97 protein-coding genes (2 of these 97 only partly in view) are annotated in these 115,343 nt (G+C 58.5%); 60 read left to right on the top strand and 37 right to left on the bottom strand.

Annotated features, from left to right (window positions below):
- The 5 genes from iaaA to gsiD form a co-directional block, all read left to right on the top strand.
- Window positions 1-815, top strand: partial view of a beta-aspartyl-peptidase gene (gene iaaA / locus ABLV64_RS23600; RefSeq protein WP_348843089.1) — the 3' portion only. Its footprint begins 127 nt before the window's first position; the window shows 815 of its 942 coding nt (coding positions 128-942); the start codon falls outside the window, past its left edge; its stop codon occupies window positions 813-815.
- Between the two features lie 17 nt (window positions 816-832).
- Window positions 833-2,692 (top strand): glutathione ABC transporter ATP-binding protein GsiA, encoded by a 1,860-nt coding sequence (gene gsiA, locus ABLV64_RS23605; protein WP_017900145.1) that lies wholly within the window; start codon window positions 833-835, stop codon window positions 2,690-2,692.
- Window positions 2,693-2,724: 32 nt separating this feature from the next.
- Window positions 2,725-4,266, top strand: a complete 1,542-nt coding sequence (gsiB, locus tag ABLV64_RS23610; protein ID WP_217325024.1) for a glutathione ABC transporter substrate-binding protein GsiB — start codon at window positions 2,725-2,727, stop codon at window positions 4,264-4,266.
- A 72-nt stretch (window positions 4,267-4,338) separates the two neighbouring features.
- Entirely contained in the window at window positions 4,339-5,259 is a 921-nt protein-coding gene (gsiC, locus tag ABLV64_RS23615) for a glutathione ABC transporter permease GsiC (protein ID WP_004886274.1), read from the top strand.
- Between the two features lies 1 nt (window position 5,260).
- Entirely contained in the window at window positions 5,261-6,172 is a 912-nt protein-coding gene (gene gsiD, locus ABLV64_RS23620) for a glutathione ABC transporter permease GsiD (RefSeq protein WP_004886276.1), read from the top strand.
- Between the two features lie 587 nt (window positions 6,173-6,759).
- Here the strand turns inward: gsiD and rimO are convergent.
- Both rimO and ABLV64_RS23630 read right to left on the bottom strand, forming a co-directional pair.
- The gene (gene rimO / locus ABLV64_RS23625; RefSeq protein ID WP_004141985.1) at window positions 6,760-8,085 is read right to left on the bottom strand and encodes a 30S ribosomal protein S12 methylthiotransferase RimO; all 1,326 of its coding nucleotides are present in this window, start codon (window positions 8,083-8,085) and stop codon (window positions 6,760-6,762) included.
- Window positions 8,086-8,320: 235 nt separating this feature from the next.
- The gene (locus ABLV64_RS23630) at window positions 8,321-9,562 is read right to left on the bottom strand and encodes an oligosaccharide MFS transporter (protein WP_049116963.1); all 1,242 of its coding nucleotides are present in this window, start codon (window positions 9,560-9,562) and stop codon (window positions 8,321-8,323) included.
- Between the two features lie 377 nt (window positions 9,563-9,939).
- On the opposite strand from ABLV64_RS23630, the gene bssR reads away from it, so the two are divergent.
- Both bssR and ABLV64_RS23640 read left to right on the top strand, forming a co-directional pair.
- Window positions 9,940-10,323 carry a biofilm formation regulator BssR gene (bssR, locus tag ABLV64_RS23635; protein WP_004201285.1) on the top strand — a complete coding sequence of 128 codons (384 nt, stop codon included), beginning with the start codon at window positions 9,940-9,942 and terminating at the stop codon, window positions 10,321-10,323.
- Window positions 10,324-10,438: 115 nt separating this feature from the next.
- The gene (locus ABLV64_RS23640; RefSeq protein ID WP_217325023.1) at window positions 10,439-11,548 is read left to right on the top strand and encodes a PQQ-dependent sugar dehydrogenase; all 1,110 of its coding nucleotides are present in this window, start codon (window positions 10,439-10,441) and stop codon (window positions 11,546-11,548) included.
- 2 nt (window positions 11,549-11,550) lie between these two features.
- On the opposite strand, the gene ABLV64_RS23645 is transcribed toward ABLV64_RS23640, so the two are convergent.
- A complete protein-coding gene (locus tag ABLV64_RS23645; protein ID WP_017900142.1) occupies window positions 11,551-12,177 on the bottom strand; it encodes a glutathione S-transferase family protein in 627 nt (208 codons plus the stop codon).
- Window positions 12,178-12,432: 255 nt separating this feature from the next.
- Between ABLV64_RS23645 and dacC the strand changes: the two genes are divergently transcribed.
- Complete coding sequence (gene dacC, locus ABLV64_RS23650; RefSeq protein ID WP_004201290.1) at window positions 12,433-13,635, top strand: serine-type D-Ala-D-Ala carboxypeptidase; 1,203 nt, start codon at window positions 12,433-12,435, stop codon at window positions 13,633-13,635.
- 39 nt (window positions 13,636-13,674) lie between these two features.
- On the opposite strand, the gene deoR is transcribed toward dacC, so the two are convergent.
- On the bottom strand, window positions 13,675-14,433 hold the full coding sequence (gene deoR, locus ABLV64_RS23655) for a DNA-binding transcriptional repressor DeoR (protein ID WP_004151717.1): 759 nt from the start codon (window positions 14,431-14,433) through the stop codon (window positions 13,675-13,677).
- A gap of 102 nt (window positions 14,434-14,535) precedes the next feature.
- Window positions 14,536-15,129, bottom strand: a complete 594-nt coding sequence (ybjG, locus tag ABLV64_RS23660) for an undecaprenyl-diphosphate phosphatase (RefSeq protein WP_004201292.1) — start codon at window positions 15,127-15,129, stop codon at window positions 14,536-14,538.
- 326 nt (window positions 15,130-15,455) lie between these two features.
- On the opposite strand from ybjG, the gene kdeA reads away from it, so the two are divergent.
- On the top strand, window positions 15,456-16,688 hold the full coding sequence (gene kdeA, locus ABLV64_RS23665; RefSeq protein ID WP_004201293.1) for a multidrug efflux MFS transporter KdeA: 1,233 nt from the start codon (window positions 15,456-15,458) through the stop codon (window positions 16,686-16,688).
- Between the two features lie 38 nt (window positions 16,689-16,726).
- Here the strand turns inward: kdeA and ABLV64_RS23670 are convergent, their stop codons facing one another.
- Window positions 16,727-17,539: a Cof-type HAD-IIB family hydrolase gene (locus ABLV64_RS23670; RefSeq protein ID WP_017900140.1), complete on the bottom strand. Its 813-nt coding sequence runs from the start codon at window positions 17,537-17,539 to the stop codon at window positions 16,727-16,729.
- Window positions 17,539-18,741: an MFS transporter gene (locus ABLV64_RS23675; protein ID WP_017900139.1), complete on the bottom strand. Its 1,203-nt coding sequence runs from the start codon at window positions 18,739-18,741 to the stop codon at window positions 17,539-17,541. The genes ABLV64_RS23670 and ABLV64_RS23675 overlap by 1 nt, the downstream gene beginning before the upstream one ends.
- Window positions 18,742-18,823: 82 nt before the next feature.
- On the opposite strand from ABLV64_RS23675, the gene ABLV64_RS23680 reads away from it, so the two are divergent.
- Window positions 18,824-19,387: a TetR family transcriptional regulator gene (locus ABLV64_RS23680; protein WP_080828291.1), complete on the top strand. Its 564-nt coding sequence runs from the start codon at window positions 18,824-18,826 to the stop codon at window positions 19,385-19,387.
- A gap of 178 nt (window positions 19,388-19,565) precedes the next feature.
- On the opposite strand, the gene ABLV64_RS23685 is transcribed toward ABLV64_RS23680, so the two are convergent.
- On the bottom strand, window positions 19,566-21,251 hold the full coding sequence (locus ABLV64_RS23685) for an aspartate:alanine antiporter (RefSeq protein WP_004179131.1): 1,686 nt from the start codon (window positions 21,249-21,251) through the stop codon (window positions 19,566-19,568).
- A gap of 267 nt (window positions 21,252-21,518) precedes the next feature.
- Between ABLV64_RS23685 and ybjM the strand changes: the two genes are divergently transcribed.
- On the top strand, window positions 21,519-21,902 hold the full coding sequence (gene ybjM / locus ABLV64_RS23690) for an inner membrane protein YbjM (RefSeq protein ID WP_004201325.1): 384 nt from the start codon (window positions 21,519-21,521) through the stop codon (window positions 21,900-21,902).
- Window positions 21,903-21,908: 6 nt separating this feature from the next.
- Here ybjM and ABLV64_RS23695 read toward each other — a convergent pair whose 3' ends face one another.
- Window positions 21,909-22,172: a GrxA family glutaredoxin gene (locus tag ABLV64_RS23695; protein WP_002896352.1), complete on the bottom strand. Its 264-nt coding sequence runs from the start codon at window positions 22,170-22,172 to the stop codon at window positions 21,909-21,911.
- Window positions 22,173-22,374: 202 nt separating this feature from the next.
- On the opposite strand from ABLV64_RS23695, the gene ABLV64_RS23700 reads away from it, so the two are divergent.
- From ABLV64_RS23700 to ABLV64_RS23755, 12 genes are all read left to right on the top strand, one after another.
- Entirely contained in the window at window positions 22,375-22,662 is a 288-nt protein-coding gene (locus ABLV64_RS23700) for a YbjC family protein (RefSeq protein WP_032455809.1), read from the top strand.
- On the top strand, window positions 22,646-23,368 hold the full coding sequence (gene nfsA / locus ABLV64_RS23705; protein ID WP_004201327.1) for a nitroreductase NfsA: 723 nt from the start codon (window positions 22,646-22,648) through the stop codon (window positions 23,366-23,368). The genes ABLV64_RS23700 and nfsA overlap by 17 nt, the downstream gene beginning before the upstream one ends.
- A 114-nt stretch (window positions 23,369-23,482) precedes the next feature.
- Window positions 23,483-24,385, top strand: coding sequence for a 30S ribosomal protein S6--L-glutamate ligase (rimK, locus tag ABLV64_RS23710; protein ID WP_004201328.1), 903 nt, complete (start codon window positions 23,483-23,485; stop codon window positions 24,383-24,385).
- Between the two features lie 88 nt (window positions 24,386-24,473).
- Entirely contained in the window at window positions 24,474-24,953 is a 480-nt protein-coding gene (locus ABLV64_RS23715) for a YbjN domain-containing protein (protein WP_017899416.1), read from the top strand.
- Between the two features lie 348 nt (window positions 24,954-25,301).
- A complete protein-coding gene (potF, locus tag ABLV64_RS23720; protein ID WP_004201329.1) occupies window positions 25,302-26,414 on the top strand; it encodes a spermidine/putrescine ABC transporter substrate-binding protein PotF in 1,113 nt (370 codons plus the stop codon).
- 161 nt (window positions 26,415-26,575) lie between these two features.
- Complete coding sequence (gene potG / locus ABLV64_RS23725) at window positions 26,576-27,709, top strand: putrescine ABC transporter ATP-binding subunit PotG (protein ID WP_002896370.1); 1,134 nt, start codon at window positions 26,576-26,578, stop codon at window positions 27,707-27,709.
- Window positions 27,710-27,719: 10 nt separating this feature from the next.
- A complete protein-coding gene (gene potH, locus ABLV64_RS23730; protein WP_017899417.1) occupies window positions 27,720-28,673 on the top strand; it encodes a putrescine ABC transporter permease PotH in 954 nt (317 codons plus the stop codon).
- A complete protein-coding gene (gene potI, locus ABLV64_RS23735) occupies window positions 28,670-29,515 on the top strand; it encodes a putrescine ABC transporter permease PotI (protein WP_002896372.1) in 846 nt (281 codons plus the stop codon). The genes potH and potI overlap by 4 nt, the downstream gene beginning before the upstream one ends.
- Window positions 29,516-29,572: 57 nt before the next feature.
- Window positions 29,573-30,061, top strand: a complete 489-nt coding sequence (locus tag ABLV64_RS23740; protein ID WP_004201332.1) for a YbjO family protein — start codon at window positions 29,573-29,575, stop codon at window positions 30,059-30,061.
- Between the two features lie 41 nt (window positions 30,062-30,102).
- Window positions 30,103-31,230, top strand: a complete 1,128-nt coding sequence (gene rlmC / locus ABLV64_RS23745; RefSeq protein ID WP_064189331.1) for a 23S rRNA (uracil(747)-C(5))-methyltransferase RlmC — start codon at window positions 30,103-30,105, stop codon at window positions 31,228-31,230.
- Between the two features lie 78 nt (window positions 31,231-31,308).
- Window positions 31,309-32,025 carry a response regulator transcription factor gene (locus ABLV64_RS23750; RefSeq protein ID WP_004201334.1) on the top strand — a complete coding sequence of 239 codons (717 nt, stop codon included), beginning with the start codon at window positions 31,309-31,311 and terminating at the stop codon, window positions 32,023-32,025.
- A complete protein-coding gene (locus ABLV64_RS23755; protein ID WP_004201335.1) occupies window positions 32,022-33,494 on the top strand; it encodes an ATP-binding protein in 1,473 nt (490 codons plus the stop codon). Before ABLV64_RS23750 ends, ABLV64_RS23755 begins: the two co-directional genes overlap by 4 nt.
- Window positions 33,495-33,577: 83 nt before the next feature.
- Here ABLV64_RS23755 and artJ read toward each other — a convergent pair whose 3' ends face one another.
- From artJ to yahO, 7 genes are all read right to left on the bottom strand, one after another.
- Window positions 33,578-34,309 carry an arginine ABC transporter substrate-binding protein ArtJ gene (gene artJ / locus ABLV64_RS23760; RefSeq protein WP_004201336.1) on the bottom strand — a complete coding sequence of 244 codons (732 nt, stop codon included), beginning with the start codon at window positions 34,307-34,309 and terminating at the stop codon, window positions 33,578-33,580.
- A gap of 184 nt (window positions 34,310-34,493) precedes the next feature.
- Window positions 34,494-35,162 (bottom strand): arginine ABC transporter permease ArtM, encoded by a 669-nt coding sequence (artM, locus tag ABLV64_RS23765; protein WP_004201338.1) that lies wholly within the window; start codon window positions 35,160-35,162, stop codon window positions 34,494-34,496.
- Entirely contained in the window at window positions 35,162-35,878 is a 717-nt protein-coding gene (gene artQ, locus ABLV64_RS23770) for an arginine ABC transporter permease ArtQ (protein WP_023288989.1), read from the bottom strand. The genes artM and artQ overlap by 1 nt, the downstream gene beginning before the upstream one ends.
- A 6-nt stretch (window positions 35,879-35,884) precedes the next feature.
- Window positions 35,885-36,616, bottom strand: coding sequence for an arginine ABC transporter substrate-binding protein ArtI (gene artI, locus ABLV64_RS23775; protein WP_002896390.1), 732 nt, complete (start codon window positions 36,614-36,616; stop codon window positions 35,885-35,887).
- 20 nt (window positions 36,617-36,636) lie between these two features.
- The gene (artP, locus tag ABLV64_RS23780) at window positions 36,637-37,365 is read right to left on the bottom strand and encodes an arginine ABC transporter ATP-binding protein ArtP (RefSeq protein WP_004201340.1); all 729 of its coding nucleotides are present in this window, start codon (window positions 37,363-37,365) and stop codon (window positions 36,637-36,639) included.
- 226 nt (window positions 37,366-37,591) lie between these two features.
- Window positions 37,592-38,107 (bottom strand): lipoprotein, encoded by a 516-nt coding sequence (locus ABLV64_RS23785; RefSeq protein WP_004201341.1) that lies wholly within the window; start codon window positions 38,105-38,107, stop codon window positions 37,592-37,594.
- A gap of 249 nt (window positions 38,108-38,356) precedes the next feature.
- Window positions 38,357-38,629, bottom strand: a complete 273-nt coding sequence (yahO, locus tag ABLV64_RS23790; protein ID WP_004201342.1) for a DUF1471 family periplasmic protein YahO — start codon at window positions 38,627-38,629, stop codon at window positions 38,357-38,359.
- A gap of 360 nt (window positions 38,630-38,989) precedes the next feature.
- Here yahO and ABLV64_RS23795 point away from each other — a divergent pair, with 360 nt between their 5' ends.
- Window positions 38,990-40,129 carry a GGDEF domain-containing protein gene (locus ABLV64_RS23795; protein ID WP_004201344.1) on the top strand — a complete coding sequence of 380 codons (1,140 nt, stop codon included), beginning with the start codon at window positions 38,990-38,992 and terminating at the stop codon, window positions 40,127-40,129.
- A gap of 31 nt (window positions 40,130-40,160) precedes the next feature.
- Window positions 40,161-40,991 carry an N-acetylmuramoyl-L-alanine amidase gene (locus ABLV64_RS23800; RefSeq protein WP_004201345.1) on the top strand — a complete coding sequence of 277 codons (831 nt, stop codon included), beginning with the start codon at window positions 40,161-40,163 and terminating at the stop codon, window positions 40,989-40,991.
- Here the strand turns inward: ABLV64_RS23800 and ABLV64_RS23805 are convergent.
- The 4 genes from ABLV64_RS23805 to poxB form a co-directional block, all read right to left on the bottom strand.
- Window positions 40,988-42,001 carry an NAD(P)-dependent oxidoreductase gene (locus tag ABLV64_RS23805; RefSeq protein WP_002896399.1) on the bottom strand — a complete coding sequence of 338 codons (1,014 nt, stop codon included), beginning with the start codon at window positions 41,999-42,001 and terminating at the stop codon, window positions 40,988-40,990. The two genes, ABLV64_RS23800 and ABLV64_RS23805, sit on opposite strands and share 4 nt — an antisense overlap.
- 87 nt (window positions 42,002-42,088) lie before the next feature.
- Entirely contained in the window at window positions 42,089-43,531 is a 1,443-nt protein-coding gene (locus ABLV64_RS23810) for a DUF2867 domain-containing protein (RefSeq protein ID WP_348843088.1), read from the bottom strand.
- 10 nt (window positions 43,532-43,541) lie between these two features.
- Window positions 43,542-44,543 carry a low-specificity L-threonine aldolase gene (gene ltaE / locus ABLV64_RS23815; RefSeq protein WP_217325017.1) on the bottom strand — a complete coding sequence of 334 codons (1,002 nt, stop codon included), beginning with the start codon at window positions 44,541-44,543 and terminating at the stop codon, window positions 43,542-43,544.
- 38 nt (window positions 44,544-44,581) lie between these two features.
- Window positions 44,582-46,300 carry a ubiquinone-dependent pyruvate dehydrogenase gene (gene poxB, locus ABLV64_RS23820; RefSeq protein ID WP_057216760.1) on the bottom strand — a complete coding sequence of 573 codons (1,719 nt, stop codon included), beginning with the start codon at window positions 46,298-46,300 and terminating at the stop codon, window positions 44,582-44,584.
- Between the two features lie 151 nt (window positions 46,301-46,451).
- Between poxB and ABLV64_RS23825 the strand changes: the two genes are divergently transcribed.
- Complete coding sequence (locus ABLV64_RS23825; protein ID WP_004201350.1) at window positions 46,452-46,886, top strand: DoxX family protein; 435 nt, start codon at window positions 46,452-46,454, stop codon at window positions 46,884-46,886.
- Window positions 46,887-47,092: 206 nt separating this feature from the next.
- On the opposite strand, the gene hcr is transcribed toward ABLV64_RS23825, so the two are convergent.
- From hcr to aqpZ, 4 genes are all read right to left on the bottom strand, one after another.
- Window positions 47,093-48,061 (bottom strand): NADH oxidoreductase, encoded by a 969-nt coding sequence (gene hcr / locus ABLV64_RS23830; protein WP_032455775.1) that lies wholly within the window; start codon window positions 48,059-48,061, stop codon window positions 47,093-47,095.
- 10 nt (window positions 48,062-48,071) lie between these two features.
- Complete coding sequence (gene hcp, locus ABLV64_RS23835) at window positions 48,072-49,724, bottom strand: hydroxylamine reductase (protein ID WP_348843087.1); 1,653 nt, start codon at window positions 49,722-49,724, stop codon at window positions 48,072-48,074.
- Between the two features lie 143 nt (window positions 49,725-49,867).
- Entirely contained in the window at window positions 49,868-50,767 is a 900-nt protein-coding gene (locus ABLV64_RS23840; RefSeq protein WP_348843086.1) for a lysine exporter LysO family protein, read from the bottom strand.
- 114 nt (window positions 50,768-50,881) lie between these two features.
- The gene (gene aqpZ / locus ABLV64_RS23845; RefSeq protein WP_004201355.1) at window positions 50,882-51,577 is read right to left on the bottom strand and encodes an aquaporin Z; all 696 of its coding nucleotides are present in this window, start codon (window positions 51,575-51,577) and stop codon (window positions 50,882-50,884) included.
- A 419-nt stretch (window positions 51,578-51,996) separates the two neighbouring features.
- Here aqpZ and ABLV64_RS23850 point away from each other — a divergent pair, with 419 nt between their 5' ends.
- The 3 genes from ABLV64_RS23850 (at window position 51,997) to macB (ending at window position 56,854) form a co-directional block, all read left to right on the top strand.
- Window positions 51,997-53,655, top strand: a complete 1,659-nt coding sequence (locus ABLV64_RS23850) for an ATP-dependent endonuclease (RefSeq protein ID WP_023320055.1) — start codon at window positions 51,997-51,999, stop codon at window positions 53,653-53,655.
- Window positions 53,656-53,801: 146 nt separating this feature from the next.
- On the top strand, window positions 53,802-54,917 hold the full coding sequence (gene macA, locus ABLV64_RS23855; RefSeq protein ID WP_004201357.1) for a macrolide transporter subunit MacA: 1,116 nt from the start codon (window positions 53,802-53,804) through the stop codon (window positions 54,915-54,917).
- The gene (gene macB / locus ABLV64_RS23860) at window positions 54,914-56,854 is read left to right on the top strand and encodes a macrolide ABC transporter ATP-binding protein/permease MacB (RefSeq protein ID WP_348843085.1); all 1,941 of its coding nucleotides are present in this window, start codon (window positions 54,914-54,916) and stop codon (window positions 56,852-56,854) included. Before macA ends, macB begins: the two co-directional genes overlap by 4 nt.
- 76 nt (window positions 56,855-56,930) lie before the next feature.
- On the opposite strand, the gene cspD is transcribed toward macB, so the two are convergent.
- Complete coding sequence (cspD, locus tag ABLV64_RS23865) at window positions 56,931-57,152, bottom strand: cold shock-like protein CspD (RefSeq protein ID WP_002896516.1); 222 nt, start codon at window positions 57,150-57,152, stop codon at window positions 56,931-56,933.
- 325 nt (window positions 57,153-57,477) lie between these two features.
- Between cspD and clpS the strand changes: the two genes are divergently transcribed.
- Window positions 57,478-57,795: an ATP-dependent Clp protease adapter ClpS gene (clpS, locus tag ABLV64_RS23870; protein WP_002896520.1), complete on the top strand. Its 318-nt coding sequence runs from the start codon at window positions 57,478-57,480 to the stop codon at window positions 57,793-57,795.
- 30 nt (window positions 57,796-57,825) lie between these two features.
- On the top strand, window positions 57,826-60,105 hold the full coding sequence (gene clpA, locus ABLV64_RS23875; protein WP_348843084.1) for an ATP-dependent Clp protease ATP-binding subunit ClpA: 2,280 nt from the start codon (window positions 57,826-57,828) through the stop codon (window positions 60,103-60,105).
- Window positions 60,106-60,228: 123 nt separating this feature from the next.
- On the opposite strand, the gene infA is transcribed toward clpA, so the two are convergent.
- The 5 genes from infA to trxB all read right to left on the bottom strand — a co-directional run bounded on the left by infA (window position 60,229) and on the right by trxB (window position 66,113).
- Window positions 60,229-60,447 carry a translation initiation factor IF-1 gene (gene infA / locus ABLV64_RS23880; protein WP_001040187.1) on the bottom strand — a complete coding sequence of 73 codons (219 nt, stop codon included), beginning with the start codon at window positions 60,445-60,447 and terminating at the stop codon, window positions 60,229-60,231.
- A 350-nt stretch (window positions 60,448-60,797) separates the two neighbouring features.
- Window positions 60,798-61,502, bottom strand: a complete 705-nt coding sequence (gene aat, locus ABLV64_RS23885) for a leucyl/phenylalanyl-tRNA--protein transferase (RefSeq protein ID WP_017899435.1) — start codon at window positions 61,500-61,502, stop codon at window positions 60,798-60,800.
- A gap of 39 nt (window positions 61,503-61,541) precedes the next feature.
- Window positions 61,542-63,263, bottom strand: a complete 1,722-nt coding sequence (gene cydC / locus ABLV64_RS23890) for a cysteine/glutathione ABC transporter ATP-binding protein/permease CydC (RefSeq protein WP_017899436.1) — start codon at window positions 63,261-63,263, stop codon at window positions 61,542-61,544.
- A complete protein-coding gene (gene cydD / locus ABLV64_RS23895; protein ID WP_348843083.1) occupies window positions 63,264-65,030 on the bottom strand; it encodes a cysteine/glutathione ABC transporter permease/ATP-binding protein CydD in 1,767 nt (588 codons plus the stop codon).
- A gap of 114 nt (window positions 65,031-65,144) precedes the next feature.
- The gene (gene trxB, locus ABLV64_RS23900) at window positions 65,145-66,113 is read right to left on the bottom strand and encodes a thioredoxin-disulfide reductase (RefSeq protein WP_032431211.1); all 969 of its coding nucleotides are present in this window, start codon (window positions 66,111-66,113) and stop codon (window positions 65,145-65,147) included.
- Window positions 66,114-66,645: 532 nt separating this feature from the next.
- On the opposite strand from trxB, the gene lrp reads away from it, so the two are divergent.
- The 9 genes from lrp (at window position 66,646) to ABLV64_RS23945 (ending at window position 80,543) form a co-directional block, all read left to right on the top strand.
- On the top strand, window positions 66,646-67,140 hold the full coding sequence (gene lrp / locus ABLV64_RS23905; protein WP_000228469.1) for a leucine-responsive transcriptional regulator Lrp: 495 nt from the start codon (window positions 66,646-66,648) through the stop codon (window positions 67,138-67,140).
- Between the two features lie 135 nt (window positions 67,141-67,275).
- Window positions 67,276-71,520 carry a DNA translocase FtsK gene (gene ftsK / locus ABLV64_RS23910; RefSeq protein WP_348843082.1) on the top strand — a complete coding sequence of 1,415 codons (4,245 nt, stop codon included), beginning with the start codon at window positions 67,276-67,278 and terminating at the stop codon, window positions 71,518-71,520.
- Window positions 71,521-71,642: 122 nt separating this feature from the next.
- Entirely contained in the window at window positions 71,643-72,254 is a 612-nt protein-coding gene (gene lolA, locus ABLV64_RS23915; RefSeq protein WP_004201368.1) for an outer membrane lipoprotein chaperone LolA, read from the top strand.
- An 8-nt stretch (window positions 72,255-72,262) separates the two neighbouring features.
- On the top strand, window positions 72,263-73,606 hold the full coding sequence (rarA, locus tag ABLV64_RS23920) for a replication-associated recombination protein RarA (RefSeq protein WP_004201370.1): 1,344 nt from the start codon (window positions 72,263-72,265) through the stop codon (window positions 73,604-73,606).
- 91 nt (window positions 73,607-73,697) lie between these two features.
- On the top strand, window positions 73,698-74,990 hold the full coding sequence (serS, locus tag ABLV64_RS23925; protein WP_004201371.1) for a serine--tRNA ligase: 1,293 nt from the start codon (window positions 73,698-73,700) through the stop codon (window positions 74,988-74,990).
- A 198-nt stretch (window positions 74,991-75,188) separates the two neighbouring features.
- Complete coding sequence (dmsA, locus tag ABLV64_RS23930; RefSeq protein WP_348843081.1) at window positions 75,189-77,627, top strand: dimethylsulfoxide reductase subunit A; 2,439 nt, start codon at window positions 75,189-75,191, stop codon at window positions 77,625-77,627.
- A gap of 10 nt (window positions 77,628-77,637) precedes the next feature.
- On the top strand, window positions 77,638-78,255 hold the full coding sequence (locus ABLV64_RS23935) for a DMSO/selenate family reductase complex B subunit (RefSeq protein WP_004201375.1): 618 nt from the start codon (window positions 77,638-77,640) through the stop codon (window positions 78,253-78,255).
- A 1-nt stretch (window position 78,256) separates the two neighbouring features.
- Window positions 78,257-79,120 (top strand): dimethyl sulfoxide reductase anchor subunit family protein, encoded by an 864-nt coding sequence (locus ABLV64_RS23940; protein ID WP_049093442.1) that lies wholly within the window; start codon window positions 78,257-78,259, stop codon window positions 79,118-79,120.
- Window positions 79,121-79,394: 274 nt separating this feature from the next.
- Window positions 79,395-80,543 (top strand): MFS transporter, encoded by a 1,149-nt coding sequence (locus tag ABLV64_RS23945; protein ID WP_004201378.1) that lies wholly within the window; start codon window positions 79,395-79,397, stop codon window positions 80,541-80,543.
- Window positions 80,544-80,705: 162 nt separating this feature from the next.
- Here ABLV64_RS23945 and pflA read toward each other — a convergent pair whose 3' ends face one another.
- From pflA to ycaO, 4 genes are all read right to left on the bottom strand, one after another.
- A complete protein-coding gene (gene pflA / locus ABLV64_RS23950) occupies window positions 80,706-81,446 on the bottom strand; it encodes a pyruvate formate lyase 1-activating protein (RefSeq protein WP_002898145.1) in 741 nt (246 codons plus the stop codon).
- Window positions 81,447-81,637: 191 nt separating this feature from the next.
- The gene (gene pflB / locus ABLV64_RS23955; protein WP_004201379.1) at window positions 81,638-83,920 is read right to left on the bottom strand and encodes a formate C-acetyltransferase; all 2,283 of its coding nucleotides are present in this window, start codon (window positions 83,918-83,920) and stop codon (window positions 81,638-81,640) included.
- A gap of 51 nt (window positions 83,921-83,971) precedes the next feature.
- Window positions 83,972-84,829: a formate transporter FocA gene (focA, locus tag ABLV64_RS23960; RefSeq protein WP_004201380.1), complete on the bottom strand. Its 858-nt coding sequence runs from the start codon at window positions 84,827-84,829 to the stop codon at window positions 83,972-83,974.
- Window positions 84,830-85,214: 385 nt separating this feature from the next.
- Window positions 85,215-86,975 carry a 30S ribosomal protein S12 methylthiotransferase accessory factor YcaO gene (gene ycaO / locus ABLV64_RS23965; RefSeq protein WP_023320066.1) on the bottom strand — a complete coding sequence of 587 codons (1,761 nt, stop codon included), beginning with the start codon at window positions 86,973-86,975 and terminating at the stop codon, window positions 85,215-85,217.
- A gap of 115 nt (window positions 86,976-87,090) precedes the next feature.
- On the opposite strand from ycaO, the gene ABLV64_RS23970 reads away from it, so the two are divergent.
- From ABLV64_RS23970 to ABLV64_RS24030, 13 genes are all read left to right on the top strand, one after another.
- Window positions 87,091-87,783, top strand: a complete 693-nt coding sequence (locus tag ABLV64_RS23970; protein WP_004201382.1) for a DUF421 domain-containing protein — start codon at window positions 87,091-87,093, stop codon at window positions 87,781-87,783.
- Between the two features lie 188 nt (window positions 87,784-87,971).
- Window positions 87,972-89,060, top strand: coding sequence for a 3-phosphoserine/phosphohydroxythreonine transaminase (serC, locus tag ABLV64_RS23975; protein WP_004201383.1), 1,089 nt, complete (start codon window positions 87,972-87,974; stop codon window positions 89,058-89,060).
- A gap of 73 nt (window positions 89,061-89,133) precedes the next feature.
- Window positions 89,134-90,417: a 3-phosphoshikimate 1-carboxyvinyltransferase gene (gene aroA, locus ABLV64_RS23980; protein WP_004201384.1), complete on the top strand. Its 1,284-nt coding sequence runs from the start codon at window positions 89,134-89,136 to the stop codon at window positions 90,415-90,417.
- A gap of 174 nt (window positions 90,418-90,591) precedes the next feature.
- Window positions 90,592-91,275 carry a (d)CMP kinase gene (gene cmk, locus ABLV64_RS23985; RefSeq protein WP_004201385.1) on the top strand — a complete coding sequence of 228 codons (684 nt, stop codon included), beginning with the start codon at window positions 90,592-90,594 and terminating at the stop codon, window positions 91,273-91,275.
- Window positions 91,276-91,408: 133 nt separating this feature from the next.
- Window positions 91,409-93,082: a 30S ribosomal protein S1 gene (gene rpsA, locus ABLV64_RS23990; RefSeq protein ID WP_002898162.1), complete on the top strand. Its 1,674-nt coding sequence runs from the start codon at window positions 91,409-91,411 to the stop codon at window positions 93,080-93,082.
- A 151-nt stretch (window positions 93,083-93,233) separates the two neighbouring features.
- Window positions 93,234-93,521, top strand: a complete 288-nt coding sequence (ihfB, locus tag ABLV64_RS23995) for an integration host factor subunit beta (protein ID WP_002898165.1) — start codon at window positions 93,234-93,236, stop codon at window positions 93,519-93,521.
- Window positions 93,522-93,723: 202 nt separating this feature from the next.
- The gene (locus ABLV64_RS24000) at window positions 93,724-95,988 is read left to right on the top strand and encodes a ComEC family protein (protein ID WP_135722049.1); all 2,265 of its coding nucleotides are present in this window, start codon (window positions 93,724-93,726) and stop codon (window positions 95,986-95,988) included.
- Window positions 95,989-96,024: 36 nt separating this feature from the next.
- Window positions 96,025-97,773, top strand: coding sequence for a lipid A ABC transporter ATP-binding protein/permease MsbA (gene msbA, locus ABLV64_RS24005; RefSeq protein WP_004201387.1), 1,749 nt, complete (start codon window positions 96,025-96,027; stop codon window positions 97,771-97,773).
- On the top strand, window positions 97,770-98,750 hold the full coding sequence (gene lpxK, locus ABLV64_RS24010; protein ID WP_032455788.1) for a tetraacyldisaccharide 4'-kinase: 981 nt from the start codon (window positions 97,770-97,772) through the stop codon (window positions 98,748-98,750). The genes msbA and lpxK overlap by 4 nt, the downstream gene beginning before the upstream one ends.
- A gap of 54 nt (window positions 98,751-98,804) precedes the next feature.
- Window positions 98,805-100,034: a winged helix-turn-helix domain-containing protein gene (locus ABLV64_RS24015; RefSeq protein WP_165707853.1), complete on the top strand. Its 1,230-nt coding sequence runs from the start codon at window positions 98,805-98,807 to the stop codon at window positions 100,032-100,034.
- A gap of 63 nt (window positions 100,035-100,097) precedes the next feature.
- Window positions 100,098-100,280: a protein YcaR gene (gene ycaR, locus ABLV64_RS24020; RefSeq protein WP_004201390.1), complete on the top strand. Its 183-nt coding sequence runs from the start codon at window positions 100,098-100,100 to the stop codon at window positions 100,278-100,280.
- Window positions 100,277-101,023, top strand: coding sequence for a 3-deoxy-manno-octulosonate cytidylyltransferase (gene kdsB, locus ABLV64_RS24025; RefSeq protein WP_004201392.1), 747 nt, complete (start codon window positions 100,277-100,279; stop codon window positions 101,021-101,023). Before ycaR ends, kdsB begins: the two co-directional genes overlap by 4 nt.
- 137 nt (window positions 101,024-101,160) lie before the next feature.
- The gene (locus ABLV64_RS24030; RefSeq protein WP_348843080.1) at window positions 101,161-102,054 is read left to right on the top strand and encodes a YcbJ family phosphotransferase; all 894 of its coding nucleotides are present in this window, start codon (window positions 101,161-101,163) and stop codon (window positions 102,052-102,054) included.
- Here ABLV64_RS24030 and elyC read toward each other — a convergent pair.
- A complete protein-coding gene (gene elyC / locus ABLV64_RS24035; RefSeq protein WP_004201396.1) occupies window positions 102,031-102,810 on the bottom strand; it encodes an envelope biogenesis factor ElyC in 780 nt (259 codons plus the stop codon). The genes ABLV64_RS24030 and elyC overlap by 24 nt on opposite strands.
- A 121-nt stretch (window positions 102,811-102,931) precedes the next feature.
- Between elyC and cmoM the strand changes: the two genes are divergently transcribed.
- The 7 genes from cmoM (at window position 102,932) to ABLV64_RS24070 (ending at window position 113,691) form a co-directional block, all read left to right on the top strand.
- Window positions 102,932-103,732: a tRNA uridine 5-oxyacetic acid(34) methyltransferase CmoM gene (gene cmoM / locus ABLV64_RS24040; protein WP_017899447.1), complete on the top strand. Its 801-nt coding sequence runs from the start codon at window positions 102,932-102,934 to the stop codon at window positions 103,730-103,732.
- Window positions 103,729-105,051 carry a chromosome partition protein MukF gene (mukF, locus tag ABLV64_RS24045; RefSeq protein ID WP_002898189.1) on the top strand — a complete coding sequence of 441 codons (1,323 nt, stop codon included), beginning with the start codon at window positions 103,729-103,731 and terminating at the stop codon, window positions 105,049-105,051. The genes cmoM and mukF overlap by 4 nt, the downstream gene beginning before the upstream one ends.
- Window positions 105,032-105,736: a chromosome partition protein MukE gene (gene mukE / locus ABLV64_RS24050; protein ID WP_032735144.1), complete on the top strand. Its 705-nt coding sequence runs from the start codon at window positions 105,032-105,034 to the stop codon at window positions 105,734-105,736. The genes mukF and mukE overlap by 20 nt, the downstream gene beginning before the upstream one ends.
- On the top strand, window positions 105,736-110,184 hold the full coding sequence (mukB, locus tag ABLV64_RS24055) for a chromosome partition protein MukB (protein WP_348843079.1): 4,449 nt from the start codon (window positions 105,736-105,738) through the stop codon (window positions 110,182-110,184). Before mukE ends, mukB begins: the two co-directional genes overlap by 1 nt.
- Window positions 110,185-110,384: 200 nt before the next feature.
- Window positions 110,385-112,175, top strand: coding sequence for a L,D-transpeptidase (ldtD, locus tag ABLV64_RS24060; protein WP_004201402.1), 1,791 nt, complete (start codon window positions 110,385-110,387; stop codon window positions 112,173-112,175).
- A gap of 303 nt (window positions 112,176-112,478) precedes the next feature.
- A complete protein-coding gene (locus ABLV64_RS24065) occupies window positions 112,479-113,030 on the top strand; it encodes a YcbK family protein (RefSeq protein WP_004201403.1) in 552 nt (183 codons plus the stop codon).
- Between the two features lie 13 nt (window positions 113,031-113,043).
- Complete coding sequence (locus ABLV64_RS24070) at window positions 113,044-113,691, top strand: MBL fold metallo-hydrolase (RefSeq protein WP_004201404.1); 648 nt, start codon at window positions 113,044-113,046, stop codon at window positions 113,689-113,691.
- A gap of 65 nt (window positions 113,692-113,756) precedes the next feature.
- Here ABLV64_RS24070 and ABLV64_RS24075 read toward each other — a convergent pair whose 3' ends face one another.
- Complete coding sequence (locus ABLV64_RS24075) at window positions 113,757-114,947, bottom strand: amino acid aminotransferase (protein WP_017899450.1); 1,191 nt, start codon at window positions 114,945-114,947, stop codon at window positions 113,757-113,759.
- Window positions 114,948-115,134: 187 nt separating this feature from the next.
- On the bottom strand, window positions 115,135-115,343 hold the 3' portion of the coding sequence (ompK35, locus tag ABLV64_RS24080; protein ID WP_004201406.1) for a porin OmpK35. It continues 874 nt past the right edge of the window; the window shows 209 of its 1,083 coding nt (coding positions 875-1,083); its start codon lies beyond the right edge, outside the window — the gene reads right to left on this strand; it ends in the stop codon at window positions 115,135-115,137.

A 115,343-nucleotide genomic window follows, 5' to 3' on the forward strand; every position in this document is an offset into this window, starting at 1 on the left:
TGGCTGCGGGCGCCAGTGCGCTGGATGCCGTGACCGAGGCCGTCCGTCTGCTGGAGGAGTGTCCGCTGTTTAACGCCGGGATCGGCTCGGTATTTACCCGCGATCAAACCCACGAACTGGACTCCTGCGTGATGGACGGCTACAGCCTGCAGGCGGGGGCGGTGGCCGGGGTCAAACATTTACGTAATCCGGTGCTGGCGGCGCGTCTGGTGCTGGAGAAGAGCCCGCACGTGCTGCTGATCGGTGAGGGGGCGGAAAATTTCGCCTTCTCCCACGGAATGGCGCGCGTCGATAACGATCTCTTTTCCACCCCCGAGCGCCTGCTGCAGCTGCAGGAGGCGAAAGCGGGTGGGGAGATCATCCTTGACCACCATGCCGCTCCGCTCGACGAACGCCAGAAAATGGGCACCGTCGGGGCGGTGGCGCTCGATCTGGCCGGCAATCTGGCGGCGGCGACCTCCACCGGCGGCATGACCAACAAACTGCCCGGACGCGTTGGCGACAGCCCGCTGCCGGGCGCGGGGTGCTACGCCAACAACGCCAGCGTGGCGGTCTCCTGCACCGGCACCGGCGAAGTCTTTATGCGTACTCTGGCGGCCTACGATATCGCCGCCCTGATGGAGTACGGTCAGCTCAGTCTCTATTCTGCCTGCGAGCGGGTGGTGATGGAGAAGCTGCCGGCCCTCGGCGGCAGCGGCGGACTGATTGCCGTCGATCGCGAAGGCAACGTCGTTTTACCGTTTAACAGCGAAGGCATGTACCGCGCCTGGTGCTATGCCGGCGATACGCCGACCATTGGCATTTATCGCGAATAGAACAAGGGAGAGGGAGAGTGCCGCAAACTCACGAAACGGATACCTGCGAAGTACTGGTGGTGCGCAACCTGAACGTGGCGTTTCGCCAGCAGGATGCGCCAGAGGTGCAGGCCGTGCGTCAGCTTTCCTTCAGCCTGCGCCGCGGCGAGACGCTGGCGATTGTCGGGGAGTCTGGTTCGGGAAAATCGGTCACCGCTCTGGCGCTGATGCGTCTGCTTGACGCCGCCAGCAGCGAGGTGAGCAGCGAGGGGCTGTGGCTGCGACGGCGCAACCGGCAGGTGATCGCGCTCAATGAGCAATCGGAGGCCGAAATGCGCCGGGTACGCGGCGCGGACCTGGCGATGATTTTTCAGGAGCCGATGACTTCGCTGAACCCGGTGTTCACCATCGGCGAGCAGATCGCCGAATCCCTGCGTCTGCACCAGGGGCTGGGGCGCGAAGAGGCGCTGCGCGCGGCAAAAAAGATGCTCGACCAGGTGCGTATTCCCCAGGCGGAAGAGATGCTCTCACGCTATCCGCACCAGCTCTCCGGCGGCATGCGCCAGCGGGTGATGATCGCCATGGCGCTCTCCTGTCGGCCGGCGGTGCTGATTGCCGACGAGCCGACCACGGCGCTGGATGTCACCATCCAGGCGCAAATTTTGCAACTTATCGCCGTCCTGCAAAAGGAGATGGCGATGGGGGTAATCTTTATCACCCATGACATGGGGGTGGTGGCCGATATCGCCGATCGGGTGCTGGTCATGTATCGCGGCGAGGCGGTGGAGACCGGCAGCGTCGAGGAGATTTTCCGTTCACCGCAGCACCCTTATACGCAGTCGCTGCTGGCGGCGGTCCCCCGGCTGGGGGAGATGCGCGGTCGGGATCTGCCGCGCCGCTTTCCGCTGCCGGGGCAGCCGCTGGCGGAGACAGAAACGCCAGACACGGTGGTGGCGGGGGAGCCGATTCTGCAGGTGCGCGATCTGGTGGCCCGTTTCCCGGTGCGCGGCGGGCTGCTCAATCGCGTGACGCGCGAAGTGCATGCGGTGGAGAAGGTGAGTTTTGATCTCTGGCCGGGAGAGACCCTCTCTCTGGTGGGGGAGTCCGGCTGCGGCAAGTCGACCACCGGCCGGGCGCTGCTGAGGCTGGTTGAGACCCAGGGTGGCACCATTACCTTCGACGGTCAGCGGATCGATACCCTCTCCGGCAGCAAGCTGCAGTCCCTGCGGCGCAATATTCAGTTTATTTTTCAGGATCCTTACGCCTCGCTCGATCCGCGCCAGACGGTCGGCGATTCGATTATGGAGCCGCTGCGGGTGCATGGCCTGCTGGACAGGGAGGCGGCGCGCGAGCGGGTCGCCTGGCTGCTGAAGCGCGTGGGGCTGCAGCCGGAGCATGCCTGGCGCTACCCCCACGCCTTTTCCGGCGGCCAGCGGCAGCGGATCTGCATTGCCCGCGCGCTGGCGCTGAATCCGAAGGTGGTGATTGCCGATGAGTCGGTGTCGGCCCTGGATGTCTCCATTCGTGCGCAGATTATCAATCTGATGCTCGACCTGCAGCGCGAGATGGGCATCGCGTTTCTGTTTATTTCCCATGATATGGCGGTGGTGGAGCGCATCAGCCACCGCGTGGCGGTGATGTATCGCGGCCGGATTGTCGAAATCGGCCCGCGCCGCGCAGTGTTTGAAAACCCGCAGCACCCCTATACCCGTAAGCTCATGGCCGCCGTACCGGTGGCCGACCCGGCCTACCGTCATCCGCAGCGGGTCCTGCTGTCTGATGACGTCCCGGGCAATATCTATAAGCGGGGCGAGGAGATCGCCAGCCCGCCATTGCAGCAGGTTGGGCCGGGCCACTTCGTCGCCCGCGACGCCGCCGACGTGCTGGGCAGAACATAACAACACATAACGCACCTTTTCAGGAGAACACGATGACACAACCTGTTTCACGCAAATGGTGGCTGGCGCTGAGTATCGCGGCGGCCCTGGCGAGCGCCCCCGCTTTTGCCGCCAAAGATGTGGTGGTGGCGGTCGGGTCTAACTTCACGACGCTCGACCCCTATGATGCCAACGATACTCTGTCGCAGGCGGTGGCGAAGTCCTTTTATCAAGGCCTGTTCGGCCTTGATAAAGAGATGAAGCTGCAAAATGTCCTTGCCGAGAGCTACACAGTGTCGCCGGATGGCCTGGTGTACACCATCAAGCTGCACAGCGGGATGAAATTCCAGGATGGCACCGACTTTAACGCCGAGGCGGTCAAGGCTAACCTCGACCGCGCCAGCAACCCGGAAAACCATCTCAAGCGCTATAACCTGTATAAAAATATCGCCAGCACCGAGGCGGTTGATCCGACCACGGTGAAAATCACCCTTAAACAGCCGTTCTCGGCGTTTATTAATATTCTCGCCCATCCGGCGACAGCGATGATTTCGCCGACGGCGCTGAAAAAATATGGCAAGGATATCGGCTTCCACCCGGTGGGCACCGGGCCGTATAAGCTCGATACCTGGAACCAGACCGATTTCGTGAAGGTCAGCAAGTTCGATGGCTACTGGCAGCCGGGGCTGCCGAAGCTGGATTCCATTACCTGGCGACCGGTGGTCGATAACAATACCCGGGCGGCGATGCTGCAGACCGGCGAGGCGCAGTTTGCCTTCCCGATCCCCTATGAGCAGGCGCCGCTGCTGGCGAAAAACAGCAAACTGGAGCTGGTGGCCAGTCCGTCGATCATGCAGCGTTACATCAGCATGAACGTGACGCAGAAACCGTTCGATAATCCGAAGGTGCGCGAAGCGATCAACTACGCCATCAACCGCCAGGCGCTGGTCAAGGTGGCGTTTGCCGGCTATGCCACCCCGGCGACCGGCGTGGTGCCGCCATCGATTGCCTACGCTCAGAGCTACCCCGCGTGGCCTTACGATCCGGCGAAAGCGCGCCAGCTGCTAAAAGAGGCCGGCTACCCCAACGGGTTTAGCACTACGCTGTGGTCGTCACATAACCACAGCACCGCGCAGAAAGTGCTGCAGTTTACCCAGCAGCAGTTGGCGCAGGTGGGCATAAAGGCGCAAGTGACGGCGATGGACGCCGGTCAGCGGGCGGCGGAAGTGGAAGGTAAAGGGCAGAAAGAGAGCGGGGTACGGATGTTCTATACCGGCTGGTCCGCCTCCACTGGCGAAGCCGACTGGGCGCTGTCGCCGCTGTTTGCTTCCCAAAACTGGCCGCCGACCCTGTTTAACACCGCTTTTTACAGCAATCCGCAGGTGGATAGCGCGCTGAGCGAGGCGCTGAAAACCACCGATCCGCAAGAGAAAACCAAACTCTATAAAGCGGCGCAGGATATTATCTGGAAAGAGTCGCCGTGGGTGCCGCTGGTGGTGGAGAAACTGGTCTCCGCCCACAGCAAGAACCTCACCGGCTTTTATATCCAGCCGGACACCGGCTTCAGCTTCGAACAGGCAGATTTAACACCGTGAAGGTCGAGATGATGCCCTCCGGCGCTAGTGGGCGGAGGGCGGTTTTTCCGCGGGGCGGGTTGTGGAGGTACGATGCTCAACTATGTGATTAAGCGCCTGCTGGGGCTGATCCCCACCCTGCTAATCGTCGCGGTGCTGGTGTTTCTCTTCGTCCATATGCTGCCCGGCGACCCGGCGCGGCTGATTGCCGGACCAGAGGCCGATGCCCAGGTGGTGGCGATGGTGCGCCAGCAGCTGGGGCTTGACCAGCCGCTGCACGTCCAGTTCTGGCACTACATCACCAACGTGCTGCGCGGCGATTTTGGCATGTCCATGGCCTCGCGGCGTCCCGTTGCCAGTGAGATAGCCAGCCGCTTTATGCCCACCCTGTGGCTGACGCTGGCCAGCATGAGCTGGGCGGTGCTGTTTGGCATGGCGGCGGGGATCGCGGCGGCGGTGTGGCGCAATCGCTGGCCTGACCGTCTGGGAATGGCGCTGGCGGTGAGCGGTATTTCGTTTCCGGCCTTTGCCCTCGGCATGCTGCTGATGCAGGTGTTTTCGGTTGAGCTGGGCTGGCTGCCGACGGTGGGCGCCGACAGCTGGCGGCACTATATTTTGCCGTCGCTGACCCTCGGCGCGGCGGTGGCGGCGGTGATGGCGCGCTTTACCCGCGCGTCGTTCGTCGATGTGCTGCATGAAGACTATATGCGTACCGCCCGGGCGAAAGGGGTGAGCGAAACGCGGGTGGTGCTCAAGCATGGTCTGCGCAATGCGATGATCCCGGTGGTCACCATGATGGGGCTGCAGTTCGGTTTCCTGCTCGGCGGCTCGATCGTCGTGGAGAAGGTCTTCAACTGGCCCGGGCTGGGGCGACTGCTGGTCGATTCGGTAGAAATGCGCGATTACCCGGTGATTCAGGCGGAAGTGCTGCTCTTTTCGCTGGAGTTTATTCTTATCAATTTAGTGGTGGATGTGCTGTACGCGGCCATAAACCCGGCTATCAGGTATAAGTAAGGTGCGATTGCTTAACTGGAGAAGGCAGGCGGCGCTGAACGCCATGCCGGGCATCAGGCCCGGCGAAATCCATACCCCCTGGCATGAGTTCTGGCGGCGCTTTCGGCGTCAGCCGGTGGCCATGGGCGCCGGTATTTTCGTGCTGTTGCTGATTGCGGTGGCCATCGTCGCCCCATGGATAGCGCCGTACGATGCGGAAAATTATTTCGACTACGACCGGCTTAACGAGGGGCCTTCGCTGGTGCACTGGTTCGGTGTCGACTCTTTGGGGCGCGATATTTTCAGCCGGGTGCTGGTGGGGGCGCAGATCTCGCTGGCCGCCGGGGTGCTGGCGGTGCTGATTGGTGCGGCCATCGGCACGGTGCTTGGGCTGCTGGCCGGCTACTATGAGGGCTGGTGGGACCGGCTGATTATGCGTCTGTGCGACGTGCTGTTCGCCTTTCCGGGGATCCTGCTGGCGATCGCGGTGGTCGCCGTCATGGGCAGCGGGATGGCCAACGTGATTATCGCCGTGGCGATCTTCTCGATCCCGGCGTTCGCCCGGCTGGTGCGGGGCAACACTCTGGTATTAAAGCAGCAGACCTTTATTGAATCGGCGCGCAGCATTGGCGCCAGCGATGCCACCATCCTCTTCCACCACATCCTGCCGGGGACGGTGTCGTCGATCGTGGTTTATTTCACCATGCGCATTGGGGTATCGATTATTTCGGCGGCCAGTCTGTCGTTTCTCGGTCTCGGCGCGCAGCCGCCCACGCCAGAGTGGGGCGCGATGCTCAACGAGGCGCGGGCGGATATGGTGATGTCCCCGCACGTGGCGCTGTTTCCGGCGGTGGCGATTTTCGTGACCGTGCTGGCGTTTAATCTGCTGGGGGATGGCCTGCGCGATGCGCTGGATCCGAAGTTAAAGGGGTAGGGGACGTCGGGTGACGGTCTGGCGCACGACGGGGGGATAAGCTGCATCGGTTGCCACTTTCTCTGCCCGGGAAAAGCGTTTATCACGTGTGGCGTCAGCGCACATTGCGCTCCCGGTTAATTTTCTGCGTTATGTCTGGCTTGGCGCAGGGAGCGCACAGGGGGCGGCCAGTCGCCGCCGCCCCCTGTACCCCCGGGCTCCGGCCAGCAACATCGCCACTTCGTGGTGCCTTCGACTTATCCCTGCAGGCTGCGGGTCGGGCCGAGGCAGCGTCCGTGCAAAACATGGCCCTCAGCCCGCATCCATGCGGGCTGCCCCGGCCTTCCGGGAACGTCTCAGCGATGTTGAGGCCGCCAGCACCGGCAGTTTCAGCGGCCCCATGTCCGGCGGCGATTCACATATTGGGACTGGACCCCGTAGGCCGGGTAAGCGTAGCGCCACCCGGCAAAATAACGGCGCAACAGGGTTGCCTGGAAGGTCATCAACGCTTGCCCGGCGGCGCTGCGCTTGCGGGGGCCTGGGGGGGGAGCCTACGGGAGGACTCCGTAGGCTGGGGAATGCACTAAGCCGCTATCCGGGAAGCTGGACTAGACCCGGGTTCCCCACAGGTCGTATTCGTCGGCGTGCTCGACTTTCACCCGCACCACGTCGCCCGGCTTAACGCGGGTTTCGCCGTTCAGGTAGACCGCGCCGTCGATTTCCGGGGCGTCGGCCATGCTGCGGCCAATGGCGCCTTCTTCATCAACTTCATCCACCAGCACCAGGATTTCGCGACCCACTTTTTCCTGCAGACGCTCGGCAGAGATCTGCTGCTGCAGCTGCATAAAGCGGTTCCAGCGCTCCTCTTTCACCTCTTCCGGCACCTGATCCGCCAGCTCATTGGCGGTGGCGCCTTCAACCGGGCTGTACTTGAAGCAGCCGACGCGGTCGAGACGCGCCTCTTTCAGGAAGTCGAGCAGCATCTGGAAATCTTCTTCCGTTTCCCCCGGGAAGCCCACGATAAAGGTGGAGCGCAGGGTCAGATCCGGGCAGATTTCACGCCACTGCTTGATGCGCGCCAGCTGACGGTCAGCGGAACCTGGACGCTTCATCAGCTTCAGGATGCGCGGGCTGGCGTGCTGCAGCGGAATATCGAGGTACGGCAGAATTTTGCCTTCTGCCATCAGCGGGATCACATCGTCAACGTGCGGGTACGGGTAGACATAGTGCAGGCGCACCCAGATGCCGAGCTTCGCCAGCTCTTCGCACAGGCTGACCATGCTGGTCTTCACCGGCATACCGTTGTGGAAACCGGTGCGGTGCTTGACGTCGACGCCGTAGGCGGAGGTGTCCTGCGAAATCACCAGCAGCTCTTTCACGCCAGCGTCAGCGAGGCGTTTGGCTTCCGCCAGCACTTCGCCAATCGGACGGCTCACTAGGTCGCCGCGCATGGACGGAATAATGCAGAAGGTGCAGCGATGGTTGCAGCCTTCAGAAATTTTTAAGTAGGCGTAGTGGCGCGGCGTCAGCTTAACGCCCTGTTCCGGCACCAGGCTCAGGAACGGGTTGTGCTTCGGCTTTGGCGTATAGTGGTGGACGTGCTCCAGCACCTGCTCATAGCTGTGCGGACCGGTGATCTCCAGCACCTTCGGGTGCACTTCACGGATCTGATCCTCTTTTGCGCCGAGACAGCCGGTGACGATCACCTTGCCGTTCTCTTTCAACGCTTCGCCGATCGCTTCCAGCGATTCCTGCACAGCGCTGTCGATAAAGCCGCAGGTATTAACGATCACCATATCGGCGTTGTCGTAGGTAGGGACGACGTCATAACCTTCGGTGCGCAGTTCGGTCAGGATACGCTCTGAGTCCACGAGGTTTTTCGGGCAGCCCAGGGAGACGAAGCCGATTTTCGGCTGGTGCGTGACATTGCTCATAGCTTAAAAAGTGTTCAATTATTGGAATGGTCAGGGCAGGAATTCTACAGATCTTTGCGAAAAAGAGTATAGCTCCGTCACGGTTAATGGTGAAAAAGCGCACCCAGCCCTGCCTTTCATGCCCCTGCCGCTAAAGCGGATCCCGCACGCCCCGGAGCAGAGGGGCGGGAAACGCTTCCGGCAAGCCGTGCGCGCAGGCGGCGATTCACGCCCGGCGTTGCTGCCGGGCAGAAACTTATTGCGCCGGGGTGACGGCTCCGGAGGGGGCGGCGCCGGGCTTTTTCGGCTCGCGCTTATCCTGCAGCGTGAAGACAGAGATCAAAGTAAATAGTCCGGCGATGCCGCCGAGGATCAGATAGGTGTCGGCGAAGCCAATGGTATCGTACAGATAGCCAGCCAGCGGGGAGTAAATGGCGGTGGCGATCGAGGCGACAAACAGCACCAGTAAATAGACTGTCGAAGAGAGCTTGTGGTCGAAGTTGGCGGCGATGAATTTAAAGACCGACACCAGAATTAACGGTTTCTCCAGGGCATGCATCATTTTTACTGCGCCAATCCACACCGGTCCGAGAGGCACCGCCGAACCAACAATACGTACCGACATGATCAGCCCGGCAATGATCAGCGCCCACTTGGCGCCGGTCCGGTTAACAAACCACGGCATCAGGCATAAGAACAGCGTTTCGCCGCAAACCTGAATGGAGGCGAGGATCCCATACCAGCGGTTGCCTTCCTCCGGCGTCGGGAACTGTTGCGAGAAGTACTGGGCAAACTGCTGATCGTAGGTGTCATAAATTTGCGTGACGAACAGGGTAAAGAGCAGCAGCATCCAGAACTGACCGTTCTTCGCCAGCTCGAGGGCATGGGAGACCTTCAGCGATTCGCTTCGCGCCACATCAGCGTCGGTTAATTCAATTTTGGTCAGCATAAAGCAGATGGCGGCGATGACGATGGCGAGGCTGGCGAGCCAGAAGGCCAGATTAGGATTGCTGTCGATATATTTACCCACAATCCAGGCCGCCGCTGCCCAGCCTAACGAGCCCCACATCCGCACCCGACCGTATTCGAACTGGTAGCGACGGGAAATCTTATCGATGTAAGAGTCGATCACCCCGCAGCCGGAGTTAAAGATGATCCCCAGATAGATCCCCCCCAGCAGCGCGCCGAACCAGAAATTGTGCACCAGCAGCGGCGCGTAAACATAGATAAAGAAGGGGCCCACCGGCAGGAGCAGGGCGACCAGCAGCCAGATAAGCCGTTTTTTCAGGCCGAACTTGTCGGAGATAAAGCCGAAGAAAGGTTGCATCAGCAGGGCGATAAAGGCGTTGACCGAGTAGAGCAGGCCGGTCTTCGTGGCGCTGATGCCAAGATGCTGGGTGGTCCAAATGACAAAGAAAGCCATGGTCGACGACCAGGCGAACAGGTAGAGGAAATCGAATAGACTCAACAGAAGGTAGTTTCTTTTACCGGGCGTCATGGTTCAGTTCCTTGCAAACGGGCAGAGAGATTATCAGCGAACCGCGGCCGCGGTCGCTGTTTTTATTAAATGTTATACGTATTACATTAATGATTTGTTATGGCATTCTGTCTTACGATCGTGCAATAGCGTCTGCGATATAATGTGATCATTGCAGCACTATTTTGGCCACGCAATGGCGATTATGGCGATTTTGTTTCTTTGCGAAATTAAATGTGATCGTGTGACATTATTTTTGTTGTAGACCTGACAAAGCGGCAAGGTTGTCAAATTGTAAAGGGTGTTAAAGTCTTGGGAATAATTGACCTGGCGCATCATTTTGTACAAAAAATAACCGTATTATGGATAGGGTAAAGGACGACAGAGGAGGAACCGTGATGACCGTTGACAGACTATACCGCCACCTTTTGCAGAAGCTCATTAACGCCAATATCGATATTGACGCCTATCTGCAGCTGCGGAAGGCCAAAGGCTACATGTCAGTCAGCGAAAATGACCATCTGCGTGAAAACTTGTTTGAGCTTTGCCGTGAAATGCGTGCCCAGGCGCCGCGCCTGCAGCATGTCATTTCACCGGAGGAAAAGGATGCCCTTCGTTTGGCCGGCGAGTCCGTCGCCGCCGCTGCAGTATGCCTGATGAGCGGGCATCATGATTGTCCGCTGTACATCGCTGTTAACGTAGAGAAGCTAGAACGCTGTCTGACAGGATTGACTTCAAATATTCATAAATTGAATAAATTGTCGCCAATTCCTCATGCCTGATCGGCTGAAACCCAGGGGAAGTGGATGCTTCCCCTGTTAAAGGTTATGTAAAAATCCCCGCGCAAATTTCCCCGCTGGCTACCCTTTAGCGCAGAGCTGACGAAAGGAGAATGCCATGCGTCCGATCCCGCTGCTGTTGCTATTGAGCGCCCTGTCGCTGCCGGCCCTGAGCCAGGCCGCGGCGCGGGTGGAGGTATTGCAGAACCGGCTGGCCCATCCGTGGAGCCTGGCATTTCTCCCCGGCGACCAGGGCATGTTGATCACCCTGCGTGGCGGCGAGCTCAAGCGCTGGCAACCGGGTAAAGGCCTGTCGGAGCCGATAGCCGGCGTGCCGCAGGTGTGGGCCAACGGCCAGGGGGGCTTACTGGACGTGGCGCTGGCCCCGGATTTCGCGCAGTCGCGGCGGGTGTGGCTAAGCTATGCGGAAAGCGACGCCAGCGGCAAAGCGGGCACCGCGGTGGGCTACGGGCAGTTGAGCCAGGATGCCACCCAACTGACGAATTTCACCGTGGTGTTTCGCCAGCAGCCGAAACTCTCCGTCGGCAATCATTTTGGCGGCCGGCTGGTGTTTGACGGCAAAGGGCATCTCTTTGTTGGCCTCGGGGAGAACAATCAGCGTCCCACCGCTCAGGATCTCGACAAGCTGCAGGGAAAAGTGGTCCGCCTGACGGAGAACGGGGGTGTGCCGCCGGATAATCCCTTTGTTGGCCGGGCCGACGTGAGGCCGGAGATCTGGGCCTACGGCATCCGCAACCCACAGGGGATGGCGATAAATCCGTGGAGCGGGGCGCTGTGGCTGAACGAGCACGGCCCGCGCGGCGGGGATGAAATTAATATCCCGCAGGCGGGAAAAAACTACGGCTGGCCGCTGGCGACGCACGGCATTAACTACAGCGGCCTGCCCATTCCGGAGGCCAGGGGCAAAACGGTTCCGGGAACCGAGCCTCCCCTGTATGTCTGGCCGGTCTCACCCGGGGTAAGCGGGATGGCCTTCTACGCGGCGCAGACCTTTCCCCAGTGGCAACATAAGCTGTTTATCGGCGCGCTGAAGGAGACGTCGCTGATTGTCCTGGCGGTGGACGGCAACCAGGTCCGCGAGGAGGGGCGCCTGCTGGAGGCGCGCGGGAAACGCATCCGCGACGTTCGCGTGGGACCCGACGGCTATCTGTATGTGTTAACCGACGAGTCTAACGGCGAGCTATTGCGGCTGAGTCCGGAGAAGTAGCGTCAGGTGACCGGGATCTGCACCACTTCGCGCCAGGCGGGACGCTGGCTAATCTGCTGATACCAGCGCTGCAGATGGGGCCGCGGTTGCCAGCTGTCGAGGATCGACAACAGGTTGTAGACGAAGGGGGCGACGGCAATATCGCCAAGGCCGAACTGCTCGCCAGAGAGCCACGGCATTTTGGCCAGTTCGTCATCCAGCATGGCGAATAGCGCTTCGCAGGCGCTGATCCCCGCGGCTATGGCCGCCGGGTCGCGTTGCTCCGGCGGCGTCCTCACCAGGCCCATTAACACCGGGCGATGGGCGGGAGAGAGGGTGCCGTTGGACCAGTCCATCCACTTTTCGCCTTGCGCGCGCTGCGCCGGCGCGGCCAGCCACAGACGGTCAACGCCATACTGGGCGGCAAGGTAGCGAATAATCGTATTTGATTCCCACAACACCACCCCGGTGGCATCGTCCTTTAACAGCGGCACCAGCCCGTTGGGGTTCATCGCCAGATATTCCGGGTCATGATTGAGACCAAACTCCAGCCCGGCGAGGATCTGCTCATACGGAAGATCCAGCTCCTCCAGCACCCAGCGCACTTTCTTCACGTTGGTCGAATTATTACGTCCCCACAGTGTAATCATTTTCGCTCCTGAGTTTGTTTCACTGCCGTTGCAGCGCGATCGGCGATCATGTTGGGATAAAGTTAATATTTAGGCAATCACGATCAAAAAAATTGTTCTGATTAAAGCACGGCGGCATGTTATTGCGTAAACTTTAAAAACTTTACCAACTCGCTGTTTCTTTAAGGTCATTTGTACGCTTTACTCACCGGTTGCTGCGGCGCGGTCAGAGTGGCGCGGCATATTTTGTTTGGAAAGGATACTTGGGTGGCTCTTATGATGCATGACGCTTTTTCCCTTCGCGGCCTCGCGGCAGGTTGCGCGCTGTTATTTCTTGTCGCACCTGCGGTGCAGGCTGCAGAACAACTCCCCGACGCCCCTTCGATTGACGCTCGCGCCTGGATCCTGATGGACTACGCCAGCGGGAAGGTGCTGAGCGAAGGCAATGCCGATGAAAAACTCGACCCGGCCAGTCTGACGAAGATCATGACCAGCTACGTGGTGGGGCAGGCGATAAAAGCGGGAAAAATTAAACTGACCGATATGGTGACCGTCGGACGCGATGCCTGGGCGACCGGCAACCCGGCGCTGCGCGGCTCATCGGTGATGTTCCTCAAGCCCGGCATGCAGGTTTCCGTGGAAGATCTGAACAAAGGGGTCATCATTCAGTCCGGTAACGACGCCAGCATTGCCATTGCGGACTACGTGGCGGGCAGCCAGGATGCTTTCGTCAGCCTGATGAACGGCTACGCCAAAAAAATGGGGCTGACCAACACCACCTTTATGACCGTTCACGGCCTTGATGCGCCGGGGCAGTTCAGTACCGCTCGCGATATGGCGTTGTTGACCAAAGCGATGATCCACGATGTACCGGAAGAGTACGCGGTACATAAAGAGAAAGAGTTCACCTTTAATAAAATTCGTCAGCCAAACCGTAACCGTCTGCTGTGGAGCACCAACCTCAACGCCGATGGCGTGAAAACCGGGACCACCGCCGGGGCCGGCTATAACCTGGTTTCTTCGGCCACGCAGGGCGATATGCGTCTGATTGCCGTGGTGCTGGGGACCAAAACCGACCGCATTCGTTTTAACGAGTCAGAAAAACTGCTGACCTGGGGCTTCCGCTTCTATGAAACCGTGACGCCGATTAAACCGGATGCCACCTTCGTCACTCAGCGCGTGTGGTTTGGCGACAGCAGCGAAGCGAAACTGGGGGCTGGCGAAGCGGGCTCTATCACCCTGCCGAAGGGGCAGTTGAAAAACCTGAAAGCCAGCTACACCTTAAACCAGCCGCAGCTTACCGCGCCGCTGGAGAAGGGGCAGGTGGTCGGGACTATCGACTTTAAGCTGAATGATAAAACCATCGAGCAGCGCCCGCTGATCGTCATGGAGCCGGTGAAAGAAGGTGGCTTCTTCAGCCGAATGATCGACTTCGTACTGATGAAATTGCACGGCTGGTTCGGCAGCTGGTTCTCCTGATGTCATGACCGCGCCCGGCGGGGCGCGGTCCGTTCATGTTCAGTACAGCAGCGAAATCTGCTGCGCCTTCGCCAGCGCGACCAGCTCGTCATCCGGGCAGATATCGCTGGCGATCACATCAAACTTTGCTAACGCCCCCATGCGCGCCGGACGCACTTTGCCGAACTTGCTGTGGTCTACCACCAGCACGTGGTAGCGCGCGTGTCGCATCGCCCAGTGCTTGACCGGCAGTTCCTCCAGGTTATAGCAGGTTGCCCCTTGCTCGCAGTCAATGCCCGCCGCCGAGTAAAAGGCGATGTCAGGGCTCAGATGGCTGAGGGTATCCTCAAGGCTCAGCGGCATAAAAATCGCGTTGCTGGCATGAAATTCCCCACCGCACAGGACCGCGCGGCACTGGGGCTTTTCCTGCAGGGCCAGAAAGGTGTTCAGGGAGTAGCAGACGCCGGTGAAGGGCAGAGCGTCGTCAATGGCGTCGATGATCCACGGGGTGGTGGTCCCGCAGTCGAAGAAGGCCATCTGATGGGCCTCCAGCAGCGCGGCCGCATGGCGGGCGGCGCGGCGTTTTTCCTCGACCAGCCGGGTTTTTTGGTCGCTGAGCAGGTAATGGGTGGCGCTGCGCGGCTCCAGCACAATGTATCCGCCGAGCAGCACGACCGGACCGCTGTGGCCGTTGAGGTCGCGACGAATGGTCATTTCCGACACCCCGAGCAGGGATGCCGCTTCTTTCAGATGCAGCTTATCGCTGCGCTTGAGTGCCTGAATGAGCTGACTGATGCGTTCGTCACGGCGAGTTTCCATATTCCCTCTGCGCTAAAATCGCCCTGCGGAGGCAGGGCGTTAGCGGGATTTTACCTGTCGCTTGCGGGTTAGTCACGCGGTCGCCGCCGCGACGGTCGGCGTTTAGCCGCGCACCCAGCCTTTGCGGATCGGCAGGGAGAAGCAGAGGCGATAGAGGCGCTGCAGCTGACGGTACAGCGCCGAGCCGACAGTATGCCAGATTAGCGCCGCGCCAAGGCAGCCGCACATCCCGGCCAGCAGGCCGCCGACCATATCCAGCGGCCAGTGGACGCCGAGATAGACGCGGGACCACGCGATGGCGGCGGCAAGGGCCATCAGCAGGGCGCCGGACCAGACGCGGTGCCAGAACAGGAAGGCCAGGGCAAAGGTAAAGCTGACGGTGCCGTGGTCGCTGGGGAAGGAATCGTCCGCCGCGTGGTGCAGGAAGTTATAGCCCACGCCAGCGACAAACGGCCGATCGTGCGGATAGAGGTGGCCGATCGCCCATGAGACGGTCAGGCTGATGCTCAGCGCCAGCATCAGCTTAAACACCATCTGCCGCTGGGCAGGCCCCCACAGCCACAAGGTCACCACCAGCAGGGGCACGATCAGAATCAGATCTTTAGCGATGAAAATCGCCACCTCAATGGCCCACTGCGGCGAGGCCGGGGTCGCGTTGAGCAGGGCGAACAGCGCGTAGTTAATATTTTCCAGCATAGACTTCCAGGCTCGTTGGTCCGATAGCAAATAAGCCGCTTACCCTAAATAAAAGCGGTGCGGAGATAAAGCAGTATTGTCTTAAATATCAGGTTGTTAAGAAATGTCGCCTTCTGAGGTGCGGCGCTAACCCCCTGAAAAGCGTCAGTATATCCTTTGTCACATGGCTGAAACATAAACGGAATATATACGCAGAGTGAATTGCTAAGGCGAGCCCTGATGCTGGCGCGCAACTCGCAATATTGTGCGGTGTCACCCACAATTCACTATCTCCGCGCCGGGAGTTTCATTACACTTTGCGCGATTTTTGATAGATAAGAGATTTCATGCAAAATTATTCGCTTTCAGGTCGCCGCCTCGGAAGGCAGGCGCTGCTGTTCCCGCTATGTCTGGTGCTGTACGAGTTTTCCACCTATATCGGCAACGATATGATCCAGCCGGGTATGCTGGCCGTGGTTCAGGAGTTTCAGGTGGGCAACGAGTGGGTACCCACCTCGATGACCGCTTATCTGGCCGGCGGCATGTTTCTACAGTGGCTGCTAGGGCCGCTGTCGGACCGTATTGGCCGCCGTCCGGTGATGTTGACCGGGGTGGTGTGGTTTATCGTCACCTGCCTGGCGACGCTGCTGGCGCAGACCATTGAACAGTTCACCCTGCTGCGCTTCCTGCAGGGGATCAGCCTGTGTTTTATCGGCGCGGTCGGCTACGCGGCGATCCAGGAGTCCTTTGAGGAGGCGGTGTGTATTAAAATCACCGCCCTGATGGCCAACGTGGCGCTGATTGCCCCGCTGCTGGGGCCGCTGGTGGGCGCCGCCTGGGTGCATATCCTGCCGTGGGAGATGATGTTCGTGCTGTTCGCCGTGCTGGCGGCTATCTCGTTTGTCGGCCTGCAGCGGGCGATGCCGGAAACCGCGACGCGACTGGGTGAAAAGCTGTCGGTCAAAGAGCTGGGCCGCGACTATCGGCTGGTGCTAAAGAACCTGCGCTTCGTCGCCGGTGCGCTGGCTACCGGCTTTGTCAGCCTGCCGCTGCTGGCGTGGATCGCCCAGTCGCCGGTGATTATTATCAGCGGCGAACAGGCGACAAGCTATGAGTATGGCATGCTGCAGGTGCCGATTTTCGGCGCGCTGATTGCCGGCAACCTGGTGCTGGCGCGCCTGACTTCGCGCCGTACCGTGCGCTCGCTGATTATCATGGGCGGCTGGCCTATCGTGTTTGGCCTGCTCCTCTCCGCGGCGGCGACGGTGGTCTCTTCCCACGCCTATCTGTGGATGACCGCCGGTCTGAGCTTCTACGCCTTCGGGATTGGCCTGGCGAACGCCGGCCTGGTGCGCTTAACCCTGTTCGCCAGCGAGATGAGCAAAGGCACGGTTTCGGCGGCGATGGGGATGCTGCAGATGCTGATCTTCACCGTCGGCATCGAGCTCAGCAAACATGCTTACGAGCTCGGCGGCAACGGGCTGTTCAGCCTGTTTAACCTGTTGGGCGGGGTACTGTGGCTGGGGCTGATGATCTACTTCCTGAAAGATAAAAGCGTCGGCAATTCGCAGCAGGGATAACCGGTTGAAAACCCGGATGCGCTCGCATCCGGGTCTTATCAGGCGAATGGCGCTTCGCGATCCAATACCTTATCGATAATCTGCAGAACACCCTCTTCGTTATTGTGCGGCGCGTGATAGCGGGCGACGGCTTTGACGTCTTCCCGGGCGTTGGCCATGGCGAAGCCAAATCCGGCGTGCTGCAGCATTTCGATATCGTTGCCGCTGTCGCCGAACGCCACCACCTCGTGATCTTCAATACCCCAGCGCTGTTGCAAAATACGCAGGCCGTTGGCTTTGTGCACCCCCGGGATAATTAAGTCGATGCTACCGTAGCCGGTGGCTACCGCTGTCACCATGTCCCCCAGCGCCGCGTGCAGCTTCGGCTGAATTTCCGGGATCAGGCGGTCCGGCACGTTGAGACCAAATTTGAGGATGGTGTCATCGAGATGGTTAAAATCATCCACCAGTTCAAGGCGGTGATAATACTTCGCCGCCACCGTCTTCAGCGCGTCGTTGTAGCGGTTGAGGGTGTAGGCGCTGCGCTTCCCGCAGGCGATGATTTCGATATTCGGCAGCGTCTGCAGATGGTCGACCACGGCGTTGAAATGGTGAACCGGCAGCTGGCAGTTGAAGACGTCTTCATTGTCGCTCACCACCCAGCCGCCGTTTTCCGCCACGAAGGCGATCTGGTGGGCGATCTCCGGGAAGAAGGAGATCAGCTGGTAGTACTGGTTGCCGCTGGCGACCACGAAGCGAATGTTTTGCTCGCGCATTCGCTGATACTGGGCGAGGAAGCGCGGCCGGTTGTAAGTTTTGGCATCGCTTAAAAAGGTGCCGTCCATATCCACCGCAATCAGTTTGATGCTCATTAGCTGTTCTCCATAACGGGTTCAGACTGTGGCTTAGCCACCGCGCGGGCGACCAGCGCCGCCACCATCACCAGGCCCAGCACCACCATCATGGCGCTGCGCAGGCCGAAATGCTCGCCGAGGAAGCCCAGCAGCGGCGGCCCGACGAGGAAAGCAAGATACCCGGTAATCGCCACCACGCTGACGCGCTTAGGGGCATCCGGACCGGTATCGCTGGCGGCGGAGATGGTCAACGGGAAGCCGAGCGAGGCGCCAATGCCCCACAGCAGTACCGAAATGCCCGCCACCCAGGGGTTGTCGACGAAGATAATCAGGCCAATGCCCAGAGCGCCCATCACCGCGCTGCCGCGAACCACCGTCACCCGGCTGTAGCGATCGATAAACCAGCCGCCGGTAAAGCGGCCCAGCGTCATGCCGAGGGTGAAGCCGGCATAGATCAGCGAGCCGGAGGTGGGGCTAAAGCCGTGGCCGTCCACCATCAGCAGCGGCAGCCAGTCATTGGCTGAGCCTTCGGCGAAGGCCATCGCCAGGACGATGACCCCGATAAGCAGCAGCTGCGCATCGCGCCATACCGGCAGACCTTTCGCCTCGCCGTGGGCGGCTTCGGCGGCATTTTTACCGGTACCCTCCGGAATGGCGCGGATAGCAATGGCGATGGGCAGGATGGCCACCAGCGCGGCCGCCAGGATATGCGGGGCGGCGGGAAGGCCGAACCCGGTCACCGCCATGCCCACCCCGGCGCCGAACAAGGTGCCAAAGCTGTAGAAGCCGTGCATCATCGGCAGCACCGTTTTATTCATCTCCCGCTCAACCGCCGCGCCTTCGACGTTAATGGCGACCTCTGCCGAGCCAAAGCTGGCGCCAAAGATGGCCAGACCGAAGGCGAACAGCGGGGCGGAGGCAAGCCACAGCGCCAGGCTGAGCACCAGCATGCCGAGTACGGCGAAGGACATGGTGGTGCGGATGACCTTGCGGGTGCCAAAGCGCTTCACCAGCCACGCCGAGCAGAGAATACCGCTCATCGACCCCACCGACAGGCCAAACAGCACGACGCCCATCTCTGCGGTAGAAAGCGCCAGCAGATCGCGGATCGCCGGCGTGCGGGTGGCCCAGGAGGCCATTAATAAGCCAGGGATGAAAAAGAACATAAACAGCGCCCACAGTCGAAGCTGGAGCGCTCTGCGCGAAGATTGCGTCGTCATCCGTAAACGCCTTAAAGGAGAAGAATGAAGACAACAGTAGCAAGCATGTGTACATTTGTACATAAACCGGAAGAGGAAAATCATGGCCCGTAGACCGAACGATCCGCAGCGCCGCGAGCGCATCCTGCAGGCGACGCTGGACACCATCGCGGCGCACGGCGTCCATGCGGTGACGCACCGTAAAATCGCCACCTTCGCGAATGTGCCGCTGGGGTCGCTGACCTACTATTTCAGCGGCATCGAGGCGCTGATCGAGGAGGCGTTCAGCCTGTTTACCGCCGAGATGTCGGCGCAGTATCAGCAAAGCTTCGCCGGGGTAGCGAACCGGCAACAAGCCTGCGATGCCATCGCGGAGCTGATCTTCAGCGCCCAGGTGACCACGGCGCGCAATATGGAGCTGATGTACCAGCTGTATGCGTTCTGTAGCAGCCAGCCAGCGCTGAAGGCGGTGATGCAGAACTGGATGCGGCGCAGCCAGCAGACGCTGGAGCAGTGGTTTGCCCCTGACACCGCCCGCGGCCTCGACGCCTTTATTGAAGGGATGACCCTGCACTTTGTCACCGACCGCGCGCCGCTGTCGAAGGCGGCGATCCGCATGATGGTCGGGCAGCTGGCGGGGGAGAGGGCGCAGGAAGAGGAGTGCTGAGGCGGCGTTTCACCCGGAATGGCTAAACGCAGGCAACAAAAAACCCATCAACCTTGAACCGAAGTGGCGGGGTTGATGGGCTCCACAAAATGGGGACATCAAAGAAAAGCAGTGGCATTACTTATGACTGATGCCCTGAGAAAAAGTTCTACCTGTGGCGGCTTTTTTCGCAAAAAATTTATTGTAGCCCCGGCCAGATGATCACGATGAGCGTCCCGGCGAGGGTGAGCAGCACGTTGGCGATGGCGTAGGTGCCCGCATAGCCGAGCGCCGGAATGTTGCTGCGCGCGGTATCGCTAATGATCTCCATCGCCGGGGCGCAGGTGCGCGCCCCCATCATGGCGCCGAACAGCATCGCCCGGTTCATGCGCAGCACATAGGCGCCAAACAGGAAGCAGATCACCACCGGCACCAGGCTGACGATAAGCCCTGCCGCCAGCATCTGGCCGCCGACGGCGCCCAGCCCGTTATTGATCCCGGCCCCGGCGCTGAGCCCGACCCCGGCCATAAACACCATCAGGCCAAACTCTTTCACCATGTTCAGCGCCCCCTGCGGGATATAGCCGAAGGTTGGGTGGTTGGCGCGCAGGAAGCCAAGCATGATGCCGGCGAACAGCAGGCCGGCGGCGTTGCCGATGCCGAAGCTGAAGGAGCTGAACTGGAAGGTGATCATGCCGATCATCAGGCCGACGATAAAGAAGGCGCAGAAGGCCAGCAGGTCGGTCACCTGGCTGTGAATGGAGATAAAGCCGATGCGATCGGCAACGGTCTTCACGCGGCGGGCGTCGCCGCTGACCTGCAGCACGTCGCCTTTGTTCAGCACCACGTTGTCGTCGATAGGCATCTCGATCTGGCTGCGAATAACCCGGTTTAAGAAGCAGCCGTGGTCGGTGAGCTTGAGCTGCGCCAGGCGGCGGCCGACGGCGTTGTGGTTTTTGACCACAATCTCTTCGGTGACGATGCGCATGTCGAGCAGATCGCGGTCGAACACCTCTTTACCGTTGCGGAAGCTCGGGTCGAGGCGAGCGTGCGCGTCCGGGTAGCCCACCAGCGCAATATCGTCGCCCATCTGCAGCACCGCGTCGCCGTCCGGGTTGGCCAGAATGCCGTTGCGGCGGATGCGTTCGATATAGCAGCCGGTCTGGCGATAAATGCCCAGCTCGCGCAGATTTTTGCCATCCGCCCACGCCACCAGCTCCGGGCCGACGCGATAGGCGCGGATCACCGGCAGGTAAACTTTACGTTTGGAATCGGTATCGAGGCCGCGCTCGCGGGCGATTTGCTGGGCGCTGGTCTGCAGATCCTGATGCTGCAGCTTGGGCATATAGCGGGCGCCGACGATGAGGCTCACCAGACCAACCAGGTAGGTCAGGGCATAGCCGAGGCTCAGATGGTCAAGCGACTGCGCCAGCTGATCGCTGGGCAGGCCGAAATGGCGCAGAGTGTCCCCCGCGCCCACCAGCACCGGGGTGGAGGTCATCGCCCCCGCCAGCATACCGGCGGTGAGCCCGATATCCCAGCCGAACACTTTACCCAACACCATGGCGATCAGCATCGCGCTGCCGACCATCACCAGCGCCAGCATCAGATAGTTTTTCCCGTCACGGAAAAAAATCGAAAAAAAGTTAGGACCGGCTTCCACGCCGACGCAAAAAATAAACAGCATAAAGCCGAGATTAAGGGCATCGGTGTTAATCGCGAAATGCTGCTGACCTAATAATAGAGAAACGACTAAAACGCCAATGGAATTACCAAGTTGTACTGAGCCGAGACGCAGTTTTCCCAGGCATAGTCCTAATGCAAGTACAACGAATAATAACAGGATGTAATTCCCGTTTAACAAATCTGCGACGTTTATATTCACGAAAGCCAACTTCTCGTTTACTAGTAAGTTGTTGAAGGAAATGGTTATTTGGTCTAAGGTTGCTCAGGCGTTCGCGTTGTCGCGAACCTATTCTGGCACCCTGTTATAACCAGCAAAAATATACCCGCTAGTTTAATCCTTCCTGGATGCGGCGGCTAGTGACAATCGTTTTCAGGCTGGCAGGGGAGTTATTGGCATGGATTGCCGAAATGCTTTATCTGACTGGGCGACGTGGACGTGAGTTAGAGGCAACATCAGGAGGATACGGTGAAATCTGAGCGTAGTTGGGCCGGCATTATCTGTGGCTTCGTTCTGTTCATTGTGGTGTGCTTATCGTTGTTGTTACATATGAAAGGGGCCTTTCGCGCCAGCGGCAACCCGGAGCTGGGCCTGCTCTTCTTTTTGCTGCCAGGAGCGGCGGCGAGCTGTCTCTCTCCCGGTCGGCGGGTGCTGCGTCCTTTGCTCGGCGCGATGCTGGCGGCGCCGGTCTGCATGGTGACGATGCGGCTGTTTTTCGTCACGCACCGGACGTTCTGGCAGGAGATGGCGTGGGTACTGAGCGCGGTGTTCTGGTGTGCGCTGGGGGCGTTGTGCTTTTTGTTTATCTGCGCCTGGCTTGATACCTGGCGCAGTCATTCATCGAGCAAATAAATTTACTCAGGCAAACAGGCCAAGGTTCTCTTTCGCCCAGGCTTCGAAATCGGTGCAACCGCCGATGTGTTTCTGGTCGACGAAAATCTGCGGTACGGTTTCAACCGGTTTGCCGACGGTTTTTTCCAGGTCAGCTTTGCTGATGCCTTCGGCGTGAATATCCACGTAACGGTAGTTAAAATCATCACGCTCGTTGGTCAGTTTTTCGGCCAGCTCTTTGGCGCGAACACAGTAAGGGCAGCCTGGACGACCAAAAATAACGGTAAACATTGCTTCTCTCCTTAAACCTCAGCCGGATGGCGAATGGCGCTTATGATGCCTGCATTGGCCGGTGAGGGAAAGCAGGTTCTGCCTTTTGCTTCGATGGTTTACGGCTATGTTTGATAAATGTCTTACTATCAAAACCCGTATACTGACCCGGCGGCGCGGCGGCATTGGCTGGCGCGTTGCGTTTATCAACCGGAGAGGCGTGATGCGAAAATTTGCCCCGTTGCCGAAAAGCATTCTGCTGGTTGAGATCCTCGGGATGGGGCTGTTAACCCTTGCCTGGCTCTCACTTAACCAGTATGTCCAGCTGCCTGCGTCCATTGCCAGCCCGACCGCGGCGCTGGTGATGCTCTTTGTCGGGATCGTGCTGATGATCCCCGCCGCCATCGTCGTGATGTGGCGGATGGCGCAGATCGTGGCCCCGCAGTTAACCCACTCTCCTGAGCCTGAATCCTTGTCTGACAGAGAAAAACGAAATGACGCCGACCATTGAGCTGCTGCGCAGCCACCGTTCTATCCGCCACTTCACCGATGCGCCCGTGAGCGACGAACAGCGCGCGGCGATTATCGCCAGCGCGCAAGCGGCATCTACCTCGAGTTTTTTACAGTGCACCTCCATCATCCGTATTACTGACCCGGCCCTGCGTGAACGTCTGGTCCCGCTGACCGGCGGCCAGCAGCATGTCGCCCAGGCGGCGGAGTTTTGGGTCTTCTGCGCCGACTTTAATCGCCACCTGCAGATCTGCCCGCAGGCGGAGCTGGGGCTGGCGGAACAGCTGCTGATCGGCGTTGTCGATACGGCGCTGCTGGCGCAGAACGCGCTGACCGCCGCCGAGTCCCTCGGGCTGGGCGGCGTCTATATCGGCGGGTTGCGCAACAGCATCGAGGCGGTGACCGAGCTGCTGGAGCTGCCAAAGCACGTCCTGCCGCTGTTCGGCCTTTGCCTTGGCTGGCCGGCGGATAACCCGGACATCAAGCCGCGGATGCCGGCCGCCATGCTGGTGCATGAGAACCGCTATCAGCCGCTGGATAACGCGCTGTTGGCGGAGTATGACGACCAGTTGGCGCACTATTATCTGTCGCGCGGCAGCAACGCCCGCCGCGATACCTGGAGCGATCATATCCGTCGCACTATCGTGAAAGAGAGTCGTCCGTTTATTCTCGACTATCTGCATAAGCAGGGGTGGGCAACGCGCTGATTACGTGTACACTGCTGCTCCGGCCAGGTGGTATCCACCGCTGGCGGCAGGAAAGGTGAAAATGTGTTCGATAGCTGAGGCCCGCCAGAGCGGGTCTTTTTGCAGAGGTGCAGGATGAAAATTGCCATATTATCCCGGGATGGAACGCTTTATTCATGTCGACGCCTGCGCGAAGCGGCGCAACAGCGCGGGCATCAGGTCGAGATCCTCGATCCGCTTTCCTGTTATATGAACGTCAGTCCGGTGGCCTCGTCGATCCACTACAAAGGTCGCCAGCTGCCGCACTTTGATGCGGTGATCCCGCGCATTGGCTCAGCGATCACTTACTATGGCACCGCTGCCCTGCGACAGTTTGAGCTCCTGGGAAGCTATCCGCTGAACGAATCGGTCGCTATTACCCGCGCTCGCGATAAGCTTCGCTCGCTGCAGCTGCTGGCGCGCCAGGGCATCGATCTGCCGCTGACCGGCATCGCTCACTCCCCCGATGACACCAGCGATCTGATCGCCATGGTCGGCGGCGCGCCGCTGGTGGTGAAGCTGGTGGAGGGCACCCAGGGGATCGGCGTGGTGCTGGCGGAGACCCGTCAGGCGGCGGAGAGCGTGATAGACGCCTTTCGCGGGCTGAACGCCCACATCCTGGTGCAGGAGTACATTGCCGAGGCGAAAGGCTGCGATATTCGCTGCCTGGTGGTCGGCAATGAGGTAGTGGCGGCGATCGAACGGCGGGCGAAAGAGGGCGATTTTCGCTCTAACCTGCACCGCGGCGGCATGGCCTCGGTGGCGCAGATTAGCGACGAGGAGCGGGCCATCGCCATCAAGGCGACGCAAACCCTGGGGCTGGACGTCGCCGGTGTCGATATTTTACGCGCCACCCGCGGGCCGCTGGTGATGGAGGTAAATGCCTCGCCCGGGCTGGAAGGGGTGGAAACCACCTCCGGTGTGGACATCGCCAGCAGGATGATCGCCTGGATCGAGCGCCAGGCGACACCGGAATTCTGTTTGAAAATAGGCGGCTAACCGCCGGATGCAAGACGGCCATGGTATGCGGCGCTTTTTTTGCGTAAGCTATGGCGTCGTTTTTCCACTGTAAGAGGTCACAGGCACTATGGATTCACTGGTCGTTCCAGGTCTGGATACGCTACGTCGCTGGCTGGATGAGATCGGCATCAGCTTTTTTGAGTGCGATTCCTGCCAGGCATTGCACCTGCCGCATATGCAGAATTTCGACGGTATTTTTGATGCCAAAATTGACCTGGTGGACAACGTGGTGCTCTTTTCCGCCCTGGCGGAGGTGAAGCCGACAGCTCTGTTGGCGCTGTCAGCGGATCTCTCGGCCATCAACGCCAGCTCGTTAACCGTGAAGGCGTTTATCGACATTCAGGACGATAATTTGCCCAAGCTGGTGGTCTGCCAGTCGCTGTCTATCGGTCCTGGGGTGACCATGGAGCAGTTCGCCTGGTTCTTCCGCCAAAGCGAGGAGCAGATCTCGATGGTGATCCTCGAAGCCGGCGCCAATCAGCTGTTGTACAAAGGCGAAGAAGAAGAGCCGGCCGCGGAAAACGTGCAATACCATTTTCTTCACTAAACCTGCCTAAAATTAGCGCAGCCACTACCGCAGCGGCTGCGTATTACCCGCTTTTATTCTGTATTTAACCTTTCTTTAAAGCATTATTCACCGCCATTCAGGCCGTTTTGGCTTATCACGTAGACCGTTACTGCATAAAAATTTGATAAAAGGCGTTTTTTTACCTGGGCTATAGCCTCTTATTCTGGCTACAGTTATTCTGGCGATGCTTCCAGTTGCGAGCAACCACTCCGGGAGAGATCCGCTCTCCTTTTCTCAGGCAATGAAAAAATATGCATGATTTTTGCATGCGTAGAAATGCGTATATTTGAGCCCGTAAGTTAACGGGCGTTGAGAAGGAAAAGAGATATGACCGCCTTTGGTAAAAAATGGTTAACAGGTCTGGTTACGGGTGCGCTGATGGCCGTCTCTGCCGGTTCGCTCGCCGCCGAACAAAAAACCCTGCATGTCTATAACTGGTCTGATTATATTGCGCCGGACACTGTGGCCAATTTCGAAAAAGAGACCGGGATTAAAGTCGTGTATGACGTTTTTGATTCCAATGAAGTGCTGGAAGGCAAATTGATGGCCGGCAGCACCGGTTTCGATCTGGTGGTGCCGTCGGCAAGCTTCCTTGAGCGCCAGCTGGCGGCGGGGGTGTTCCAGCCGCTGGATAAGAGCAAGCTGCCCAACTGGAAGAACCTTGATCCCGAAGTGCTGAAGCTGGTCGCCAAGCATGACCCGGATAATAAATACGCTATGCCTTACCTGTGGGCGACGACGGGCATTGGCTATAACGTGGATAAAGTGAAAGCCGTCCTCGGCAAAGATGCGCCGGTGGACAGCTGGGATCTGGTGCTGAAGCCGGAGAATCTTGAAAAACTGAAAAGCTGCGGCGTCTCCTTCCTCGACGCGCCGGAAGAGATTTTCGCCACTGTGCTGAACTACCTTGGCAAGGATCCGAACAGCAGCAAAGCGAATGATTACACCGGTCCGGCTACCGATCTGCTGCTGAAGCTGCGGCCGAACATCCGCTACTTCCACTCTTCGCAATATATTAACGACCTCGCCAATGGCGACATCTGCGTGGCGATCGGCTGGGCAGGGGACGTCTGGCAGGCGGCAAACCGTGCGAAAGAGGCCAAGAACGGCGTCAACGTCTCTTACTTTATTCCGAAAGAGGGCGCGCTGGCGTTCTTTGACGTCTTTGCCATGCCGGCCGACGCCAAAAATAAAGATGAGGCCTATCAGTTCCTTAACTATCTGATGCGCCCGGATGTGATCGCCAAAATCAGCGACCAGGTGTTCTACGCCAACGGCAACAAGGCTTCCACGCCGCTGGTCAGCGAGACTATCCGTAACAACCCGGCGATTTATCCGCCAGCGGATGTGTTCGCCAAACTGTTCACGCTGAAGGTGCAGGATCCGAAGATCGACCGCGTGCGTACCCGCGCGTGGACCAAAGTGAAGAGCGGTAAATAAACTCTGACGGCCCGGTAAGCGGGCCGAATCAGAACGGCACTCGCCGGGAAATGGCAGCGCGCCCGGCGAGCAGAAGCACCAGGATGGTGCACATGCACTGTTAAGCACGAAGTATGGCACCGGACCATATGGTGATCGTTTTTTTGCCGGAGAGCACCCGATTGAACGACGTAATGCCCCGCCCACAGGCGAAAGCCCCCAAAGCGCTGACCCCGCTGCTGGAAATCCGTAACTTAACCAAGTCGTTTGACGGCCAGCATGCTGTCGACGATGTCAGTCTCACTATTTACAAAGGCGAAATTTTTGCTCTGCTGGGCGCATCAGGCTGCGGGAAATCGACCCTGCTGCGCATGCTGGCGGGCTTTGAGCAACCGACCGCCGGACAGATTATGCTCGACGGCGTGGATCTGGCGCGCGTGCCGCCCTATCAGCGGCCTATCAATATGATGTTCCAGTCCTACGCCCTGTTTCCCCATATGACCGTTGAGCAGAATATCGCCTTCGGCCTGAAACAGGATCGTCTGCCGAAGGCGGAAATCACCGCCCGGGTGCAGGAGATGCTGGCTCTGGTGCACATGCAGGAGTTCGCTAAACGTAAGCCGCACCAGCTCTCTGGCGGCCAGCGCCAGCGTGTCGCGCTGGCGCGCAGTCTGGCGAAACGACCTAAGCTGCTGCTGCTCGACGAACCGATGGGGGCGCTGGATAAAAAGCTGCGCGATCGCATGCAGCTGGAGGTGGTGGATATTCTTGAGCGCGTTGGCGTGACCTGCGTGATGGTGACCCACGATCAGGAAGAGGCCATGACCATGGCGGGCCGTATCGCCATCATGAACCGCGGCAAGTTTGTGCAGATTGGCGAACCGGAAGAGATTTACGAACACCCGACCACCCGCTACAGCGCCGAGTTCATCGGCTCGGTGAACGTCTTTGAAGGACTGGTGAAAGAGCGCCTCGAAGATGGCCTGGTGCTGAGCTCGCCGGGCCTGATGCATCCGCTGAAGGTTGACCCCGACGCCTCGGTGGTGGACAACGTGCCGGTATGGGTGGCGCTGCGTCCGGAGAAGATCATGCTGTGCGATGAGCCGCCGGCGGATGGCTACAATTTTGCCGTCGGCGAGGTGATTCATATCGCCTATCTGGGGGATCTCTCTATCTATCATGTGCGCCTGCAAAGCGGGCAGATGATCAGCGCCCAGCTGCAGAATGAGCACCGCCATCGGAAAGGGACGCCCACCTGGGGTGACGAGGTGCGTTTATGCTGGGATGCGGACAGCTGCGTTGTACTGACGGTGTAAGGAGAGGGCGATGAGTACCGTTGAATCCCCGTCAGGGGCGAAAAAACCGGGCGGCTTCGCGCTGTGGGTGGCGCGCCTGCAGATGGCGCATGGCCGCAAGCTGGTGATCGCGCTGCCCTATCTGTGGCTGATCCTGTTGTTTATGCTGCCGTTCCTGATCGTGTTCAAGATAAGTCTTGCCGAGATGGCGCGGGCGATCCCTCCCTACACCGATCTGATGGAGTGGGCGGATGGCCAGCTGACGCTGACCCTTAACTTTGCCAACTTCCTGCAGCTGACCGACGATCCGCTCTATTTCGAGGCTTATCTCCAGTCGCTGCAGGTGGCGGGCATCTCGACGCTCTGCTGCCTGCTGCTGGGCTATCCGCTGGCCTGGGCGGTGGCGCACAGCAAGCCATCGACGCGCAATATTCTGCTGCTGCTGGTGATCCTTCCGTCGTGGACGTCGTTTTTGATCCGCGTCTATGCCTGGATGGGGCTGTTGAAGAGCAACGGGGTGTTGAATAACTTCCTGCTGTGGCTAGGGGTTATCGATCAGCCGCTGGAGATCCTGCACACCAACCTGGCGGTTTATATCGGTATCGTCTATGCCTATCTGCCGTTTATGGTGCTGCCTATCTACACCGCGCTGACCCGCATCGACTATTCGTTGGTGGAGGCCTCGCTGGACCTCGGCGCCCGGCCCCTGAAGACCTTCTTTCAGGTGATCGTTCCGCTCACCAAAGGGGGGATTATCGCTGGCTCCATGCTGGTGTTTATCCCGGCGGTGGGGGAGTTCGTGATCCCGGAGCTGCTGGGCGGGCCGGACAGCATTATGATTGGCCGCGTGCTGTGGCAGGAGTTCTTTAACAACCGCGACTGGCCGGTCGCCTCGGCGGTGGCGATTGTCATGCTGCTGTTGCTGATTGTGCCGATCATGTGGTTCCACAAGCACCAGCAAAAACAGATGGGGGAGCAGGGATGAACGACTTGCCTGTAGTACGCTCGCCGTGGCGCATTCTGATCCTCGTGCTCGGATTCACCTTCCTTTATGCCCCGATGCTGATGCTGGTGATCTACTCGTTCAACAGCTCAAAGCTGGTGACGGTCTGGGCCGGGTGGTCGACGCGCTGGTATAGCGAACTGTTCCACGATGACGCGATGATGAGCGCGGTGGGGCTGAGCCTGACTATCGCCGCCTGCGCGGCGACGGCGGCGGCGATCCTGGGCACCATCGCCGCGGTGGTGATGGTGCGCTTTGGGCGTTTTCGCGGCTCCAACGGCTTCGCGTTTATGATCACCGCGCCGCTGGTCATGCCGGACGTGATCACCGGGCTCTCGCTGCTGCTGCTGTTCGTGGCGCTGGGTCACGCCATCGGCTGGCCGTCGGATCGGGGGATGTTGACCATCTGGCTGGCGCACGTCACCTTCTGTACCGCCTACGTGGCGGTGGTGATCTCCTCGCGCCTGCGTGAGCTGGACCACTCGATCGAAGAGGCGGCGATGGATCTGGGCGCCGCGCCGCTGAAGGTCTTCTTCGTCATCACGCTGCCGATGATTATGCCGGCGGTGATCTCCGGCTGGCTGCTGGCCTTCACGCTGTCGCTGGATGACCTGGTGATCGCCAGCTTTGTCTCCGGTCCCGGGGCCACGACCTTGCCGATGCTGGTCTTCTCCAGCGTGCGCATGGGGGTCAACCCGGAGATCAACGCCCTGGCGACGCTCATCCTTGGCGTGGTCGGTATTGTTGGTTTTATCGCCTGGTATTTGATGGCCCGCGCAGAAAAGCAGCGAGTGCGCGATATCCAGCGTGCAAGACAAGGCTGAACCACCTAAAATCGGTACAGCAGCCTCCGGTCGGCGCCACCCTGTGGCGCCGTTTTCATGGAAGACATTACGTTGGGATTGTTTACGAAAACTCGCTCATCGCATGCCCGCCTTAACGTCCCTGCGCTGGTGCAGGTGGCGGCCTTTGCGATTATTTTGATTCGCGGTTTGGATCTGCTGATGATCCTCAATCTGTTGGGCCTGCAGGGGCTGAACGAATTCATACACCGTAGCGTCCAGACCTGGAACCTGACGCTGGTCTTCCTCGGCAGCCTGGCGCTGGTGTTTATCGAAATCTGGTGCGCCTTCTCGCTGGTGAAAGGGCGCAACTGGGCGCGCTGGGTCTATCTGCTGACGCAGATGATAGCCGCCGGCTACCTGTGGGCGGCGTCGCTGGGCTACGGGTATCCGGAGTTGTTCAGCATTCCCGGCGAATCCAAACGGGAGATCTTCCACTCGCTGGTGATGCAAAAACTGCCGGATCTGCTGGTCCTGACGCTGCTGTTTGTGCCCGCGAACTGCCGCCGGTTTTTCCGCCTGCAATAACGGTGATACAATCCCCGCCCCTGGAATTTTGAAGGTCAATTATGCATTGCGCACTCTACGACGCCGGCCGCTGCCGCTCCTGTCAATGGCTGGAACGGTCGGTTCCGCAACAGCTCGCCGATAAAATGGCCGACCTGCGCACGCTGCTGGCAGCGATCCCTGTCGCCGACTGGGGCGAGCCGGTCAGCGGGCCGGAGGCGGCTTTCCGTAACAAGGCCAAAATGGTGGTCAGCGGCAGCGTTGAGCGTCCGCTGCTGGGGATGCTGCACCGCGACGGCACCCCGGTGGATCTCACCGACTGCCCGCTCTATCCCGCCGAGTTTGCGCCGGTGTTTGCCGTCCTGAAGCCCTTTATCGCCCGCGCCGGGTTAACCCCCTACAACGTCGCGCGCAAGCGCGGGGAGCTGAAATATCTGCTGCTAACCGCCAGCCAGCAAGGGGAGATGATGCTGCGCTTCGTGCTGCGCTCAGAGGCCAAGTTGGCCCAGCTGCGCGCCGCGCTGCCCTGGTTACAGGCACAGTTGCCGCAGCTTAAGGTGATCACGGCGAATATCCAGCCAGTGCATATGGCTATTATGGAAGGCGAGCAGGAGATCTTCTTCACCGAACAGCAGGCGCTGGGGGAGGTCTTTAATGAGGTGCCGCTGTGGATCCGCCCGCAAAGCTTCTTTCAAACTAACCCGACGGTAGCCAGCCGGCTGTACGCCACCGCCCGCGACTGGGTGCGCGCGCTGCCGGTCCAGCATATGTGGGATCTGTTTTGCGGCGTCGGGGGTTTCGGCCTGCACTGCGCGACGCCGGCGATGCGCCTGACCGGTATAGAGATTGCCCCGGAAGCCATCGCCTGCGCCAGGCAGTCTGCCGCGCAGCTGGGGCTCAGCAATCTGCATTTTCAGGCGCTGGACTCCACGCAGTTCGCCACGCATGAAGCGGATATCCCGCAGCTGGTGCTGGTCAACCCGCCGCGTCGCGGCATTGGCGCCGAACTGTGCGACTATTTAAGCCGCATGGCGCCGCCCTATATTATCTATTCCAGCTGTAACGCCCGCACCATGGCGACCGACATGGCTCTTCTTAGCGGCTATCGCGTCGAGCGGGTCCAGCTGTTTGATATGTTCCCCCACACCGCCCACTACGAAGTGCTGTCCCTGCTGGTCCGCGAAGTTTAAACAAAATGTGAAGGCTTTGCGTCGCAGAAATCGGGTAAGCTTGACGCAGCATGTTTTGTTATTGGTGGGGGGAATCTAATGGCCAAAACCATTCTGCTGGTGGAAGATGATGAGGATATTGCCACGCTGCTGCGGCTCAATCTTCAGGATGAGGGCTATCAGATTGTGCATGAGGCCGACGGCAGCCAGGCTCTCGCCCGGCTGGAAACGCGGGTCTGGGATGCGGTGATCCTCGATTTGATGCTGCCCGGCGTCGATGGCCTGGAGATCTGCCGGCGTATCCGCCAGATGACCCGCTATCTGCCGGTGATCATCATCAGCGCTCGCACCAGCGAAATGCACCGCGTGCTGGGGCTGGAGATGGGCGCCGACGACTATCTGGCGAAACCCTTTTCGCTGCTGGAGCTTATCGCCCGCGTTAAAGCGTTGTTTCGTCGCCAGGAGGCGATGGGGCAGAACCTGTTGATGGACGCCGGGCGCCTGTCCTGCCATGGTCTGAGCATCGACCCGCTGTCCCGCGAAGTGAGGCTGCGCGGCGAGTTGGTGGACCTCACGCCGCGCGAATTCGAGCTGCTGTATTACTTTGCCCGCCATCCCGGGGAGGTGTTTTCGCGGCTGGCGCTGCTGGAGCAGGTCTGGGGATATCAGCACGAGGGCTATGAGCACACGGTCAATACCCATATCAACCGCCTGCGCAGCAAAATCGAACGTGACCCGGCCGAGCCGGACATCATTCTGACCGTCTGGGGCAAAGGCTATAAGTTCGCCCCGGTGACGCAAGAGGCCGCCCCGTGATCCGCCGCCTGAGCCTCAGCCAGCGGCTGGCGCTGGTGGTGGTCTCCCTGCTGATACTGTGCGCGGCGGCGGTGTGCGTCGTTCAGTTACACAGCAGCGCGCAGTATGGCAACGCCATGGTGCAGCGCCTCTCCGCCGGGCTGGCTCAGCAAATTGTGGCCCGCGAACCGCTGCTGGACGCCCATGGCGAGGTCAACCGGCAAACCCTGAAGTCGCTGTTTGACCGTCTGATGACCTTTAATCCCAGCGTGGAGCTCTATCTGCTGTCGCCGGATGGCGACCTGCTGGCCGATGCGGCGCCGCCGGGACATATCCAACGCCAGCGGATCGACATGGCGCCGGTGCAGGTTTTTCTCACCGGCAGTACGTCGCCGGTGTATGGCGACGATCCTCGCAGCCTTGACGGGCGAAAAGTCTTCAGCGCCGCCCCGCTGCGCGTCGACGGCCAGCTGCGCGGTTACCTGTATATCATTTTGCAGGGGGAGACCTTTAATCAGCTGGCGGCCGACGCCTGGCAAAAAACGCTGTGGAGCATTGTTCTGTGGACCCTGCTGCTGGTGACTCTGTTTGGCCTGCTGGCGGGAGGCCTGGCATGGTTCTGGGTGACCCGGCCGGTCCGCCAGCTCACCGCCCAGGTGGCGGCGAACGATCGGGACAGCATCAGCGCCATCAAAACCCTGGCGGCCCGCACGCCGGAGCCCCATCCCGGTAACGAGGTGGCGGTGCTCGAAAATCGCTTTATTGACCTTGCCCGGCAGATAGCCGGTCAGTGGGATCGGCTGGCCGACAGCGACCGCCAGCGCCGCGAATTTGTGGCCAATATTTCCCACGATTTACGTACGCCGCTCACCTCGCTGCTGGGGTATCTGGAAACGCTGACCCTGAAGGACGAACGGCTGACCGCCGAGGAGCGCAGGCAGTATCTCACCATCGCCCTGCGCCAGGGCAACAAAGTGCGCCATCTTTCGCAGCAGCTGTTTGAGCTGGCGCGACTGGAGCACGGGGGCATTAAGCCGCAGCGCGAGCGTTTCGCGATGGGGGAGCTGATTTCCGACGTGGCGCAGAAGTTTGAATTAACCGCCCGCACGCGCGAGGTGAACCTGCAAATTGATGTGCCGGGGCCGCTGCCGCTGGTTAACGCCGATGTGTCGATGATTGAGAGGGTGGTGACCAACCTGCTCGACAACGCCATGCGGCATACTCCCGTCGGCGGGGAGATTCGTCTGGCGGTCTGGCAGGAGAATCAACAGATCCAGGTCGAAGTGGCTGACAACGGAACGGGCGTCGATGCCGCGCTGCGCGACGATCTGTTCCAGCGGCCGTCGGCGTTGTCTGCCCAGGCGTCGCGGGAGGATCGCGGCGGGTTAGGGCTGCTGATTGTGAAACGAATGCTGGAGCTGCACGGGGGCGGGATCAGGCTGGTGGAGTCGGTAAGCGGGGCGCGGTTCAGGTTCTTCGTGCCACTTTGAGAAATTGCCGGGTGGCGGCTACGCCTTACCCGGCTACGGGGAAAGTGTAGGCCGGGTCAGCGCAGCGCCACCCGGCAAAAAAGTTACTCCGGGAACCACTGGTTGCTGATTTTCTGGTAGGTACCGTCGGCTTTAATCGCCTTCAGCGCCGCGTTCAGTTTCTCCAGCAGCGCCTTGTTATCCGGGCGCACGGCAATCCCAAGGCCGGTGCCGAAGTATTGCGGGTCGGTCACTTTCGGCGTGGCTGCCCCCAGCTGCGGGTTGGTTTTCAGCCACTCGTTGACCACCGCCGTGTCGCCGAACACGCCGTCGATACGGCCATTTTTCAGATCGATAATCGCGTTCTGGTAGCTGTCATAGGCGACGGTCTTCACCTCAGGATGTTTATCCTGCAGATATTTCTGGTGGGTGGTGCCGTTTTCCATGCCGATCCGTTTGCCTTTCAAATCATCGAACGAGTGGAATGCGTCTTTTTTGGCGATCACCAGCGCGGAGTTGGCGTAGTACGGGTCGGTGAAGGCGACCTGTTTGCTGCGCTCCGGCGTAATATCCATTCCGGAAATCACCGCGTCATACTTCTTAAACTTCAGCGCCGGGATCAGGCTGTCAAACGCGTGGTTGGTAAAGGTGCATTCTGCCTGCATTTGTTTGCACAGCGCATGGGCCAGATCGATATCAAAGCCGACAATCTGGTTATTAGCGTCCATCGATTCAAACGGCGGATAGGTCGCGGACACGCCGAAGCTGATTTTCTCCGCGGCGGCGGCGCCGAAGGTGAACGTGGTGAGCAGTGCAGCCAGAACTAACTTTTTCATCGTGGAACTCCCGTCTGTCAATCTTATGATTATTCGCCGTGTCTGCGGCATAGGGTGACAATGCCATTAAATGAATTTATATGCAATAAAAATGATTAAGTATTTTATTTAATATAAAAAAAGACGGACAGGTATTAGACTTGTCCGTCTTGTTGTTCACTTCTTATGCAAAATACGCCAGGCGCTAATTACGCCGCTCGAAGGCTAGCGCTTTGCGCTCCACCAGCCGCATCAGCAGCGTCAGCAGCCCGTTGACGATGAGATAGATAATCCCGGCGGCGCCGAACACCATCACGTCGTAGGTCCGTCCGTACAGCAGCTGGCCGTGTCCCATCACTTCCATCAGGGTGATGGTGTAGGCCAGAGAGGTACTCTTAAAGACCAGCACCACTTCGTTGGAATAGGACGACAGCGCGCGCTTAAAGGCATACGGCAGCAGGATCGCCAGGGTATCCTTTTTACTCATCCCCAGCGCGCTGCACGACTGCCATTGCCCGTCGGGGATCGCCCGGATGGCGCCATAAAACAGCTGGGTGGTATAGGCGGCGCTGTTGAGCGACAGGGCGATCAGGGCGCACAGCCACGGCTCGGAGATAAGGTGCCAGAGCCAGGGATATTCCTGTAGCGAAGGAAACTGTCCTGGGCCGTAGTAGATCAGGAAGATCTGCACCAGCAGCGGCGTACCGGTAAACAGGGTGATGTAGCCGCGCACTATCCACACCAGCCCCGGCGTCTTCAGCGTCAGGATAATGGTAAAGATCAGCGACAGGATCAGCGCCACGATAATCGACGCCACGGTCAGCGTCAGGCTGGTATGCAGTCCTTTCAGCAGTTCGGGTAAGTAGTCGAGCATCAGCCTGGTCTCCGTTCGAAGCGCGTCGCACGCTGGTCAATCCGCTTAAGAATGTATTGACTCAACAGGGTGATGACGAGATAGATTGCCGCGGCAATGATATACCAGTTAAAGGGCTCCTGAGTGCGGGTGGCGATGCTTTTAGTCTGCAGCATCAGATCGTTGACGCTGATAAGGCTCACCAGCGCGGTGTCCTTCAGCAGCACCAGCCACTGGTTGCCGAGACCGGGCAGCGCATGGCGCCACATCTGAGGCATCACCAGGCGGAAGAAAATGGCCGCTTTCGACAGCCCGAGCGCCTGGCCGGACTCCCACTGACCCTGCGGAACGGCTTTCAGCGCGCCGCGCAGCGTTTGCGAGGCGTAGGCGGCATACAGCAGCGACAAGGCGATCGCCCCGCAGAGGAACGGACTGACGTCAAAGTTCTCAATCTGCATCTGCACCGGGATCTGGGTGAACCCGAGTGGGATGGTAAAACCGTCAGAGAGCGTCAGCAGCAGCTGGGACGAGCCAAAATAGATAAACAGCACCACCAGAATTTCAGGTAGTCCGCGCAGGATGGTCACAATGCCGGTTGCAAGCCAGGCTACCGGGCGCCATTTCACTGACTCCAGTACCGCGAAGAGCATCGCCAGGACGAGGCCGATGGCGAGCGCGCAAACGGCAAGGCCGACGGTCATCCCGGCGGCGCTTGCTAATGGAAAAATTTCGTTCATTCAGTCTTACTTCTGGAACCATTTGTTATAGATGGTCTGGTAAGTGCCGTCTTTCTTCACTTTTTCCAGCGCAGCGTTAAATTTCTGCTGCAGGTCGGTGTTGCCCTGACGCACGGCAATGCCCAGCCCGGTGCCGAAATAGGCTTTGTCGGTCACTTTATCGCCCACGGCCGCCAGCTTCGGATTGCTCTTCAGCCATTCGGTGACCACGGCGGTATCACCAAAGACCGCGTCAATACGACCGTTCTGCAGATCCAGCTTCGCATTCTGGTAGCTGTCGTAAGGGACGGTAGTGATTTCCGGATGTTTATCGGTGATAAATTTCTGGTGCGTGGTACCGTTCTGTACGCCCACTTTTTTGCCCTTCAGCTGATCAATGCTGGTGAACTTGCCCTGCTGACCGACGAACAGCGCCGAGTTGTCATAATACGGGGTGGAGAACAGTACCTGCTTTTCACGCTCAGGCGTGATGTCCATCCCGGCCATGACCGCGTCGAAACGGCGGAATTTCAGCCCCGGGATCAGGCTGTCAAAGGCCTGGTTGGTGAAGGTACAGGTGGCATCGATCTCTTTACACAGCGCGTTAGCCAGATCCACATCGAAACCGACGATCTGGTTGTTGGCGTCCACCAGCTCAAACGGAGGGTAGGAGGCCTCGGTGGCGAAACGAATGGTCTGCGCGGCGGAAGCGGAGAGGCTCATGCCTGCGAGCAGGGCGGCAATCAGTACTTTTTTCATCGTCATTTCCCCGAAAAACATCAATGTGAAAGATAGTTTTTAAACGCGTCAGTTTGCGGATGCGTGAAGCAGGAGGCATCCCCTTGCTCGACGACATGGCCATTTTCCATATACACCACCCGGCTGGCCGTCTTGCGCGCCACTTCAACTTCATGGGTGACGATAACCTGGGTGATGCCGGTTTCAGCCAGCTCGCGGATGATGCTAACGATCTGGGCGGTGATTTCCGGGTCGAGCGCCGCGGTAGGCTCATCGAACAGCAGAACCTGCGGCTCCATCATGAGCGCGCGGGCGATCGCCACACGCTGCTGCTGGCCGCCGGATAAATGCAGCGGGTAACGATCGCTGTAGGGCTTCAGACGCAGGCGCTCCAGCAGCTTCTCGGCGCGAGCCAGCGCCTGATCCTTGCTTAACCCCAGTACGCGACAGGGGGCTTCGATCAGGTTCTGCTGTACCGTCAGGTGCGGCCACAGGTTGTACTGCTGAAAAACCATGCCGACGTTCTGCCGCAGTTCGCGAATCGCTTTATCGGACGGCGCTCTGGTGAAGTCGAAATGGTTACCGGCGATGGTTAACGAACCGGAACGCGGCATCTCCAGCAGGTTGAGTACGCGCAGCAGCGAGCTCTTCCCGGCACCGCTGGGGCCGAGCAGCACCAGCGTTTCCCCCTGCGGGCAATCCAGCGTGATGTCGAACAGCGCCTGGTGCGCGCCGTAGAAGCAATTAATGCCGTTTAGTTTAATACTCATCTGGGCAGTCTGATACGAATAGCTATTGAGGCCGCAAATAGTACCTTTGGCAGAATAGTTATGCAATATTTATGCGTTAAAAGTTAAATCTAAACCACGTTTAGCTTTAAAGTTAGCACAAAATATTGCCTGGTGGGTGAGGGGGGCGTAAATGTCGGCATTCTCGGGGCGAATACCGACATTTTACCGGGGTTATCGTTTCAGCGGCGTCGCTTCAACTCCCGAACTAGCGTTTCTCCAGACTCTGTCGCAACGTTCCGGCCGGCGCGTGGCTGTTGTTGCCGAGATAGCGAACGTCATCGACGGCCCAGCACTGGCCTTCCTGGATCATCAGCACTTCGTCTTTCCAGTTCTGGGTTCCCTGTTTCAGCTCCACGCGCAGCGGAATGTTGCGCGCATCGCGATTAGGGATGGTTGAGGCGCTGGCGACGACGGCGCTGTCCGCGGGGGTGCTGCTGCTGGAGAACGGGTTAGCCTGCAGCAGCTTGCTGTTGGCCGGATCCTGACGGGCGTCATTGAGTAACTTCGCCAGGCCGTCGCTGAGATAGGGGCGCAGCGCCGCCGGATCCTGAGTACGGTTCTGGATCTGAATGTCATAGAATTTTTGCGCTACGTCGTCAGGGCCGCCTTCGACACAAGGGCCGCTGCGGGTGCCATTATCTTTATAGGCCGGGGTGACGGTCGTACAGGCGCTGAGCGCCAGCGCGCAAGGGAGAAGTGCTGCAAGAAGTTTGTAGCGCATGATGATTTCCTTATAAGCGAACTACGTTTTCAGTTTCCGTTAAAGCATAGCGTATAGCGTGCGGATTGTACTTGACGCAAAGAGCTAAGACCTTGATGTGGCTACAGCCTTAGGGCTGGAAATCAGCAGGGGGATGACGGCGGTTTTCAGGCAGAAAAATCACGGCGGGATAAAAATAAATTATGGCTTTGCATAAACAAGAAACACTACCCCGGAAACAGGGTAGTGTTTCTTGAGAGATAAGATTAGTTATTTCTTCTTATAGATATTAGCGGAAATGTGCAGTTTTTTATCTGTGTTCCCGGAAGAGAGCACGATAACATCCGCGCCTTTTTCATCAGCTTTTTTAATCAGCTCTTCACGAGCATCGCTCGGTGCGGTCTGGCCGGTAGAAGAAATGGTGCCGATCTTGGTGTATTGCGTATGGACCTTATCAAAAGCTTCTTTCGATAAAATCTCAGCGGAGAAGGCATTCGCCGTTAAAAACAATGCCGCACCTGCCACTAAAGCTGCATATTTCATATTTTTAGACTCCATTGTTTATCTTGCTATCATCATGCTCTTGTTTTAACTCACCAATGAGCGATTTCAGATTGTACTAACACTGTTTTTTTTTCAAGCAAAATACTGCAATTTTATGACGGCTAGTTAACTCTTTTTTAAAGAAAAGATGACAGAATTCGCATTGATAATGCTTGCTTTTTTTGGCCGTTTACACATCGTGAACGGAGCATACCAATTTCTACTGACATTAGCTGAAAATCAGCTTAAGAGGCCGGGGCAGGGGAGACAGCGCGCGGACAGACATTCCCGGAAACATAGTTTATCATATAGACAAGCAGGGGCTGCGCCTATGGTCATGCAGGTCACCAGGGAGATAAGATGTTAACAAATAAGCGAGAGCGCGCCCGGCAGCAGCGAACCGCGTTGTGGGCCACCAGAGATGATGTCCAGCGCCATGCGCTGTCAATGAGTCTGCCCTGGCTGGCTTTTGTAAATATCGCGTTTGCGTTAATGATTTTCTCCCGCAACTTTATTTTTACCTATTTTGATAAGAAGCTCCTGACTCACCAGGCGGTTATTCCTTATATCGAAATAGCGCTGATTGCGGTTATTATTATTTCGGCCATTTTAGTGATTATTGCCATCACGCCGCGTCTGGCGCAGGGGCGTTATACGCTGAATATCATCACCGCGCTGCTGCTGGTGCTCAGCCTGTGCTGGTCCCTGAGTAATTACTGTTTTATCTTTTTCTGGGCTTTGCCCTTCGCCTGGCCGCTGCTGGTTATATTGTTGACCACTGGCCTCACTGCGTTGTATCACCATTGGCCGGGCATTATCGCTTTTATGCTGCCGCTATGGGGGACGGCCTTGCTAGCGGGAATTCAGATCCACTATCACGCTGAAATTCGCTTTTTGATCCTGTGGACCATCTTTACGGCGATTTTGCTGTATGGACGACGTATTCTCCAGCGCTGGTACGATGAAGCCTGGGATACGCATCAGGAAAATATGCAGCTTATTCAGCGGCTGGAAAGTATTGCCAACCAGGATGCATTAACCGGGACCGCTAACCGCCGGGCGCTGAATGCGTATCTGGCGGAGATCTGGCAGCAAAACACGCCGTTGTCGCTGATGATGATCGATGTCGATTACTTTAAACGCTATAACGATCGCTATGGTCATCAGGCTGGTGACGAGTGCTTATCTTCTGTCGCGCAGGTGCTGAAAATGGCGGTCCGGGCCGAAGATGATCTGGTGGCTCGCTATGGCGGCGAGGAATTTGTGGTGGCGTTGCCTAGGGTTCCCCTGGTGCATGCCACCGCGATTGCCGAGCGCATTCAGCAGAAAATTCACGAGGCGGCGCTTCCTCATGAGGCATCAGAGGTGGCGTCGGTGGTGACCGTCAGTATCGGGATCGTCGATTCCGATGGCACGGTCCCGATGGAGACGCTGATCGCCCGGGCGGACAGTGCGCTGTACCAGGCGAAAAATAAAGGACGTAATCAATGGTCTTATTAACCCGGAGACGCTGCCGGGCAAGGGAGAAGGGATGAAACGGATTGCCTATGTACTCCTGTTGGCGCTACTGCTGGCCGGCTGCGCGGGGGAAAAAGGCATCATCGATCGCGACGGATATCAGCTGGACACTCGCCATCCGGCGCAGGCGGCCTATCCGCGCATAAAAGTGCTGGTTATCCACTATACCGCAGATAATTTTGATGTCTCCCTGGCAACCCTGACTGATAAAGAGGTCAGCTCCCACTATTTAATTCCTGAACAGCCGCCGCGCCACCATCATAAACCGCGGATCTGGCAGCTGGTGCCGGAAGAGGATCTGGCCTGGCACGCCGGGGTGAGCTACTGGCGCGGCAGCACGCGCATCAACGATACTTCCATTGGTATTGAACTGGAAAACCGCGGCTGGCAGAAGACTGCGGGGGGTAAAAGCTTTACCCCCTTTCACCCGGAGCAGATCGCGGCCCTGATCCCGCTGGCGCGCGATATTATCACCCGCTACCACATCGCGCCGCAGAACGTGGTAGCCCATGCCGATATCGCCCCGCAGCGCAAAGACGATCCGGGACCGTTGTTCCCCTGGCAACAGCTGGCGCAGCAGGGGATTGGCGCCTGGCCGGACGAGCAGCGGGTGGCTTTCTATCTGAACGGGCGCCCGGCCAGTGAGCCAGTGGACCCTGAGGTAGTACTGGATTTGCTGGCGCGCTACGGCTATCAGGTCACGCCGGAGATGACTCCCGCGCAGAAAAAACGAGTGATTACCGCCTTCCAGATGCACTTCCGCCCCCAGCGCTGGGATGGCGTAGCAGATGCGCAAACCGAAGCGATAGCCGAGGCGCTGTTAGAAAAGTATGGTCAGGGTTAGCGGTGAAGTTTACCGTGGTCGCGCAGCCAGGCGGCGGTACGCACAATCCCGTCGTCCAGCGTCACCACCGGCTGATAACCCAGCTCATCCTGCGCGCGAGTGATATCGAGCGTAAAATCAAAATTCAGTTTCGAGACGCCGTAGTGGGTAAAGGCCGGCTCTTTGGCCGTTTTATCGCCAAAACGCTCCATGCTGCGGGCGATAATATCCAGCATCGGGTAGGGGACTGAGCGGATCCGGCATTTGATACCCAGCTCGTCGATCAGTTTCTGCACGATACTGCGCAGGGTGCGCGGTTCGCCGTTGCTGATATTCCACGCGCGGGCGGAGGGAAGATGATCGCACGCCGGCTGGCTCGCCAGCCACATCGCGTGGACGGCGTTTTCATAATAGGTCATATCGACCAGCGCGCTGCCGCCCCGTGGCAACAGGACGCTGCCATAGTGTTGCATCATTTGCGCCAGCCGGGGAATAAAGACTTTATCGTGCGGCCCGAACAAACTCTGCGGGCGCAAAATGGTAAAACGGGTGTGCGGGTTGGCCTGCGCCAGCAGGTTGATCACCTCTTCGCTGGCTGCCTTGCTGCGGGCAAACTCGTTGGCGAAGCGGTGCGGGCGGAAATCTTCCTGAATATCGCGATGGTGGTGATAATCAAAATAGAGCGAGGGCGAAGAGATATGAACGAAATTGCGTACGCCCCATGCTACCGACCACTCGCCGAGGCGACGGGTGGCGCGGACGTTAGCGAGATCGAAAGCCTGCTGCGTGCCCCAGGGCGAGGTAAAGCTTGAGCAGTGCCACAGGGTATCGATACCGGCGAGCATCACTTTAGCCTGCGAAGAGACCAGCTCGGTTAAATCCGCCGGGATGAATTCCGCCCCCATTTTGCTCAGAAGCTTACCCATCGCTTCGTTGCGCCCGGTCGCTCGCACGCTGATGCCCTTGTTGCGCAGATATTCCACTGCGTTGCGGCCTAATCCGCTGGTCGCACCGGTAACCAGTACCTTCATATCACTCTACTGTCCCAGAAAAGAATTTCGTGCGCATTTTTCCGTGATTCTCCCGACTATGCAATGAGAATCATGAAAGAATAATGCTTATCCTTCGACTCTGCCTGAGATTTGTTCGGCCAACCGGGCGATGCGTTGCGCCATACCGCGGAAAATAAACAGGTGCGCCGGGATCATCAGCAGCCAGTAGACCAGGCCCGGCATACCGTGCGGGTGCCACCAGGCGCGGACGTCCAGTTCACGACGATCGCCTTTATCGTTAATGGTAAAGCTTAACCGGCCCAGCCCCGGCGCTTTCATGCTGAACAGCAGAGTGAGCTGTTTTTCTTCCTCCACAATAATCACCTTCCAGCTGTCGACCGTATCGCCGGTCTGCAGATAGTCGCGCTGCGATCGCCCTTTGGCCAGCCGGTGGCCGACCAGCAGATCCATCGCGCCGCGGGTTTTCCACAGCAGATTGCCGAAAAAATATCCCTCTTTACCGCCGATTTGGTTAACAACCTGCCACAGGGCTTTGCGGCTCGCCGGAGTGGCGACGGTGCAGCCTGCCTGTTTCGGATAGTAGCCATACTCCGGTCGCCAGCGGGCGAAAGCCTGGGCGTCGTAGCCCCAGTCGCTGGAGTTTACCAGCTGCTCTTCTTCTTTCAGGGTGCGGCGAACCGCCTGATCGAAGGGGATCAGCGTTTGCGGGATCAGCGCCCGCAGCGTCCGGTCATCGGCGATCAGATCGTGCTTCAACCCCTGAATCAGCGCTTTGGCGATGGTCGGCGGCACCGAGGTGATGACATTGAGGAACCACACCGAGATCCAGCGCGTCGGCAGGGGAATCGGAATAAGCGGGCGGTGTTTGCCGCTGACGGCCATAAAGCGAATGAACTGCTGCTGGTAGCTTAACACCTCCGGACCGGCGGCTTCGAAGACGCGGTGCGCGTCGGAAGGATGATTCAGCAGCTCAACGAGGTCAACGAGCAGGTTTTCCAGCGCGACAGGGGTGGTACGCGAACGCACCCAGCGCGGAGGAGTCAGCACCGGCAGGTTATAGACCATGTCGCGCATCACCTCGAAGGCGGCGGAGCCGGCACCGACGATAATTCCGGCCCGCAGCTCGGTTACCGGCACACCCGACTCGCGCAGGAGATCGCCGGTGACCTGACGAGCGCGCAGATGGTCGGACTGCTCCTGCGCTGGTGCCTGCAGCGAGCTGAGAAAGATAATCTGACGTACCGGCATCTGGCGCAGGGCATCGCGAACATGCGTCGCCACCCGACGCTCATGGGCGATAAAATCGCCGCCTTCGCCCATGCCATGTACCAGATAGTAAAGCGTATCGATACCGGTGAGCAGCGCAGGCAGAGCCTGCGGTTGGTTGAGATCGACGGACCGGCAGGTGACGCCGGGCAAAGCGAGTTTTTGCAGTCGGTCGGTATGGCGCGCCGCCGCCAGCACTGGATAACCCCGCGCGCTTAACTCGCGCACCAAATGCTGGCCAATATAGCCGCTGGCGCCGAGCACCAGAACAGATTGCGACACGCCTGACTCCTTAGCGTTGTAAAAAAGCCTGCCAGTGGGCGACCACCTCGCTCAACTGCTGACGGTCGACATCCAGGTGAGTGACCAGACGGACGACTGGCGAAGCGTTGATCAGCACGCCGCGCGCCTGCATAAACTCGCCGAGCGCCCGGGCCTGCTCATCACCGACGCGAACGAACAGCATGTTGGTATCGTGACGAGTAACGTCGGCGCCGATGGCGCGCAGCTGATCCGCCATCCACGCGGCGTTATCATGATCCTCCTGCAGGCGCTGGACATTATTTTTCAGTGCGTACAGCCCGGCGGCGGCCAGAATGCCCGCCTGGCGCATCCCGCCGCCGACCATTTTCCGCCAGCGAACGGCGCGACGAATGTACGCCTCACTACCGACCAGCAGCGAGCCTACCGGGGCGCCAAGCCCCTTTGACAGACAGATGGTGAAGGAGTCGCAGTATTGGGCGATATCGCGTAACTCGCAGCCGTAGGCCACCACGGCGTTAAAGATGCGCGCGCCGTCGACGTGCAGCGCCAGATTGCGCTGGCGGGTAAACGCCCAGGCTTCCTGCAGATAGTCGCGAGGCAGCACCTTACCGTTATGGGTGTTTTCCAGACTCAGCAGGCGGGTCGGGGCAAAATGGATATCGTCAGGTTTGATTTTTGCTGCGACTTTATCCAGCGGCAGCGAACCGTCCGCCGCGGCGTCAATCGGCTGCGGCTGAATACTGGCGAGAACCGCCGCCCCGCCGGCTTCGTACAGATAGTTATGCGCCCCCTGGCCGACGATATACTCTTCGCCGCGCTGGCAATGGCTGAGCAGGCCGACGAGGTTGGCCTGGGTGCCGGTGGGCAGAAACAGCGCCGCCTCTTTGCCGGCCAGGTCGGCGGCGTAGCGCTGAAGTTCATTGACGGTAGGGTCGTCGCCATACACATCGTCCCCGACCGGGGCGGCCATCATGGCTTCCAGCATGGCGCGCCCGGGGCGGGTAACGGTATCACTGCGCAGATCGATCACGGCTATTCCTTGTTCTGGTTCAGAGTATTGCTTCTGTTTTACCTGAGCCAGTTGGTTTTCGCCAGTTCGATGACTTCATCGCCGCGCCCGCTGATGATCGCCCGCAGCATATACAGGCTAAAGCCTTTAGCTTGCTCCAGCTTGATCTGCGGCGGGATCGCCAGCTCCTCTTTGGCGACCACGACGTCGACCAGCACTGGACCGTCGGTGTGGAAGGCGGTCTGCAGCGCTTCATCCACCTCGGAGGCTTTCTCAACGCGAATACCTTTAATCCCGCAGGCTTCGGCGATGCGGGCGAAGTTGGTGTCGTGTAGCTCCGTGCCGTCGGTGAGATAGCCCCCGGCCTTCATCTCCATCGCCACGAAACCCAGCACGCTGTTGTTAAAGATGATAATTTTCACCGGCAGCTTCATCTGCGCCAGCGACAGAAAATCCCCCATCAGCATGCTAAACCCGCCGTCGCCGCACATGGCCACCACCTGACGCTCCGGCGCGGTGGCCTTGGCGCCAATGGCCTGCGGCATGGCGTTAGCCATGGAGCCGTGATTGAATGAACCCAGCAGGCGGCGTTTGCCGTTCATCTTGAGATAGCGTGCCGCCCAGACGGTCGGGGTGCCGACATCGCAGGTGAAAATGGCGTCTTCATCGGCAAAATGGCTGATCTGCTGCGCCAGATATTGCGGGTGGATCGCCTTCTCGCTGGGCTTCGCCAGATCGTCGAGTCCTTTTCGCGCGTCGCGATAGTGCTCCAGCGCCTTATCGAGGAAGCGGCGATCGGTTTTCTCTTCCAGCAGCGGCAGCAGCGCCTTCAGCGTTGATTTAATGTCGCCCACCAGCGCCATATCGACCTTACTGTGCGCGCCGATGCTGCCGGGGTTAATGTCGATCTGAATAATTTTGGCGTCGGTCGGATAGAAGGCGCGATAGGGGAACTGGGTGCCGAGCAGGATCAGGGTGTCGGCATTCATCATGGTGTGGAAGCCAGAAGAGAAGCCAATCAGCCCGGTCATGCCCACATCATACGGGTTGTCATACTCCACATGCTCTTTACCGCGCAACGCATGGACGATGGGAGCTTTAATTTTCGCCGCGAACTCCACCAGCTCCTGGTGGGCGCCGGCGCAACCGCTGCCGCACATGAGCGCGATATTGCTGGAGTAGCGGATCAGCTGGGCCAGCTTGCGCAGCTCTTCTTCCGCCGGGGTGACCGTCGGCAACGGCGCATGATACCACTGGCTGCTGGCGCTCTCCGGGGCCGCCTTCAGCGCCACGTCGCCGGGCAGCACCACCACCGAAACGCCGCGGTTGATCACCGCCTTGCGCATCGCCACCGCCAGCACCTGCGGGATCTGCTCCGGGGTGGAGACCAGCTCGCAGTAGTGGCTGCATTCGCGGAACAGCTCCTGGGGATGGGTCTCCTGGAAATAGCCGCTGCCAATCTCGCTGGATGGGATGTGGGCGGCAATCGCCAGCACCGGGACATGGTTGCGGTGACAGTCAAACAGACCGTTGATCAGATGCAGGTTACCCGGTCCGCAGGAACCAGCGCAGACCGCCAGTTCACCGGTCAGTTGCGCCTCCGCGCCGGCGGCGAAAGCGGCAACCTCTTCGTGCCGGGTGGCCATCCAGTCGATGGTGCCCATGCGGTTCAGGCTATCGCTCAATCCATTGAGGGAATCGCCGGTGACGCCCCAGATACGTTTCACGCCGGCCTGTTCCAGCATTTTGGCAATGTATGCGGCCACGGTTTGTTTCATGATCTCCATCTCCTTTTTTTGATAACGCCTTCAAGCTTAGATGAAACTGCAGCTTACGTTGCCGATTGCCCTCAATTTTTTGCTGGTTTTATTGCTGAAGCATTGGGCATACTCTGGGATCTCACAGGGTGTAAAACAGGAAGCACATCAAATGGTTAAGGGATTGTTAAACGCAGTAAACAGAACGCTGTCGCATGAAGACGCCGGTAAACTCTTGTTACGACTCGCCGTCGGTGGGTTAATGCTGTTTCACGGTTTGCACAAGCTGCTGGATGGCGTGGACGGCATTAGCGGGATGCTGGCGGCGAAGGGGTTGCCGGGGTTTATCGCCTACGGTGTGCTGGTGGGGGAGGTGGTCGCCCCCTGTTTGTTGATTGTCGGCATCCTGACGCGCCCTGCGGCGCTGGTGTTGGCTTTCACCATGGTGGTAGCGTGGCTGATGGTCGGTCTCGGCAAGACATTTGCGCTTGATGCGGTGGGGGCGTGGGCGATCGAGAATCTGGTCTATTTCTTTGTTGGCGCGCTGGCGATTGCGCTTTTGGGCGCCGGGCGTTACTCGCTGGCCGGTCAGTCGGTTTGGCGGTAAAAATGCCTCATTCGTCCTGGGGCGTAAAGTCGATACTGTTGTCGGTTTGCCGCTTTTCAGTCCGGGAAAGCGTTTATCTCATGTCACCTGAGAGTTTATTGTCGCCAGGGGTTTTCCCGGAGGCGGCGCATTGCGCCTTCTCCGGGCTACCAAATCGCACAGCGCTGTAGCCCCGGTAAGCGGTAGCGCCACCGGGGATTTTGACCTCAGGCGAGAACCAGATCGCTCTGCGGGTGACAGGAGCAGGCCAGCACATAGCCGTCGGCGATTTCATCTTCGGTCAGCGTCATGGTGCTGGTGACGCTATACTCCCCGGAAACGACTCTGGTTTTGCAGCAGCCGCAGACGCCGGCGCGGCAGGCGACGGTCACCGGCACCTGATTGCTCTCCAGCGCCTCGAGCAGGGTGGTGCCCACCGGCGCGTAAAACTCTCTCGCCGCCTGCAGTTTGGTGAATTTCAGCCCGCTGGTGGCGGCCTCTGCCACCGGGGTGAAGAACTTCTCCTTAAAGAAGCGGGTGACACCCAGGGCGGCCACGTCCTGCTCAACCTTCTCCATATACGGCGCTGGCCCGCAGGTCATCACGGTGCGGCTGGCGATATCCGGCACACTCTGCAGCAGCTCCGGGGTCAGACGGCCGGCGACAAAACCGTGCGTTGCGTTGTGCTCCGCCACCAGGGTAACCGGATAGTTGCGCCACTCCTCGGCAAAGATCACATCCTCCGGCGAACGAACGCTATAGATCACTTGCACGTCTGCCAGCGGGCGGTACTTCGCCAGCCAGCGGCGCATCGACATTATCGGCGTCACCCCGCAGCCGGCGGCCAGCAGCAGGAATTTGTCTTCCGCCTTATCGTCGCAGATAAACTCGCCCATCGCATCGGACAGCCAAAGATAATCGCCGCGTTTGACCTCGTGGGTTAACCATTGTGAACCCGCGCCCTCGTTAATGCGGCGAACGGTCAGCGTAATATACTCGCTGACCCCCGGCGTGGAGGAGAGGGTGTAGGCGCGCAGCGTTTCCGCGGAATCACGCACGCTGACCAGAGCGTACTGCCCGGCGCGATACGGATAGTAATCGTGGCACAGCAGCGAAAGGGTCCACACGTCCGGGGTTTCCTGGTGAATGTGGTGAACCTGCATCCGCCATGGGCATTGTGAAGTTGGCATGGTCATCAGGGACTCCTTACGCGCTCAGCAGCTGCTGCATATCTTGTTCCACGGTGGTCACAGAGCGCAGACCAAACTTCTCATTGAGGATAGCCAGCAGATCCGGAGTGAAGAAGCCCGGCGCCGTCGGGCCGGTGACGATATTTTTCACGCCGAGAGACAGCAGCGTCAGCAGGATGACAATCGCTTTCTGTTCGAACCAGGAGAGCACCAGCGACAGCGGCAGATCGTTGACGCCGCAGCCCAGTTTTTCCGCCAGCGTGACCGCCAGAATAATCGCCGAATAGGCATCATTACACTGACCAGCGTCGACCAGACGCGGCAGGCCTTCGATATCGCCGAAATCCAGCTTGTTGAAGCGGTATTTACCACAGGCTAGCGTCAGGATCAGGCAGTCATCCGGCACGCTGGTGGCAAAATCGGTGAAATAGTTACGTTCCCCGCGCGCGCCGTCACAGCCGCCGACGAGGAAGATATGGCGCAGTTTTTCACGGCTGACCAGATCGATCAGCGTATCCGCCGCGCCGAGCAGGGTCTGACGGCCAAAGCCGACGGTGATCAGATGCGGGATTTCGCTGTACGGGAAGCCCGCCATCTGCTGTGCCTGGGCAATGACCGGGGAGAAGTCTTCGCCTTCCAGGTGGTTCACGCCCGGCCAGCCGACGATGCTGCGAGTCCAGATGCGATCGTCGTAAGCGCCGACGGTGGGATCGATGATGCAGTTAGAGGTCATCACGATGGGGCCCGGGAAGCGGGCGAATTCCACCTGCTGGTTTTGCCAGCCGCTGCCGTAGTTGCCGATCAGATGTTTGAATTTGCGCAGCTCCGGATAGCCATGCGCCGGCAGCATTTCGCCGTGGGTATAGACATTGACGCCGGTGCCTTCCGTCTGCTCCAGCAGGTTGTAGAGATCTTTCAGGTCGTGGCCAGAGATCAGGATACATTTACCTGCGGTGGCTTTTACGTTGACCTGAGTCGGCGTTGGGTGGCCATATTTGGTGGTTTCGCCGGCGTCAAGGATGCTCATCACTTTGAAGTTCATCTGGCCGATTTCCATCGAACATTCGAGCAGCGCATTCATATCCGCAGGCCAGGTGCCCAGCCACGCCATAATCTTGTGGTACTGGGCATAAATGGCGTTGTCGTACTGGCCGAGCACGTGCGCGTGTTCCATATAAGCTGCCGCGCCTTTCAGGCCGTACAGGCACAGCAGGCGCAGGCCGAGGATATTCTCGCCGATAGCGGCTTTATCTTTATACGGGGCATAGTCTGCCGCCTGACGCTGCAGGTCGCCCAGATCGTCGCTAGCCAGCTGCAGAGCGGCCACCGGGCTGTCAACTTTGGCGCTGGCATCAAGGTCCAGGCACTGCGCTTTCAGCGCCTCACGCAGGGCAATCGCCTGACGGGCATAGCCGACGATGCGCGGTGAATCGAAATTGACGTTAGTTAGCGTAGAGAAGAAGGCGCGGGGGGCGAAGCTGTCGACCTCATGATCGATAATGCCATATTCGCGGGCCTTAAGCGCCCAGGCGGAGAGGCCTTGCAGTGACGCAATCAGCAGATCCTGTAGATCGGAGGTTTCCGCTGTTTTACCGCACATCCCCTGCGCGTAAGAGCAGCCGTTGCCGGCCGGGGTACGAATGGTTTGTTCACATTGCACACAAAACATGGTCACACCTTTAAAGTTATATTTGATATACATGTTTAAGGTTATGCCCGAGCGCGTGAGGAGAAAAGGTATTTCTGATACAACTTAAAGGGAGATTGATTTAGCGCAAAATTGGCGGCAGGAAGTCTGCCGCCAGCGCCTACTCAGGCGGCAAAAAAGGCGATCAGGATCGGGACCAGCAGGCTCAGCAGAAAACCGTGTACGATGGCGGCAGGGACGATCTCCACGCCGCCGGAACGCTGCAGCACCGGTAAGGTGAAGTCCATGGAGGTAGCGCCGCACAGACCCAGCGCCGTGGAGCGGCTTCGGCGAATCAGGCCCGGAATTAACATGATGGCCAGCAGCTCGCGGCACAGGTCGTTAAAGAACGCCGCGCTGCCGATTACCGGGCCAAAGGATTCGGTCAGTAAAATACCGGAGAGTGAATACCAGCCGAAGCCGCTGGCCATCGCCAGACCGGTCTTTAGCGGCAAATCCAGAATAAAGGCGTTGAGGATGCCGCCGAGTAATGAACTGATCGTGACCACCACGGCGACGATCATTCCCCGGCGGTTAAGGACTATTTGTCGCAGACTCATTCCATTATTGCGTAATTGAATACCGACGAGGAACAGGAGAAAGATCAGCGTATATTCGCTGGCTTCGGTGGCGTGTTGTAAAAAAGGCAGGCCGGTCAGGCCAAGCAAAAAACCGAGGACCACCACCCCGCACAGCTGGAGTGATTCCAGGGCCATGGCCAGGCGCGAGGGTAATTTCTCCTGACGATGCAGACTGCGCCAGGGCATTTTTCTTTCCAGCCACAGCAGAGCGGTAATATTACACAGTAAAATGATGACCACGCTCACCGCGGCGTAATGCAATATCGCCAGCAGATTGCTGGCCAGATTGTCGAGAAACGCCAGGCTGGTACCCATAAAAAAGAGGATCACATAGACAATCCAGCTCAGCATCCGGTGAATCAGTTTTAGCGCAGAGGAGTGACGAAGAGGCAGTAAATAGCCGACGACCAGCGGCAACAGAATGATGAACAGTCCCGAGAACATGAACGATGCAGCCCTTGCATGATGAGAATAGCGCTCATGACACTACCCAAATAGCCGTGCCGAGTAAAGCTGTCGCCAGAAAGAAAAAGCCCGGAGACCCGGGCTTAGAAAGGATTAATCGCGTTTTTCCAGCAGAGTGCGGTACAGCACGCCGCCAAGGATCCCGCCGACGATCGGCATGACCCAGAACAGCCACAGCTGCTGCAGCGCCCAACCGCCCTGGAAAATCGCCACCGCGGTGCTGCGCGCCGGGTTGACGGAAGTGTTGGTGACCGGAATGCTGATTAAATGGATGAGAGTCAGCGCCAGGCCGATAGCGATCGGCGCGAAGCCCGCCGGCGCGTGTTTGTCGGTCGCGCCATGGATAACCAGCAGGAAGCCGCAGGTCAGTACGATTTCAATAACGATAGCCGACAGCATAGAGAAGCCGCCCGGGGAGTGTTCGCCATAGCCGTTTGAGGCAAAGCCGCTGGCGGCGGCATCAAATCCGGCTTTACCGCTGGCCACCACGTACAGCACCGCGGCGGCAATAATTCCGCCGACCACCTGGGCGATAATATAGCCAATGACCTCTTTCGCAGGGAAACGACCACCGGCCCACAGGCCTAAGGTTACCGCCGGGTTGAAATGACCGCCGGAAATATGGCCAACCGCATACGCCATGGTTAATACGGTTAAACCAAATGCCAGCGCCACGCCGGCAAAACCGATACCCAACTCGGGAAATGCTGCGGCAAGTACGGCGCTACCGCAGCCGCCAAATACAAGCCAGAAGGTGCCGAAGCATTCGGCTGCTAATTTTCTGAACATAACCACCTCAATTTAAATGTATACGCGCACGAGCGGACCGTGCCGGTCTTTATTTATCGTGATAAGGGACGACGATAAAAATAAAGCGGCGTTATTCTAGAGATAATCGCCATCCCAGAGCCAGTTAAATATATTGATATTATTTGATTTAGGGCAAGGTGAAGGGATTGCGTTTGCCAGTTTAACTCTTCCTATATCCATCCAAGATTATCAATAGTGTAGAACATAACGTCTGAAATAAAACTATTTTGTTTGATGAATAATCAATAGCCGTTAATAGACGATAAGTGCGTAATTTTATGAATATATTTAATCTCCAGAATAGGATGCGCAGAGGTGATTAAGCGGAGTGTCATCTTGCCGCCGCCCTCGCTATACTGTTGATTACTGAAGGAGAGTGGTGGTGTAGCGGAGGGGATATGCTTCTTGAGCGCGTAGAAATCGTCGGTTTTCGCGGTATCAATCGTCTGTCGTTGATGCTGGAGCAAAATAACGTCCTGATCGGGGAGAACGCGTGGGGGAAGTCCAGTCTGCTTGATGCGCTGACCCTGCTTTTGTCGCCAGAGTTCGATCTTTATCACTTTGTTCGCGATGACTTCTGGTTCCCCGCGGGCGACATCCAGGGACGCGAGCACCATTTGCATATTATTCTGACCTTTCGTGAAACCGAGCCGGGGCGCCATCGGGTACGGCGTTTCCGTCCGCTTCAGCGCTGTTGGGTGCCCTGTGATGACGGGTATCACCGGGTGTTCTACCGCCTGGAAGGCGAACTCGCCGATGACGACAGCGTGATGACCCTGCGCAGTTTTATCGATGGCGAAGGCGAAGCGCTGGCGCTGGAGGATATCGATGAGCTGGCCAGACACCTGGTGCGTTTGATGCCGGTGCTGCGCCTGCGCGACGCGCGCTTTATGCGGCGCATTCATAACGGGACGGTACCGCACTCGCCGCAGATAGAGATCACTGCCCGCCAGCTGGATTTTCTCTCCAGAGAGCTGGTCAGCCATCCGCAAAATTTATCCGACGGTCAGATCCGTCAGGGGTTGTCGGCCATGGTGCAGCTGCTGGAGCATTACTTTGCCGAGCAAAGCAGCGCCCAGACGCGACATCGCCTGATGCGTCGACGTTCCCATGATGAGCAGCGTAGCTGGCGTTATTTGGATATTATCAACCGCATGATCGACAAGCCCGGCGGGCGCAGCCATCGGGTGATCCTGCTGGGGCTGTTTGCTACCCTGCTGCAGGCGAAAGGGACGGTGCGCCTCGATCGCGACGCGCGGCCGCTGCTGTTGATTGAGGATCCCGAGACCCGCCTGCACCCGATCATGCTCTCCGTCGCCTGGCATCTGCTGAATTTGCTGCCGTTGCAGCGTGTGACCACCACCAACTCCGGAGAGCTGCTGTCCCTGACGCCGGTGGAGCAGGTTTGTCGGCTGGTGCGTGAATCGGCGCGGGTGTCGGCATGGCGGCTGGGGCCGGGCGGAATGAATGCCGAAGAGAGTCGACGCATTGCCTTTCACATCCGCTTCAATCGCGCCTCATCGCTCTTCGCCCGCTGTTGGCTGCTGGTGGAGGGGGAGACGGAAACCTGGGTTATCAACGAGCTGGCCCGCCAGTGCGGCCATCATTTTGATGCTGAAGGGGTGAAAGTGATTGAATTCGCCCAGTCGGGCCTGAAGCCATTGATCAAATTCGCCCGCCGGATGGGGATCCAGTGGCACGTGCTGGTGGATGGCGATGAGGCAGGAAAAAAATATGCCGCGACCGTACGCGGTCTGCTGAATAACGATCGCGAGCTGGAGCGCGACCATCTGACCGCTCTGCCGGCGCTGGATATGGAACACTTTATGTATCGTCAGGGATTTGATGACGTTTACCACCGGGTGGCGCAGATCCCGGATAATGTGCCCATGAATATGCGGCGGGTGATCACCAAGGCCATCCATCGCTCATCCAAGCCGGACCTGGCGATTGAGGTGGCAATGGAAGCCGGCCGCCGTGGGGTGGACGCTGTGCCGACGCTGCTGAAAAAAATGTTCTCGCGGGTACTGTGGCTGGCCCGCGGTCGCGCTGATTAATCTCTTCGCCGTCGGGAATTTCGGCGGCGCAAAGCTCTCCGGCAGCTAAACAAAACATCATTGGCGCGAAAAATGGGTGTCCTGTTGCCGACGGGTTTCGATAGAATCACCGCCTGGAGCGGCAGGGAAACAGCAGGAATCGGAATATGAAAGTGAAGGGAAAACGCAGGACCGTCTGGTGGCTGTTGGCGATCGTTGTGCTGGGTCTGGCTGTCTGGGGATGGCGGATTCTCAATGCGCCGCTACCGCACTACCAGACGCTGGTGGTGCGCAAAGGCGATCTCCAGCAGAGCGTGCTGGCCACCGGCAAGCTGGATGCCCTGCGAAAAGTTGACGTCGGCGCCCAGGTCAGCGGACAGCTGAAGACGCTGCACGTGAATATCGGCGATAAGGTCAAAAAGGACCAACTGCTGGGGGTTATCGATCCTGAGCAGGCGCAAAACCAGATCAAAGAGGTGGAGGCGACGTTGATGGAGCTGCGCGCCCAGCTCAATCAGGCGCGCGCGGAGAGTAAGCTGGCTCAGGTGACCCTGGCCCGTCAGCAGCAGCTGGCGCAGCGCCAGCTGGTCTCGCGACAAGACCTCGATACCGCGGCCACCGACCTGGCGGTGAAACAGGCGCAAATCGGCACCATTGAAGCGCAAATTAAGCGCAACCAGGCAACGCTCGACACGGCGAAGACCAACCTCGACTACACGCGGATCCTGGCGCCGATGGCTGGTGAAGTGACGCAAATTACTACCCTGCAGGGACAGACGGTGATCGCTGCCCAGCAGGCGCCGAACATTCTGACCCTGGCGGACCTCAGCACCATGCTGGTAAAAGCGCAGGTCTCCGAAGCGGATGTCATCCACCTCAGACCGGGACAAAAGGCGTGGTTTACCGTGCTGGGCGACCCGCTAACTCGCTATGAAGGCAAGCTGAAGGACATTCTGCCGACGCCGGAAAAAGTCAACGACGCCATCTTCTATTATGCCCGCTTCGAGGTCCCGAACCCGCAGGGAATTCTGCGCCTCGACATGACCGCGCAGGTGCATATCCAACTGGCCGAGGTGAAGAACGTGATCACCATCCCGCTGAGCGCCCTGGGTGATGCGGTCGGTGATAACCGCTACCACGTCCGGCTGTTGCGTACCGGCGAGGTCAAAGAGCGTGAGATTGTCATTGGCGCGCGCAATGATACCGACGTCGCGGTGGTGCAGGGACTTGAAGAGGGGGATGAGGTGATCGTCGGCGAGAGCGCGAGCGGGGCGGCAAAATGACGGCCCTGCTCGAGCTGCGTGATATTCGTCGCAGCTATCCTTCCGGCGACGGCAGCGTTGAGGTCCTCAAGGGGATCACCCTCAGTATCCATGCCGGGGAGATGGTGGCGATCGTGGGCGCCTCCGGCTCGGGAAAATCGACGCTGATGAATATCCTTGGCTGCCTCGACAAACCCACCAGCGGCACCTATCGGGTGGCGGGAACCGATATCGCGCAGCTGGATGGCGATGCGCTGGCCCGTCTGCGGCGGGAACACTTTGGCTTTATCTTTCAACGCTACCATCTGCTGTCCCATCTGACCGCCGCGCAGAATGTCGAAGTGCCGGCGGTGTATGCCGGCAGTGAACGGCGCGCGCGCCTGGCGCGCGCTCATGAGCTGCTGTTGCGGCTGGGGCTGGGCGAGCGCGCCGACTATCAACCGTCGCAGCTGTCCGGCGGCCAACAGCAGCGGGTCAGTATCGCCCGCGCCCTGATGAATGGTGGGGAAGTGATCCTCGCCGATGAGCCCACCGGCGCGCTGGACAGCCATTCCGGCGAAGAGGTGATGGCGATCCTGCATCAGCTGAAAGCGCAGGGCCATACGGTCATCATTGTGACCCACGATCCGCAGGTTGCCGCTCAGGCGGAGCGGATCGTCGAGATCCGCGATGGCGAGATCGTCCGCAATCCTTCCGCCAGCCGCCAGGGCGGTGGGCTGCGCGCCCGTCAGCAGGAGGAGCCCTCGGCGTGGCGTCAGTTTACCAGCGGCTTTCGCGAAGCGCTGGTGATGGCCTGGAGAGCGATGGCGGCGAATAAAATGCGCACCCTGCTGACCATGCTCGGCATTATTATCGGTATTGCCTCGGTGGTGTCGATCGTGGTGGTGGGGGATGCCGCCAAGCAGATGGTGCTGGCAGATATTCGCGCCATCGGCACCAATACCATTGACGTCTACCCTGGCAAGGATTTTGGCGATGACGACCCGCGCTATCAACAGGCGCTGAAGTATGACGACTTGCTGGCGATCCAGAAACAGCCGTGGGTGCGTTCCGCTACGCCGGCGGTTTCAAAAAGCCTGCGCCTGCGCGCCAACAATATTGACGTTGCCGCCAGTGCGGAGGGGGTCGGTCCACAGTATTTTAATGTCTACGGCATGACCTTTAGCGAAGGCAATACCTTCAATGAACTGCAGCTCAACAGTCGGGCACAGGTGGTAGTGCTCGACAGCAATACCCGTCGGCAGCTGTTTCCCAATAAAGCGAAAGTGGTGGGCGAGGTGATTCTGGTGGGCAATATGCCGGCCACGGTGATTGGCGTTGCGGATGAAAAGCAGTCGATGTTCGGCAGCAGCAAAATTCTCCGCGTCTGGTTGCCCTACACCACCATGGCGGGAAGAGTAATGGGCCAGTCGTGGCTGAACTCCATCACTGTGCGCGTTCATGAAGGCTACGACAGTGAAACCGCAGAGAAACAGCTGCTGCGTCTGCTGGAGCTGCGGCATGGTAAAAAAGATGTCTTCACCTGGAATATGGACAGCGTCTTGAAAACCGCCGAAAGGACCACACATACCTTACAGCTGTTCCTGACATTGGTGGCGGTGATTGCCCTGGTGGTCGGCGGGATTGGCGTAATGAATATTATGCTGGTGTCGGTGACCGAACGGACGCGGGAGATCGGCATCCGCATGGCGGTTGGCGCGCGGGCCAGCGATGTGCTGCAGCAGTTCCTCATCGAGGCGGTGCTGGTTTGCCTGGTCGGCGGCGCGCTGGGGGTAACGTTGTCGCTGATGATCGCGTTTATTCTTCAGCTGTTTCTCCCGGGCTGGGAGATCGGTTTTTCGCCGCTGGCGCTGGTGACGGCGTTTCTCTGTTCGACGTTAACCGGGGTGCTGTTTGGCTGGCTGCCGGCGCGCAATGCGGCGCGGCTCGATCCGGTGGATGCCCTGGCGCGGGAGTAGTCGGGATGAGAAATAAAAATGCCAGTCAGAAGGACTGGCATTTTATTAGCAGGATGTACACAATGAAGCAAAAGAGTTATGCAGCCGTTTCCGCTTCCACAGGGACGATCACGCTGGCGTGGTTGCCTTTTGGCCCCTGGTGAACATCAAACCGAACGGCTTGTCCGGCTTTTAGCGTTCTGTAACCATCCATCTGGATGGTGGAGTAATGGGCGAAAATGTCTTCGCCGCCGCCCTCAGGGCAGATAAAACCGAACCCTTTGGCATTGTTGAACCACTTAACAGTACCCATTTCCATACTTCGACATCCTTCGTAAATCTTTATTAGTAAGATGGAATGAACCGGTGGTGGAGTGACGAGTTGTTCAATTGCTCGCCAACTCTCGCCACTACAATTTAGAGAAATACGAAAACGCGTCAAGCGATTGAGGAGGGGGAACGGCGAAAAATGCGTCAAAATTTGAAGCAGTTAACGCTATTGCCGGGGAATGTGACAGCCGTCGCGGATAGAAGCGATAGATGATAGTTATCTATGATCTGTTGTAGATTTGTGATGAGCATAACCTCTGGTCATCGACAGGCCTCCGCCTGTTGGCAACAGCAACCGATGATGAACACTGACGATGAGTAAGAGAGATTGGCTGGACTTCGAGCACCTGGTTGACGACGAAGTTCGTGATGCGATTAAACCGCCATCTATGTATAAAGTGATATTGGTCAATGATGACTACACTCCAATGGAGTTTGTTATTGACGTGTTACAAAAATTCTTTTCTTATGATGTTGAACGTGCAACGCAACTGATGCTCACGGTTCACTATGAAGGTAAGGCGATTTGTGGCGTGTTTACCGCGGAAGTGGCGGAGACCAAAGTCGCTATGGTGAATCAGTACGCGAGGGAGAACGAGCATCCATTGCTGTGTACGCTGGAAAAAGCCTGAATTCAGGCATGAAAATTGGGGGAGGTGCCTATGCTCAATCAAGAACTGGAACTCAGTTTAAATATGGCTTTCGCCAGAGCGCGCGAGCACCGTCATGAGTTTATGACCGTCGAGCACTTGCTGCTGGCTCTGCTAAGCAACCCCTCGGCCCGTGAGGCCCTGGAAGCGTGTTCAGTGGACCTGGTGGCATTGCGTCAGGAACTTGAAGCCTTCATCGAACAAACCACACCCGTCCTGCCAGCCACGGAAGAAGAGCGCGACACCCAGCCGACGCTGAGCTTCCAGCGTGTGCTGCAGCGCGCCGTTTTCCACGTGCAATCTTCTGGCCGCAGCGAAGTGACCGGCGCCAACGTGCTGGTGGCCATTTTCAGCGAGCAGGAGTCGCAGGCCGCCTACCTGCTGCGTAAACATGAAGTGAGCCGACTCGATGTGGTGAACTTCATTTCTCATGGTACACGCAAAGATGAGCCGAGCCAGTCTTCCGATAACAGCGGAAGCCAGCCTGGCAATGAAGAGCAAGCCGGCGGGGAGGAACGTATGGAAAACTTCACCACCAACCTCAATCAGCTTGCTCGCGTTGGCGGCATCGATCCCCTGATCGGCCGTGAAAAAGAGCTGGAGCGCGCCATTCAGGTCCTGTGCCGTCGGCGTAAAAATAACCCGCTGCTGGTGGGGGAATCCGGCGTCGGTAAAACCGCCATCGCCGAAGGCCTTGCCTGGCGTATTGTGCAGGGCGATGTGCCTGAAGTCATGGCTGACTGCACCATTTACTCGCTTGATATTGGTTCTCTGCTGGCCGGGACGAAATACCGTGGCGATTTTGAAAAACGCTTTAAAGCGTTGCTGAAACAGCTGGAGCAGGATACCAACAGCATCCTGTTCATTGATGAGATCCACACCATCATCGGTGCGGGAGCGGCGTCTGGCGGCCAGGTCGATGCGGCTAACCTGATCAAACCGCTGCTTTCCAGCGGCAAGATCCGGGTGATTGGCTCCACCACTTACCAGGAGTTCAGCAACATCTTTGAAAAAGATCGTGCGCTGGCCCGCCGTTTCCAGAAAATCGATATTACCGAACCGTCGGTGGAAGAGACCGTCCAGATTATCAACGGCCTGAAGCCGAAGTACGAAGCGCACCACGATGTGCGTTATACCGCCAAGGCGGTGCGTGCGGCGGTTGAGCTGGCGGTGAAATACATTAACGATCGCCATCTGCCGGATAAGGCGATTGACGTGATTGACGAGGCGGGGGCGCGGGCGCGCTTAATGCCGGTCAGCAAGCGTAAGAAAACGGTCAAAGTGGCGGATATCGAGTCCGTGGTGGCGCGCATTGCGCGGATCCCTGAGAAGAGCGTCTCCCGCAGCGATCGCGATACGCTGAAAAACCTTGGCGATCGACTGAAAATGTTGGTCTTTGGTCAGGATAAGGCCATCGAGGCGCTGACGGAAGCCATCAAGATGGCGCGCGCCGGGCTGGGCCATGAGCACAAGCCGGTGGGTTCATTCCTGTTCGCCGGGCCGACCGGGGTGGGGAAAACCGAAGTGACCGTGCAGCTGGCGAAGGCGCTGGGTATTGAGCTGCTGCGTTTTGATATGTCCGAATATATGGAACGTCATACCGTCAGTCGTTTAATCGGGGCGCCTCCGGGCTACGTCGGCTTCGACCAGGGCGGGCTGCTGACCGATGCGGTGATTAAACATCCGCATGCGGTGCTGCTGCTCGATGAGATCGAAAAAGCGCATCCGGACGTGTTCAACCTGCTGCTGCAGGTGATGGACAACGGCACGCTGACCGATAACAACGGACGTAAAGCGGACTTCCGCAACGTGGTGCTGGTGATGACCACCAACGCCGGGGTGCGGGAAACCGAGCGTAAATCGATTGGCCTTATCCAGCAGGACAACAGTCCGGACGCAATGGATGAGATCAAGAAGATCTTTACGCCGGAGTTCCGTAACCGTCTCGACAACATCATCTGGTTCGATCACCTCTCCACCACGGTGATCCATCAGGTTGTCGACAAGTTTATCGTCGAGCTGCAGGTTCAGCTGGATCAGAAAGGCGTCTCCCTGGAAGTAAGCCAGGAAGCGCGCGACTGGCTGGCGGAAAAAGGCTACGACCGGGCAATGGGGGCACGTCCAATGGGACGCGTCATTCAGGACAACCTGAAAAAACCGCTGGCGAACGAGCTGCTGTTTGGCTCGCTGGTCGACGGCGGGCAGGTGACGGTCTCTCTGGACAGCGCGAAAAATACGCTGACCTACGACTTCCAGAGCGCGCCGAAGCACAAACCGGAAGCCGCCCATTAAGGCGATATCTTCAATGTAAAAAACCGGCCAGGGGCCGGTTTTTTTTTGCCAACTGGCGGTAGAAATGAAAAGACCGGGAATTATCCCGGCCTTCAGCATCTGACGCCTTAAGGGCGAAAACAATCAGCGACTACGGAAGACAATGCGGCCTTTGCTCAGGTCGTACGGGGTCAGCTCAACAGTCACTTTGTCGCCCGTCAGAATGCGGATGTAGTTTTTACGCATTTTACCGGAGATATGCGCGGTTACCACGTGACCGTTTTCCAGTTCTACGCGGAACATAGTGTTAGGCAACGTTTCAAGTACGGTGCCCTGCATTTCAATATTGTCTTCTTTGGCCATCTAGTCCTCTGGGGTATCACTACCGTAGTTTTGAACCGGCAAGATAATGCCGAAGTTCATCATGTAAGTAAAGTTTTACGTGTCTACCCTGAATCATTCACCTTGCCGCAAGGCGCGCAGTCAGCACGCCGGCAATGGAAATATGACGGGTATGAATCGCCGAAGTAGTTTTGGCGCATTGCCCGGGACACACACGGCCATGCCGCGTGACAGGCGCAAACGTAAAGGGGAGTGACAGAACGATGGGCGTTATCTGACTCTTATTATTCCCAAACGGCGGCGGGGCAACAGGCAGAAGCTACTCTACCGCGCAATTATACCATCCTGACGCAAAATGTGCTGAAAACATTTTATTGTCCGCCCGGAAATAGCACCCGCGGTACCCAAAATCGCTCGGGCAGACGGTAGCCGCGTAATACTGACAGATAGTCCAGATAATCGCGGCGGGGAATATCCACCGCGCCTAATGATGCGGTATGGTTGTTCAGCACCTGACAGTCAATTAATTTACCGCCGCTCTGCGCAAAGTCTTGGCAAAATACCAGCAGCGCGGTTTTGGAGGCATTTTCCGCCCGGCTGAACATCGACTCGCCGCAAAACAGCGCCCCCTGTGCCACGCCGTACATTCCCCCCACCAGAGTATTCTCCTGCCAGACTTCAATGGAGTGGGCATGCCCCAGCTCATGCAGCTGGTGGTAGGCGCGAACGATGCTGCTGGTTATCCAGGTGCCTTCGTCACGATCGCTGGCGCAGCCCTCAATCACCTCGCCAAAGGCGTGGTTGAGCGTGACGCGGTAGGGCGAACGCTGATGAAAGCGCTTCATGCTGCGGCTGAGATGGAACTGTTCCGGCCAGAGCACCGCGCGGGGATCGGGCGACCACCAGAGGATCGGGTCGCCGGGGGAAAACCAGGGAAAAATACCACGCTGATAGGCCATCAGCAGGCGCGCGGGGCTCAGATCGCCGCCGAGCGCCAGCAGGCCGTTAGGTTCACGCAGGGCGCCTTCCGGAGAAGGGAAGGCGATAGAATGCCGGGAGAGCTGAACCAGACGCATTTTAACCTCAATACGCATCAGCAAAAATTAGATAATAGCCTACAGACGCTGTTTAAACTGGAAGTACCGGCCCTGTTTAGCGAGCAGCTCCGCGTGACTACCTTGCTCAATTATCTGGCCGTTGTCCATGACTATTATCTGATTAAAACGCGCCAGGCCTCGCAGGCGGTGGGTGACCATCAGCACGGTTTTCTCGCGTAAGACTTCCGCCAGCAGATGCAGGATCTGGCTTTCGGTGGCCGCATCCAGACCTTCTGTCGGTTCGTCCAGCAGCATCAGCGGCGCATCGTGGAGCAGCGCGCGGGCAATGGCCAGCCGGCGCAGTTCGCCGCCGGAAAGCTGGCGTCCGCCTTCGCCCAGCCAGCCGTTGAGTCCGCCATCTTCCAGCAGTTTTTCCAGGCCTACCTTCTCAAGGGTGGCGCAGAGCAGAGTGTCATCAGCCTCAGGCGCCGCCAGCAGCAGGTTGTCGCGCAGGGTGGCGCTGAACAGGTGCACGCGCTGCGGTACCACGCTCATTGACTGCCGCAGGGTGGCTTCGCTGAGCCCGGACAGCGGCTGATCGTTGAGCAATATTTCACCCTGTGTCGGATCCCATGCGCGGGTGAGTAACTGCAACAGCGTCGACTTTCCGCAGCCGGTTCGGCCAAGAATAGCAATATGTTCCCCGGCGGCAATCTGCAGGGAGATGTTCTCCAGAGCGGGGGAGGGCTGCTGCGGGTAGCGGAAGGTGACCTGCCTGAAATCTAAGGCCACCTGCGCAGGCTTGCAGGCCTCGCCCTCGACGAAGGAGACTTCCGGCTGCTGGTCAGTGATCTGCGAGATCCGCAGCGCGGAGGCGATCACCTGACCTAAATGCTGGAAAGCGCCGGTGACGGGCGCCAGGGCTTCGAAAGCCGCCAGGGCGCAGAAGACGAACAGGGCGATCAGCGCCCCGGGCTGACTGTTGCCGCCGACGCCATCTGAGGCCAGCCAGAGCATGGCCACCACGGCGATACCGCCGATCAACAGCATCAGCGCCTGCGAAAGCGCGGTCAGCTCGGCCTGGCGACGCTGCGCCTCCTGCCAACTGAGCTCGGTCTTTTCCATTTGCGCGCGATAGCGGTCGCTGGCGTTAAACACCATCAGCTCCGCCTGGCCCTGCAGCCAGGCGGTAAGCTGTTGCCGATACTGGCCGCGCAGCTGGGTCATACTCTCTCCGGCCGGTTTACCGGCGCGATAGAACAGCGGCGGCATAACCAGCAGGGTCACCAGCATGATACCGCCGAGCGTTAGCGCGAGGGTGACATCGAGCAGGCTTAATCCGCAGGTCACCACCACAATCACCACCAGCGCGCCGACCAGCGGCGAAATGACCCGCAGGTAGAGATGATCCAGGGTGTCGACGTCGGCTACCACGCGGTTGAGCAGTTCACCCTGGCGAAAGCGCGCCAGCCCCGCCGGAGAGAGGGGGAGTAGTTTGCTGAAGGTGAAGACGCGCAGGTGCTGTAGCACGCGGAAGGTGGCGTCGTGGCTGACCAGACGCTCGAAGTAGCGTCCGGCGGTCCGGATAATCGCTGCGCCGCGGACGCCCGCGGCGGGCAGCATATAGTTAAAACTGTAGATCCCGGCGACGCCCACCACCGCAGAGGCGGAGAGAAACCAGCCGGAGAGCGTCAGCAGGCCGATACTGGCCAGCAGGGTCACAATAGCCAGTACGATGCCGAGCAGCAGCATCCATTTGTGGCGTTTGTACAGTGCCAGATAGGGTAAGAGCGCGCGCATTTAAATCTCCTCCTGACGATGGGCCAGCAGCGCCGAGAAGACTCCGCCGGCGCGGGCCAGCGTGGCGTAGTCGCCTTGTTCGATAATCTGTCCGTCCTGCATAACCCAGACGGCATCCCAGTCCGCCAGTCCCTCAAGCTGATGGGTAACCAGCAGCGTGGTTTGCTGGGTCGAGGCGTGGGTCAATGCCTGCATGACCCGTTGTTCGCTATGGGCGTCGAGGCTGGCGGCGGGTTCATCCAGCAGCAGCAGGCGGCACGGCACCAACAGCGCGCGGGCGACCGCGATACGCTGCGCCTGGCCGACCGACAGACGGCCCGCCTGATCGCCCACGGCGGTATGGATCCCATCCGGCAGCAGAGCGATAAACTCGCTCACCCAGGCCTTGTCCAGCGCCAGTCGAAGCTGGGCATCGCTGGCTTCCGGCCACGCCAGCAGCACATTTTCCCGCAGCGTGGCGGCAGGAAGCTGGGGATTCTGCCCCACCCAGCTTAACAGGCGACGCCAGCGATCGGCGTCCAGCTCTCGCAGCTCCATGCCATTGACCTTCAGCGAACCCTCATAGGGCAAAAAGCCGAGCAGGGTGTTCAGCAGTGAACTTTTCCCTGAGCCGCTCTGCCCCACCAGCACCACCCGCGCGCCTGCAGGCAGTGAAAAGGTCAGCGGCCCGGCGAGGACTTTCCCTTCGGGAGATTTAATCAGCAGATCGCGCGCTTCCACGCCAATCAGATCGTTGTCATTTAAGGTTTTTTCGCCACGCTCCACCTGGGTCAGCGGGGTTTCCATAAACGTTTTCAGACTGTCCGCAGCGCCGACGGCCTGGGCTTTGGCATGGTAGAAGGTGCCCAGGTCACGTAATGGCTGGAAAAACTCCGGGGCGAGGATCAGCGTCAGGAAGCCCGCCATCAGCGTGACGCCCGCGCCATAGTGGCCGAAGTTAAGCTCGCCAAGGTATGAGAAGCCGAAATAAACCGCTACCAGCGCAATGGAGAGCGAGGTGAAAAATTCCAGTACCCCGGAGGAGAGGAACGCCAGGCGCAGGACTTCCATGGTGCGTTGGCGAAAATCCTGCGAGGCGTCGCGAATATTATCCGTTTCGGCCTGACCGCGGTGAAAAATACGCAAGGTTTCCATGCCGCGCAGGCGGTCGAGGAAGTGGCCGCTGAGGCGGGCCAGCGCCTGGAAATTACGCCGGTTGGCATCGGCGGCGCCCATCCCAACCAGGGCCATGAACAAGGGGATCAGCGGCGCAGTGCCGAGGAGGATCAGCGCGGCGGCCCAGTTTATCGGGAAAATAGTGATGACGATCAGCAGCGGCACGCAGGCCGCCAGCGTCATTTGCGGCAGGTAGCGGGCATAATAATCGTGCATATCATCGATCTGCTCGAGGATAAGCGTTGCCCAACTGCCGGCCGGTTTGCCCTGGATCCACGCCGGGCCCGCCTGCTGGAGGCGGTCGAGCACCTGGCGGCGAATTTCATAGCGAATATGCTGCCCGGCCTGAAAGCCGACCCGTTCACGCAGCCAGACCACCCAGGCGCGCAGCACAAAGGTCAGCACCAGCAGGGTTAGCGGCAGCAGCAGGGCGGTCGCAGGAATATTCTCCATCACCATCCGATGCAGGATCCGCGCCAGGAACCAGGCCTGCGCCACGATCAGCAGACCGCTCGCCACGCCAAGGAGGCGGGAAATCATCAACCAGCGACGGGAGATAATGCTTTGCTGTTTTAACCAGCGGGTTAACTCTTGTTGACGGGTTTTATTCATTGCGCGCTTTGCAGGTGTCGTTATCGGAATATTGGGCACGGCAATGTTACATCGCGGCAAAAATAAAGGCGACTTTTCGTCGCCTTCTTTACCTTTGTTACTGACTTGTAAAGATTATTTGCAGGCGTCAGCCAGACCGTCGAGGTAACGTTCAGCGTCCAGCGCTGCCATGCAGCCGGTGCCGGCGGAGGTGATAGCCTGACGATAAATATGGTCCATGACATCGCCGGCGGCGAACACGCCCGGGATGCTGGTCTGGGTCGCATTGCCATGGATACCGGACTGCACTTTGATGTAGCCGTTCTCCAGCTCCAGCTGACCTTCAAAGATGGCGGTGTTCGGGCTGTGGCCGATGGCGACAAACAGACCGGCTACTTCCAGGGACTCGACGTTGTCGCTGTTTTTGGTATCGCGCAGACGCAGGCCGCTGACGCCCATCTGGTCGCCGGTCACCTCTTCGAGGGTGCGATCGGTATGCAGCACGATGTTGCCGCTTGCCACTTTGTCCATCAGGCGTTTGATGAGGATTTTTTCCGCACGGAAGGAATCGCGACGGTGGATGAGGTGTACCTCAGAGGCGATGTTTGACAGATACAGAGCCTCTTCAACCGCGGTGTTGCCGCCGCCGATCACCGCCACTTTCTGGTTGCGATAGAAGAATCCGTCACAGGTGGCGCAGGCGGAAACGCCGCGGCCCTTGAAGGCTTCTTCGGAAGGCAGGCCCAGGTAACGGGCGGAAGCGCCGGTGGCGATAATCAACGCGTCACAGGTGTATTCGCCGCTGTCGCCGGTCAGACGGAACGGCCGGTTTTGCAGATCGACGCGGCTGATATGGTCGAAAATAATCTCGGTTTCAAATTTCGTGGCATGCTCGTGCATGCGCTCCATCAGCAGCGGACCGGTCAAATCGTTCGGATCGCCTGGCCAGTTTTCCACTTCCGTCGTGGTGGTCAGCTGACCGCCTTTTTCCATCCCGGTGATCAGCACCGGCTGCAGGTTGGCGCGTGCGGCATAGACCGCCGCGGTGTATCCCGCAGGTCCAGAACCAAGGATAAGCAGTTTACTGTGTTTGGCTGTGCCCATGAGATCCCCATAATAATTGGCATACATTGGGCTGGGATTGTAGGGAATTTGTTGTCGTAAAAAAAGAGCGCAGCGATTTTGTTAACGATGTGTGCAATAGAAGCGGCCGATGAATTGGCGATTTTCCCGGCAAGGAATATAACTATTTCTACTGTTGGCGGGACAATTATAAGACGAAAAAATGAGAATCAACCAGGGTAGATGATGAATATCTGGCATCTTGTACTAAAAATCGATGTTTTGCTTTGACAATCCCCTGTGCTTTTGCGAAAACATTCAAGGAAGAAGAAAAGCAGTATTTGGCGTGCGGCGAATTTTCATGCACGCAAATGCCATTTTTATCCGGGTTAACGAAATCTACGCATGGTGTGGACAGACGCCATGCGTGATGTCGGTGACTGCCGTCAGGCAACGGGCTTCTCACGTACCCCTGGGTTACCCAATGTCGTACGGGTAATAACAGGATGGGCTCTGGCAGTGAAGGCACAGAGCCGGAACAGGAGTAGGGAAGGAATACAGAGAGACAATAATAATGGTAGATAGCAAGAAGCGCCCTGGCAAAGATCTCGACCGCATTGATCGTAACATCCTGAATGAATTGCAAAAAGATGGGCGAATTTCTAACGTCGAGCTTTCTAAACGGGTGGGACTTTCTCCGACGCCTTGCCTTGAGCGTGTGCGTCGTCTTGAAAGACAGGGTTTTATTCAGGGCTATACGGCGCTGCTCAACCCGCATTATCTGGATGCATCACTTCTGGTATTTGTTGAGATTACTCTGAATCGTGGCGCACCGGATGTGTTTGAGCAATTTAACGCCGCAGTGCAAAAACTTGAAGAAATTCAAGAGTGTCATCTGGTTTCCGGTGATTTCGACTATCTGTTGAAAACCCGCGTACCGGATATGTCAGCGTATCGTAAATTACTGGGCGAGACCTTGCTGCGCCTGCCGGGCGTTAACGACACCCGTACCTATGTGGTAATGGAAGAAGTCAAGCAAAGTAATCGTCTGGTTATTAAGACGCGCTAACACGGAACAGGTGCAAACTCGACGTAGTTTGATTACACTCCTGTTAATCCATACAGCAACAGTGCCGGGGAGACCCGGCGCTGTTGTCCGTTTTAGCAGCAGGCAGGAAACAGCCTGATACCTGGAGAGCCTTTCTTGAGCCAGGAATACACCGAAGACAAAGAAGTCAAACTTACCAAACTCAGCAGCGGGCGCCGACTCCTCGAGGCGATGCTCATCCTTTGCTCCCTCTTCGCCATCTGGCTGATGGCGGCATTACTGAGCTTTAACCCCTCGGACCCAAGCTGGTCGCAAACGGCATGGCATGAGCCTATCCATAATTTAGGCGGCGCCCCCGGCGCGTGGCTTGCCGATACCCTCTTTTTCATTTTTGGCGTCATGGCCTACACCATCCCGGTGATCATCATCGGCGGATGCTGGTTTGCCTGGCGGCATCAGGAAAATGACGAATATATTGATTATTTCGCCGTTTCGCTGCGCCTCATCGGTGCGTTAGCCCTGATCCTGACCTCCTGCGGTCTGGCGGCGATTAACGCCGATGATATCTGGTACTTCGCCTCTGGCGGGGTGATTGGCAGCCTGCTCAGCACCACCCTGCAACCGCTGCTGCACAGCAGCGGCGGCACCATCGCGCTGTTGTGCATCTGGGCGGCCGGCCTGACGCTGTTTACCGGCTGGTCGTGGGTCAGCATTGCGGAAAAACTGGGCGGCGGCATCCTGTCCGTACTCACCTTTGCCAGCAATCGTACCCGTCGGGATGATACCTGGGTCGATGAAGGCGAATACGAAGACGACGATGAAGAGTACGACGACGAAGAGGCGGCAACCCCCCAGGAGTCGCGTCGCGCCCGTATCTTGCGCAGCGCACTGGCGCGGCGTAAACGTCTCGCTGAGAAGTTTACCAACCCCATGGGGCGTAAAACCGACGCGGCGCTTTTCTCCGGCAAACGGATGGATGACGGGGAAGAGGCAGTGCAGTACAGCGCCAGCGGTGCGCCTGTTGCCGCCGACGATGTACTGTTTTCCGGCGCCAGCGCCGCGCGTCCCGCAGAGAATGATGTGTTGTTCTCCGGCGCCAGCGCCGCGCGCCCGGGCGATTTCGACCCTTACGATCCGTTGCTGAACGGCCAGAGTATCGCTGAGCCGGTGGGCGCAGCGGCGGCGGCCACTGCCGCGCCGCAGCCGTGGGCCGAATCACCGGCTGGTCATCAGGGCGCTGCGCCGGTTTATCAGCCGGAAGCTGGTTACCCGCCGCAGCCCTACCAGCCAGAGCCGGCACCGTATCAGCAGCCTGCTTATGCTCCTCATGCCGGTCAGCCGGCACCGCAGGCGTATCAGCCTGAGCCAGTGCAGTATCAGCAGCCGGTTTACGATCCGTATGCCGGCCAGCCTGCGCCGCAGGGGTATCAACCCGAGCCTGCGCCGTATCAGCAGCCGGTTTACGATCCGTATGCCGGTCAGCCGGCTCCGCAGGGGTATCAACCCGAGCCTGCGCCGTATCAGCAGCCGACTTACGATCCGCATGCCGGTCAGCCTGCGCCGCAGGCGTATCAGCCTGAGCCTGCGCCGTATCAGCAGCCGGTTTACGATCCGCATGCCGTCCAGCCTGCGCCGCAGGGGTATCAGCCAGAGCCGGCGCCGTATCAGCAGTCGGTTTACGATCCACATGTTGCTCAGCCTGCGCCGCAGGGGTATCAGCCAGAGCCGGCGCCGTATCAGCAGCCGGTTTACGATCCGCATGCTGTCCAGCCTGCGCCGCAGGGGTATCAACCCGAGCCTGCGCCGTATCAGCAGCCGGCTTACGATCCGCATGCCGGTCAGCCTGCGCCGCAGGCGTATCAGCCTGAGCCCGCGCCGGTACCTGCCGCGCAGCCAGAGCCTGAGGTCGTGCAGGAAGAAGTGAAACGTCCGCCGCTCTATTATTTCGAGGAAGTGGAAGAGAAGCGGGCGCGCGAACGCGAGCTGCTGGCTTCCTGGTATCAGCCTATTCCGGAGCCGGAAAGTCCGATCGCCACCAAACCGCTGACGCCGCCCGCCTCGCCGTCCAAACCGCCCGTGGAGTCAACCGTAGTTTCTGCGGTGGCGGCCGGAGTGCATCAGGCAACGGCTGCCAGCGGCGGCGCAGCCGCTGCGAAGACGGCGACCGCCGCGTCCGCAGCGACAGCGCCATTGTTCAGCCCGGCCTCCAGCGGACCGCGGGTCCAGGTGAAAGAGGGCATTGGTCCAAAACTACCGCGGCCAAATCGCGTTCGTGTCCCGACGCGTCGGGAACTGGCCTCCTATGGCATCAAGCTACCGTCGCAGCGGGAAGCTGAACAGCGCGCGCGGCAGGCCGAGCGCGACCCCCATTATGATGATGAGCTGCTCTCGGATGAGGAAGCGGATGCTATGGAGCAGGATGAGCTGGCTCGCCAGTTCGCCGCCACTCAACAGCAGCGCTATGGCCATCGCTGGGAAGACGATAACGCGACTGATGACGATGACGCCGATGCCGCGGCGGAAGCGGAGCTGGCGCGCCAGTTTGCCGCCACCCAGCAGCAGCGCTACGCCTCCGAGCAGCCGCCGGGCGCTAATCCGTTCTCGCCGGCGGATTATGAATTCTCGCCGATGAAAACGCTGGTCAATGAGGGTCCGAGCGAGCCGCTGTTTACGCCGACACCGGAAGTACAGCCGCAGCAGCCAGCCCAGCACTATCAACAACCGGCCGCCGCTCCGCAGCAGGGTTATCAACCTGCGCAGCACCAGCCGGTACACCCTCAGCCAGTGCCGCAGCAGCCCGTGCAGCCGCAACAGCCGGTTGCCCCGCAGGGGCACCAGCCTGCCGCGCCTGCGCCGCAGGAGAGCCTGATCCACCCGCTGCTGATGCGCAATGGCGATAGTCGACCGCTGCAAAAGCCGACAACGCCGCTGCCGTCGCTGGATCTGCTCACGCCGCCGCCCAGTGAAGTCGAGCCGGTCGATACCTTTGCTCTTGAGCAGATGGCACGACTGGTGGAAGCGCGACTCGCCGATTTCCGCATTAAAGCGGATGTGGTGAACTACTCGCCGGGGCCGGTGATCACCCGTTTCGAACTGAATCTGGCGCCTGGCGTCAAAGCGGCGCGAATCTCTAACCTGTCACGGGATCTGGCGCGTTCGCTGTCCACGGTCGCCGTGCGCGTGGTGGAAGTGATCCCGGGTAAACCGTATGTCGGGCTTGAGCTGCCGAATAAAAAGCGCCAGACCGTCTACCTGCGTGAAGTGCTCGACAACAGCAAGTTCCGTGATAACCCGTCGCCGCTGACCGTGGTGCTGGGTAAAGACATCGCCGGCGATCCGGTGGTGGCCGATCTGGCGAAAATGCCGCACCTGCTGGTGGCCGGTACCACCGGTTCCGGTAAGTCAGTCGGCGTCAACGCCATGATCCTCAGCATGCTCTACAAAGCGCAGCCGGAAGATGTGCGTTTCATTATGATCGACCCGAAAATGCTCGAGCTGTCGGTCTACGAAGGTATTCCGCATCTGCTGACGGAAGTGGTCACCGACATGAAAGACGCCGCCAATGCGCTGCGCTGGAGCGTCAACGAGATGGAGCGTCGCTACAAGCTAATGTCGGCGCTGGGCGTACGTAATCTGGCGGGCTATAACGAGAAGATTGCTGAAGCGGCACGCATGGGCCGTCCGATCCCGGATCCATACTGGAAGCCAGGCGACAGTATGGACGCCGTGCACCCGGTACTGGAAAAGCTGCCGTACATAGTGGTGCTGGTGGACGAATTCGCCGACCTGATGATGACCGTCGGTAAGAAGGTGGAAGAGCTGATCGCTCGCCTGGCGCAGAAAGCGCGTGCGGCGGGGATCCACCTGGTGCTGGCGACGCAGCGTCCGTCGGTGGATGTCATTACCGGTCTGATTAAGGCCAACATTCCGACGCGTATCGCCTTTACCGTGTCGAGTAAAATTGACTCGCGTACCATTCTCGATCAGGGCGGTGCGGAATCGCTGCTCGGGATGGGGGATATGCTCTACTCCGGGCCGAACTCCACCACGCCGGTGCGCGTCCATGGGGCGTTTGTTCGCGACCAGGAAGTCCACGCTGTGGTTCAGGACTGGAAAGCCCGCGGTCGTCCGCAGTATGTTGACGGCATTACCTCCGACAGCGAAAGCGAAGGCGGCGGCGGCGGTTTCGACGGCGGTGAAGAGCTGGATCCGCTGTTCGATCAGGCGGTCAGCTTTGTGACCGAGAAGCGTAAAGCGTCGATTTCCGGGGTGCAGCGCCAGTTCCGCATTGGCTATAACCGTGCCGCGCGTATCATCGAACAGATGGAAGCGCAGGGCATTGTCAGCGAGCAGGGCCATAACGGTAACCGCGAAGTGCTGGCGCCGCCGCCCTTTGAATGAGTGCAAAGTTGGGTAAATAAGCGCAAAATCAGCCAATTCTTCTGTCCCGCCGCCGTCGGCGGTCCTACATTAGGGGCAGAAGAGGCTCCCGCGTCGGGAGTGACGCACATTAAGGAAGAACAATGAAAAAACTCGCAATCACCTGTGCATTACTGTCTGGTATGGTCGTCAGCCAGGTCTGGGCAGATGCGGCCAGTGACTTAAAAAGCCGTCTTGATAAAGTGAGCAGCTTCCATGCCAGCTTCACGCAAAAAGTCACCGACGGCAGCGGCAACGCCGTGCAGGACGGACAGGGCGACCTGTGGGTAAAACGCCCGAATCTGTTTAACTGGCATATGACCCAGCCGGATGAGAGCGTCCTCGTTTCGGATGGTAAAACCCTGTGGTTCTATAACCCGTTCGTCGAGCAGGCCACGGCGACCTGGCTGAAAGACGCCACCAGCAACACGCCGTTTATGCTGATTGCCCGCAACCAGTCCAGCGACTGGCAGCAGTACAATATCAAACAAAACGGCGATGATTTTGTGCTGACGCCGAAAAGCGGCAGCGGCAACCTGAAGCAGTTCACGATCAACGTCGGTCGGGACGGCACCATCCATCAGTTCAGCGCCGTCGAGCAGGACGATCAGCGCAGCAGCTATCAGCTGAAATCGCAGCAGAACGGCGCCGTCGACGCATCTAAGTTCACCTTTACGCCGCCGAAAGGGGTGACGGTGGACGATCAACGTAAGTAGAGGCGAAAGTGAGCAATCTGTCGCTCGATTTTTCCGACAACGCGTTTCAACCTCTGGCCGCTCGCATGCGGCCAGAAAATTTAGCGCAGTATATTGGCCAGCAGCACCTGCTGGCGCCGGGCAAACCCCTGCCGCGGGCGATCGAAGCCGGGCACCTGCATTCGATGATCCTCTGGGGGCCGCCGGGTACCGGCAAGACTACCCTGGCGGAAGTTATCGCCCGTTATGCCAGCGCCGATGTCGAAAGGATCTCGGCGGTGACCTCCGGGGTGAAAGAGATCCGCGAGGCCATTGAGCGCGCGCGGCAGAATCGCAACGCCGGCCGACGAACGATTCTGTTTGTTGACGAAGTGCATCGCTTCAATAAAAGCCAGCAGGATGCCTTTCTGCCGCATATTGAAGATGGCACTATCACTTTTATTGGCGCGACCACCGAAAACCCTTCCTTTGAGCTTAACTCAGCGCTGCTCTCCCGCGCCCGCGTCTATTTACTGAAATCGCTCACTACCGACGATATCGAGCGGGTGCTTGACCAGGCGATGAACGATAAAACCCGCGGCTACGGCGGCCAGGATATCGTTTTGCCGGATGAGACCCGCAGGGCCATCGCCGAACTGGTGAACGGCGACGCGCGGCGGGCGCTGAATACCCTGGAAATGATGGCCGATATGGCCGAGAGCGATGATGCGGGCAAGCGGGTGCTGAAGGCGGAACTGCTGACCGAGATCGCCGGCGAGCGCAGCGCGCGCTTTGATAATAAAGGCGACCGTTTCTACGATTTGATTTCCGCCCTGCATAAGTCGGTGCGCGGTAGCGCGCCGGACGCGGCGCTTTACTGGTACGCGCGGATCATCACCGCCGGGGGCGATCCGCTGTATGTTGCCCGCCGTTGTCTGGCGATTGCCTCGGAAGACGTCGGCAACGCCGATCCGCGGGCGATGCAGGTGGCCATATCGGCGTGGGACTGCTTCACCCGCGTCGGGCCGGCGGAAGGCGAACGGGCGATTGCCCAGGCTATTGTCTATCTGGCCTGCGCGCCGAAGAGCAATGCGGTCTACACCGCCTTTAAAGCGGCGCTGGCCGATGCGCGAGACCGTCCGGACTATGACGTTCCGGTGCATCTGCGCAATGCGCCGACGAAGCTGATGAAAGAGATGGGCTACGGGCAGGAGTATCGCTACGCTCATGACGAACCTAACGCCTACGCCGCCGGCGAGCAGTACTTCCCGCAGGAAATGGCGCAAACGCGCTATTATCACCCGACAAACCGGGGGCTTGAGGGCAAAATTGGCGAAAAGCTCGCCTGGCTCGCTGAACAGGATCAAAATAGCCCGATAAAACGCTACCGCTAATTGAGGCGTTGCGGTAAGGTTATTACACTATTTCCGTGGCCGTAGCCTGCGGCCACTTTTCTTTTTTTAATTCGATAAGCACAGGATAAGCATGCTCGATCCCAATCTGCTGCGTACCGAGCCAGACGCAGTCGCAGAAAAACTGGCACGCCGGGGCTTTAAGCTGGATGTAGATAAACTTCGCGCGCTTGAAGAGCGTCGTAAAGTTCTGCAGGTGCAAACGGAAAACCTGCAGGCGGAGCGCAACTCCCGATCGAAATCCATTGGCCAGGCGAAAGCGCGCGGGGAAGACATCGAGCCATTACGCCTGGAAGTGAACAAACTCGGCGAACAGCTGGATGCCGCAAAATCCGAGCTGGAAGCGCTGCTGGCGGAAATCCGCGATATCGCGCTGGCGATCCCGAATATTCCTCACGATGACGTGCCGGTTGGCCGTGACGAAAACGACAACGTTGAAGTCAGCCGCTGGGGCACGCCGCGCCAGTTCGATTTTGACGTGCGCGATCACGTGACGCTGGGTGAAATGCACGGCGGGCTGGATTTTGCCGCCGCCGTTAAGCTCACCGGTTCGCGCTTCGTGGTGATGAAAGGCCAGCTGGCCCGTCTGCACCGCGCCCTGGCGCAGTTCATGCTGGATCTGCACACTGAACAGCATGGCTATAGCGAAAACTATGTCCCGTACCTGGTAAACCAGGACACCCTGTATGGCACCGGCCAGCTGCCGAAATTCGCCGGCGACCTGTTCCATACTCGCCCGCTGGAAGAAGAGGCTGACAGCAGCAACTACGCGCTGATCCCGACGGCGGAAGTGCCGCTGACCAACCTGGTGCGTGATGAAATTATCGATGAAGACGATCTGCCGATCAAAATGACCGCCCATACGCCGTGCTTCCGTTCCGAAGCGGGTTCTTATGGTCGCGACACCCGCGGTCTGATCCGTATGCACCAGTTCGATAAAGTTGAGATGGTGCAGATTGTCCGTCCGGAAGACTCCATGGCGGCGCTGGAAGAGATGACCGGACACGCCGAGAAAGTGCTGCAGCTGCTGGGCCTTCCGTACCGTAAGGTCGCGCTGTGCACCGGCGATATGGGCTTCAGCGCCTGCAAAACCTATGACCTCGAAGTGTGGGTCCCGGCGCAGAACACCTACCGTGAGATCTCTTCCTGCTCTAACGTCTGGGATTTCCAGGCGCGTCGTATGCAGGCTCGCTGCCGTAGCAAGTCCGACAAGAAGACCCGTCTCGTTCATACCCTGAATGGTTCTGGCCTGGCGGTTGGTCGTACGCTGGTGGCGCTGATGGAAAACTATCAGCAGGCCGATGGCCGTATCGAGATCCCGGAAATCCTGCGCCCGTATATGCGCGGCCTCGAATATATCGGTTAATTTTTACCATCTCCCTTAAAAGCGCCTGCGGGCGCTTTTTTTACACCCTTATTGATACCGGGCAATAATCCCTTCCGCGAATGCAGTGATACTCCCTTTGGATTAAATCAGCATAAAAAATCAATAATATTTCAAAGCATTATATATATGACTATATAGCGCTTATCAGTTTATTGTGAGCAACCAAAGCGAGTATCCATGAAAATTAAAGCCCCCGATGCTTTACTGGCTGCTGAGGTAAGCCGCCGTGGTCTGATGAAAACCACGGCAATAGGCGGCCTGGCGCTGGCCAGCAACGCACTAACGTTACCCTTTTCCCGTATGGCCCATGCCGCCGACACGCCAGCCCCGGCCAGTGAGAAGGTGGTCTGGAGCGCATGCACCGTCAACTGCGGTAGCCGCTGCCCGCTGCGCATGCACGTGGTGGATGGCGCGATTAAATACGTTGAAACCGATAATACCGGTGACGATAACTATGACGGCCTGCATCAGGTGCGCGCCTGCCTGCGCGGACGTTCTATGCGCCGCCGGGTTTATAACCCCGATCGGCTGAAATACCCCATGAAGCGCGTAGGTAAACGCGGTGAGGGTAAATTCGAGCAAATCAGCTGGGAAGAGGCTTTCGATATCATCGCCAGCACGACGCAGCGGCTGATTAAAGATTACGGCAACGAGTCCATCTATCTGAACTACGGCACCGGCACGCTGGGTGGCACGCTGACCCGCTCCTGGCCGCCGGGGAAAACCCTGATTGCCCGTCTGATGAACTGCTGCGGCGGGTATCTCAATCATTACGGCGACTATTCATCCGCGCAGATTGCTGCCGGGTTGAATTACACCTACGGCGGTTGGGCAGATGGTAACAGCCCGTCGGATATTGAAAATAGTCAGCTGGTAGTGCTGTTCGGCAACAACCCCGGGGAAACGCGAATGAGCGGCGGCGGGGTGACCTACTACCTTGAGCAGGCGCGCCAGAAATCCAATGCCAGGATGATCATTATCGATCCGCGTTATACCGACACCGGCGCCGGACGCGAAGATGAATGGATCCCGATTCGCCCAGGCACCGATGCGGCGCTGGTATCGGGTCTGGCGTGGGTGATGATCACCGAGAATCTGGTCGATCAGCCGTTCCTCGATAAATACTGCGTGGGATACGACGAGAAAACGCTGCCCGCCGGTGCGCCAGCCAATGGTCATTACAAAGCTTACATTCTTGGCGAGGGCACTGACGGTATCGCCAAAACGCCGGAGTGGGCCTCGACCATTACCGGTATTCCGCGCGAACGCATTGTTAAACTGGCGCGGGAAATTGCCACCGCCAAACCGGCCTATATCAGCCAGGGCTGGGGGCCGCAGCGTCATGCCAACGGCGAAATCGCCACCCGGGCTATCGCGATGCTCGCCATTCTGACCGGTAACGTCGGGATCAACGGCGGCAATAGCGGCGCGCGCGAGGGCTCCTACAGCCTGCCGTTTGAACGTATGCCGACGCTGGAGAATCCGGTTCAGACCAGCATCTCGATGTTTATGTGGACCGATGCGATTGAGCGCGGCCCGAAAATGACCGCCCTGCGCGATGGGGTGCGTGGCAAAGATAAGCTCGATGTGCCGATCAAAATGATCTGGAACTATGCGGGCAACTGCCTGATCAACCAGCACTCTGAGATCAACCGCACCCACGAGATCCTGCAGGACGATAAGAAGTGCGAGATGATTGTGGTCATCGACTGCCATATGACCTCGTCGGCGAAATACGCCGATATTCTGCTGCCGGACTGCACCGCCTCTGAGCAGATGGATTTTGCGCTGGATGCCTCCTGCGGCAACATGTCCTACGTCATCTTTGCCGACCAGGCCATCAAGCCGCGTTTCGAATGTAAAACCATCTATGAGATGACCAGCGAGCTGGCGAAGCGCCTTGGCGTCGAGGAGAAATTTACCGAAGGCCGTACCCAGGAAGGCTGGATGCGCTATCTGTATGAGCAGTCACGCAAAGCGATTCCAGACCTGCCGGATTTCGACACCTTCCGTCAGCAGGGCATCTATAAGCAGCGCGATCCGCAAGGGCACCATGTGGCTTACAAAGCCTTCCGTGAGGATCCGCAGGCTAATCCGCTGACCACGCCTTCAGGAAAAATTGAAATCTATTCGCAGGCGCTGGCGAATATCGCCGCCACCTGGGAGCTGCCGGAAGAGGATGTCATCGATCCGCTGCCGATATACACCCCGGGCTTCGAAAACTACAACGATCCGCTGACGGCAAAATACCCGCTACAGCTCACCGGTTTCCACTATAAATCACGCGTTCACTCAACCTACGGCAACGTTGATGTACTGAAGGCCGCCTGTCGGCAGGAGATGTGGATTAACCCGATCGATGCCCGCCAGCGCGGCATTGCCAACGGCGATCGCATTCGCATCTTCAACGACCGTGGGGAAGTGCATATCGAAGCGAAGGTGACCCCACGCATGATGCCGGGCGTCGTCGCGCTGGGGGAAGGGGCCTGGTATAACCCGGACGCCGCGCGCGTGGATCAGGCGGGCAGCATTAACGTACTGACCACCCAGCGCCCCTCGCCACTGGCGAAGGGAAACCCGTCGCATACCAACCTCGTCCAGGTTGAGAAGCTGTAAGGAGTAACCGATGACAACTCAGTATGGATTTTTTATTGATTCCGCCCGTTGCACCGGTTGCAAGACCTGCGAACTGGCCTGTAAGGACTACAAAAATTTGACCCCGGAGGTCAGCTTCCGCCGCATCTATGAATATGCCGGCGGCGACTGGCAGGAGGATAACGGCGTCTGGAATCAGAACGTGTTCGCCTATTACCTCTCCATCGCCTGTAACCACTGCGAAGATCCGGCCTGCACCAAAGTCTGCCCGAGCGGTGCGATGCACAAGCGCGAAGACGGTTTTGTGGTGGTCAACGAAGAGGTCTGCATTGGCTGCCGTTACTGCCATATGGCCTGTCCGTACGGCGCGCCGCAGTATAACGCCGATAAAGGCCATATGACTAAGTGCGACGGCTGCCACGAGCGCGTCGCCGAAGGGAAAAAGCCGATCTGCGTCGAGTCCTGCCCGTTGCGGGCGCTCGATTTCGGGCCGATTGCCGAACTGCGCGCTAAGCACGGCCAGCTGGCGGCGGTGGCGCCGCTGCCTTCGGCGCACTTTACCCGGCCGAGCATCGTGATCAAACCTAACGCCAATGCCCGGCCGTGTGGCGATACCACTGGTTACCTGGCGAACCCGAAGGAGGTGTGAGATGGGAAACGGATGGCATGAATGGCCGCTGATGATCTTTACGGTCTTCGGCCAGTGCGTCGCGGGCGGCTTCATCGTCCTGGCGCTGACGCTGATGACGGGTAAGCTTCCCCGTGAGCAGGAGCAGCGCGTGGTGGGCAGCATGTTCGGCCTGTGGGTATTGATGGGGATCGGGTTTATCGCCTCGACAATGCACCTCGGTTCGCCGCTGCGGGCCTTTAACTCGCTCAATCGCGTGGGGGCCTCGTCGCTGAGTAATGAGATAGCCAGCGGGGCGATCTTCTTCGCCATTGGCGGGATTGGCTGGCTGCTGGCCGTGTGCAAAAAGCTGCCTGCCGGACTGCGTAGCCTGTGGCTGGTAGTGACCATGGCGCTGGGGGTGATCTTCGTCTGGATGATGGTGCGGGTCTATAACACCATCGACACGGTGCCGACCTGGTATACCGTCTGGACGCCGCTGAGCTTCTTCCTGACGCTGTTTATCGGCGGCCCGCTGCTGGGCTACCTGCTGCTGCGCGTCGCAGGCGTCGACGGTTGGGCGATGCGCCTGCTGCCGGTGGTCACTTTGCTGGCGCTGCTGGCGAGTATTGTGGTGGTCCTGATGCAGGGGAGTGAACTCGCCACTATCCGCAGCTCAATTCAGCAGGCCTCCGCCCTGGTGCCGGATTATGGGCTGCTTATGGCCTGGCGCGTGGTGCTGCTGGCGCTGGCCCTGGCCTGCTGGTGCGTGCCGCAGATTCGCGGCCGCAAGCCGGCGCTCTCGCTGCTCGGCCTGGCGTTTGTTCTGGTGCTGGCGGGAGAGATGATTGGCCGCGGCGTATTCTATGGTCTGCATATGACCGTCGGGATGGCTATCGCCAGTTAATCAGCGTCATCATGCCGGCGCAGGCGTGCCGGCATGATGAAAACGTGCTGTTGATAGATGAAATTTTTCGACTGAAATTAACGCCGGGATTTATTAATAAATTAAGAAAAACAATAGCGTATTATTTGTTGCCTCACCTTTCCCCCTTCTGTGGATAAAAAACTTCTATCGTGCCCTGCAAAACCGCATCAGGCCTGATTTCAGGTGGATTGACAATGTTTTTAGCGGTGGCATGATGCGCTCGCGATCTGAACATTCCTCACGGTTTTTACCCATGACCATCTACACCCGGCCAGTGCAAATGCTGCTCTGTGGCCTGCTTTTACTGACCCTGGCGATAGCGGTGCTGAATACGCTCGTCCCGCTGTGGCTCGCCCATGAAAATATGCCAACCTGGCAGGTCGGCATGGTGGGGTCATCTTATTTTACCGGCAACCTGGCCGGTACGTTGCTTGCCGGCTGGGTGATCAAGCGCCTGGGGTTTAACCGCAGCTATTATCTCGCGTCGTTAATCTTCGCCGTCGGCTGCGTAGGGCTGGGGATCACCGTGGGCTTCTGGACGTGGCTGAGCTGGCGGTTTATCGCCGGCGTAGGCTGCGCGATGATTTGGGTGGTAGTGGAAAGCGCGCTGGTCTGCAGCGGCACTTCTCGCAGCCGCGGTCGTCTGCTGGCGGCGTACATGATGGTTTATTACGTTGGTACCGTACTGGGCCAGCTGATGGTCAGTAAACTACCCACTGATTTAATGAGCGTCCTGCCGTGGGTGACGGGCCTGGCGCTGGCGGCGATCCTGCCGCTGCTGTTTACCCGCATTATGGGGCAGGCCGAAGAGCCGCATGAAACGGTACGGATCTGGCCGATGCTTAAGCTGCGCCAGGCGCGCCACGGGGTCAATGGCTGCATTATCTCGGGGATTGTCCTCGGTTCGCTGTATGGCCTGATGCCGCTGTGGCTGAACCATCAGGGCGTCAGCGACGCCGGCATTGGCTTCTGGATGGCGGTGATGGTGAGCGCGGGGATCCTCGGCCAGTGGCCGGTAGGGCGGCTGGCAGACCGCTACGGTCGCCTGCTGGTGCTGCGGGTGCAGGTTTTTGTGGTGATTCTGGGATGTCTGGCGATGCTCAGCCAGGCGGCAATGGCGCCGGCGCTGTTTGTGCTTGGGGCATCCGGTTTCACGCTGTATCCGGTGGCGATGGCCTGGGCCTGTGAGAAAGTGGAGCACCATCAGCTGGTAGCGATGAACCAGGCGCTGCTGATGAGCTATACCATCGGCAGCCTGCTGGGCCCGACGCTGACGGCGATGCTGATGCAGAACTTCTCGGATAACCTGCTGTTTATCATGATCGCCAGCGTGTCGTTTATCTATCTGCTGACCCTGCTGCGCAAAGCCGGGCATCATCCAACGCCGGTGGCGCACGCCTGATCCTGTAACGCGCAGCGTATGCTGCGCGTCATCCGTTTCAATTACCTATTTTTACTGCTGCAGAACCAACCTGTCGCTTTGCATGAGAAGGCAATGGCTGGACGGACACGGCTTCCCACGCCGTTGCAGGCCGGCATAGGTGCTTCACCGGCCCGGACGGGATTAGTACATCACTTTATGACCATACTGCTCAAGGATGCCTTTTACCCGCTCCATGGTCTCTTTCTTCGGCGGATGGACGCCGTCCAGCTTGTATTCTTCGCCCATTGCTACCCATTTGTGTTTGCCCAGCTCATGGTAGGGCAGCAGCTCGATTTTTTCGACATTGCCCATATCGCGGGTAAATTCGCCCAGGCGGTGCGCGGAGTCATCATCGTCTGACCAGCCCGGAACCACCACGTAGCGGATCCAGACATTGATATTCTTCTTCGCCAGATACTGGGCGAATTCCAGCGTACGATGGTTAGAGACGCCAACCAGGTTCTGGTGAATCTCATCATTCATCTGCTTGAGATCCAGCATCACCAGGTCTGTTACCTCCAGCAGTTCGTCGATAACCGGATCGTAGCGACGGACAAAGCCGTTGGTATCGAGACAGGTATGAATACCTTCTTTCTTACAGGCGCGGAACCAGTCGCGAACAAACTCCGCCTGCAGGATCGCCTCACCGCCCGATGCGGTGACGCCGCCGCCGGAAGCATTCATAAAGTGACGATAGGTCACCACCTCTTTCATGAGCTCTTCAACGGTGATTTCTTTGCCGCCGTGGGTATCCCATGTATCACGGTTATGGCAGTACAGGCAACGCATCAGGCAGCCCTGGAAAAAGGTAATAAAGCGGATGCCCGGGCCATCAACGGTGCCACAGGATTCAAAGGAGTGAATGCGACCAATAACTGACATTGCGGTGTTTTCTCCAGATGTGGCCCATCCGGGGCCGTGTTGGTGCACAGCTCAGCGGCTGTGTCGAGTCTGTTTTGACAGATACCCAAAGTATAGATAACTGGCAAAGCAGGCTAGGGCGGGGATTGCTTGTTAAAAAGGCCCCACTGATGTGGGGCCTTTATTGTACGCTTTTTCAGTCAGACAGGGAATTACATGGTCTGAGTGAAGGTACGGGTAATAACGTCCTGCTGCTGTTCTTTAGTCAGGGAGTTAAAACGTACAGCGTAGCCAGATACGCGGATGGTCAGCTGCGGATATTTTTCCGGGTTTTCCATCGCGTCGAGCAGCATTTCGCGGTTCATCACGTTCACGTTCAGGTGCTGACCACCTTCGATGGACGCTTCGTGGTGGAAGTAACCATCCATCAGACCCGCCAGGTTGGTCTTACGAACTTCGTCATCTTTACCCAGTGCGTTCGGTACGATAGAGAAGGTGTAAGAGATACCATCTTTCGCGTAAGCAAACGGCAGTTTCGCTACGGAGGTCAGAGAGGCAACAGCGCCTTTCTGGTCACGACCGTGCATCGGGTTAGCACCTGGTCCGAACGGCGCGCCAGCGCGACGACCGTCTGGGGTGTTACCGGTTTTCTTACCATATACCACGTTAGAGGTGATGGTCAGAACAGACTGAGTCGGGATCGCGTTGCGGTAGGTGTGCAGTTTCTGAATTTTCTTCATGAAACGTTCAACCAGGTCAACGGCCATGTCATCGACGCGAGCATCGTTGTTACCAAACTGCGGATATTCGCCTTCGATTTCGAAGTCAACAGCCAGACCGTCTTCGTCACGAATCGGTTTAACTTTCGCATATTTGATAGCAGACAGGGAGTCAGCAGCAACGGACAGACCCGCGATACCACACGCCATGGTGCGGATAACGTCACGGTCGTGCAGCGCCATCAGAGAGGCTTCGTAGCTGTACTTGTCGTGCATGTAGTGGATGATGTTCAGCGCAGTGACGTACTGTTTAGCCAGCCAGTCCATGAAGTGATCCATGCGCTCCATGACTTCGTCGAAGTTCAGGACGTCGCCTTTGATCGGTTCAGATTTCGGACCCACCTGCATTTTCAGTTTTTCATCCACGCCGCCGTTGATAGCGTACAGCATGGTTTTCGCGAGGTTGGCGCGAGCACCGAAGAACTGCATTTGCTTACCAACAACCATCGGGCTTACGCAGCATGCGATAGCGTAGTCGTCGTTATTGAAGTCCGGACGCATCAGGTCATCGTTCTCATACTGCAGAGAAGAGGTATCGATGGACACTTTAGCCGCGAATTTCTTGAAGCTCAGCGGCAGTTTTTCAGACCACAGGATAGTGATGTTCGGCTCCGGAGACGGCCCCATGGTGTACAGGGTGTTCAGGAAGCGGAAGCTGTTTTTGGTCACCAGAGTACGGCCGTCAACGCCCATACCGCCGATGGATTCCGTTGCCCAAATCGGGTCGCCGGAGAACAGTTCATCGTATTCCGGGGTACGCAGGAAGCGAACCATACGCAGTTTCATGACCAGGTGGTCAACCATTTCCTGCGCGTCTTGCTCGGTGATTTTACCCGCCTGCAGGTCACGTTCGATGTAGATATCCAGGAAGCTGGAGGTACGACCGAAGGACATTGCCGCGCCGTTCTGAGATTTCACGGCAGCCAGGTAACCGAAGTAGGTCCACTGGATAGCTTCCTGAGCGGTGGTTGCCGGACCGGAGATGTCGTAGCCATATTTAGCCGCCATCTCTTTGATCTGGCCCAGCGCACGGTGCTGTTCAGCAATTTCTTCACGCAGACGGATGGTCGCTTCCAGATCTTCGCCGCTTTCCAGTTTCGCTTGCAGAGAGTTGAACTGGGCGAATTTGTCTTTCATCAGGAAGTCGATACCGTACAGCGCAACGCGACGGTAGTCACCGATGATACGACCACGGCCGTAAGCATCCGGCAGACCGGTCAGTACGCCGGATTTACGGCAGCGCAGGATGTCCGGAGTATAGACGTCGAAAACGCCCTGGTTGTGAGTTTTACGGTACTCGGTGAAGATTTTTTTCAGCATCGGGTCCAGTTCGCGATTGTACGCTTTGCAGGAACCTTCAACCATTTTAATACCACCAAACGGGATGATCGCACGTTTCAGCGGCGCTTCGGTCTGCAGACCAACGATTTTTTCCAGACCTTTCTCGATATAGCCTGCGTCGTGAGAGGTGATGGTGGAAGCCAGGGCAGTGTCAAAATCAACAGGCGCGTGAGTGCGGTTTTCCTGTTTTACACCTTCCATTACGGTGTCCCACAGCTTGGTGGTCGCTTCAGTCGCGCCAGCCAGGAAGGATTCGTCGCCTTCATATGGGGTGTAGTTTTTCTGAATAAAGTCACGGACGTTGACTTCATTCTGCCAGTCACCTTTCGCAAAACCTTCCCAGGCTGTGGCTAACTTTTCATTAAGCTCGGACATGTAACACCTACCTTCTTAAGTGGATTTTTTATTTACTGCCTGAAACAACCCTTAGTGATGGTCGTTGCCACGCAGGTAAATGACCCAGTATGTCAACCCGACCAGCAGACCCCCGCCGATAATGTTCCCGATAGTTACCGGAATCAGGTTATCAGTGATGAAGTTCATAACGGTCAAGTGAGAGAAACTTTCCGGAGTCGAACCGATTGCGGTCCAGAATTCCGGGCTTGCAAAGTTGCGGATTACGATACCCATCGGGATCATAAACATGTTGGCGATGCTGTGCTCAAAGCCGCTGGCAACGAACATCGCTACCGGCAGGACCATGATCATCGCTTTATCCATCAGGCTACGACCGGAATAGCTCATCCATACGGCGAGACAAACCATCAGGTTAGCGAGGATACCCAGGCTCACGGCCTCCACAAAAGTATGGTGCATTTTGTGGTCAGCGGTCTGCAGGACATTAAGCCCCCAACCGCCGTTGGCAGTCATATATTCGCCTGATAACCACATCAGCAGCACAAACAGCAGTGCGCCCACCAGGTTACCAAAATAGACGTTGAGCCAGTTTTTTGCCAGTTGCCCCCAGGTAATTCGACCGCTGGCTTTCGCCACCACGATCAATACCGTAGAGGTAAAGAGGTCAGCGCCGCAGATAACGCACAGAATCAGACCCAGGGAAAAACAGACCCCACCGATAAGCTTGGCAATCCCATAAGGCATCGCGGCAGTGCCGGTGGTCGCGGTGATATAGAATACGAAAGCGATGGAGATGAAAACGCCAGCGGTGATCGCCAGATAAAAGGTCTTCATCGGATGCTTCGTTGCTTTATAGACACCTGCTTCTTCGGCGACTTTCGCCATCGCGGCAGGGAGCAAAAGATCAAAAGGGTTGTCAGCTTTCACACTAACTCTCTCTTTATATAAGTTGGCGGTGAGATACTAACAAAGCATTATAGAAGGGAAATTGATATAGATCATATCTCACCGGAACTATATGCCTTTTTAGTGTGTGGTTTTTGTGATTTATTGAATTAACTGATTGAATACTATGAGGAAAATAAATTTTAAAATTTATAAATTATGTTGAATTTTTTCGTTTTTACGCCATTTCTTGAGTTAATTAATATGGAGTATTTTATTTAAAATTAACGAATGGTAAATGTTATAAGCGCGTTATTTACTATTAATTAACTTTACAACTACAAACTATAGTGGCCACCTCGTCAGGTGAAATCAACGGAGCCACATTGGGCTCCGTTGTTGGCAACCACGATGGCGCGCTTAGGGCTTATTTTGCCCAGAACGCCGCCTTCGCCCGCTGCAGTTTTTCATAAGCCTTCAGTAGCGACTGATGGGCCGGGAAGGCCTGCAGATCGCTGTCGACAGCCTGGAGGCCATAGAACGGCGCTTCCCCGCTCAGCGCCGCGCTGGCGGCTTCGACCGCCTCGGCGCCGTACATACGGATGAAGGCGTTCAGGTATTGCAGCGGCTGACGCTCCTCTTCCTGGCTCAGCAGCAGCAGGGTCTGCAGGCAGCGATAGTAGTTAGCACGTTCGGCGCTGAAGACCGAAGCGTTGAATTCCATGGTCCACTCGGTCCAGATCAGCGCCTGCTCCAGATCGCCGCCGGCCAGGGCCAGCATGGCTTTCAGCTCCCCGACGCGCAGGGTATACCAGCCGTTGTCTTTGCCGGTGGCGAGGCCCAGCAGTTCGCGAACGCGGGTGAAATCATCCAGACCCTCATCGTCCATCTGCTCGATCAGCGCCAGGTAATCTTCTTTTTCCCACTCGCTGCCCGGCAGGGACAGAATGGTGTCGCGCAGATGAGCGCCCATGCTGTTGTTCGCCAGCCACAGATCTTCCGCTGGGTAAATATCCGACATCCCCGGGACGATGATACGGCAGGCGTAAACGCCCAGGTGCTCGTAGTCGGCGATATATACTTCTTTATCTTCGGCCTTGAAGATGGCCATCAGGGTGGCGAACTCTTCTTCTGTGGTGCCGGAGAAGCTCCAGTCCACGAACGGATAGTCGGCATCCTGCTTGAACATATCCCAGGAAATCAGGCCGCTGGAGTCGATAAAGTGGGTTTCGAGGTTAGCGTGCTCGGCGACTTCTTCATCGTCGAAGGTCGGCGGCGTGAAGACGTCGAGATCTTTCAGGCTACGGCCCTGCAGCAGTTCGGTGACCGTACGCTCCAGCGCCACGCCGAAGTCCGGGTGGGCGCCGAAAGAGGCGAAGCAGGTGCCGTTTGCCGGGTTAAACAGCACGACGCAGATAACCGGATACTTGCCGCCCAGCGAGCCATCATAGGCAAAGATCGGGAAACCTTCGGCTTCCAGTTTGGCGATCGACTCCACGACGCCCGGATAGCGCGCCATGACCTCCGCCGGGATCTCCGGCAGGCTGATGCTTTCGGCGATGATGCGATTTTTGATGTGGCGCTCAAAGACTTCGGACAGGCCCTGCACGCGAGCTTCATTACGGGTGTTGCCGGCGGACATGCCGTTGGAGACATACAGGTTGCCGACGATATTCATAGGAATATAGACCGTTTCGCCGTCGGACTGGCGGGTAAAGGGCAGGCCGCACACGCCGCGCTCATCATTACCGGATTGCAGATCCACCAGCATGCTGGCCGTCAGCTGATCGTCCGGATCGTAGAACGCGCGCAGACGAGCATCCAGCAGGCCTTCCGGGACCTCGTCGTCTTCGGTCAGCGGGAACCACTTTTCGTTCGGGTAGTGAACGAACGGGCCATTAGCGATAGTGTCGCCTAACCAGAAGTCAGCGAAAAAATAGTTGGTGGACAGGCGCTCGAAATATTCGCCCAGCGCGGAGGCGAGGGCTGCCTTTTTGGTGGCGCCTTTACCATTAGTAAAGCACAGCGCGCATTCCTTATCGCGAATGTGAACGGACCACACGTGCGGCACCGGGTTCAGCCACGAGGCCTCTTCGATATCAAATCCGAGGTCGAGCAATTTTTGCTGGAAGCGAGCGATGGAATCTTCCAGGGCGGCATCTTTGCCGGGAATAAACGTTTGGGTCATGGCGATCACTTTTGTCGTACGGAAAGCGCGCAATGATACGGCTTTTATCTGACAGGTGCTATCTCCATCATCTGGCTATGCTTAGAGACATCTTTTAATGCTCAGGGAGATGATAATGAAAGCCTTTGACTGGCAGCGGATGGCGCTCGATAAAGTGCCGGTGGAATTTCTCGGCGAGGTGGCGTTGCGCAGCCTCTACACCTTCGTTCTGGTCTTTATTTTCCTCAAAATTACCGGACGGCGCGGCGTGCGGCAGATGTCGCTGTTTGAGGTGCTGATTATTTTGACCCTCGGTTCGGCGGCGGGGGACGTGGCGTTTTATGACGATGTCCCGCTGTTGCCGGTGCTGGTGGTCTTCGTCACGCTGGCGCTGCTTTATCGCGGCATCATGTGGCTGATGGGGCATAGCGAAAAGCTGGAGGATCTGCTGGAGGGGAAACCTATCGTGGTGGTGGAGGAGGGGCAGTTGGCCTGGGAGAAACTGCATGCGGAAAATATGACCGAATTCGAATTTTTTATGGAGCTGCGGGTCAACAGCGTCGAGCAGCTCGGCCAGGTGCGGCTGGCGATCCTTGAAACCAACGGCCAGATCAGCGTGTTTTATTATCCCGATGACGAGGTGAGGGCCGGGTTGTCGATCCTCCCGACGCACTGCACCACGCGCTATACCACTATTCCTCAGGAAGGGATCTACGCCTGCGTACGCTGCAGCATCGTGATGGCGATGCAGGCGGGAGAAAAGCGAATATGTCCCCGCTGCGCAAATGCAGAATGGTCGAAGGCCAGCCGGGCGAAACGGCTCACCTGACAGCAAATATGTCGGTTTTATTACGTCAAGCCGATAGATTCTGTTGTGTGACGGCCGCCGCGTTTTGCCGTCGGCGAGTTTTAGCCATTGCGGACCGTGTCACTGAATGATAAAACCGATAGCCACAGGAATAACTTATGCCCGCGGCGGTTCGCGGGCAAAACAACATAGCAACGTGGTGAGGGGAAATGGCTCAGGTCTATAACTTCAGTTCGGGCCCGGCAATGCTGCCGGCGGAAGTACTCAAACTGGCTCAGCAGGAACTGTGCGACTGGCACGGTCTGGGTACGTCGGTCATGGAAATCAGTCACCGTGGTAAGGAATTCATCCAGGTGGCAGAAGAGGCAGAACAGGACTTCCGTTCTCTGCTGAACATCCCTTCCAACTATAAAGTGTTGTTCTGCCATGGCGGCGGCCGCGGCCAGTTCGCCGGGATCCCGCTGAACATCCTCGGCGATAAAAACGTCGCTGACTATGTGGACGCCGGCTACTGGGCGGCCAGCGCGGTCAAAGAGGCGAAGAAATACTGCACGCCTAACGTCATCGACGCGAAAATCACCGTCGACGGCAAGCGCGCGGTCAAGCCAATGAGCGAGTGGCAGCTGACGCCGGGCGCGGCGTATCTGCACTACTGCCCGAACGAAACCATTGACGGTATCGCGATTGACGATACGCCGAACTTCGGCGACGACGTCATCGTGACCGCCGATTTCTCCTCCACTATTTTGTCTCGCGAAATTGACGTCAACCGCTACGGCGTGATCTACGCTGGCGCGCAGAAGAATATCGGCCCGGCAGGGTTGACGCTGGTTATCGTGCGTGAAGATCTGCTGGGTAAAGCCAGCGTGGCCTGCCCGTCAATCCTCGACTACACCGTGTTAAGCGAGAATGACTCGATGTTTAACACGCCGCCGACGTTCGCCTGGTATCTGGCCGGTCTGGTGTTTAAGTGGCTGAAACAGCAGGGCGGCGTCGCCGCGATGGACAAGATCAACCAGCAGAAAGCCGAACTGCTGTATGGCGTGATCGATAACAGCGGCTTCTATCGTAACGATGTGGCGCAAGCCAACCGCTCCCGCATGAACGTGCCGTTCCAGCTGGCGGACAGCGCGCTGGATAAACTGTTCCTTGAAGAGTCGTTTGCCGCCGGGCTGCACGCGCTGAAGGGCCACCGGGTGGTGGGTGGCATGCGTGCCTCCATCTACAACGCGATGCCGCTGGACGGCGTGAAGGCGTTAACCGACTTTATGCTGGACTTCGAACGCCGCCACGGTTAATCGCCCGTTTCTTTCTTCCTCCCCGCGGCCTGTCTGCGGGGTTTTTATTCTGTTTGTTTGAGAGTGAAGTTTGATGGAATCCCTGACGTTACAACCCATCGCACGCGTAGAGGGCACCGTGAACCTGCCAGGTTCGAAAAGCGTCTCCAACCGCGCGCTGCTGCTGGCCGCCCTGGCCCGCGGCACGACGGTGCTGACCAACCTGCTGGACAGCGACGATGTGCGCCATATGCTGAATGCCCTGAGTGCGCTGGGGGTTCAATATACCCTGTCTGCTGACCGTACCCGCTGTGAAGTGACCGGCAACGGCGGCCCGCTGCATGCCGCAGCGGCGCTGGAGCTGTTCCTCGGCAACGCCGGTACCGCGATGCGCCCGCTGGCGGCAGCTCTGTGCCTTGGCAGCAACGATATCGTGCTGACCGGCGAGCCGCGAATGAAAGAGCGCCCGATTGGCCATCTGGTGGATGCCCTGCGTCAGGGCGGCGCTCAGATCGACTATCTGGAGCAGGACAATTATCCGCCGCTGCGCCTGCGCGGGGGGTTCCAGGGGGGCAACGTCGACGTTGACGGCAGCGTCTCCAGCCAGTTCCTGACCGCGCTGCTGATGGCCGCGCCGCTGGCGCCGCAGGATACCGTAATCGCCATTAAGGGCGATCTGGTGTCGAAACCCTATATCGACATCACCCTGCACCTGATGAAAACCTTCGGGGTTGAGGTGGACAACCAGTCTTATCAGCGCTTTGTAGTGCGCGGCAAGCAACAGTATCAGTCACCGGGGGATTACCTGGTGGAAGGAGATGCTTCATCGGCCTCGTATTTCCTCGCCGCTGGCGCCATTAAGGGCGGCACGGTGAAGGTCACCGGTATCGGCCGCGGCAGCGTACAGGGCGACATTCGTTTCGCCGACGTACTGGAAAAAATGGGCGCCACCGTCACCTGGGGCGACGATTTCATCGCCTGCACCCGTGGCGAGCTCAAGGCTATCGATATGGATATGAACCATATTCCGGACGCCGCGATGACCATCGCCACCGCCGCGCTGTTCGCGCAAGGCACTACCACGCTGCGCAATATCTACAACTGGCGGGTCAAGGAGACGGACCGTCTGTTCGCCATGGCGACAGAACTGCGTAAAGTAGGCGCCGAGGTGGAAGAGGGTGAAGATTATATTCGCATCACCCCGCCGGCGACGCTGAAGTTTGCTGAAATCGGCACCTATAACGACCACCGGATGGCGATGTGCTTCTCGCTGGTGGCGCTGTCTGATACGCCGGTGACTATCCTTGATCCCAAATGTACGGCGAAAACGTTCCCCGACTATTTTGAGCAACTGGCGCGGATCAGTACCCTCGCCTGAGTAAAACTTTGTCATCCCGCGGGCTGATGTCCTGTCAGCCCGCTATAATTGCGCAAAACTTCTGCTTTTCATTTCCTGTAGTCCGTAATTTACAAGCAATGCTCACTTTCCGGCGTATTGATGCGTATAATGCGCGGCGTTTATATTCCATGCGCCTTGCTGAAGGAGAAAAAGATGACGGCGAATATTCCGGTAATCACCATTGATGGGCCTGGCGGTGCGGGTAAAGGTACGTTGTGCAAGGCAATGGCGGAAGCGCTGGGCTGGCATCTGTTAGATTCAGGCGCGATCTACCGCGTTCTGGCGCTGGCGGCGCTGCATCATCATGTTGACGTGGAGTCCGAAGAGGCGCTGGTGCCCCTGGCTGCCCATCTTGACGTGCGCTTTATTTCTACTGACGGCAACCTGGAAGTGGTGCTGGAAGGGGAAGATGTCAGCGGCGAAATTCGCACCCAGGAGGTCGCGAACGCCGCCTCGAAGGTGGCGGCTTTCCCTCGCGTTCGCGAAGCGCTGCTGCGCCGCCAGCGCGCCTTTCGTGAACTGCCGGGGCTTATCGCCGACGGGCGAGATATGGGCACGGTGGTTTTCCCGGACGCGCCGGTGAAAATTTTCCTCGATGCCTCGGCCGATGAGCGAGCGCATCGCCGCATGCGGCAGTTGCAGGAAAAGGGCTTTGATGTTAACTTTGAACGTCTTTTGTCCGAGATAAAAGAGCGTGACGATCGCGATAGAAATCGCGCCGTGGCGCCGCTTGTCCCGGCTGCCGATGCATTAGTTCTCGATTCAACCGAACTAAACATTGAGCAAGTGATTGAAAAAGCGCTACAATATGCGCGCGAAAAATTGGCCGTTGCGTAAGCCTTAACCGGTAACGCGCCGAAGCCTCCGAATTATAGCAGTACCCCGCGGCAATGGATGGTCAGCGGGTATGTGAAACAACCCCATCCGGCACGGAGCCAGGTGGACGTTAATATTAACCTGAAGATTAAACATGACTGAATCTTTTGCTCAACTGTTTGAAGAATCCTTAAAAGAAATCGAAACCCGCCCGGGTTCCATCGTTCGTGGTGTTGTTGTTGCTATCGACAAAGACGTAGTACTGGTTGACGCCGGTCTGAAATCTGAGTCCGCCATCCCGGCTGAGCAGTTCAAAAACGCCCAGGGCGAGCTGGAAATCCAGGTTGGTGACGAAGTTGACGTTGCTCTGGATGCAGTAGAAGACGGCTTCGGTGAAACTCTGCTGTCCCGTGAGAAAGCTAAACGTCACGAAGCTTGGATCACGCTGGAAAAAGCTTACGAAGACGCTGAAACTGTTACCGGTGTTATCAACGGCAAAGTTAAAGGTGGCTTCACTGTTGAGCTGAACGGTATTCGTGCGTTCCTGCCGGGTTCCCTGGTAGACGTTCGTCCGGTGCGCGACACGCTGCACCTGGAAGGCAAAGAGCTTGAGTTCAAAGTCATCAAGCTGGACCAGAAGCGTAACAACGTTGTTGTTTCTCGTCGTGCCGTTATCGAATCCGAAAACAGCGCAGAGCGCGATCAGCTGCTGGAAAACCTGCAGGAAGGCATGGAAGTCAAAGGTATCGTTAAGAACCTCACTGACTACGGTGCATTCGTTGATCTGGGCGGCGTTGACGGCCTGCTGCACATCACCGATATGGCCTGGAAACGCGTTAAGCATCCGAGCGAAATCGTAAACGTTGGCGACGAAATCACTGTTAAAGTGCTGAAGTTCGACCGCGAGCGTACCCGTGTATCCCTGGGCCTGAAACAGCTGGGCGAAGATCCGTGGGTAGCTATCGCTAAACGTTATCCGGAAGGTACCAAACTGACCGGTCGCGTGACCAACCTGACCGACTACGGCTGCTTCGTTGAAATCGAAGAAGGCGTTGAAGGCCTGGTTCACGTTTCCGAAATGGATTGGACCAACAAAAACATCCACCCGTCCAAAGTTGTTAACGTTGGCGACGTAGTGGAAGTGATGGTTCTGGATATCGACGAAGAACGTCGTCGTATCTCCCTGGGTCTGAAGCAGTGCAAATCTAACCCATGGCAGCAGTTCGCGGAAACCCACAACAAGGGCGACCGTGTTGAAGGTAAAATCAAGTCTATCACTGACTTCGGTATCTTCATCGGCCTGGACGGCGGCATCGATGGCCTGGTTCACCTGTCTGACATCTCCTGGAACGTTGCAGGCGAAGAAGCAGTTCGTGAATACAAAAAAGGCGACGAAATCGCAGCAGTTGTTCTGCAGGTTGACGCAGAGCGTGAGCGTATCTCCCTGGGCGTTAAACAGCTGGCGGAAGATCCGTTCAACAACTACGTTGCTCTGAACAAGAAAGGCGCTATCGTTGTTGGTAAAGTCACTGCAGTTGACGCTAAAGGCGCAACCGTAGAACTGGCTGACGGCGTAGAAGGTTACCTGCGTGCTTCTGAAGCATCCCGTGACCGCGTTGAAGACGCAACTCTGGTTCTGAGCGTTGGCGACGAAGTTGAAGCGAAATTCACTGGCGTGGATCGTAAGAACCGCGTAGTGAGCCTGTCTGTACGTGCGAAAGACGAAGCGGAAGAAAAAGACGCTATCGCTACCGTGAACAAGCAGGAAGACGCGAACTTCTCCAACAACGCCATGGCTGAAGCGTTCAAAGCAGCGAAAGGCGAGTAATCTTTGTCATTCAGGTAATAACAACCTGAATAGTGACGAGTTTACTTGACAGATTGCAGGATTCGTCCTGTAATCAAGCACAAAGGGCGGCTACGGCCGCCCTTGTTTAAGCTGTTAGCTAATTTTTGCCTTGAAGGAAACCGGAGGAATAATGACCAAGTCAGAATTGATTGAAAGACTTGCCAGCCAGCAATCTCACATTCCGGCGAAAGCGGTGGAAGATGCTGTTAAAGAAATGCTGGAACATATGGCCTCAACGCTTGCTCAAGGTGAGCGCATTGAAATCCGCGGTTTCGGCAGCTTCTCTCTGCACTATCGTGCACCTCGCACCGGACGTAACCCGAAAACTGGTGATAAAGTCGAACTGGAAGGTAAGTACGTTCCGCACTTTAAGCCCGGGAAAGAATTACGTGACCGCGCCAATATTTATGAAGGGTGAGTTGCACGACGTGCAACCGGCCTGACGATAAAAGCACCTTCGGGTGCTTTTTTTGTGCCCGCCATTTACGTCCCGCTTCGCAAAAAAAAAGCGCCTGACTGCAAACGTGACGATTGTCTGGAACGCTGCACGCGCGCCTGAATTCTGCCCGAGGACGTCAGCTTCGCTTTGCGTAACACTGCCCGCTCACAGGGAGGTGTTTATGCGTCTACCATGGCTTGCCGGATGCGCCATCATCGCGATACTGCCGCTACTCTGGCTACCCGCGTTGCCGGGCCCGGGCATTCTGGCGTTCGCCGGCGTACTGGCGCTGTTGCTGACCCGTCTGCGCGGGACGGTCATCGCCGTTGTGGCGATGACGCTTCTGCTGATGGTCTGGGGAGTATTGAGCGCATATCAGGCGCTGTGGCCAACGCAGCACCTCACCGGCGCCGCCCGGCAGGCGGAAGTGTTCCTCCACGAGACGGATGGCCAGACTCTGCACCGCGGACAGATTGTGCGCCTGGCGGACCGCTTCCTGTTCCCCCCGGTTGGCGTGACGTTATACGGGGAACTTGCACCAGCCCCCGTCTGTGCGGGGCAGCGCTGGATGATGACGCTGCGCCTGCGGCCGGTGCATGGGCAGCTCAATGACGGAGGCTTCGACAGCCAGCGCTATGCGCTGGCCCAGCATCGGCCGCTGAGCGGGGGGATCGTCGCCGCTTCCGCGTTGGATACCCGCTGCAGTCTGCGCGCCCGCTACCTGGCGTCGCTGACCCGGCGATTGCAGACTTATCCCTGGCATCCGGTGATGCTGGGCCTGGGGATGGGAGAGCGGCTGGTGCTGCCGGCGGAGATCAAAGTCCTGATGCAGAACACAGGCACCTCCCACCTGATGGCTATCTCCGGTTTGCATATTGCTCTTGCGGCTTCCCTGATCGTGCTCCTGCTGCGCGGTTTACAGTCCCTTTTCCCGGGGCGCTGGATCGGCTGGCGGCTACCGCTGCTGGCTGGGCTGGCGGGCGCAGTCGGCTATGCCTGGCTGACCGGTATGCAGCCACCGGCCCTGCGCACTTGCGTAGGGCTTGCAGTCTGTTGTGCTTTACGTTTGTCGGGTCAACGCTGGACGGCGTGGCAGATGTGGCTCTGCTGTCTGGGGGCGATTCTGGTTGCCGATCCGCTGGCGGTGTTGTCGCAAAGCCTGTGGCTATCCGCCTTCGCGGTGGCGGGGCTGATCTTCTGGTTCCAGTGGTTACCGCTGCCTGACAGTCGCTGGCGCTGGCCGTGGAAAGCGCTGTTCGCCCTCGTGCATTTGCAGGCTGGCGTGACGCTGCTGCTGATGCCGCTGCAGCTGCTGCTCTTCCATGGCATAAGCCTGACGTCGATGGCCGCTAATTTGCTGGCGGTACCGTTAGTGACCCTGCTGGCGGTGCCGCTCATTCTCGCCGGAATGCTCCTGCATCTCACTGGACCGGAGGTGGTGGCGTCGCTGATCTGGCTGGCAGCCGATCGCGTGCTGGCGGTGTTGTTCTGGGGGTTACGACGTTTACCGGACGGCTGGCTGACGCTGGATGCCCGCTGGCTCTGGATCAGTAGCCTGCCGTGGCTGCTGGTGATGGGCTGGCGTTTTCAGAGCTGGCGGTATACTCCGGCGCTGTGCCTGAGTGTGCTGTTTTTGCTGGCGCGGCCATTCAGCCGGCAACCGCCCGCGGATCAATGGCGGGTGACGATGCTGGATGTCGGGCAGGGGCTGGCGATGGTGATCGAACGTCACGGCAAGGCGTTATTGTACGATACCGGGCCGGCATGGCCGCAGGGCGACAGCGGTCGACAGGTGATTATCCCTTGGCTGCGCTGGCACCATCTGCAGCTGCAGGGGATTATGCTGAGCCACGAGCATCTTGACCATCGCGGCGGCCTCGAATCCGTGCTGCAGGCATGGCCGCAGGCGTGGGTGCGCAGCCCTTTAGGCTGGGCGCGTCATCTGCCGTGCCATCGCGGCGAACGCTGGCAGTGGCAGGGACTCACTTTCCAGGCGCTGTGGCCGCTGCCGGGCAGCGCGGCAAAGGGAAACAATCACTCCTGCGTGGTGCGAATCGATGACGGTCGCTCCAGCATCCTGCTGACCGGCGATATAGAACGTCAGGCGGAGCAGGCGATGATCAGCCGCTACTGGCAGCATCTGGCGTCTACACTTATCCAGGTTCCCCATCACGGCAGCAACACCTCCTCCAGCGAACTGCTGGTCCGGTGGGTGGATGGCGCGGCCGCGCTGGTTTCCGCTTCGCGCTACAATGCGTGGCGGATGCCCTCGCACAAGGTCGTTCAGCGCTATCGCCAGCGGGGGTATCGCTGGTTCGCCACGCCGCAGCAGGGGCAGATAACGGTGGTTTTTTCTGCAGAAGGGTGGCAAATCCATAGCTTACGGGATCAAGTTTTACCTCGTTGGTATCATCAGTGGTTTGGCGCGCCCGCCGATAACGGGTAGAATATGCGGCTATTTCAACACAAGCTGGTTTATTGAATGCAGAACGATAAAGATCTCTCCACGTGGCAGACCTTCCGCCGACTTTGGCCGATTATTGCACCGTTTAAAGCCGGGCTAATCGTAGCGGCGGTGGCGTTAGTGCTTAACGCGGGCAGTGACACCTTCATGTTATCGCTTCTTAAACCGTTATTGGATGATGGTTTTGGTAAAACGGATCGCTCAGTGCTGCTATGGATGCCGCTGGTGGTTATCGGGCTGATGGTGCTGCGTGGGATCACCAGCTACATCTCGAGCTATTGTATCTCCTGGGTTTCCGGCAAAGTGGTAATGACCATGCGTCGTCGCCTGTTCGGCCACATGATGGGCATGCCGGTGGCTTTCTTTGACAAGCAGTCTACCGGGACGCTGCTGTCACGTATCACCTATGATTCTGAACAGGTCGCTTCCTCCTCTTCCAGCGCGCTGATCACCGTGGTCCGCGAAGGGGCATCGATTATCGGCCTGTTCGTGATGATGTTCTATTACAGCTGGCAGCTGTCGTTGATCCTAATTGTACTGGCGCCGATCGTGTCGGTAGCAATCCGCGTGGTCTCCAAGCGTTTTCGCAATATCAGTAAGAATATGCAGAACACGATGGGGCAGGTCACCACCAGCGCTGAGCAGATGCTGAAAGGGCACAAAGAGGTGCTGATGTTTGGCGGCCAGGAAGTGGAAACCAAACGTTTTGATAAGGTCAGCAATAAAATGCGCCTGCAGGGGATGAAAATGGTTTCCGCCTCGTCTATCTCCGACCCGATCATTCAGCTTATCGCCTCCCTGGCGCTGGCCTTTGTCCTGTATGCCGCCAGCTTCCCGAGCGTGATGGACACCCTGACCGCTGGGACCATTACCGTGGTCTTCTCCTCCATGATTGCGCTGATGCGTCCGCTGAAGTCTCTGACCAACGTCAATGCCCAGTTCCAGCGCGGGATGGCGGCATGCCAGACGCTGTTTGCGATCCTCGATTCCGAGCAGGAGAAAGACGAAGGTACCCGCGTCATTGAGCGGGCGAAAGGCAATCTCAAGTTCGAGAACGTCACCTTTACCTATCCGGGTCGCGAAGTGGCCGCGCTGCGCAATATCAATCTCGATATCCCGGAAGGGAAAACCGTGGCGCTGGTGGGACGCTCCGGTTCGGGTAAATCGACCATCGCCAGCCTGATCACGCGCTTCTACGATGTCGACGATGGGCAGATCCTGCTGGATGGCCATGACTTGCGCGAGTACAAGCTGAGCTCGCTGCGCGACCAGGTAGCGCTGGTTTCACAGAACGTGCACCTGTTCAATGATACCGTCGCCAATAACATCGCCTATGCCCGTACCGAAGAGTACAGCCGCGAGCAGATTGAAGAGGCTGCGCGAATGGCCTACGCCATGGACTTCATCAACAAGATGGACAATGGCCTGGATACCATCATCGGCGAAAATGGCGTGATGCTGTCCGGCGGCCAGCGCCAGCGTATTGCTATCGCCCGTGCGCTACTGCGTAACAGCCCGATCCTGATCCTCGATGAAGCCACCTCGGCGCTGGATACCGAGTCCGAGCGTGCGATTCAGGCGGCGCTGGATGAGCTGCAGAAAAACCGCACCTCGCTGGTTATTGCCCACCGTCTGTCAACCATTGAGCAGGCTGATGAGATTGTGGTGGTTGAAGACGGGCGGATCGTGGAGCGCGGAACGCACCACGACCTGCTGGAGCATAAAGGCGTATACGCCCAGCTGCATAAGATGCAATTCGGCGAATGATCGCGCGCATCTGGTCCGGTGAGTCGCCGCTGTGGCGCCTGCTGCTGCCGCTCTCCTGGCTGTATGGCCTGGTGAGCGCGTTGATTCGCCTCAGCTATCAGCTGGGGTGGAAAAAAGCCTGGCGCGCGCCGGTGCCGGTGGTGGTGGTCGGTAACCTGACCGCCGGCGGCAACGGTAAAACGCCGGTGGTGATCTGGCTGGTGGAGCAACTGCAGCAGCGCGGCATTCGCGTTGGGGTGGTCTCTCGCGGCTACGGCGGTAAAGCCGAACGCTACCCGCTGGTATTAACTGACCGGACCAGTACGGCGCAGGCAGGCGATGAACCGGTGCTCATCCATCAGCGCACCGGCGCGCCGGTGGCGGTCTCTCCGCTGCGCAGCGACGCGGTGAAAGCGCTGCTCAGCGCGCACGAGCTGCAGATTATCGTCACCGACGATGGGTTGCAGCACTATAAGCTGGCGCGGGACCGGGAAATTGTCGTCATCGACGGCGTGCGCCGCTTTGGCAACGGCTGGTGGCTGCCTGCCGGGCCGATGCGTGAGCGGGCATCGCGCTTGCAAAGCGTTGATGCGATTATCGTCAACGGCGGCGTGGCGCGTCCGGGAGAGATCCCGATGCAGCTGCGTCCCGGGATGGCGGTCAACCTGCTTACCGGCGAACGTCGCGATGTCTCTACCTTCACTAACGTAGTGGCAATGGCCGGCATCGGCCATCCGCCGCGCTTTTTCGCCACCCTCGAAAGCTGTGGCGTCCAGCCGGTCAAAACCGTGGCGCTGGCGGACCATCAGGCGCTGAGCCAGGCCGATGTCGCCGCTCTGGTAACCGCCGGGCAGACGCTGCTGATGACCGAGAAAGACGCCGTGAAATGTCGCGATTTCGCCGCTGCGAACTGGTGGTATTTACCGGTCGACGCCATAATGGCCGATGAACGCGCACAGCGGTTGCTTGCGGACTTAGCGACGTTGGCGCAACGTTAACCGACGCGCCGGCTTTGCTCGCCGCTGTGCTGGAATTCCTGACGGAGAACCTGCATGTCGGTATTGCAACTATCGCTTAATGAGGCGCGCCACCTCCATCTCGCGGCGCAGGGGTTATTAAAAAAGCCCCGGCGTCGCGCTCGCCCGAATGACATCCTTTCCACCATCCAGCAGATGTCGCTGCTGCAAATCGATACCATCAACGTGGTGGCCCGCAGCCCCTACCTGGTGTTGTTCAGCCGCCTCGGCAGCTATCCGCAGCACTGGCTGGATGAGTCATTGCGCAGCGGCGAGCTGATGGAATACTGGGCGCATGAAGCCTGTTTTCTGCCGCGCAGCGATTTCGCCCTTGTGCGCCACCGAATGTTGAACCCCGACAAGATGGGCTGGAAATATCATCGCGCGTGGATGGAGGAGCATGCCGGAAGTATTGCAGAGCTGGTGGCGCATATCGGACAAAACGGACCGGTTCGCTCGGCGGATTTTGCCCACACACGCAAAGGCGCCAGCGGCTGGTGGGAGTGGAAACCGCATAAGCGCCACCTGGAAGGGCTGTTTACCGCCGGTGAAGTGATGGTGGTGGAGCGGCGCAACTTTCACCGCGTGTATGATTTAACCCGGCGGGTGATGCCGCACTGGGACGACGAGCGCGATGCGCTGCCCCGCGACGCTGCGGAGGCCATCATGCTGCGCAACAGCGCCCGCAGCCTCGGCATCTTTCGCCCCCAGTGGCTGGCGGATTACTATCGTTTACGTCAGCCGGCGCTACCGGGTTTGCTGGCGGCCTGGCAGGAAGAGGGCCTGGTTGTGCCAGTCGACGTGGAGGCGCTTGGCGAGATGTGGCTGCATCGCGACGCGCTGGCGCAGCTGGAGTCCGCGCCCGGCGGTAAACTTACCGCCAGCCATAGCGCCGTGCTCTCGCCTTTCGACCCGGTGGTCTGGGATCGGAAGCGCGCTGAGCAACTGTTCAACTTCAGCTATCGCCTGGAGTGCTATACCCCGGCGCCGAAGCGTCAGTATGGCTACTTCGTACTGCCTCTGCTGCACCAGGGGAAACTGGTCGGGCGGATGGACAGTAAAATACATCGCAAAAGCCGGGAGCTGGAGATCTTCGCCCTGTGGCTGGAGGATGAGGTGAAGATCACCCGTGGTCTGGAGCAGGGGCTGCGCCGGGCGATCAACGACTTCGCACGCTGGCAATCGGCAGACCGGATCCTGTGTCGACGCCTGCCGGAAGGGCTGTTTGTCGGCCAGGAGCAAGGGTGGGAAATCGATGCCGATTGATCCCGGCGCCGACCTTCCTGTGTTATGCTGCTGAGAAATCTATCCGGTCCATCAGGAGGAAACATGGATCACCGTTTACTTGAAATCATCGCCTGCCCGGTCTGTAACGGTAAGCTGTATTACAGTCAGGATAAGCAAGAACTTATTTGCAAACTTGATAGTCTGGCGTTTCCACTGCGCGACGGTATCCCTGTGCTGCTGGAGACAGAAGCGCGTCCGCTGGCGGTAGAAGAGAGTCACTCATGAGTTTCGTGGTCATTATTCCTGCGCGTTTCGCCTCCACGCGCCTGCCGGGAAAACCACTGCAGGACATTAACGGCAAGCCGATGATTGTCCATGTGCTGGAGCGCGCCCGCGAATCCGGCGCGGATCGCATTATTGTCGCCACCGATCACGAAGAGGTCGCCCGGGCGGTTGAAGCCGCCGGCGGCGAGGTCTGCATGACCCGCGCCGACCATCAATCCGGCACCGAACGGCTGGCGGAGGTGGTGGAGAAGTGCGCGTTCAGCGATGACACCATCATCGTCAATATCCAGGGCGATGAGCCGATGATCCCCCCGGCTATCGTCCGCCAGGTGGCGGAGAATCTGGCTGCCAGCACCAGCGGAATGGCGACGCTGGCGGTACCGATCCACGATGCGGAAGAGGCGTTTAATCCAAATGCGGTCAAAGTGGTGATGGATGCGCAGGGCTATGCGCTCTATTTCTCCCGCGCCACCATTCCCTGGGATCGCGATCGCTTTGCCCACTCCCGCGACGCCATTGGTGATTCTCTGCTGCGCCACATCGGCATCTATGGCTATCGCGCCGGCTTTATTCGCCGCTATGTCAGCTGGGCGCCAAGCCCGCTGGAGCAGATAGAAATGCTCGAGCAGCTGCGGGTGCTGTGGTATGGCGAGAAGATCCATGTCGCCGTGGCGGCCGAAGTGCCCGGCACCGGCGTCGATACCCCTGAAGATCTGGCGCGCGTCCGCGCTGAACTGCGTTAGTCCTCTGTCCCCTCCTTGCAGGAGGGGATATTCCCACCGGTTTTATGCTTTTTTTGCCCATTTTTGATCTTATCCGATGACAACCCTGGTGCGGGCGCTCATTATGAAATCAGTAGTGTTCATAGGGGTAATCGACAATGGAACAGTTGCGAACCGAACTGAGTCACCTGCTTGGCGAAAAGCTGAGCCGGGTGGAGTGTGTCAGTGAAAAAGCCGCTACGGCGCTGTGGTCCCTGTATGACGCGCAGGGAAATCCGATGCCGCTGCTGGCGCGAAGTTTCACCACCCCCGGCGTGGCGCGGCAGCTGGCCTGGAAGATCTCCACTCTGGCGCGCAGCGGTACGGTGCGCATGCCGGTGGTCTATGGCGTGATGACGCATGAAGAGCATCCCGGGCCGGACGTGCTGCTGCTTGAGCGCCTGCGCGGCGTCCCGGTGGAGGCGCCCACCCGCACCCCGGCGCGCTGGGAGCAGCTGCAGGAGCAGATCGTCGAGGCGCTGCTGGCCTGGCATCGTCAGGACAGCGGCGGCTGCGTGGGGATGGTCGATAATACCCAGGACAATCTGTGGCCGAACTGGTACCGGCAGCGGGTGGCGATGTTGTGGAGCACCCTGAACCTGTATCAGGACACCGGTCTGACCATGCAGGATAAGCGGGTTTTGTTCCGCTCCCGCGAGTGTCTGCCGGAGCTGTTCCGCGATTTCAATGATAATGCCGTACTGGTGCACGGCAATTTCACCCTGCGCAGCATGCTGAAAGATCCGCGCAGCGATCAGCTGCTGGCGATGGTTGGTCCGGGGATGATGCTGTGGGCGCCGCGGGAGTACGAACTGTTCCGTCTCGCGGAGGTGGGCCAGGCCGAGCAGCTGCTATGGCGTTACCTGCAGCAGGCGCCGGTCTCCGAGGCCTTTGTCTGGCGGCGCTGGCTTTATCTGCTGTGGGATGAGGTGGATAGCCTGGTCAATACCGGGCGCTTTGACCGCGCCCGTTTCGACCTCGCCGCAAAATCACTCCTGCCCTGGCTCGCCTGAGCTGCCTTTCAGCCATTGCCAGACGCGACCAAGCGTTTCATAGCCGACCCGGTCGCTGTGCATCAGCCACACCGGTGAAGGAATGACCCGCTCCCACGGATTGAGCGGTGATGTGACCGCCATCTGATTAGCCGGCGCGGGCAGCGGATCCAGACCGGCATGGCGAAAGAAGATCATCGCCCGCGGAAGATGCGACGCCGAGGTGACCAGCAGGAAGGGGGCGTCGCCGATGGCGCCCTTCACCGCCAGCGCTTCCTCTTCCGTATCTTTCGGCTTATCGAGCACGATGATATCGCTGCGCGGTACGCCGAGGCTCTCCGCCACTCTCGCCCCGGCCTCCGCCGTGCTGACGGGGTTGGTTTTTGCCGCCGCGCCGGTAAAGATCATTTTCGATCCCGGATTCTCCTGCCACAGGCGAATGCCCTCCGTCAGGCGCGGCAGGCTGTTGCTGATAAGGTTAGAGCTAGGCGCCCACTCCGGGTTCCAGGTATAGCCGCCGCCCAGCACCACCACGTAGCTCACCGGCTGCTCGCCGCGCCAGGTGGGATAGCGATCTTCTATCGGTTTAAGCAGGCTGTCTGCCACGGGCTGCAGGCTCAGCAGCGTCAGCAGCAGCCAGCCGAGGCTCACGCAAAACTTCCCGGTACGTTGAAAGCGGCTGAACCATAACAGGGCGATCCCGATACCGATCAGCAACAGCAGGGCAGGAAGCGGTAGCAGCAGACCGCCGACGATCTTTTTTAGCGTGAAAAGCATGCCAGATGGTTCCTTTTTTAACCATATAACCAAAGTTATGTTCGGATCTTATAACAGATCGCTTCATTCTCGGCGTGGGTATGACAAAATAGCGGTTTTGTGTTGGCTTGTGGAGTCGCTCGTGCAGGATCGCAATTTCGATGACATTGCTGAAAAGTTTTCGCGCAATATTTACGGCACCACAAAAGGCCAGCTGCGCCAGGCGATCCTCTGGCAGGATCTGGAGCCGCTGCTGGCGCAGCTGGGGCCGGGGCCGCTGAGGGTACTGGATGCCGGCGGCGGCGAAGGGCAAACGGCCATTAAAGTGGCGCAACTGGGCCATCACGTGACGCTGTGCGATCTCTCCGCTGAAATGGTGGCCCGCGCCCGCCAGGCTGCTGTCGATAAAGGTGTGATCGACAACATGCATTTTGTACAATGCGCGGCTCAGGATATTGCGCAGCACTTGGAAAGCCCGGTCGATCTGGTACTGTTTCATGCGGTGCTGGAGTGGGTGGCGGAGCCCCAGGCGGTGCTGCGTACCCTGTGGTCGACGCTGCGTCCTGGCGGCGGCTTGTCGTTGATGTTCTACAATGCTAACGGCCTGCTGATGCACAATATGGTTGCCGGTAATTTCGATTACGTACAACTGGGCATGCCAAAAAAGAAAAAACGCACGCTGTCGCCGGACTATCCGCGTGAGCCGCAGCAGGTTTATCACTGGCTGGAAGAGATTGGCTGGCAGATTGTCAGCAAAACCGGCGTGCGGGTGTTTCATGATTATCTGCGTGAAAAACGCCAACAGCATGACAGCTATGCGGCGCTGCTGGAGCTGGAGACGCGCTACTGTCGTCAGGAGCCGTACCTCAGCCTGGGCCGTTATATTCATGTCACCGCGCTTAAGAGCCAGGCTCATAGCCGCAGATGCAAGGATAAAGTATGAGTGAATTTTCCCAGACAGTCCCCGAACTGGTTGCCTGGGCCAGGAAAAATGATTTTTCTATCTCGCTGCCGGTCGACAGACTCTCTTTCCTGCTGGCGATCGCCACCCTGAATGGCGAACGGCTGGAAGGGGAAATGAGCGAGGGAGAACTGGTGGATGCGTTCCGCCACGTGAGTGATGCGTTTGAGCAGACCAGCGAAACCATCAGCCAGCGCGCCAATAACGCCATCAACGATTTGGTGCGCCAGCGTCTGCTGAACCGCTTTACCAGCGAAATTACCGAAGGCAATGCAATCTATCGTCTGACGCCGTTGGGGATCGGGATCACCGATTATTATATCCGGCAGCGCGAATTTTCGACGCTGCGTCTCTCGATGCAGTTGTCGATCGTCGCCGGCGAGCTGAAGCGCGCGGCGGATGCCGCGGAAGAGGGCGGCGATGAGTTTCACTGGCATCGCAACGTTTTTGCCCCGCTGAAGTATTCGGTAGCGGAAATTTTCGACAGCATCGACCTGACGCAGCGCATCATGGATGAGCAGCAGCAGCTGGTGAAAGACGATATCGCGCAGCTGTTGAACAAAGACTGGCGCGCGGCGATTTCCAGCTGTGAACTGTTGCTGTCGGAAACCTCCGGCACCCTGCGTGAACTGCAGGATACGCTGGATGCGGCAGGGGATAAGCTGCAGGCGAATCTGCTGCGCATTCAGGATTCGACCATGGCGCGCGACGATCTCCATTTTGTCGACCGGCTGGTGTTCGACCTGCAAAGCAAGCTGGACCGCATCGTCAGCTGGGGCCAACAGGCGATTGACCTGTGGATCGGCTATGACCGCCACGTGCACAAGTTTATCCGTACCGCTATCGATATGGATAAGAACCGCGTCTTCGCCCAGCGTCTGCGCCAGTCGGTACAGACCTATTTTGATGAGCCGTGGGCGCTGACTTACGCCAACGCCGACCGTCTGCTGGATATGCGCGACGAGGAGATGGCCCTGCGCGATGAAGAGGTCACCGGCGAGCTACCGGCGGACCTCGAATTTGAAGAGTTTAACGAAATTCGCGAGCAGCTGGCGGCGCTGATCGAAGCGCAGCTGGCGGTCTATAAAGAGAAAGGAATACCGCTGGATCTCGGCCTGGTGGCGCGGGAGTTCCTGGCGCAGTATCCGCGCGGGCGTCACTTCGACGTGGCGCGGATCGTCGTGGATCAGGCGGTACAGCTGGGCGTCGCCCAGGCAGATTTCACCGGACTGCCAGCCAAATGGCAGCCGATTAATGATTACGGAGCCAAGGTACAGGCGCATGTCATTGACAAATATTGAACAAGTGATGCCGGTTAAGTTGGCGCAGGCGTTAGCCAATCCGTTATTTCCGGCGCTGGACAGCGCCTTGCGCGCGGGCCGACATATCGGCCTCGACGAGCTGGATAATCACGCATTTTTGATGGACTTCCAGGATTATCTGGAAGAGTTTTACGCTCGCTATAACGTCGAGCTGATCCGCGCGCCGGAGGGGTTTTTCTACCTGCGCCCGCGTTCCACAACCCTGATTTCACGCTCGGTGCTGTCCGAACTGGATATGATGGTGGGCAAAATTCTTTGCTATCTCTATCTCAGCCCGGAGCGCCTGGCAAACGAAGGAATTTTCACCCAGCAGGAGCTGTATGACGAGCTGCTGACCCTGGCGGATGAAGCCAGGCTGCTGAAGCTGGTCAACAACCGTTCCACCGGTTCGGATCTGGACCGTCAGAAGCTGCAGGAAAAAATGCGCGCGTCGCTAAACCGCCTGCGCCGTCTGGGGATGGTGTGGTTTATGGGCCACGACAGCAGTAAGTTCCGCATTACCGAATCGGTATTCCGCTTTGGCGCCGATGTACGCGCCGGCGACGACCCGCGCGAGGCGCAGCGCCGCCTGATCCGCGACGGGGAAGCGATGGCCCTGGAAAATCACCTGCAGCTCAATGATGAGAATGAAGAGAACCAGCCGGATAGCGGGGAGGAAGAGTAATGATTGAACGCGGTAAGTTTCGCTCGCTGACGCTGGTTAACTGGAACGGCTTCTTTGCCCGGACCTTTGATCTTGATGAACTGGTCACCACCCTCTCCGGGGGGAACGGCGCCGGTAAGTCGACGACCATGGCGGCCTTCGTCACGGCGCTGATCCCCGATTTAACCCTGCTGCACTTCCGTAACACCACCGAAGCGGGGGCCACCAGCGGCTCACGCGATAAAGGCCTGCACGGTAAGCTGCGCGCCGGCGTCTGTTACTCAGTGCTCGACGTTATCAACTCCCGCCATCAGCGCGTGGTGGTCGGCGTGCGCCTGCAGCAGGTTGCCGGGCGCGATCGCAAAGTCGATATCAAGCCTTTCGCCATTCAGGGGCTGCCCACCTCTATCCTGCCGACCCAGCTGTTAACCGAAACGCTGAACGATCGCCAGGCGCGCGTAGTCAGTCTCAATGAGCTGAAAGACAAGCTCGAGGCGATGGAAGGGGTCCAGTTTAAGCAGTTCAACTCGATCACCGAGTATCATTCGCTGATGTTCGATCTGGGCGTGGTGGCGCGCCGTCTGCGTTCCGCCTCCGATCGAAGTAAATATTATCGCCTGATCGAGGCCTCGCTGTACGGCGGGATCTCCAGCACCATTACCCGCTCGCTGCGCGACTACCTGTTGCCGGAAAACAGCGGCGTGCGTAAGGCATTCCAGGATATGGAAGCGGCGCTGCGGGAAAACCGCATGACTCTCGAGGCGATCCGCGTCACCCAGTCCGATCGCGATCTGTTCAAACATCTGATTAGCGAAGCCACCAACTACGTGGCGGCGGACTATATGCGTCACGCCAACGAGCGGCGTATTCATCTTGATAAGGCGCTGGAGTATCGTCGCGATCTGTTTACCTCGCGTTCGCAACTGGCGGCGGAGCAGTATAAGCACGTCGACATGGCGCGCGAGCTGCAGGAGCATAACGGCGCAGAAGGCGATCTGGAAGCGGATTACCAGGCCGCCAGCGATCACCTGAACCTGGTGCAGACCGCGCTGCGTCAGCAGGAAAAAATCGAGCGCTACGAAGCGGATCTCGACGAGCTGCAGATCCGTCTGGAAGAGCAGAACGAAGTGGTGGCGGAAGCCATCGATCGCCAGGAAGAGAACGAAGCCCGCGCCGAGGCCGCCGAGCTGGAAGTGGATGAGCTGAAAAACCAGCTCGCCGACTATCAGCAGGCGCTTGACGTGCAGCAGACCCGAGCCATTCAGTATCACCAGGCGCTGCAGGCGCTGGAGCGCGCGAAGGCGCTGTGCCATCTGCCGGACCTGACGCCGGAGAGCGCCGACGAGTGGCTGGAAACCTTCCAGGCGAAAGAGCAGGAAGCGACGGAGAAAATGCTGTCGCTGGAACAGAAAATGAGCGTGGCGCAAACCGCGCACAGCCAGTTTGAACAGGCCTACCAGCTGGTGGCGGCGATTAACGGCCCGCTGGCGCGCAATGAAGCTTGGGACGTGGCGCGCGAATTGCTGCGCGACGGCGTGAACCAGCGCCACCAGGCCGAGCAGGCGCAGGGGCTGCGCAGCCGCCTCAACGAGCTGGAGCAGCGCCTGCGCGAGCAGCAGGACGCCGAGCGCCAGCTGGCTGAGTTCTGCAAACGCCAGGGCAAACGCTACGATATCGACGATCTGGAAACGCTGCATCAGGAGCTGGAAGCGCGCATCGCTTCGCTGGCCGACAGCGTTTCTAACGCTCAGGAACAGCGCATGACCCTGCGCCAGGAGCTGGAGCAGCTGCAGTCGCGCACTCAGACGCTGATGCGCCGGGCGCCGGTCTGGCTGGCGGCGCAGAATAGCCTTAACCAGCTGTGCGAGCAGAGCGGCGAGCAGTTTGAGTCCGGCCAGGAGGTTACCGAATACCTGCAGCAGCTGCTGGAGCGCGAGCGCGAAGCTATCGTTGAACGTGACGAGGTCGGCGCCCGCAAGCGCGCCATCGACGAAGAAATCGAGCGTCTCAGCCAGCCGGGCGGTTCGGAAGATCCGCGCCTCAACGCGCTGGCGGAACGGTTCGGCGGCGTTCTGCTGTCCGAGATCTACGATGATGTTAGCCTTGACGATGCGCCGTACTTCTCCGCGCTGTACGGTCCGTCGCGCCATGCCATCGTGGTGCCGGATCTGTCGCAGGTTGCCGAGCAGCTTGAAGGGCTGGAGGATTGTCCGGAAGATCTCTATCTGATCGAAGGCGATCCGCAGTCCTTTGACGATAGCGTATTCAGCGTGGACGAGCTGGAAAAAGCGGTGGTGGTGAAGATTGCCGACCGCCAGTGGCGTTATTCGCGCTTCCCGTCGCTGCCGCTGTTTGGCCGCGCCGCGCGTGAAAACCGCATTGAAACCCTGCATGCCGAGCGTGAATCGCTGTCCGAGCGTTTTGCGACCCTGTCGTTTGACGTGCAGAAAACACAGCGTTTGCATCAGGCTTTTAGCCGCTTCATCGGCAGCCATCTGGCGGTGGCCTTCGAGGACGATCCGGAAGAAGAGATCCGCAAACTCAACAGCCGCCGCGGCGAGCTGGAGCGCGCGCTGAGCGCCCATGAAAGCGATAACCAACAGAACCGCGTGCAGTATGAGCAGGCGAAAGAGGGCGTGTCGGCGCTTAACCGCCTGCTGCCGCGCCTGAATCTGCTGGCGGATGATACGCTGGCCGACCGCGTGGACGAGATCCAGGAACGTCTGGATGAAGCGCAGGAGGCCGCGCGCTTTATTCAGCAGCACGGCAATCAGTTTGCGAAGCTGGAGCCTATTGTTTCGGTGCTGCAGAGCGATCCGGAGCAGTTTGAGCAGCTGAAAGAAGATTACGCCTATGCGCAGCAGACCCAGCGCGATGCGCGCCAGCAGGCTTTTGCCCTGGCGGAAGTCGTCCAGCGCCGGGCCCACTTCAGCTACTCCGATTCGGCGGAAATGCTCAGCGGCAACAGCGATCTCAACGAGAAGCTGCGCCAGCGTCTGGAGCAGGCGGAAACCGAACGCAGCCGCGCGCGCGACGCGATGCGTGCCCATGCGGCGCAGCTTAGCCAGTACAATCAGGTGCTGGCCTCGCTGAAGAGCTCGTATGACACCAAGAAAGAGCTGCTTAACGATCTGTATAAAGAGCTGCAGGACATTGGCGTACGCGCCGATGCCGGCGCGGAAGAGCGGGCCCGTGCGCGTCGCGATGAGCTGCACATGCAACTGAGCAATAACCGCTCCCGTCGCAATCAGCTGGAGAAAGCATTGACCTTCTGCGAAGCGGAAATGGACAACCTGACCCGCAAACTGCGCAAGTTAGAGCGCGATTATTGCGAAATGCGCGAGCAGGTGGTGACCGCCAAGGCAGGCTGGTGCGCGGTGATGCGCCTGGTGAAAGACAACGGCGTCGAGCGTCGTCTGCACCGCCGCGAGCTGGCCTATCTTTCCGCCGACGAGCTGCGCTCCATGTCGGATAAGGCGCTCGGTGCGCTGCGTCTGGCGGTCGCTGATAACGAACATCTGCGCGACGTGCTGCGTATCTCGGAAGATCCGAAGCGTCCGGAGCGCAAAATTCAGTTCTTCGTTGCCGTCTACCAGCATCTGCGCGAGCGTATCCGCCAGGATATTATCCGCACCGATGATCCGGTGGAAGCGATCGAGCAGATGGAGATTGAGCTCAGCCGCCTGACCGAAGAGCTAACAAACCGCGAACAGAAGCTGGCCATCAGCTCCCGCAGCGTGGCCAACATTATTCGCAAAACCATTCAGCGTGAGCAGAATCGTATCCGGATGCTCAATCAGGGATTGCAGAGCGTCTCCTTCGGCCAGGTCAACAGCGTGCGTCTGAACGTCAATGTGCGTGAGACCCATTCGATGCTGCTCGATGTGCTCTCCGAGCAGCATGAACAGCATCAGGATCTCTTCAACAGCAACCGCCTGACCTTCTCGGAAGCGCTGGCTAAGCTCTATCAGCGCCTGAATCCCCAGATCGACATGGGGCAGCGCACGCCGCAAACCATCGGTGAAGAGCTGCTCGACTACCGCAACTATCTGGAGATGGAAGTGGAGGTTAACCGCGGCTCCGACGGCTGGCTGCGCGCGGAGTCCGGCGCGCTGTCCACCGGGGAAGCGATCGGTACCGGGATGTCGATTCTGGTGATGGTCGTCCAGAGCTGGGAAGATGAATCCCGCCGCCTGCGCGGCAAGGATATCTCGCCTTGCCGTCTGCTGTTCCTCGATGAAGCGGCGCGTCTCGATGCCCGCTCCATCGCCACGCTGTTCGAGCTGTGCGAACGTCTGGAGATGCAGCTGATTATCGCGGCGCCGGAGAACATCAGTCCGGAGAAAGGCACCACCTATAAACTGGTGCGTAAAGTGTTCAATAATCACGAACACGTCCACGTGGTGGGGCTGCGCGGGTTTGCCGCGCCGCTGCCGGAAGCGCTGCCGGGAACGGCCGACGCCTCCTGAGGCTGCGGCTACATTCTGGCGGATAAGCGGTGAAGAGGGCAACGTTAAGTTGCCCTTTTTTTCTATCCAGCCCGGCATGCCAGGGTGGTATAATCTTTAAACTTCTTTACATTAGGTAAGGCAAAAGCCTTTTCGTCTTTATATACTGAAAAAGAGCCCCAATTTTGTGGGCTGCAATGTGTGACAACAGGGGGCAAGGGATGTTGCTAAAGAAACGGTATGGTCGTCCATTGTCAGCGCTCAGCCTGAGCCTGGCACTGGCATTTGCTCCGCTGTTCAATGTCCAGGCCGAAGAGCCTGAAGTCGTACCCGGCGACAGTTCCGCGACGCCCGCTGAGGTCTCTGTCGCGCTGGCGCAAAGCGATGGGCAATCGCCGGCGGTCGCGAAGCTGGCCGGTGAGCAGCCGCTGTCGATGGCGACGGCGGCAAACAGTCGCGCCCAGATCGAGGCGCTGTTGCCGGCAGGGTATAAACCCGTCTTTATGAATCCGCTGGTGTCGCTGTACGCCGCCAGGGATATGAAACCGATGTGGGAAAACCGCGAGGCGGTGCAGGCGTTCCAGCAGCAGCTGGCGGAGATCGCCATCGCCGGTTTTCAGCCGCAGTTTACCACCTGGGTCAGTCTGCTGACCGATCCCGCCGTCAGCGGCATGGCGCGCGATGTGGTGCTGTCGGACGCCATGATGGGCTATCTGCACTTTATCAGCGGCATCCCCACCCAGGGGACCCGCTGGTTGTACAGTTCAACGCCGTACAAGATGGCGACCCCGCCACTGTCGGTGATTAACCAGTGGCAGCTGGCGCTGGACAATGGCTCCCTGCCGGCGTTTATCGCCGGCCTGGCGCCGCATCATCCGCAGTATGAAGCCATGCATCAGTCGCTGCTGGCGCTGGTGGCTGATTCTCGCCCGTGGCCGCAGATGACCGGCAGCGGCTCGCTGCGCCCCGGCGAATGGAGCAATGATATCGGTGCCCTGCGCGAGATCCTCCAGCGTACCGGGATGCTGGACAATACCGCCAATATCGTTCTGCCTGGCGATGTGGTGAGCCCGTCGGCGAAGAAAAAGAGCAAACCCGCGGCGCGCGGCGTGTACGATCGCCAGCTGGTGGAGGGGGTTAAGCGCTTCCAGGCGATGCAGGGGCTGGGGGCGGATGGCGTCATCGGCCAGTCGACTCGCGACTGGCTCAACGTCTCTTCCGCGCAGCGCGCAGGGGTGCTGGCCCTGAACATTCAGCGTTTACGCTTACTGCCGGGCAAACTATCCACCGGCATTATGGTCAATATTCCGGCGTTCTCGCTGGTCTATTACCAGGACGGCAGCCAGGTGCTGGCCTCGCGGGTGATTGTGGGGCGTCCAGACCGCAAAACGCCAATGATGAGCAGCGCGCTGAATAACGTGGTGGTCAATCCGCCGTGGAACGTGCCGCCAACCCTGGCGCGCAAAGATATCCTGCCGAAGGTGCGTAACAATCCAGGCTATCTGGAGCAGCATGGCTACACCGTGATGCGCGGCTGGAACAGTAAAGAGACCATCGATCCTTATCGGGTTGACTGGTCGACCATCACCGAGAACAACTTACCGTTCCGCTTCCAGCAGGCGCCCGGGGCGCGTAACTCGCTCGGACGCTACAAGTTCAATATGCCGAGCTCCGATGCCATCTACCTGCACGATACGCCGAACCATAATCTGTTCCAGAAGGATGTTCGTGCGCTCAGTTCCGGCTGTGTGAGGGTGAATAAGGCTTCGGAGCTGGCCAATATGCTGCTGCAGGATGCGGGCTGGAATGACTCGCGTATTTCTGATGCCCTGAAGCAAGGGGACACGCGCTATGTCAATATTCGGCAAAATATACCGGTGAATTTATATTACTTAACGGCGTTTGTGGACGCTGATGGACGTACACAATATCGAACAGATATTTACAATTACGATATCACCGCGCGATCCAGCGCACAAATTCTGACGAAAGCTGAACAATTAATCAGGTAAATGAAGTAGTTCAATGGATTTTGTTGTCCTAGCACTGGGTAAAAAAGGGCGCTGCTCCTCTGCAGCGCCCGATTTTCCTGGGGTGAGGCTGCCTTGACGTTGGCAATAATGCCCGGTAAGGTGCCTTTCGTGCGCCAGAAGTGCATATACATATCATTCCGCTCAATGCGTGGCGCGGTCAGCGCGAACGCTCTCTTTTGCCGGGCTGCATCAAGGCTGTGGCGAGCGATGGCGTGCTGAGGTTCTGCATCGCGCAAGGCGGAAAAAGTATATAACGATTCATTGACTGTAGACCTGATTATCATGGACAAATTTGACGCTAATCGCCGCAGATTGCTGGCGTTGGGTGGTGCTGCGCTGGGTGCTGCCGCCATTCTCCCTGCGCCGGCATTTGCCACCCTCTCGACCCCCCGTCCGCGTATTTTGACGCTGAATAACCTGCATACTGGTGAATCACTCAAGGCGGAGTTTTTCGATGGCAGAGGCTATATTCAGGATGAATTAGCAAGACTTAACCATTTTTTCCGTGATTACCGCGCGAATAAAATTAAGTCCATCGATCCAAATCTGTTCGATCATCTTTATCGGTTGCAGGGACTACTTGGCACCAACAAACCTGTCCAGCTTATCTCTGGCTATCGTTCCCTCGATACCAATGATGAGCTTCGCGCACGAAGCCGTGGTGTAGCAAAACACAGCTATCACACCAAGGGGCAGGCAATGGATTTCCATATCGAAGGTATTTCGTTAAGCAATATTCGCAAAGCGGCGTTATCTATGCGCGCAGGTGGTGTAGGATATTACCCACGTAGTAACTTTGTGCATATTGATACCGGTCCCGTAAGGCACTGGTAACGAAAGGAGCGTCATGAACTATCGTATTATTCCGGTTACCGCGTTCGCGCAGAACTGTTCTCTTATCTGGTGCGAACAAACCCGGCTGGCGGCGCTGGTCGATCCTGGCGGCGATGCTGAACGTATCAAAGCGGTGGTGACGGAGGCTGGCGTCACGCTGATGCAGATTCTGCTGACGCATGGCCACCTCGATCACGTCGGCGCCGCTGCGGAACTGGCGGAGCATTATGGCGTGCCGGTTATTGGTCCGGAAAAAGAAGATGAGTTCTGGCTGGAAGGCTTACCGGCGCAAAGCCGGATGTTCGGCCTGGAGGATTGCCAGCCGCTGCGTCCGGATCGCTGGCTTAATGAAGGCGACGTGGTTAATGTGGGGAATGTGGCGCTGCGGGTGCTGCACTGCCCAGGCCATACTCCTGGTCATGTGGTCTTCTTTGATGACGCTTCCCGACTGCTCATTTCCGGGGATGTGATTTTCAAAGGCGGGGTGGGGCGCAGTGATTTTCCACGCGGCGACCATGGGCAGCTGATCGCGGCCATTAAGGATAAGCTGTTGCCGTTGGGCGATGACGTGACCTTTATTCCCGGCCATGGTCCGCTGTCGACGCTGGGTGAGGAACGCCGCAACAACCCGTTCCTGCAGGATGAGATGCCGGTCTGGTAACCCTCCTGACGCGAACATAAAAAGGCCGCATTCGCGGCCTTTTTCTTGATATCGAATAATATTGCTTACAGCACGGCGACGATGGCTTCGCACAGCGGCGCCATGTTGTCAGGCGTCATGCCGGCCACGTTGATACGGCCGGACGCGACCGCATAAATGGCGAACTCTTCACGCAGACGCAGCACCTGCTCTTTCGTCAGGCCGCTGAACGAGAACATACCGTTCTGTTTGCTGATAAAGCTGAAGTCGCGGCTCGCGCCTTTCTCCTGCAGGGTGTTGACGAACAGCAGTCGCATGCGCTGAATGCGCTGGCGCATATCGGTCAGCTCCTGCTCCCAGATCGCCCTCAGCGCATCGTTGCTCAGAATGGTCGCCACCACGGACGCGCCGTGCGCAGGCGGGTTGGAGTAGTTAGCGCGGATCACCGACTTCATCTGGCTGAATGCGCGGTCTACAGTCTCCTGATCGGCGGCGACCAGAGTGCAGGCGCCGACGCGCTCGTTGTACAGGCCAAAGTTTTTCGAGTAGGAGCTGGCGACCAGCAGCTCTTTATGCAGAGCAGCAAAGGCGCGCAACCCTTCAGCATCTTCTTCCAGGCCGCGGGCGAAGCCCTGATAGGCGAAATCGAACAGCGGCAGCCAGCCTTTCTCGACCGACAGCTGCGCCAGCGTCTGCCACTGATCGAGCGTGGGATCGATACCGGTCGGGTTGTGGCAGCAGCCGTGGAACAGTACCACGTCGCCCGCCTGGGCTTCGTTCAGGCTGGCAAGCAGACCATCAAAGTCCAGCGCGTGGTTAGCCGCGTCGTAGTAGGCATATTCACGCACTTCCAGCCCGGCGGAGGTAAACACACTCTTATGGTTTGGCCAGCTCGGGTTGCTTACCCACACGCGTTTCACGTCGGTGTTTTTGGCGAGGAAGTCTGCGGCGACGCGCAGTGCACCGGTACCGCCCGGGGTCTGCGCGGTGCGGGCGCGTTTATCGGCGATAATCGCATTGCCTTTACCGAACAGCAGCTCCTGGGTGCAGCGACCAAATTCAGGAATACCATCGATGCCCAGATAGTTTTTAGTCGTTTCATTTTCCAGCAGGTACTGCTCTGCTTTTTTGACGCTGGTCAGAACGGGGGTTTTACCAGTTTCATCCTTGTAAACACCAATTCCGAGGTTAATCTTTTCAGGGCGGTCATCGGCACGAAACAGATCGGCCAGACCTAAAATCGGGTCGGCTGGGGCGGCGGTAATGTTCTCAAACATGACGAGGTTCCATTGTGATTACTGAAGGGAAATCCGCTATCAGGTTAACGGGAGAACAACGAATTGCCAACCGTTTGCGACAAAAAGCGCGAAGGTTTTCGAAAGATACGATCTTTGCCTCACGAATAGAGAAAAGCAGGACCGAAGTCCTGCTCTGAAGGCATATCACGAAGGGGTGTACTGCAAATTAGAACTGGTAAACGATACCCACGGCCGCCTGGTCGTCGGTCGCTACGCCAGCTTCACGCGTATAAGCGTTGTCGTCCAGTTGGTTGAACTTGTACGCCGCATAGACGTTCATGTTTTTGTTGAAGTAGTACCAGGTACCCACTTCGACGTATTTAACCAGATCCGCATCGCCGCCGGAGAAGCCGCCGCGCGCCTGCAGGTCTTTGC

This window comes from Klebsiella sp. JB_Kp031 (genome assembly GCF_040064295.1).
Classification (GTDB): Bacteria; Pseudomonadota; Gammaproteobacteria; order Enterobacterales; family Enterobacteriaceae; genus Klebsiella; species Klebsiella quasipneumoniae.

Excerpts from the sequence above, each read along its gene's own strand:
- nfsA (WP_004201327.1), top strand. The coding sequence starts at position 22,646 with ATGACGCCGACCATTGAGCTGCTGCGCAGCCACCGTTCTATCCGCCAC.
- kdsB (WP_004201392.1), top strand. The coding sequence starts at position 100,277 with ATGAGTTTCGTGGTCATTATTCCTGCGCGTTTCGCCTCCACGCGCCTG.
- ABLV64_RS24065 (WP_004201403.1), top strand. The coding sequence starts at position 112,479 with ATGGACAAATTTGACGCTAATCGCCGCAGATTGCTGGCGTTGGGTGGT.
- deoR (WP_004151717.1), bottom strand. The coding sequence starts at position 14,433 with ATGGAAACTCGCCGTGACGAACGCATCAGTCAGCTCATTCAGGCACTC.
- artJ (WP_004201336.1), bottom strand. The coding sequence starts at position 34,309 with ATGAAAAAGTTAGTTCTGGCTGCACTGCTCACCACGTTCACCTTCGGC.
- rimO (WP_004141985.1), bottom strand. The coding sequence starts at position 8,085 with ATGAGCAATGTCACGCACCAGCCGAAAATCGGCTTCGTCTCCCTGGGC.
- ycaR (WP_004201390.1), top strand. The coding sequence starts at position 100,098 with ATGGATCACCGTTTACTTGAAATCATCGCCTGCCCGGTCTGTAACGGT.
- ABLV64_RS23670 (WP_017900140.1), bottom strand. The coding sequence starts at position 17,539 with ATGAGCATCAAACTGATTGCGGTGGATATGGACGGCACCTTTTTAAGC.
- mukE (WP_032735144.1), top strand. The coding sequence starts at position 105,032 with ATGTCATTGACAAATATTGAACAAGTGATGCCGGTTAAGTTGGCGCAG.
- ABLV64_RS23945 (WP_004201378.1), top strand. The coding sequence starts at position 79,395 with ATGACCATCTACACCCGGCCAGTGCAAATGCTGCTCTGTGGCCTGCTT.
- elyC (WP_004201396.1), bottom strand. The coding sequence starts at position 102,810 with ATGCTTTTCACGCTAAAAAAGATCGTCGGCGGTCTGCTGCTACCGCTT.
- trxB (WP_032431211.1), bottom strand. The coding sequence starts at position 66,113 with ATGGGCACAGCCAAACACAGTAAACTGCTTATCCTTGGTTCTGGACCT.
- ldtD (WP_004201402.1), top strand. The coding sequence starts at position 110,385 with ATGTTGCTAAAGAAACGGTATGGTCGTCCATTGTCAGCGCTCAGCCTG.
- ABLV64_RS23740 (WP_004201332.1), top strand. The coding sequence starts at position 29,573 with ATGGAAGACATTACGTTGGGATTGTTTACGAAAACTCGCTCATCGCAT.
- ABLV64_RS23715 (WP_017899416.1), top strand. The coding sequence starts at position 24,474 with ATGGATTCACTGGTCGTTCCAGGTCTGGATACGCTACGTCGCTGGCTG.
- ABLV64_RS23675 (WP_017900139.1), bottom strand. The coding sequence starts at position 18,741 with ATGACGACGCAATCTTCGCGCAGAGCGCTCCAGCTTCGACTGTGGGCG.
- ABLV64_RS23640 (WP_217325023.1), top strand. The coding sequence starts at position 10,439 with ATGCGTCCGATCCCGCTGCTGTTGCTATTGAGCGCCCTGTCGCTGCCG.
- artQ (WP_023288989.1), bottom strand. The coding sequence starts at position 35,878 with ATGAACGAAATTTTTCCATTAGCAAGCGCCGCCGGGATGACCGTCGGC.
- pflB (WP_004201379.1), bottom strand. The coding sequence starts at position 83,920 with ATGTCCGAGCTTAATGAAAAGTTAGCCACAGCCTGGGAAGGTTTTGCG.
- rimK (WP_004201328.1), top strand. The coding sequence starts at position 23,483 with ATGAAAATTGCCATATTATCCCGGGATGGAACGCTTTATTCATGTCGA.
- cmk (WP_004201385.1), top strand. The coding sequence starts at position 90,592 with ATGACGGCGAATATTCCGGTAATCACCATTGATGGGCCTGGCGGTGCG.
- lrp (WP_000228469.1), top strand. The coding sequence starts at position 66,646 with ATGGTAGATAGCAAGAAGCGCCCTGGCAAAGATCTCGACCGCATTGAT.
- ABLV64_RS24015 (WP_165707853.1), top strand. The coding sequence starts at position 98,805 with ATGTCGGTATTGCAACTATCGCTTAATGAGGCGCGCCACCTCCATCTC.
- clpA (WP_348843084.1), top strand. The coding sequence starts at position 57,826 with ATGCTCAATCAAGAACTGGAACTCAGTTTAAATATGGCTTTCGCCAGA.
- pflA (WP_002898145.1), bottom strand. The coding sequence starts at position 81,446 with ATGTCAGTTATTGGTCGCATTCACTCCTTTGAATCCTGTGGCACCGTT.
- ABLV64_RS23825 (WP_004201350.1), top strand. The coding sequence starts at position 46,452 with ATGGTTAAGGGATTGTTAAACGCAGTAAACAGAACGCTGTCGCATGAA.
- artM (WP_004201338.1), bottom strand. The coding sequence starts at position 35,162 with ATGCTCGACTACTTACCCGAACTGCTGAAAGGACTGCATACCAGCCTG.
- ABLV64_RS23935 (WP_004201375.1), top strand. The coding sequence starts at position 77,638 with ATGACAACTCAGTATGGATTTTTTATTGATTCCGCCCGTTGCACCGGT.
- cspD (WP_002896516.1), bottom strand. The coding sequence starts at position 57,152 with ATGGAAATGGGTACTGTTAAGTGGTTCAACAATGCCAAAGGGTTCGGT.
- ABLV64_RS23805 (WP_002896399.1), bottom strand. The coding sequence starts at position 42,001 with ATGAAGGTACTGGTTACCGGTGCGACCAGCGGATTAGGCCGCAACGCA.
- cydD (WP_348843083.1), bottom strand. The coding sequence starts at position 65,030 with ATGAATAAAACCCGTCAACAAGAGTTAACCCGCTGGTTAAAACAGCAA.
- ABLV64_RS23970 (WP_004201382.1), top strand. The coding sequence starts at position 87,091 with ATGAAAGCCTTTGACTGGCAGCGGATGGCGCTCGATAAAGTGCCGGTG.
- artI (WP_002896390.1), bottom strand. The coding sequence starts at position 36,616 with ATGAAAAAAGTACTGATTGCCGCCCTGCTCGCAGGCATGAGCCTCTCC.
- artP (WP_004201340.1), bottom strand. The coding sequence starts at position 37,365 with ATGAGTATTAAACTAAACGGCATTAATTGCTTCTACGGCGCGCACCAG.
- macA (WP_004201357.1), top strand. The coding sequence starts at position 53,802 with ATGAAAGTGAAGGGAAAACGCAGGACCGTCTGGTGGCTGTTGGCGATC.
- rpsA (WP_002898162.1), top strand. The coding sequence starts at position 91,409 with ATGACTGAATCTTTTGCTCAACTGTTTGAAGAATCCTTAAAAGAAATC.
- potI (WP_002896372.1), top strand. The coding sequence starts at position 28,670 with ATGAACGACTTGCCTGTAGTACGCTCGCCGTGGCGCATTCTGATCCTC.
- macB (WP_348843085.1), top strand. The coding sequence starts at position 54,914 with ATGACGGCCCTGCTCGAGCTGCGTGATATTCGTCGCAGCTATCCTTCC.
- ybjG (WP_004201292.1), bottom strand. The coding sequence starts at position 15,129 with ATGCTGGAAAATATTAACTACGCGCTGTTCGCCCTGCTCAACGCGACC.
- rlmC (WP_064189331.1), top strand. The coding sequence starts at position 30,103 with ATGCATTGCGCACTCTACGACGCCGGCCGCTGCCGCTCCTGTCAATGG.
- mukB (WP_348843079.1), top strand. The coding sequence starts at position 105,736 with ATGATTGAACGCGGTAAGTTTCGCTCGCTGACGCTGGTTAACTGGAAC.
- ABLV64_RS23695 (WP_002896352.1), bottom strand. The coding sequence starts at position 22,172 with ATGTTTACCGTTATTTTTGGTCGTCCAGGCTGCCCTTACTGTGTTCGC.
- yahO (WP_004201342.1), bottom strand. The coding sequence starts at position 38,629 with ATGAAATATGCAGCTTTAGTGGCAGGTGCGGCATTGTTTTTAACGGCG.
- ABLV64_RS23630 (WP_049116963.1), bottom strand. The coding sequence starts at position 9,562 with ATGACGCCCGGTAAAAGAAACTACCTTCTGTTGAGTCTATTCGATTTC.
- ABLV64_RS23800 (WP_004201345.1), top strand. The coding sequence starts at position 40,161 with ATGAAACGGATTGCCTATGTACTCCTGTTGGCGCTACTGCTGGCCGGC.
- potH (WP_017899417.1), top strand. The coding sequence starts at position 27,720 with ATGAGTACCGTTGAATCCCCGTCAGGGGCGAAAAAACCGGGCGGCTTC.
- clpS (WP_002896520.1), top strand. The coding sequence starts at position 57,478 with ATGAGTAAGAGAGATTGGCTGGACTTCGAGCACCTGGTTGACGACGAA.
- serC (WP_004201383.1), top strand. The coding sequence starts at position 87,972 with ATGGCTCAGGTCTATAACTTCAGTTCGGGCCCGGCAATGCTGCCGGCG.
- poxB (WP_057216760.1), bottom strand. The coding sequence starts at position 46,300 with ATGAAACAAACCGTGGCCGCATACATTGCCAAAATGCTGGAACAGGCC.
- aroA (WP_004201384.1), top strand. The coding sequence starts at position 89,134 with ATGGAATCCCTGACGTTACAACCCATCGCACGCGTAGAGGGCACCGTG.
- gsiC (WP_004886274.1), top strand. The coding sequence starts at position 4,339 with ATGCTCAACTATGTGATTAAGCGCCTGCTGGGGCTGATCCCCACCCTG.
- ABLV64_RS24000 (WP_135722049.1), top strand. The coding sequence starts at position 93,724 with ATGCGTCTACCATGGCTTGCCGGATGCGCCATCATCGCGATACTGCCG.
- dmsA (WP_348843081.1), top strand. The coding sequence starts at position 75,189 with ATGAAAATTAAAGCCCCCGATGCTTTACTGGCTGCTGAGGTAAGCCGC.
- ABLV64_RS24070 (WP_004201404.1), top strand. The coding sequence starts at position 113,044 with ATGAACTATCGTATTATTCCGGTTACCGCGTTCGCGCAGAACTGTTCT.
- ABLV64_RS23785 (WP_004201341.1), bottom strand. The coding sequence starts at position 38,107 with ATGCGCTACAAACTTCTTGCAGCACTTCTCCCTTGCGCGCTGGCGCTC.
- aat (WP_017899435.1), bottom strand. The coding sequence starts at position 61,502 with ATGCGTCTGGTTCAGCTCTCCCGGCATTCTATCGCCTTCCCTTCTCCG.
- infA (WP_001040187.1), bottom strand. The coding sequence starts at position 60,447 with ATGGCCAAAGAAGACAATATTGAAATGCAGGGCACCGTACTTGAAACG.
- hcp (WP_348843087.1), bottom strand. The coding sequence starts at position 49,724 with ATGTTTTGTGTGCAATGTGAACAAACCATTCGTACCCCGGCCGGCAAC.
- gsiB (WP_217325024.1), top strand. The coding sequence starts at position 2,725 with ATGACACAACCTGTTTCACGCAAATGGTGGCTGGCGCTGAGTATCGCG.
- lolA (WP_004201368.1), top strand. The coding sequence starts at position 71,643 with ATGAAAAAACTCGCAATCACCTGTGCATTACTGTCTGGTATGGTCGTC.
- ABLV64_RS23645 (WP_017900142.1), bottom strand. The coding sequence starts at position 12,177 with ATGATTACACTGTGGGGACGTAATAATTCGACCAACGTGAAGAAAGTG.
- ABLV64_RS23940 (WP_049093442.1), top strand. The coding sequence starts at position 78,257 with ATGGGAAACGGATGGCATGAATGGCCGCTGATGATCTTTACGGTCTTC.
- ABLV64_RS23850 (WP_023320055.1), top strand. The coding sequence starts at position 51,997 with ATGCTTCTTGAGCGCGTAGAAATCGTCGGTTTTCGCGGTATCAATCGT.
- ABLV64_RS23700 (WP_032455809.1), top strand. The coding sequence starts at position 22,375 with ATGCGAAAATTTGCCCCGTTGCCGAAAAGCATTCTGCTGGTTGAGATC.
- ABLV64_RS23750 (WP_004201334.1), top strand. The coding sequence starts at position 31,309 with ATGGCCAAAACCATTCTGCTGGTGGAAGATGATGAGGATATTGCCACG.
- ABLV64_RS23795 (WP_004201344.1), top strand. The coding sequence starts at position 38,990 with ATGTTAACAAATAAGCGAGAGCGCGCCCGGCAGCAGCGAACCGCGTTG.
- kdeA (WP_004201293.1), top strand. The coding sequence starts at position 15,456 with ATGCAAAATTATTCGCTTTCAGGTCGCCGCCTCGGAAGGCAGGCGCTG.
- bssR (WP_004201285.1), top strand. The coding sequence starts at position 9,940 with ATGACCGTTGACAGACTATACCGCCACCTTTTGCAGAAGCTCATTAAC.
- potF (WP_004201329.1), top strand. The coding sequence starts at position 25,302 with ATGACCGCCTTTGGTAAAAAATGGTTAACAGGTCTGGTTACGGGTGCG.
- serS (WP_004201371.1), top strand. The coding sequence starts at position 73,698 with ATGCTCGATCCCAATCTGCTGCGTACCGAGCCAGACGCAGTCGCAGAA.
- ABLV64_RS24075 (WP_017899450.1), bottom strand. The coding sequence starts at position 114,947 with ATGTTTGAGAACATTACCGCCGCCCCAGCCGACCCGATTTTAGGTCTG.
- ABLV64_RS24030 (WP_348843080.1), top strand. The coding sequence starts at position 101,161 with ATGGAACAGTTGCGAACCGAACTGAGTCACCTGCTTGGCGAAAAGCTG.
- ihfB (WP_002898165.1), top strand. The coding sequence starts at position 93,234 with ATGACCAAGTCAGAATTGATTGAAAGACTTGCCAGCCAGCAATCTCAC.
- mukF (WP_002898189.1), top strand. The coding sequence starts at position 103,729 with ATGAGTGAATTTTCCCAGACAGTCCCCGAACTGGTTGCCTGGGCCAGG.
- ycaO (WP_023320066.1), bottom strand. The coding sequence starts at position 86,975 with ATGACCCAAACGTTTATTCCCGGCAAAGATGCCGCCCTGGAAGATTCC.
- ABLV64_RS23840 (WP_348843086.1), bottom strand. The coding sequence starts at position 50,767 with ATGTTCTCGGGACTGTTCATCATTCTGTTGCCGCTGGTCGTCGGCTAT.
- cydC (WP_017899436.1), bottom strand. The coding sequence starts at position 63,263 with ATGCGCGCGCTCTTACCCTATCTGGCACTGTACAAACGCCACAAATGG.
- aqpZ (WP_004201355.1), bottom strand. The coding sequence starts at position 51,577 with ATGTTCAGAAAATTAGCAGCCGAATGCTTCGGCACCTTCTGGCTTGTA.
- hcr (WP_032455775.1), bottom strand. The coding sequence starts at position 48,061 with ATGACCATGCCAACTTCACAATGCCCATGGCGGATGCAGGTTCACCAC.
- msbA (WP_004201387.1), top strand. The coding sequence starts at position 96,025 with ATGCAGAACGATAAAGATCTCTCCACGTGGCAGACCTTCCGCCGACTT.
- ABLV64_RS23680 (WP_080828291.1), top strand. The coding sequence starts at position 18,824 with ATGGCCCGTAGACCGAACGATCCGCAGCGCCGCGAGCGCATCCTGCAG.
- lpxK (WP_032455788.1), top strand. The coding sequence starts at position 97,770 with ATGATCGCGCGCATCTGGTCCGGTGAGTCGCCGCTGTGGCGCCTGCTG.
- dacC (WP_004201290.1), top strand. The coding sequence starts at position 12,433 with ATGATGCATGACGCTTTTTCCCTTCGCGGCCTCGCGGCAGGTTGCGCG.